Origin of the sequence: Paenibacillus sp. USDA918EY (genome assembly GCF_009870825.1) — a bacterium.
In the GTDB taxonomy this organism is placed as follows: Bacteria; Bacillota; Bacilli; order Paenibacillales; family Paenibacillaceae; genus Paenibacillus_AQ; species Paenibacillus_AQ albilobatus.
Genome location: NZ_WTWY01000002.1, coordinates 691,083 through 791,257 on the forward strand (window position 1 = coordinate 691,083; position 100,175 = coordinate 791,257).

Here is a 100,175-nt window from a genome sequence, read left to right on the forward strand (position 1 = left end):
CCTTGGCAGAACAATAAGACGGGAATCACTCCCCTGCCGATCAGCTGAAAAAGATGTTCCACTCCGCGCCACTCTTTGGCCTGCTTCATCCCCGCCAGCGCCAAGATAAGAATCGGAAGCGAGATCGCCATCATATTGACGCCAAAATTACCGAACGCAAGAAATACTTTCCTTCCATTAAGTTCGATTCCTTCATATAAAGTAAACAACATCAGAAGCAACATCCCGTAAAACAGCGTTGCGGAGTGTTTTTGTATTTTTCGGTAATCGACAAAATAAAAGGCCATCAGGCAAACCATGCCCATAAGGGTAAACAGCACTTTTCTCTCGAAAAGCGCACCGCCGAATTGAGGGTACATTCCCGATTGCTGGACGGTAAATACTCCGAAGATGCCTATGAGCGCCATAACCGCTATAATAACAAGGATCTTCCATTCTACTGCCGGCTTGTGCGCCCGGTGCAAGTTGCGTCCAATCTCATTCGGGTCCCCCATCTGGCGGACCGCCTCCGCGGCAGCTTCTTCTTCCGGCATTCCTTTCTCAAGCAGAATCTCCATTCGGTCAGCTACATGGGACGAAAGCTCCTCGCGGATAGCCGCATGCAGTTCCTTGGCGCGAACGTGTTTGCATACTTGGTTCAAAAAAGCGGCAATAACCGCATGTTCTTCAGGCTGACGCACGATGTTCCCTCCCCTATGACCCGGTCCACCGCGGTCCGGAATTGTACCCACTCTTGCGTTTTTTCTTTTAATTGACTCCGGCCCTGATCCGTAATCCGGTAATACTTGCGCTTGCGCCCCTCATGCGTGCTCCAATAGGCATCCAACCAGCCTTCGGCCTCCAACGTATGCAGGATAGGGTATAACGTTCCTTCCTTCATGGAAAATACCCCTTCCGAACTTCGTTCGATCTCTTTGATCAGCTCATAGCCGTACATCTCTTTCTTGTTCAACACCGTGAGCACTAAAATAGCCGTGCTGCCTTTCAGCAGCTCTTTATTGATTGTCATGGCAGTCTCCTCAATACATAGATTTACGATGTATCGTAATGCTATGTATATGAGTATATGAAAATCACATTCGGAAATCAAGAGCTTTTGAAGTTTTTTCAGTACTGCTGGCGGCAAGGATGTACTTATGCCAACTCTTATTACCTGATCTTTATTGCAAGAGGCGGCGGAGATTTTCGTCGTAGTCCGAACGATCGGATCAAGTTCAGAAAATATTCAGATGCTTCCTATATACTGTCTCTTGTTACTCACTTCTTCCTCAAATATATGCTCGCACGATCATGGCAAACCCGCTTGAAAAACGGGGACGCAAAGCTATAGGGGCTAAAGGATTTGCCATTGAAGCAAATGTCCATGCCAGCCAGCTGCCGAATGCGACGGAAATCTCCGTCTTATTCAGCATGCCATGCTGCTTGACGGAGGTTTTTTCTTTTTCCTTCAATCCGGAAGGAAGGCAATACGAATAAAGGTGGAATCAGGATGAGGGCTTTACTAGTCGACGACGAGCCGTTAGCTCTGGAATATCTTAAAAAGAAACTCGAATACGATATTGGCGGCGTGAACATCGTAGGTTTATGTTCCAACCCGTATGATGTGGTCGAAACAGCGGTAAAAGAGCGGCCGGACGTCGTGTTTCTCGACATCCATATGCCGGAGATGAACGGCCTCGAGCTTGGAGAGCAGCTGCAGGCGGCGGTGCCGCGCATTGAAATCGTATTTATCACCGGTCATGACCAGTATGCCGTGCGCGCCTTCGAGCTTTATGCGCTGGACTACATCTTGAAACCCGTACGGATGGACCGCCTGCGCTTAACGGTGCAGCGATTGCGTGATAAATTCCAGGAAGGTCCGGATCATTCGGAAACAGCAAAAACCCCGTTATTCCTATGCTTTAATCAACTCCGGTTCCAGCTTCCCGGCATGGAGCCGCAGACGTTAAAATGGCGCACCAGCAAAGCGCAGGAACTGTTCGCTTATTTGCTTCATCACCGGGAGCGAACGGTCGATCGCGACACGTTAATCGAGCTCCTGTGGCCCGACTTTGAAGTGTCCCGGGCAACGCAACAGCTGTATACGACCATCTATCACATCCGCCAAACCTTGGCCAAGGCGGGTTTGACCACGGTCCGCATCATCAAAGGAGAGCTTGAAACCGGATACCGCTTGACCATCGGGGGAGCTCAGGTGGATACCGAGGAATGGGAGCAGCGGCTTAAACGATTAGGGGCTATAGACATCACAACCGTAGGTGAGCACGAACAGGTCATGGAGCAGTTCGCAGGAAACTATCTCGGAGAGTATGAATATCTGTGGGCCGAATACGAACGGGAGCGAATTCGGCTCTTATGGCAGCAGCACGCGGAAAATCTGGCCCGGTTTTACATGCATCACGGCAACACGAAAGCGGCGATCGATGTCAATCGGCGCATTCAACGACAGATCCCCGACCGCGAGGAAACCTATCTGACCCTGATGAAGCTCTACGACGCCTTGGGCGACAAAAGCGGCGTGGAAGAACAATATTGGCTCCTTGCAACAAGAATGAAGGAGCTGGAGCTCGCGCTCCCTCCAAAAATCTCGGAATGGTATGGGCAATGGATACGTTTACGCTCCTCGGTGTTAGAGGAGGAAGCAACAATCCACTTCAAATCGATTGATTCAGCAGCGGACAAGTGATAGAATTTAAGTATAAAGAAACAAATTGTCGGCATACACTAAAAAGAGTCTTTGCCGCGGGAACGGCAAAGACTCAAAGGACAGAAAGGCTGTGGAACCCCACGGCGTGCTAAGTTAAACTAACTTAACGAAGAACCCACCGAAGGCGCTCAACCTTTAGCGGTGGGTTTTTCGCTTGTTTAGCTTCCGTTTGATCCATCGATAGAGCTTCCGAATACTAAACATCAGGCTTAGTAGGGAAGCGATCCATTTTAGGATATCAAGTAGCGTCACAAGCGCGGCCATGGCAACACCTCCTTCCGGAGTGTGCTACGCCGTGGCCGCTCCACCGCTTTAAGTCCTTTGTCTATTATATCATGAAATAACTGGGAATTTAGGCATAATTACGAGGTCATAAGATATATTGATAGAATGAGACAACTGCCAAAAATAGAGCCAATAGCGAAGTTGCACCATTGGCTCTATTTTCATAGTCTGCTCTAATAACCGCTTATCGAAATGTGGGATAACACCATAAATGCAGCGAGTCAGTCATTGGCGAAAGTTCAGGTCTGATTGCTGCATTTGTTCATCCAAAAGGAATGTTCTGATTCCATCACACGAAGTTACCAGGACGAAAGCTCCGTCCTTTTCCAGCTGTCTTTGGCAACGCAAACATAAACGTATTGATCGTCCCAAGCCATTTGCCCCTGACTGCAAGGTTCTTTGGAAGAAGCAGGCGTATGCTTTTCGCGGATGCGGAGCTTGTCCCCGTTCACGTCAAGTTTGGTGTCGGGCTCGTCCGTGCCGATCCCGATATTTCCGTCGCTCCGCTGCATGGTGAGTGCGGGATCAACCGCGTTGCCTTTGTCGTCATAACGGACGAACTGCAAATTGGCTCCCGTATTATCTCCCGCTTCTTTCGAGCTGTCCGCGCGGACGGCCCATCGTGGCGTCGTTTCATTATCTTGGCCGGCTACGCTGAACTGAAGGTCACGGTTCGACCCGGTTTCCCCTGCCACCCTCAAAATGCCGTTCATCACATTGAAGTTGGACGAATGGGTGCGGATTTCGCTGACGTCGGTGTCGTAGGGGATTTCCAACCGGGTGAACAGCTGATTCGCATATTGTCCCGTAGGCGACATTGTCGTCTCGAACGACATATGCTTATGATCATGCTGCTCCGGATTGTTCGCTTTGTCGTGGGAGATGATCGCGGTCTTGTCCATGCCCTTCTCATCGGCCCATACGATCGCGGGCTTGGCTCGATCCGCCGTCCATTGCAAACGGATCAGGTCGGACAGATGCCCCTCCTTCTTGATCCATTTCTGGTCGGTCGACAGAAGCAGATGCTCATTGTGCGGTATACGGATTTCGCTGCCGTTCTGCTCGGATTGCCCCAGCGTCACAGCTTTGTCCGATTCCTGGTTCGAAAAACCGGTGCCCAACAAACAAATGCCTCCCAACATCACCGCTGCCATCATGGCCTTTGACAATTTCATGTTTTCCCTCCGTTTTCCGTATGTTCTTATGCTCAGTCGTTTTAACGAAAAAAGACTTGGCCTGATCGTATATAAACATCGCCCGGCGCACAACCCATTTCGCGGAATGTCCCGGAAAAACGATTCTTTTCGCCTAGCGTTTTGCCGCAATGGCCGCCGCAGCGGTTCCTACCAAAGTTGTGCCGTACTTTTGGCCCCCTGCTATATGAAAAGACGCCGAAAATATATTTTCGGACTCCGATGCGCGATGCTTTCATTTTTGGCGATTTTCAGATAACCTCTTATTATCGAGAAATGATATCGTCTTCCCATAAGGAGGTCACCCGCCTTGAAAATCAGCGAACTTGCCAGCTTGAGCCAGGTCAGCATACGGTCGATTCGGCATTATGAAAATAAAGGCCTGCTAAAGGCCGACAGGCTGGAAAACGACTACAGGGATTTCAGCGAATCGGCCGTAGAACGGGTCAAAGCCATTCGGCTATACTTGCGTTTAGGACTCACGACCGATGAGATCGGGACATTGTTTAAGACGGAGGTAGCCGATCCCGACGAATATGAATATTGCGAGGAAATGTTGGCGACCTATCACGAGAAGCTCAGCAACGTAAACGGTCAAATCGAAGCTCTGCAGCAATTGAAGGGGCTTTTGGAAAAACAGATCGCGAATACGGTGCGCCGAAAAAAACAACCTATTCAGGACGTCCAAGGATCATGATTTCGCTCCGAAGGCGTCTTTTTGCTATTTTGGGCGTTGACATTACCACTAGCGTCATCCTTTACGATGGATGTGAATTCATTTCGAAAGGGGTTTTGACGTTGGAAACCAGACATCGCAAAGGGGTGACCGTCATCGGACTGGGGCCGATGGGCCAAGCGATGGCGGGCGCGTTTCTTAAGCAAGGCTACGAGGTGACCGTGTGGAACCGAACCTTAAGCAAAGCGGATAAATTGGCGGCCCAAGGCGCGCTCAAGGCAACTACGGCCGAGGAGGCGTTGGCCGCGAACCCGCTGGCCATCCTCAGCCTGACCGATTACGACGCCATGTATGCCATCCGGGAGTCGGCGCAAGGGAGCTTAAACGGCAAAGTCATCGTGAACTTAAGCTCGGACACCCCGGCAAAAGCAAGACAAACGGCAGCATGGCTGGCGGGTTATGGGGCCGTGCTCCTCGCCGGTGGCGTTCAGGTTCCGCCTTCCGGAATCGGCACCCCGGGCTCATCTACCTTCTACAGCGGCCCAATAAGCGTGTTCGAGGCTCATAAAGAAACGTTAAACGTGCTGACAAGTACCGATTACCGCGGCGAAGACCCGGGACTTGCCATGCTGTATTACCAAATGCAGATGGTCATCTTTTGGACGTCGATGCTCAGCTATCTGCAGGCTCTTGCCCTCGCCAATGCGCATGGAATCACCGCGGAGCAGTACTTGGCTTACGCCAAAGAGAATATATTGTCTTTGCCTAACTTCATTGAATTCTATACGCCGCGGCTGGATGCCGGAGAACATCCCGGGGACGTGGACCGGCTGGCCATGGGGACCGCAAGCGTAGAACACGTCGTGCACACATTCGAAGACGCGGGGCTCGATCCTTCCTTGCCGGCGGCCGTACTGGGCCTCTTCCGTCAGGGCATGGAAAAAGGGCATGCTGCCGACAGCTTCACAAGTTTGATCGAAATCATGAAACAGCCGATGGCATAATATTCGGGGAAGCTCCTGACCTTGGGTCTGGGGCTTCTTTTGTGCTCAAGGATGTTCCCTTGTTTCTGCATATTGTTCTACAATTAAGCGTGCTGTTTCTTCAGCTTCATCTTCAAGAAATGGTTTATCATGAATCCATTGTTGGTAGTGGGTTAACTCATGGGCAAATGAATGAAGATAAGCAGCTAAGGCATCATCCCTACCGACTTCTGAATCTAATTCCTCAAAGTCTCCAGTTGCAATGCGTATATATGGTTCATCATTTTTATTATACGGCGCAAAGAATGATGCTGAAACTTTCTCTTTTAGCATAGTCATTATATAGTAGTCTTTTCGTAGATAGACAACAACTCTAATTGGAAATTCCATATTGCCCCTAATCCAGCTTGCAAACTCTAAGCATGCTCTTCTAACCTCAGGATGAACACCCGGAAGACTTCTTACTCTTAATCCAGTTCTTGTTTGCGTAATTTTCATATAATTTCATACACTCACTTTTTAATATTATCGCTCTTCTCGAAAATATTGTTCCTTTTAGAAACGATTCTATAAGAACCTTACCTTATGGACCAAATGTTCTTTGCCATTCCACTCTACAATAAGTTGTTCAACGCCTAAAATGGAAGTATCCGGTTTGTTCATTTGTGCTTGAATCCACTGTTTGATATTAAATAGTATTTGGCTGTTAAAATCATCAGCAGCTTGATCAGAATAATGTATTATTGATAGCGGAAAAAGCGAAAAATTAGTACTCCGATCCCTGTGATAAGAAACAGACGTAACGACAGTACCTTTGATACTGGGCATAGTAGAAGCTCTACTATCGAACTCAAAATTCCTTCTCAATCCAAAGAGGAAATTTATGGCTTCAAAATCGGTGAATACAGATCTGAGATGCCGTCTAGTAGTAGCGTATCTCTCATTTTTATTTAGATTGCGATAATAGTGGAATTTCATCATAATCACTCCTTGGCATCAGTAACCGGTCTTTCCCAGCCATTTGGAAGATATTTTGTCCGTTCGACGATAGCAGAATAAATATATACTAATTTTCACAAAAAACTAGTTGTAAAATATAACTGTAATCCTGCTCGAGGTACCATGCGGAAGGCGAACGTGAAAAAACGCCCTAAAGTCAAAAGAACCAGCCAACTGGGCCGGTTCTATCTATTCCTCTCTGAGTCATTCCGACAGCATGATGAGTTTTTTCTTACACTAAACGTCTCTCTTACGGCTCAGGGTTATCAAACCAGTAGTTCAAGATCCCGGCGGAAGGCTTTCAACGGCAGTAAAAAACACGTCGAGCAGTTCTTTACCGAACTCGGTTTTGACGTAAGCGGATATGCGGTCCAGCTCCTCTCTGCTGCCGTACTCCAAACATGGGCGCCCTTCGCACCACAACACCCTGCACTCAAAAGCCTCCCTTACGCGCTCGATCATATAATCCTGCTCACAGCCGACTGACATTGACTCCCCTCCTCTGCCATGCTTCACTTTGCTTCAAATTTTGCAAAGCGGCTCTCCTTATTATTCAAAATCCAATTTCCCGCTTCCTATGACATACATCACAATATGTTGGAGAAAACACGCGCTTGATCAAGCTTTCACGCCGCAATCCATGAATTTGAATTCAGCTCCTGCGGTTGGTAGAATGTACCTTTAAAGACTATATTTCGATAAAGGAGCGGAAATAATGACGACCCAACGGCAAGCAGCCATGCAGTCCATGATCGACTGGCTGGCGGATGAACGCGAACTAGGACGGGAGCCTAGCAAAATCGAACTTGCGGGAGAATTTGATTTGCACGGTATGCGCTATTACATATTCAAGTATAAAAAGACCCTGCTCGGAAAATGGCTGCTCGGCGTGTGCGGCGGCTATGAACATGACTTGGATACCGAACATTGCGGCCATGTTTTCAGCGAAATGGAGCCCTATGATCCTGCCACGGCCCAACAGGAGGCCATCGTCATGGTAGAAATGATCCGCGAGTTCTGGATGAAGCAGGCGGCGGCGCTCGAGGCGGAGCAAAACGAAGAACCTCAGGAAGCAACTCAAAATGACAATGGGGGTCTGTTTAACGGGTTCGTGCTGCTGGATTCGCCGGAATGCGACATGGAGCAAATCAAAAAGAATCTATGGGAGGATTGGAATATCTCCTGCCCGCAAGAAAGCGAGGAACATTCCAAGGAAGAAAAAGAAGGCATTCTCGTCTTCGAAACGGAAGGCTTCACCGTGGCGTTAAGCTTTGTCAATGCTCCCGTCCCGGATGAAGAAGCCGAACGCAACGCTAAGTGGAACTACCTCTGGAAAGACGCCGTGGAAAAAACGAAAACCCATGTGGCTCAAATCATCCTGGCCGTATTTACCCGCTCCGGTTCCCCGCTGGACAGCGGCAAATTATACGCCAAGATGGCAGCCAGCTGCTTGAAGCTTCCGAACGCGGTCGGTTTGTATTCCTCCGGCACCGTCTTTCAGCCCGAAATTTTCGTGGAATTCGCGGAACTGATGAAAACGGATGACGACTTTTTCCCGCTGCTGAACCTGGTTCATTTTGGCCTCGTCCGTTCGGAGAACGGCATCAGCGGCTACACCTTGGGATTGAAATCCTTCGGCAAGGACGAAATCGAAGTGCTGGACAGTGAGGTCTCCCCTTCCGAGCTTCGCGATTTTTTGATCGACATCTCCAGTTATATCGTGGAACAAAACGTCACGTTAAGAGACGGGGAAACGATCGGCTTCAGCGCCGAACAGAAGCTGCCCATCAACCTTTCGGAAGGCGTGTACGTCGAAGGCGACAGCCTTAAAATCAAATTTTGAGCCCGCTCCGGCATCCAAACATGTTGGCTTTGCACGATCCACATTTCATTTGGCTATCCAATGCATAGAGGTGCGATGGAAATTGCATCCTAAGGCGGTACGGATCTAAAACACAGGAGGTAACTTAGCCGAATGGATAAGGAACAAAACAAAGCTGAACAGGCCGAATGGCTGGATCGAACCACGAAAATAAACCGCAGCCAGGGCCCTGAAGCCGAAGACACGGAATTTGCCGAAGAACCCGGCAGCGAATTCCGTTCCGCATTTAAAAATCCGGTTACCGGCGAAGAACGTCTATATTAATCGCGCTCGATCCGGACAGCATAGGAGACTTCATGTCGGCGGTTCACAAAGGTTAATTTTAGGTCGCTTTAGCGGCTTGAGATTAACCTTTTGTGTTGAATGAAGCTGCAAAATCCCTCGAAAAAAGTTGAATCGCCGCGACATAAAGCGGAAAAACCAGCATTTCGCCAAGCGCGATCAACCCGACGGCGGGCAGCGGCACCTCCTGCGGGTCCGTGATCGGGTACAGCGCCGCAAAGCTGTAGATCAGTACATATAAATAAGGAAGCCAAAGGATTGTCGTGACATACCGCCATTTTTGCTTGCCCGTCCAACGCTTGTTAATGGTGAATAGAAGAACCGTGAACCCGATGAAAATCAGCACCTGCGCCGCATCGATCAGCTTGCCGGTATCCGCCCATCCGGTGAGCCGTTCGATTCGGTACATATTCATCGTGAGTTCAATATGAACGAAAAGAACAAACGCATACAGCAGGCTCATCCCGTTCAATTTCAGCAAGTATCCCATACGAACCTCCTTTTAAGGATAACTGGGTGGTATTTAACGCTACCAACTGTCATTTCGCTTTATCTCCTCGACAATTCCTCGTATGCCTTCATCGATTTGCTCCAGCCGGGCCCGGGAAATACTGATCCGGATAAACTTTTCCCGCGTTCGGAAATGCGATAGATAATGTTTTTTTCCGGAGATGACTTTAATGCCCCGATCTTCAAGCCGTGCCACAAGACGCTCCAAGTTTACCGTACGCGGCACCTTCAGCTGGATGTAGATGCCCGAGGCGACGTGCGCAGCCTCAATCACCCCATCCTTATTATGCCTTTGAATGGCATCGTTTGCTGCCCGGATGCGGGCGGCGTATTGATTGCAAATGGCATGCTTATGGCGCTCATACATGCCGTTTTTGATATAGATCTCAAGCGCGGCCTGGGAGAGGAGCGAAGTGTCCGGGTACCTTTTGTAATGGCGAAACGTCTCCACAAGATGCCCGGGCATAACGGCAGCCCCCAAACGCAGTCCGGGGAAAATGATTTTCGAAAAGCTTTTTACGTAAATGACATGTTCTTTCCTGCTGTATGCAAAAATCGGATCAAAACCGCGCTCATTCCCCAGATCCGCCATATAGTCGTCCTCAACGACGTACACGCCATATTTGTCCGCCAGCCTGGCAATCGCTTTACGCTCCTGAACCGTATACGAGGTACCCAGCGGATTGTGGTAACGCGTCATTGTATAAAAAAATTTGATCCCGCCGCTTCGAAACGTTTCCTCCAGCTCCGCAAGATCGATGCCGTCCGCAGTGCGAACAATTCCTTTGACCGGCAGGTTTTCCGTTTCTAAAAAACGCAAATAGATGTCATAACTGGGCTGTTCGACCAAAATAACCTCATTTCCGTTCGGAAACGGCATTTTTGCCAGCATTTCAAGCATCTGCTGCGCGCCCGATGTGATGAAAATCTGTTCGCTTTTGGCGAACACCTGGTCACCGGCCAAATGGGAGACGAGCGTATGGCGCAGACTCTCCATTCCCTGATTGCCGCCGTAGGTAAAGAGGTGATGTTTGTAGGTGTCGATCGCCTTGTTCAGGCAGTGCTGAAAATCGAGATACGGAAACAGATTGATATCCGGCAATGCCGAAGCAAAATCAATGACCCCGTTCTCCTGTCCGTCCCCTTCGTCCATCGGTTTGTCTACGACATAATAACCGCTTTGGGGAATCGCATAAATGGCATGCCGTCTTTCGAGTTCAGCATAAGCGCGGGTGACCGTACTGACGCTGCACCGGTAATGCCCAGCTGCATCGCGAACGGAAGGAAGCTTTTGGCCTGGAGCAAACTTTCCCTGCCGGATTTTCTGTTCCATGTCCGACAAAATGGCAGCATATTTTTTCACGAACGGTTCTCCCTTCCATTTTCAAATGGCGTACTCTTTTGATCCATATTATACCTGACCTGCAAACTGTATCGATACAGTTGCTTCAAAACGGCATTGTTGGTCGCTTCGTTTTCACATACCTTAGAAATATAAGATTTCGCCGAGTCCTGTTGATTCGTCATGACGGGCAGGCCGAGAAGAAGGAGGCAGTGATCCATGAATGTTAATGGATATTTGACACGATTAGGCATAAAGGAACAAAGACAGGCGTCGCTGGATTTCCTCCGGCTTCTCCAGAACGGTCACGTCACCCGCATCCCGTTTGAAAATTTGGATATCGTAGGCGGTATCCCCCTATCCCTAAACGCCGAAAATCAGTACGACAAAATCGTCTCGCGCGAAAGGGGCGGCGTCTGTTACGAATTAAACGGCTTGTTTCACGAGCTGCTGCGCAAGCTTGGTTTTTCCGTATCGCTGACTGCGGCTACCGTCAAAACAGAGGATGGATGGTTTTTGACGGGCTCCCATGCCATCAACATGGTACGGGTCGACGGCTCCGATTATTTGGTCGACGTCGGTTTCGGGGGGAGAACTCCAAGACAGCCCGTTCCGTTAACCGGCAAAGAGGTGCATGATGCGGACGGCGGCTCCTACCGGATTCGTCCTTGGGGTGACCGGGAGGGGAAGCTTGTCCTTGAGAGACGGGAAGGATCGGACTGGGATACCTTATATAAATTCGATCCGGCCGAAACGAAGCAGTTGAAAGATTTTTACGATGTATTTATGATGACCCAATACGGCGAACAGTCCAAATTCAACAAGATGCCGGTCGCAATGATCCTAACCGAAGCGGGGCGCATCACGCTTAATGATCATTCTTTGACGATGGTGATGGAGAACCGGAAAGCGAAAGAAGTGATAAAGCCTGGAGATTTCGAAAAAGTTTTAGCCGATATTTTCAACATTAAGTCTCCGCCCAAACAGATTGAGCGCTGAACCCGGTACCATGTACCAGGATGAATAATCCACGAAAAGGGCCAATTGAGGAGTTATTTCCTTCCGGCCCTGTTCCTGCATGCAAATCCGGCCATCACGCATCATCCTCCCGTTTCCAGCGAATACTAACGGCGAAATGATCAATTTTGTCGTTAGGAGATCAGAAAACGATGAACAGTCATGAAAAGCATAAATGGCCGCTGATCGGCAAACGTTCGAAGCCCAAGCTGCATAAAGACGATATCACGATCGTCGATGCAAAAATGGCGAAAAAAGCCGTCATCGCAACGGCTCTCGGGAACGCGATGGAATGGTTCGATTTCGGGATTTATTCTTATCTTGCGGTCGTGATCGGGAAAGTGTTTTTTCCGGAAATGGCCGGTTCGGTGCAGCTGATTTATACGTTCGCCACATTTTCCATCGCGTTTATCGTGAGGCCTTTTGGCGGATTGTTTTTCGGTCGTCTCGGAGACCGCTGGGGCCGAAAAAAAGTGCTGACCATCACCCTGTTGATGATGGCGATTTCTACGCTGTGCATCGGACTCATCCCGAGTTACGCCTCCATCGGAACGACGGCTTCGGTTCTGCTCTTGCTTGCCCGATTGGTCCAGGGTTTTTCCACGGGCGGGGAGTATTCGGGAGCGATGACCTTTATCGCCGAATCGACGCCCGATAAAAAAAGGGGCTTTTTATCCAGCGGACTTGAAGTAGGAACCTTGGTCGGTTATATTGCCGGGTCCGGTTTGGTCACGCTGCTGACGTATCTTCTCGGTTCCGAGCAGATGCTTGCTTGGGGCTGGAGGGTTCCTTTTTTCATCGCGGCTCCGATCGGTTTGGTCGGGCTGTATCTTCGCGGCCATTTGGAGGAAACGCCTGCTTTTGAAGCGATGGAGCAAGCCAAGGATGAGGATAAGCCGAAAACGCCGCTCCGGGAACTGTTCTCGAGGCATTTGAAAGTCATTCTGATCTGTACCGTGCTCGTCTTTTTCTTTAACGTCGTCGATTACATGGTCCTGTCCTATATGCCGTCGCACCTGACCGCCGTACTCGGCTACGGGGAGGCCGAAGGGCTGCTCCTGATTCTGATCGTCATGTTCATCATGATTCCGATCGTGCTGGCCATGGGTTATTTCAGCGACCGGATCGGCAACAAACGCATTATGCAGATAGGCCTGGCCGGGTTGCTCATCCTGTCTCTCCCGGCTTTTCTGTGGATCAGCAGCGGGAAACTCGGGCTCGTATTTTTGGGACTGCTCATTCTGGCGGTATTCCTGACCTGCTTTGAAGGGACGATGCCTTCCGTGCTGCCCGCCCTGTTTTTTACCGATGTCAGGTATGGCTTACTTGCGGTCACGTACAATATCTCGGCCTCCTTGTTCGGCGGTACGACGCCTCTCGTTATGGCTTGGCTCATTAATTTGACCAAAAACAATCTCGTCCCGGCCTATTTTTTGATGGCGACGTCCATCATTGGTTTGGTTGTCGTCACGTTTTGGTTTACCGACACCTCGGGCAAAGCGCTGCGCGGCTCCCCGCCGGCCGTCGAGGAGAAACATGAAATCAAGGAGCTGCTGAAGGAACCGGAAGAAGCGCTGTGGTGGCATGAAGAGCACGCGATGATCCATGAATCGGGGACGGATTCGGAGCAGAGGAGATAGACAACAGGAGAGTATTTTAAATCTGTCGTCTGTAGGCTCATTGTTCAAATGGACATTAAAATGGGTTAGGAAGCACCCTCAAGCAGACGGATGAAGCGGCATTGCCTGTCTGCGTGAGGGCTTTTTCATTGATCCGTGGGCAGCATTATCCTTGGGCTGCGGTGCCGCGGATCTGACTCCACATCGTAACCATATCGATACAGCCGCGATGTTCGGCAATCCGCCCATCCGACACGCGATACTGACGGTACAACGTCACATCGATCTGACGGCCTGTCGGCGCTGTGCCAAAAAACATACTCTCATCCGTGCCTTTTACGGTCATTCGAACGAGGACCTTGTCGCCTTGGGCGACCATTTCCTCCACCATGTAGCGTTTATCCGGGAAAGCACCAAGGATTTTCATCGCAAACTGCTTCAATCCCTCCCTGGATTGGTAGCTGAGTTCACGATAATCGTCCGACAAAAACCGGTCCACGCTTTCCATGTCGCTCCGATTCCAAAAGGATTCAATGAATTCGCTGACGAGAGCCGCATTTTTCTGCTCCAGTGTTTGCATGTAAACATCTCCTCTATCCTGTTTTCACGAAAGACACAGGCTCGGCAAAATGGAGCAAGCACAAAAAAACCACAACCTTCGTGAACTGCATTCATATAGAAGAAAACACCTTTCGCGCAGAAAAGTGTTTTCTTCTTAAAAGATACTTCTTTATACCTTACGTTTTATCCAAATGATCAATCCTGTGAACAGAATGATTATTCCGAGGAACCCTAGGTTGTAAACGTTCGTTGCCGTGTTAGGCAGCTTGTTGCCAGACTGTTCGCCAGTTTGGTCCGCTGGCGAAGGGGCCTTCATACGCCATCACCCCGGAAAAGACAACGCATTTTCGGCATACGGATCAAATTTGTTAATCGACATCGTCAATCCGTTATAAAAGGTATACACATCTCCCGTATACTTATCGACCCAAAAATCATACATCACAGGGATGACGTAATACCTGTCGTTCTCCGATTCGACTTTCAAATGTGTAATGACATCCCTCAAAATGGCCTTGTCATCTTCCCTACCCGGTTTCTCGTTCGCGGCAAGCGGAACCAATGGGCCGAATTTTGATTCATACGCGGTAACGAATTCCTTTTTGGCTTTGTCGATGGCAGCCTCTTTGGAAAGGATCTTGGCATTGCTTGGATACCGGCTGATCATTACATGCGGCAGTCTGGGAACCATATGCGGCTGCGAGAGGTCTTTTCCATTAAAATAATCCACTTTGGCGCGCAAAGCTTCGGCCACAAATCTCGCAGGCACGTAGGTGCTACGGTGTATGATTTTTGGCGCGACAGTCATTTCGACTTTTTTGCCGTTTACCTTGGCATGCGTGGAGTGCATGAATAACTCGACCGTTTGGCCGCCATCGGCAATCGTGACTTTTTGGGCTTTGGAATCCCACTTGATTTGGGCCCCCAAATGTTCGGCCACAATTCGAACCGGCAGCAGCGTTCTGTTATTTTCCGTCACCACATTCGCATTTTTGATAATGGAGCCGTTGATAAATAATCCTACAAAATCTTTGCCGATGGACTCTTGGCCCGAATCACCATAGCGGATATAAAATTCGGCATCGACTCCTTTTTCATACGGATAAATGGAGATTCCAGCGACATTCGCCCGAGGCACGGCCCCCTCAGCCGATGCATACGCAGAACAAGCCGACCATAACACGGACGATAACAGCATGGATAGAACCAAACGTTTGAGCACCACCATCGCACCTCTTTTTCCTATTTTTAGATGAAATGACTCCCCGCATCGTCATGACTAAAAATGAACTACCCTGATTGATAAGCTCCTAATGGAAAGTCTTCATCTAAGAGACGGTTTAGCACCCGTTTGGGTTACGAATGGAAGTGCGTAGGACTGTACCAATTTCATGGATCCGGTCGGATGGTCAGATCCGCTATTTGTGCGCCATACGCCAAGCGTCGAGCTGCTTTTGCACTTCGGCACGAACCTCGTTTAGACCGGCCTGCTTCAGCTCTTGGTTGAATTTCGGCAGTTCGGTATCGATATCCACGCTGCCCGTCATCAGGCTCGGGTAATATTTTTGCCATACCATCTCGATGTTCTGCATCTGGATCGGCATCATGGATAGATCGGGCGTAAAACCCAGCATGCTGGATTTAACGACTCTTGCGTTGGAAGAACGGAACTGATCCCATTTATTCAGAGGGTCCGGAAACTCGCCGCCCATTGTCTTCAAAATGAACCAGTTGCCCTGAGTATACGTGACCCCCGTGTAACCGGGCGTTTCATCCGGGATGGGATTCCCGCTGGCGTCTTTCGGAGGAATAGGCACGACTTGGCCATTCTCGTCCAAGCTGTAATGCACGCCCTCTATCCCATAATTGAACAAATTGCGGACTTCGGGGTCCGTATTGAGCAAATTCAAAAATTTAATGGACTCTACGGGGTGCTTGGTTTCTGCGCTGACCGCCATGATGCCGCCCCGCAAAGATTCCGTCGTGACGAGCTCGGGCGTGACGGCGTTCGCCACCACCTTGTAGCCTCGGTCCTTGCTCCAGCTGTTTACCGCAAGTGGGCCGCCGTCGGAGGCTTTCCAGAACAACTTCGAACCTATCTTCAGCTTTTGATTCTCCCGTAAAGCGGCATCTTCGTTGATGTAGCCCGCCTTATAATAGCGCCGCAGCGTATTCAGCACTTGCCTTGCTTCTTTCGTTTCGAATATATTCACCACGGGGGCGTTTGGATCTAAGGACTTCACCATCAAAGGCAGCTTCTTGTCTATGACGTATTCGTAGCCGTCCAAGGCAAAGAAGTTCTGCGAGTCCTTGTCCAGCTCCATGGGCAAATAATCCGGCTCCTTTTGTTTGATCATCCGCAGCAAGGGTTCAAGCGATTCCAACGTGTTGTATTTTGTAATATCGATATCGTACTTCTTCACCAGTTCATCCGGATACGTCCACTGTTGACGCACCGCGAGTTCTTTATTGGTAGGGATGCCGTAAATGCCGCCGTCGTCCATACGCACCCCCTGCCAAAAAACGGGATCGATGACCTCATACATGTCCTTGCCTACGGTAGACAGATAGTCATCCAGCCGCAGCCATGCGCCACGTTTGGCATAACCCGTGAAGTCCTGGGCAAAAGCGACATCAAAAGGGGTTCCCGCCGAGATCATCGTGTTCAACCGGTCTTCATACTCTTGCCAGCCTACCTTGACGTAGGTGATGGTAACGCCGATCTTTTTGGCCAGGATCTCATTGATTTTGTCGTTCACCAGCTTCAGATCCTTGTCCGGCTCGCCGATCGTGTAGTAGATGAGATTCACCGTGGCGCCGCCGGGCTTCCCCTCATCTTCGCCGGAAGACGAGGAACACCCCGTCCCCGACAGCGCTAACATGACGGTTAATGCAACATATAGGATGATACGACCCCAAAAAGAGGGTTGCTGCATACAAAGGCCTCCTTTGTCACGTTAAACCTGGCTCTTTTTTCTCATTTCCGATGGCGACTTGCCGAAATAGCTTTGAAAATGGGTGTAAAAATAATTCAGATTGGGGTATCCCACGGAAAGCGCAATGCTGGAAATTTTTTCGCTGGTCGTTAAAATGAGTTCCCGCGCGTGAAGCATTCGATAGGCCATCAAATATTCCGAAAACTTCATCTGCGCTTCCTTCAGAAACAGCTGTCCAAGGTACGTACTGTTCATCCGAAAACGCTCCGCCACCGATTTCAGAGTGATGTTCTGGGCATATTCCGCCTTCACCATCATCAAAATGCGGTTGGTCAACTTGGATAATTGATCGTACGGAATTCCCAAAATCGGATCGGTGTTCGGATCTTCGCCGCCTGCGCCGCCCAGGGTGCCGTGCAAATCTTCCACGATGATTTTTTCGATCACCTGCTGCAGCTTGGAACGTTCGACGGGCTTAAGCAAATAATCCTTCACTCCGCAGCGGATCGCCTCCCGGGCGTATTCGAATTCGCTATAGCCGCTCATGATAATATATTGGGTGGGAAGGCGCATCTCTTTAAGCTTGCCGATGATTTCATAGCCGCGCTCCGTCCCTATGCACACATCGAAAATGGCGATATCCGGCAGCAGCTCTACCGCCTTGGACAATGCGCCCTCTCCGGTTTCGCTCGTCTCGATCCGCTGAAAACCGTAGCTTGCCCAATCCAAACTCCGTTTCATGCCCTCCAGAATCTGCGGTTCATCATCCACGATAAGAAGTTTGTACATGCCTGATCACTCCTTTGCGATCGTTACGGTAATCTTGACGCCTGCCTCCTCGTTGTTATCGACCCCCATGGAAAAGCCCTCTCCATAGAAAAAATGCAGCCGGGTATACACGTTGCGCAGGCCAATGCTCTTGACAGGAGCATCGTCACGTCTTGAAAGATTCCGCTTCACTTCGTCCAAACGCTCCCTGGAGATTCCTTTTCCGTTGTCGACAAATTCGAGCACGAAGCGCTGATCCGTTTCCCAGCCGTTGACGACCAGCAAATTAAATTCGTTGCCCGGATCGAAGCCATGAACGAAAAAATTCTCCGCCAGAGGCTGCATCCAAAATTTCACGGTAAATACGTTCCAAAGCGCCTCATCCACATTCAGCTGATAATAAAACCGCCCCGGGTATTTCAACTCCATGATTTTCAAATATTTTTGCAAAAGTTCCAGCTCGCTGCCGATGGATATAATATTTTCTTTCTTCACGATATCCCGATATAAAGCGCCTAAGGTCGCAATGGCATCGGCGGTGTCGACGTCGCGGTTCACCAAAGCGGTAGAGCGAATGGCTTCTAACGTGTTGTACAGGAAGTGGGGATTAATCTGATGTTGAAGCGCCTGCATTTCCGTTTCCTGCTGCTTCAGCTTCAGCAAATATTCCGTGCGAATGTGTTTGTCGAGCTGAAGAACCATGTCATCCAACTCCCGGGCAATCATGCCGTATTCGTTCCGCCTGTAACGGGCCGGAGAATTCGACGTAAAGTCCGCGGTTTTCACGCGTTTGATGGAATAGATAATGCGCTGAAGGAATCGCGCGTCGTCACGCAGATTGTACACAATGATGAGCAATACGCTGATCATCGCCATCAATATAATGAATAACACCGCCGCAATAATGCCGGTATTTTGACGCATAAGCATCGGCAGATCGACAAGAACGACGAAGCGGAAATCGAACTTGGTGGAAGAAAAGGTCATAAAATACGTGCTTTTCAACCCGCCTAATGAAAGATAGCCGCTGGTTCGTCCGTCATCCGCCGCTTGAAGTACCAGCTTCCCGGCATGGCGGTTCCCGCCTAAGATCATGTACACCTCGCCGGAAGCGCTTACGGCTGCAGCCGTGTCCAATTTGTAGCTGTTTATTTTTTTGAACAGCTGCTCGCTGCTGATCAAGAAACGGAACTCCCCGATCTGGCGGGAAATCTGGTTCGGGTCGGATAACTTTTTGCGGTATACGAATCCCTTTTGGATCGTCTCGCGAAAGGTTTCATCCGTGTTCGGCAGGCGGAACGCGAAGCTGTCATTGCCGCTGCTGTCAAAGCGAACCGCATTGCCCCGCGACGCGGTATGAAGGCTGATTTGCGTAATGTCTCCCTGCCCTGAGCTGTACAAAAAAGCTTTCATATCGTCGGGAAAGGAGACGAGCGGTTCGTTAAATTGGCTGTTTTTCAGCCTGTTCGTCAGATACCCCTCCGCGCTATTGCCCAAAAAGTACCTGGCATCGGTCATCAGCCGATTGTTGGAGTATATTCGCTGCATGTATGCCTCGATGCGATCCGCATCATACTGAAGCTCGTTTTCGATGCGGGCAAAGGCGCTGACAGCCTCGGTTCGGGCGTTTTCGATCCATTGATACAGCAGTATCGCACAAGTCAGAATGCCAAGCGCCAACCCTAAAGTCACCACAAATACCGTATACGCAATGAATTTGCCGCGGTATATCTTAATCTGCAGAAAAGAACCCATGCGACGCCTCCTTTGCATCAGGTTGTTAACGGAGGATTTTGCAAAATCCAGAACGATGAGCATTCCACTTCATGGAAGCAATTTCATTATATCTTGTTTTCCTCTATCAGGAGGATGCAAAATTCGATCCGGATCGACATTGGGATTTTGGCAAAGTCCTCATACAGGAAAAACGTCAATCGACGTACTTCTTCAGTAGACAGACCGCGTTTATATTATAAGAAAGCCCGAACGGGCAAGTGATCCTTCCGTTCGGGCTTCCAAGTCGGGCGTTGGCTTTTATGACTCACTTAAAGAAAGCATCAATCTGCTCTTGGGCGGCTTTCATGAGGGTATCCATGCCTGCCGCTTTGAGTTCGGACACGATCTTCGGAACCATTTTCTCCGGATCGGATGCGCCCGTGAGCAATTCATAACGGTATTTGTCCCACACCGCCTTGGTATTCGCCACCTCTGTAGAGAGATTGGAAATATCCATGGAGAAGCCCAGCAGCGAAGACGCAAACGCTTGTTCATTCAGCTTTTTAACTTGTTCCCACTGATCTGCAGGGGCATCCTTCTGTGTTGCCATGTCAAAGAATGTGCCTTGCGTGTAGGCAGCGAGCGGCCATGTATCTGTCGTGCGCTCAACAACCTTCTCGCCATCCACTTTCTTGTAATCCACACCCTCTTCGCCAAAAGCGAGCATGTTGCGCAGCTTCGGATCGGTATTGACCAGTTCCAGGTATTTCAGAGCTTCTTTTTTATATTTCGAGTTGGCGGAAATTGCATTCAAAGAACCTTGGATCGTCGTCGTCGTGTAGATCGGTCCGTAATTCTGCACCATATCGTACTTTTCAACGCCATTGTTGACTTGCCAGCCCACTTCTGCACCAGGGAATCCTTGAGCGCTCATGAATGGTTTGCCTTTATCCGGTTCAGGCTTGGTTGGCGCGTCCGGATTGATAATGCCGTCTTGATACCATTGATGCAGCATTTTCAAATTCTCCATCACGTCCGGCTGCTCCAGAACAGATACGACCTTACGCGAAGCATCGTCCGCCTTTACGCCGATAGGAGCGAGTCCAAGGGCCATATCGTCGTATTCGTTAAAGAATCCGTTCAAGCCTTCGCTTTGCGTCATCGGAAGCGGATAGAAGCTTTTTCCTTCTCCTGCTTTCATGTCATGGAAAGGCTTATCGAGATCCTTCAGCGTTTTCATGTTTGGCACGTCAATGCCGTATTTCTCAACATACTTATGATCGAATACCCAATACTGGGTTAGGGACGAGTCCTTGTACGTAGGTACGGAATAAATTTTGCCGCCGACTTTTGAGCCATCCCATACCTTCTCGGGAATAAGCTTATACAGATCCGGCGTTTCGCTTTGCACGAGATCCGTGAGATCGGCAAAGGCGCCCATGGCAACTTGCTGATTGTACTTGGAACCGTTCGTGAACATGATATCGAAAGGTTCGCCCGTATTTACGATCGTGTTGATCTTCGTATCCCATTCGCCCCAGCTGGCCACTTTGATATCCACTTTGACGCCGATTTTCTCGGCTGTGTATTCATTCATCGCTGCGACAGCCTTGTCAAAGTTGTTCGGAACCTGGCCGCCGATCGTCCACCATACCAACGTAGGCACATCAGTGGAAGATGAAGAAGTTTTGGAAGCATCGGAAGCCTTCGGATCGGAAGCGGATGTATCCGACTTCGAGCCGCAAGCTGCAAGCGCTGACATCAGAAGCGTCAGAACGCAAGCGGTAGAAAGGAGCTTCAAAGGCTTTTTCATAAGTATTTCCCCCTTATAAGTGTTGTTCTTGCGCCGTTTTGAAATTTTTGTATACAAGTTGGCGATGATCAGAACGGCGATGTATAAAAGAAAACGTCTTTCGACGGATTCTCTAAGTGGACAGACCGCTTTTAGCGGAACCTTTTCCCCAATGCTTGGCCTTCGGGGACGCCTTATCCCTTGACGGCGCCGATCGTCAGGCCGGAAATGAAATACCGCTGGAAGAACGGGTAAGCAAAGGCTACAGGGAGCACGATAATGATCGCCACCGCCATCCGCGCGGATTCTTTCGGCATCGTTGCCGCAAGCATCGCGTAGCTGACGCCCATGCTGGCGGCATTTTTCGCAAGAGCATCCACGTTGCTCATCAAGTTATTCAGCAGCGCCTGCAAGGAATACAGATCCTGGTTGTTGATGTACAGCATCGATTGGAACCAGTCATTCCAGTAAGCAAAGCACAGGAACAGTCCGATGGTTGCGATAACCGGCAAGGAAATCGGCAAAACGATCGAGAAGAAAATACGCAGCTGGCCCGCGCCGTCGATTTCCGCGGATTCGATCAGGCCGTCCGGTATCGTGCTCTTAAAGAACGTTTTGCAAATAATGACGTTGAAGGACGAAACCGCCAGCGGTAAAATCAGCGCCCAAACCGTATCCTTAAGTCCAAGCAAATTGGCGTTGATGTAATAGCTGGAAACCAAACCTCCATTAAAGATCATCGGAATAAATACGATCCAGGTCAGCAGCCCCTTGAGCTTGTAATTCGGCCGGGAGATGACGTAACCCATAGAAGCGGTCAGCAGCACGCCCAGTACCGTGCCCACAATCGTGACCAATGCCGATATGCCGAGCGCACGCAGAATCATCGTCCCTTGCTGTGCTATATAACTGTAAGCATCGCCGGAAAGCGCGGTTGGAATGATGTGATATCCCGTCTGTCGGATGGAGTCCTCGCTGGATAAGGATATGGAAAGCACGACCAGCATCGGCACCACGCACACTAACGCGAGCAAAATAAATATGAGATTGAACACGATGTTGACGCCTTTGCTCGGGCGGTTGAATTTATCCAACCCGCTTTCATAAACCGTTCTTGCTGCCATAAACGCACCCCCTACATCATCGCGCTATCCGGATCTATTCTGCGAACGATCCAGTTTGCCGTTAGAATCGTGATACAACCCAGCACGGATTGCACGAATGCGGCCGCGGAAGCCATGCCGACGGTTGCCGTTTTGAGTTGCTTATAAACCAATACATCAATGGTGGTGGTCACGTTAAACAAGGAGTTCGAATCCCGCGGTACTTGGAAGAACAATCCGAAATCCGTGTAGAAGATGCGGCCCACGGCCAAGATAAACATCATGACGATAACCAGTTTCATCAACGGCAGGGTAATGAATCGTGTCTGCTGCCAGATGGAAGCGCCATCAATAACGGCCGCCTCATAGTAGGTTTTATCAATGCCGGTGATTGTCGCCAAGTAAACGACCATACCGTAACCTACGCTTTTCCAAACATGCATGAAGATCAAAAGGTAAGGCCAGTATTTCGACTCCATATACCAGTTGATCGGCTCGCCGCCCATATTCACCAGCATTTGATTGACAATCCCTTTGTCAAAGCTCAAAAATGCCCAGCCTACTGCCGAAACGACGACCCAGGACAGAAAATAGGGCAAAAACATCATGGTCTGATACACTTTGCCCGCTCTCCGATTGTGCAGCATGCCGACCATCAGGGCTAAAGCAACGGGGATGACAATGCCGAGGACGATAAAAATGATATTGTATCCCAGCGTATTTCGAATAATGATCCAGGCATCGTTCGATTTGAACAAAAATTCGAAGTTCTTCAACCCCGCCCATGGACTGTTAATGACGTTGCTTAGAAATCCGCCGCTTATTCTAAAGTTCTTAAAGGCGATAATGATGCCGAACATGGGTAAGAAGCAGAAAAGAATGTACCATATGGTCGTCGGCAGCGCCAAAAGCGTCAGCTCGGCATCTTGCTTGCGCCATCGCGTTCGTAAGCGCTTACCTTTCGTCTTAGTGCTCATGTCTGTCACCTCTTCCGTCATCCTATATTGCTTGTTGTAAGTCAATTTTAAAGGAAATAGAGCGCTTTCATCCAGATAACAAACATGATAAAGTAGTCAACAAACGTTAGGTTTTGCAAGGAAATTGTCAAGGAAATCGCAAGATGAGGATGGCCGGTTCATTTTGAACAAAAAAAGGTCACCCCGTGGATGACCGCTTTGTCTTTAAAAATCCGTCAATTGGATATGAATCAAATACCTCATCATGCCGGATACTTCGTATCGGCCACATTATCCTTCATTCCTGCATGTTTCCCCGTCCATGAATGGTAATCGCTCCTTGCATCGCCTCATTACATTTCGATCGGGCGCTCACCACTACCCATATCTCACCATGTTTCGCCTCATTAATATAACAAAAAAGGCACCATCTACAAGGTGACTTTATCCATTAAAAGCCAACCGTCGCAGCAATGCCCTGACTTCCTTTGATTTATAGATCTTTTGCCTTTTTATACCCTAACTGATTGATCTCACGTTCTTTAAGCCAATTTAAGGCCGCTCTACGACCACTCATCTCCTTGCTTAATATGCCCTCTTCGCTTGAATGTCATTTTAAATTGAATTCCCTTATAGGTTCAAAAGGTGAAGCGGCTTGTTTAAAAACTTTGATTTCTTCCATTGCCACATTACCTAGCATTTGAATGTTTTTCAAGCATTTGAGCAATCGATTCGAGTTCGTAGTTCCCTTGTGCGATATCAACGATAAACTCTACCGCCTCATGACGTTCCATTTTCAAATGGAAGCCGTTTAACAATAAAAATGATTTTGTCACAAGATAAGCTGTCCGTTTATTTCCATTGTGAAAACAATGATTTTTGACCAAAGATTCCAATAATGCAGCTGCTTTGTCAAATAAGGTTGGGTATGCATCTTCCCCAAACAGGCTTTGTTGCGGTCTATGTACCGCAGATTCAAGCAGACCATGGTCTTTGACGCCTGCTTGATCTGCATCGTTCATTCTTGTCATTATAAAATAATGCGCGGCAATAACTTCTTCCTTGGTTATAAAGATGACGGCCATATTATCGATCCTTTAGATCATCGAGTATCCCTCGATCTTCATTGAATACGTCAAAAAACGCCTCCAACACTTCCGGGCGGACATGATCAGGAAGTTTTGCTTGCTGAACTTTTTTAAGGATCACTTCGCCACGGTCGTTTTCGATGAATTCAACCTCGTCTCCTTGCGAAACACCTAACCGTTCAGCCAGTTGTTTAGGTAGGCTTACACCTAGACTGTTACCCATTCGGCCAATTTTTCGGGAATAACGGGTCCCCTCGGGTTTATTATTTGCCAACTTGATCACACCATCCATGTTTATTTTCCTCCTATAGTATGATCGAAACATAATATGTTATACCTTATAACTGTAATAACGTTATAACATACTTACATTTTAACAATATTAATACGGAAAATAAAGCTAAAAAACGACCTGATCACGGTTAGGGTTACTAAGGAGCGAACCGTGGCTATACAAAATCACCATTGCCACCGCTTATGTTACCTAGACTTCACGATAGACTCACTGTGACTTACCTTCAACTTGAAGGCTTGGTCCATAGGTTCCTTTAGATGTGAATCTGCCCATGCCCTGTAATGTGGAATCAGAGAACTGAAGTATAAGCTGACTCTCCTGTTCAATACAATTATATGGGTCAATATCCGGTTTGCCGCATGCTTGGATTTGCCGCCAAGCTGCTTCCACACATCACCCGGATAACCGATCTTATTCAGTATTGTATAAGTCTCTTTTCACGCTACCCCTTCTCTTCCCCACTCTCATTATACGCGATATGCATAACTGTACTGATACAGTTCTGAAAATTCGTTATTGTTGGCATTTGCATTTCGTTTTACCATTTCATGTATCAGTTCCACGTTCGCGATCATGAATCTATGATGAACACTCAAAGTTAAGGGGGCGCTTAATCGATGAATCCATCTCCACCCGGATTGAAATTTGCTTATTTATGCGCGGTGATCAATGCTATCATTATAGGATTTTCATTTTTATTCACTAAAATTGCGCTCGAATTCGGCACACCCCTGGATCTCCTCACATTCCGGTTCGCCGCATCCTTCGCCGTCATGTCCATTCCCGTCCTGCTGGGCCGGGTCCGTTTGAACTACCGCGGGAAGAAGTTTTACAAGCTGCTGCTTTTGGCCACCCTGTATCCGCTGTCGTTTTTTACGCTCCAATCCTACGGCCTGCAGCATGCCACATCCAGCGAAGGGGGGATTCTGTTTGCTTTCACGCCGATTTTAACGGTGCTGCTGGCGTTCCTGTTTTTGAAAGAAACGACCACGCTCTTGCAAAAGCTATCCATCTGTCTGTCGGTCGGCGGAGTCCTGTTTATCTTTATAATGAAGGGCAGCCGCATCGATTGGTCCAACATGACGGGGATTGTTCTCTTGTTCCTTTCATGCCTGGTCATGGCAGGGTACAGCGTACTCGCGAAGCGGCTGCTTAAATCGTTCAGTCCTGCAGAGATAACGTATGTGATGCTGGGTATCGCCTTTCTTTTCTTTTCAGCCGTGTCGCTCACCGGGCATACAGCCGCGGGAACGCTCGATCAACTGTTCTCTCCGCTTGCCAGCGGCACGTTTATCATGGCCGTCCTCTATCTTGGCATCTTGTCCACGCTGGTTACGGCGCTTAGTTCAAACTACGCCCTGTCCAAAATCGAAGCATCCAAAGTGAGCGTATTCTCCAATCTATCGACGATTGTGTCTATCGCAGCCGGAGCGTTTTTGCTTGGAGAGGATGTCAGCTTGTACCATATTGTCGGTTCTGCGCTTATCATTGCCGGTGTCATAGGTACCAATCTGCTCGGAAAGAAAGGCGTGAAACAAGTTCCCAATCAGGCGAAAGCCGGATAAGGCTGGAACAAAAAAAGGACCGGACAGCCTATACTCCCATAAAAAACGGCCCGGCAGACGATACTGCCGGGCCTAAGCCGGTTACGCTGTTTCTATTAATTTTGGCGCACTTGGTTGTTAATAAATCTTCTTCAACAGCTCAATCACTTCATCGATGGTGAGGCCAAAAGATTTGTAATACGAAGCGTCGTTAACCATTTGCTTCAGGATCATTTCGTTGCGTAATCGCAGCTTCTCATCGGGTGAAAAGTCGGCGACAAAACACCCTTTGCCCGTTACCGTATTGATCAAACCGCATCGTTCGAGTTCTTCCCAAGCTTTCTTGACGGTGATGATGCTCACGCGCAGCTCCTGGGCTGCTTGCCGGATCGGCGGCAAAATATAGCCGCTTTCCAGTTCCCCTTTTAGAATTTGGGCGCTGATTTGTTCGAACAGCTGCTGATAGATCGGTTTTTCGGATGTGTTCGAAATAGCGATATTCATTGGATCTCCACTTTCAGAAATCTTTTTACCGCCATTCGATAGGCAATCATCGTGAGTGCAATAAAGATAACGATTCCTGCGATCAGGATGGATGTTTGAAGCGCCATATTGTGGGCGCCGCTGCCATTAAAAACGTCGGATACGAAAGAACTCTGGATTCCGATCCATTGCGCGATTCCGGCAAAAAGCATTGCTCCCGCAACTCCGGCAAACGTCGCTCCGCCATATTTATACGCCGTCTTGTAATACATGGGGATAAAGATCACGTTGAAAATCGCCAGCATGACAAAACACAGTCCCCAAAAACCCAAATACGGTCCGAAGAAATAGTAAGTCGGGTCCGGATATAAGCGGAGATGAATCGCGCCAAAGATCATGGCCGCTACCATATGCAATAATTCCAGGATGACAATAACGAGCACCCTTGCTTTCACCATGTCATTTTTGGTCACGGGCATCATCGTGGTAAACATCAAATCGTTCTGAGATCTGAATTGGCCGAACATATTAGGTACCGTGATCCAGCAAAAATATAAAATGACAATAAAATATAACCAACCGGGAACGAGCATTAAGGCCCCTAAAACAACCGGCATGATAAAAAATAAAGGGTTTATTCCCAGTTTTAAATCCTTCATCACCAAATTATACATACATATCCTCCTTTTTCGCGAAATAAACCATGATTTCCTCGAGATTCGGTCTGGTCGCTTTCACCTCTAAAGAGGGGTCGAAGTCTTCGGAGTGGATCAATCCCGTAAAGCCGAAGGAATTGGTTTTGTAAGATATCATCCGATCTTTCACCTGATTTAGCTGGCTTGCCGATCCATTGAGCAAACGATAGGATTCAATAAAGTCCTCTTTCTCCGCACTGTTGATGATTTGCCCGTTATGGATATAGGTAATGTAATCCGCGCACTTTTCCAAGTCGGACGTAATATGAGTCGAGAAAAGAATGCTGATTTCGCCATCCGCGACGAGCGTTTGAAAAATATCGAGCAAATCCTCTCTGGCAACCGGATCAAGCCCGCTTGTCGGTTCATCGAGAATGAGAAGCTTCGCGCCATGGGATAAGGCAAGCGCCAAGCTGTACTTTACTCTCATACCCGTCGATAATTCAACGATTTTTTTGTTTTCCTCCAATTTGAATCTTCTCAAATAGTTGTGATACGTTTCGTCATCCCAATTCGTATAGAACTTCTTAACCACATCGGTCAGCGTTTTTATTTTGCTCCGCGTGTAAAAATCAATGCCGCCGAATGTATATCCGATCTCCTGTTTCAATTCGGTTTCGTGTTCGGCAACGTTTTTGCCCAAAATGTGTACCTCGCCGCGATCCAAATGAATCATATTCAAAATCGATTTGATTGTGGTTGTTTTCCCTGCGCCATTGGCACCGATAAACCCCATAATATACCCCTGCTCCAGCTGAAACGATACATCCTTTAACTGAAAATTCGGATAAGTTTTATTTAAATGCCTAACGTCTAATGCCAGCATAAAGTTCCTCCTCATCAAATTGTGTATATCGTGTATGCACAATATAACATCAGAGGGATGATGAAGTCAATGGATGGATAAGTGAAATTGGAAAAGTTTTTTCTTAAGGACTATAGGGCGGAAGGGCGGTAATACATTCGGTATCTTTAATCCAATCCATGATTTCAGTTAGCTATGATGGTTTCCTTATATACAAAAAAGGACCTAGCGCTCGGCTAGATCTTTTATACCTTCATGTCCTTCCTCTCTGTTTTTAATGAAGGTCACAACCTTAGCTCAATTCTTTCAGCAAGATGAGTTTCTTTCCCTTAGAGACTCCCTATAACGGGATTCCCTAAGATCTATTTTATTTTATGAATAACCAAACTATTCTATTAATTTACAAATTAAGGTTGGAAATACTATTCATTGATAATATAATTGGAATATAATACTAAAGGAGGAATAATATATGAGGAAAAAACTGTCCTTTGTGCTAGCTTCCGTTTTGGTTGCATCTCTTTCATTTTACTCTTTTGCTAGCGCATCCGAAAAAGAAGTACTGCCAGCAAGTGGAGGAAATAATCCTGATGGCTATGTATACCTTAATGGAGCTCCGATTAAAGAAAATACTGTTATTTATGCAAATGAAGAAAACCAAGAAGAACTTGTGGAGAAGTATGGCCTTGAAAAACCATCTCCAGACGCAAAACTGGTTTCAATCCAAATTGTAAACAATGAAGATGATTCAATAGAATTACCAAAGGAAGAGAGCAAATCTATTAATCCGCAGGCAATCTTTGGATATAGGATTGTAAAAGGGCCAACTCAAAGTATTGATGGATGGACCGAAATTGCACGTGCGAAATATTTTTGTAACAAGCCTTCTACTCAGCAGTGTAAAGGAATTGAGATTACAGTATCAGCAAATGAAAGCGTCTCAGTAGAGGTGCAAACATCTCTCAGCATTGGCGTTCAGGAGGTTGTTGCTGCCGAGTTTGGTTACTCACTTGGTCAATCAATAGGTGTATCTACATCTGTTATGGTACCTATGGATATACAAGGTGGAAAAACTGGAATAGCTGTTGGGTATCCAATATACAACTCCACGTTTTGCGAGGTTTACGAAAAAGGCATACTTAATGACAAGTACTTAGGCGGAGCGACTTTCCTGAAGCCAAAACCATCTTCCATTGCTGTTACCTCATGGACAACATAAATGAATTTTATTATAACGCTGCACTCCTAGCGTGAGAAAAAATAAACACCTTCAAGAGAATGCAACCATATCGTAAGATATGGAGACAACCTTGAAGGTGTTTTTATGTTGGCAACAGGAGCTAGCTACCCGGCGTTTGCCGCCACCGGATCCGCAAAACCAAAACCTTCCATTCCCAAGGCGCTTTAAAATAAATAGGCTCTTTTCTAAAGTGAAAACAAATCTACCGTACGTTGCGGGTTTTGCTCGGTTTCGAACTGTCGTTTCCTATTAGTGAAGCAAATATTCATTTTATTCGCTAAACTTTATAGTTTCTTCCACCCGTTTTCCTTCGCGTGATATCCATTCTATTTCCGCGTATAGTTTATCTTTATTTATAAAGGTAATTTTTTCGCCTTCGTTATTCATTGGCACTTTTAATTCCGCTTTACCTGTATCTTGCTTATTGAAATTTCTTCCCGAACTTACGATTTTCATTTCTTGTAGAACACTTTCTTTATCATCAATTACTGCAACCATCTTAAACGAAATATAATCAGTTATTTTTTCATCCAATTTATAATGTAATTCACCATCTCCAGCAAAAAGCGTATCCCCTTCAATTTTCAATTTATATCCTTGCAGTTGCCAATGCTCGCTTTCACCATTTAATGTTGAAAGTTGGGTTAATTTATCGGAAGATGTTTTTTCAGAAGTACAACCTGTAATAAATAACAATAACAACGACATGATAACTAATAATTTTGACCCTTTCAAACAAAACGCTCCCTTTCAGATTTCTCGGTTCTTTCATCGGTTTCATTGAGTTTAATTTTATTTGCGATATATTTTCACGGAGTTCCACCCGATCAACAAACTCGCGAGTAATGACAATCTCTTGCTCGTTGGGATTATGCGCGTCATTCTGTTAAAAACGAATTAAAGTCGGTTGCCAAAGGCACCCACTACTGCAAGTATGCTAGAGGTTAAGTCTCCTCGTGACCGCTCAAAGGCTTGTAATTGCACCTACCCCTATATTTTCAAATTTTGTTTTTTATTACCAAATACCCAATCCCTTCCTGTTTATTATATACCTAATAAAAGGAAAATAACTACCAAAGATGTCTTCTGAAACAACGAAACCATATCATAACGTTTCCTTGAATATAGAAAAAAGGCTGCCCTCCGATTGATTCGGAAAGCAGCCTTTCTTAAAGACAACATATTATGTTAAAAAATCGTAGGCACCATCCCTCCGTCCATGCGGATCGGAGAACCTTTAAATGCGGATGCATAGGGGCTGCAGACGAAGGCAACCAGTCTTCCTATTTCAAAAGGCTTGATAAATCGCTGTATTTCGGATTGGGGCAGGTTTGCAGCCATAAATTTTTTCTCTTTTTCCGGAAAGGCCATATCATCAGGAAACATACTTTCAATGATTTGATATACGTTTTCGGAAAGCGTTGGTCCCGGCATGATCGTATTGGATGTGACTTCCGTTCCTGCCGTTAGTTTAGACAAGCTTTTTGACAGCGATAATAACATGGATTTGGTCATACAATACTGGGGCATTTGCCCTGATGGCATAACGGCTTCTTCACTTGCAATAAAGATGATTCGCCCGTCATTGTTATTCAACATTTTAGGCAAATAAAATTTAGATAATCCATTCGCGGCAAGGACATTCGTTCGGAAGTATTTTTCCCATATTTCATCGTCAACGTCCTCATATTGCATGATTTCATAAATCCCCATATTGTTAACCAGAATATCGACGTGGGGATATTTCTCGAGCAACGCTTCTCTTTGCTGCAAATCCACAATATCGGCTGCAGCATTCTGGGGAGAAGTATCCGGAAACTCCGACTTCAATTCATTTACGGTTCGTTCTACCTCTTCATGCTTCCGTCCGTTAACGAGGACATTGACGCCTTCTCTGGCAAGTTCAATGGCAATGGCTTTCCCTATACCTTTCGTCGATCCGGTTACCAAAGCCGTTTTGTTCTTTAATCCCATATCCATAACTTAGATGTCTCCTTTGTTGTCATTCACAGCAAGCTGATTAGAAATTATTCTTGGAACATCCTTCTGCTCCGGATAGGGATTATGTTACTTTGTCTGGACCGTTCGGTAACTAGCGTGCAACGCCAAATTTCTTGTTTGACCCGCCAAATATAATGAAACCCGGAAAATGCTAGCCCTGTAAGACGAATTAGGCCGGGATTCTATGACGTTGGGTTTGCCCTTAAATATTCGGAACGCCAATTTGAAGGAGTATCGCCCTCCCAAAGGCGAAACGCGCGATAAAACGAGTTTTCATCTTCATATCCAGTTAAAAAAGCAACTTCTTTTATATTGAACTTGGGGTCTGCCAAGTATTTTCGTGCCTGTTCATGCCGGGCCTGTGTCAGCAACTGCTTGAAAGTTGTACCTTCGCCAGTAAGACGGCGCTGCAAGGTACGATCGCTCATGCAAAGCTCGTTCGCCACAGCCCGAATGTCAAGACCCCCTTCGATTAAGCTGCGCTTCAAGATCCGTTTGACGATCTCAGAGATTGAACGGTTGCGCTCTTCCTCCAATGATCGGTCCAATACAGGAGTCAAGATCTCCAGCAACTCTTTATTATGCGATATAAAAGGGCGATCCAGGTCTCTTCGATACAGCGTCAATCGGTTAGCCGTTGTACCCGTCCGGATAGGACACCCGAAGTAATCTTCGAGGGCCTTTACATCCCCCATCGAGTGAGAAAATTCTACGGACCGTGCAGTTAAAGGCAAACCTGTGCCCCGTCGCCCAAGCTCCAGAAGAAAGGCCAGTGTAGCTCCAACCAGCACGGGCGGTACGGGTTGCTGTTGCTCTCTGTGCGTCCATTCCAATTCGATCGTACAGGCCTCGCCCTCTTCGGTTATACGCAAGCTTTCCGGAGGGCACAGTTGTTTGTACAGGGCCATTCGGTTCAGGGCGTCGCGATAATCATGCGCATGATAGGTCGCCAAGACAGGCGGCGGGTACTGTGCCGTTTCAAAGACGGTTGCAAGCTTGATGATTCCAATGGCAGTGTCCTCAACAAGATCAGCGTAGGCTTGCCAGATCCTGAAATATTGGGCGGAGGTCACTGCAGCCGATTCTGTAATATTCGTCAGCGGCAGCCGCGCTTTGCTCGCTATGTCGTGCGGCGCAATTCCCAATTGTTGTAATCCCGCCCAAAATCCCGGCGGCAATTTTATACGGTCAGATTTCATAACCTACAACTCCTTTATGATGCTAACCTAAAAAAATAAAAGGTCAGCCAAGATAAATTCCTGACTGCCCTTTTATTCTGTTTTATGCTTTTTAAATGGAGGGGAGTCCAACCCCTGTCCGAGAATAACGCCACATAGGCTTCTTACCTTCTGCTCTTCACGAATCGTTTGTTATTCTTTACATAGTAAATAGATGCACCTGACTCTTTCGCTTTCTCACGTGCATATGGATTTGCTTTTTTCAAAATTGGAGTTGTTCTCGATTTGCAAACATCCTGAGTCCCCCTCCAGTTTTTAAAATTATCCCCATTATAACATAAAATGAAAAACCACCAACCAGGGCAATCTGGTTGATGGTCCTTACGTGCTTTAATGAAGGCGAAGGGAGTCCAGCCCTTTCCGAAGACAACGCCACATAGATTTCTACGGGTTAGATCGTGACCATTGTGGTGTCATCGGTCCTCGCTTTTTTTAGCGCTTCGTCTGATTAGGACTTGTATTTTCTAAAATAGGCAGCATTTTCTCGCTCTTCTCCATGAAGGCATGGCATTGGACACAGATCGGTTGAACCAAAAAAACAAAGTTATCCCTCATCCATCCGTTGCACTTTTCATTGGTGCATGACCATATCGTTGTCATTTCCTCTGGAAGATCCATCATCGGTCTTTTCCGTGAATGGTACAAGCAGCATCCCTCTTCTCTTCTGGAATCATGAGCGAAAAAAAGCCCCAACACTATGTGCGGGGCCTTCTAACTACAGCTTTACAGTTTAACAACATTCTCAGCCTGTGGGCCTCGATTGCCTTGTACGACATTAAATTCGACTCTTTGACCTTCGTCCAAAGATTTGAAGCCGTCGCCAACGATTGCACTGAAGTGCACAAATACGTCGTCTCCGCCTTCAACCTCGATAAAACCAAAGCCTTTGTCTGCATTAAACCACTTTACTGTTCCTTTTGTCATGGTCAATTACCTCCATATTTTTATTTTTACATGATCTTCGAATTTAAAAAAAATCACATATTGTACAAGGCTACATAATCAAAATCTAACCCTCTACAATATGTGATCTCAGGTTCAAATTCTAATAAACTAACTATAACACAACTGGAGTTGATTTACAAGTTTGTTTTGCTTTTGTTTCCATTTAATTGCACCTTATCTTATCCTGCAGTACGACACCGCATAAACTCTCCTGTGTGATACTTAAAGGCGAACAGTGGCTTGGTCAATCCACAATTCGCCGGAGTGTATCGATTAGGTTGCGGTTCGCCAAGTAGCAGTCATAAAAAAGAGAGCTTCTAAAGCTCTCTATGGGCTGGCTGCATCATCCCTTGAGTGGGGTGATCCTCTTGGTACTCATAATATCGCGACTGAACGGATGCATGTATTTGTTCTTCCATTGGCGGTACTGACGGCTGCTGATATGGCTCATCCACATACATGATTCTGCGCTGAATTTGCATGAGCCCATTCACAACGCGCAGCGCGACCCAGAACAGGACAAGGCCAACGCCAACGTACAGCAGATATTGCTGATTATAAGTCCAATCGATATGAAAATAACTAAACAAGCTATTTTCTAAAATATCAAGCTGTATTTCATTCATCAGTATGATATGCACGACGGGAAGAGCAATCAATCCGAGTCCCAGTGAAATCACGGTAACCATAATAACAAAGAATACGATACCTGTTACAAATCTCAGGAATACGAGCAGCAGATTTCGAATGAATAGTCCGCCCTCAAAACCTCTCACCATTCGCATAAACCAGTTCTGCCCAGCTTCAGGCTGTTGATTGTAGGAATACGAAACGGATGGAGCAGGCAACCCCAAAATTTGTCTAATCATGCTTTGTTCAAAAAGCACAATCCCATTCAACAGCTTCGCTACGCCAAAGAATAGCGGTATTCCGATAAATAATGGAGTTAAACCGATGGATAATACTAGTCCTGTTATCGCTACTGTAAAATAAATAATCCCTAACGGGAGGGATAGCAATAAATAGAGGATCGTTGCGTAGGTTTTTGGATTAAAAAGCACCCATTTCACCTTACCTGCCCGTGCCGTGTTCGTCACTTCTGCGTTCAAATTCAAACACCCCTTTTGGCTTCATATATCACGTATCAGCGAGTTATATAAATTCATTATAACCGCCTTATTGGGATGACATAACCGTCTTAGGGGGGGGATCTGAACCTAGACTTAAGACTAGGGATCGGCCTGGCTCAGATGAACTTCCAGACGGGACCCCATTAACTTTTGTTTGAATGTCTCTTCAGCACGGAGAGAATAATCAGTAAATAAACCAATTCGTGTGGGTTGTCACAAGCCGGCACTGAAGGGAAGTTTATTCAAAATGTAAGAAAACCTAAAGAATTACTACTAGGTACTAAAAAAAACTTCATGGTAGAAAGTAAATGGTCAAAAATTGTTCTTGACTCCGGGTTCTTTGGCACAAATTACACTTAATCCGACTGTTGTTTTACAATAATTTCACATAAATAAGCAGCCCGTTCTTTTAGAACGGGCTGCGGGGATGTTAAGGATTTACTATTTCGTCTACCATTTGAAAAGAAACACCATCCACCTTCCAACCTTTATCCGTATAAACTAGAGTAGCACGTCGATAAAGGGTCTGGTTATTTGAATTCGTTCCGGAAGATTGAATAACAGTTGCAGTACTACTATCTTTATACGTAGTTCCTGACTGGAAAATGACTTCAAACTTATTCTTATTTTCAAGTCCCTTGTTCAGGATAATGGAGTTAATAAAACGATCTGTAAAATAAGGACTGAAGTAAGCGCGAACTTGTTTAATGGAAGAAATATCAGTTGCTTCATTTAATTTACCAACCAATACTTTCAGGCGTTGATCGGTAATTCGTTTAGCAGACGGAACCTCAACTTTTTGATCAAGACTTACAACAATTTGTTGATCTGCCGTTTTAATCGTTGCTTGCTTGGCCTGCTGATCCCATCCAACCTCTGCCCCAAGCGTTTGGCTAACAAAACGCAGTGGAACGTACGTCATTCCCCCGCCATATAATTTTGCCGGAACATCCAGCGTCACCTGCGATTGGTTGACCGACACTTTCGGGGAATTAATGGTGAGTTTTATGGTCGTACTATCCTTGGTAATTGTGATTTGCTTGGTTTGTTGATTCCAATCAACTTTCGCGCCCATATGCTCCGAAACAGAACGTAATGGAATCAGCATCCGATTGTTTTGCAATTTTCCACTATCTAATTGAACAGGCGCGCCATCTGCAAAGCTGGAAGCTGCAAAAGTAGGCACCATCAACACCGCCGAAGCAAGTAAAGATACAGTCCATTTTTTAAACATAAAAAACCTCCCAAAAATCTTCAGTATACTAGGTTTGTGATCGAGAGATCATCAATGTTTATTTATTCAGGTGTAATTTGTATTTGATCTGCAACAAATTCGTTTTGGGTTTGATCATACTTATACGTTACATGGACAGTGCATACGGGATCAGGAAGCACGCCATGAACGGGTATGACATTCCCGACTATATCAACTGTCAGTTTCTGATCCTTTACATAATTTAAAATTACATTGCCAAAGGTAAGTTTATTTTCATATTGACCATCTGAATTATGCATTAACGCTAACTCGCTGACTTTTTTACTGAATTTGTATTCTTTCCCTTGAGCCTTAGCCTTAATTAGCAGATCATCGCCCTTTTGGCTAACTTCGGTATCTAAATCCGCAAGAATCTCCTCCACACTTTGGATCTTTATTTCCGAAAGGTCGTCCCCGTTTACAATGTGGGCTTCATTCGTATCTAATTCAGTGCCATGTCCGGTAACAAGAATGATAAACGCTTCTTCTTTACCATCACCTGTCAGATCAACATTGTACACCCATGGCTTAGATACACCATCTAGTACTTTCCAACCGAATTCTTTTTGGTCGCCGTTAATGTCCACAATGACTCCATCATTTGTTTCATAAAGCTTAACTTTTCCATTTTCAGAAGAGCTGAGAAGCTTAGATTGCTCTGGTTCTTTTTCAACCGTAAGTTTTACCTCATGATTACCTTGAGATGCAGAATGACTTTTTTCATTTGCAGCTATTTTGGGAGTATTATTGGAAGCCCACGCCGCGGCTGATGTGCTAACGACGGCAATCAAAGATATCGCAGCTATCGTTAGATACAGTGTTTTCTTTTTTAGTTTTTTCGAGTTAAGCATGAACGTTAATCTCCTTTTTAATTGTTTACCGTCACCGGATAAGGACACGCAAAATTGCACGGGTAAGTTCCTTGATCCAGCCATAACGTTCAGGATCGTTTCCCCATAGCGTTTTCGCTCGGCATAGGACATTTCTTTTACGACTTCTGCATCACAAGACAGCTCGCTCCATGTATGTATGTCCTTGCGAAGCATATGAACCAGGGGATTAAACCAATGAATGGCACTGGCTCCGAGCAGGAATGCCTTCACCCATAAATCCTTCCGTTTTAGATGGATCAACTCATGACGGATCACCATGCCCATATCCACGTTCGCGATATTCTCCTGAGGGAGATAAATGGTAGGTTTCCATAGACCGACAAGAACCGGACTCCGAATTGCGGAGCTATAGGCAAGCCGGACGTTGCTTTTAAGGTCAAGAGCTTCCTTGATGGAGAGGAGCTGTGTAGCTGCTTCGCTGTTCAACGAAACAGTGGTACGTGTGTGTTCTAGATTCTTTAAAAATCTGCGATAACAATACGTTTGCCATGAGGCAAAAACGATAACCCCGATCGCCCATAGGCAGATGAAGGAAAGGGCTACAGTTGTCGAAAGGGTCGGTTCCGGCATGAACACTTCCGGCGTGAACGGTTCCGGATGGGACTCTGGAAATGATCCGGGCAGCGCAGGTTGTACAGTTGAAGGCACCTCGTTTACATTTGGGACCGTTGTTGTTGTATGGAATGTAAAAAGCGGCGAAATCAACTGTATGCCAAGAACGATGGGGATCAGATAAAACGCTGCTGCCATTTTACTGAGCCCGTAACGCCATTTTGTAGGGAAGACCTCAGGCAAAAGACACTGCAACAGGAAAATGAAGATCACAACGGTGCTTCCTGCAAAGGAAAGCGAGACAAGTAGTTCAAGAAGTTTATTCATCATCTGCACCTACTTTTCCGAAAACCATTGCTTCAATTCAGCTATGTCTTCGTCCGACAGCTTGTCACCGTCGTACAGCGCAGAAATTAAATTTTTAACTGAACCCTGGTATAGCCCGTTTAATACGTTCTGTGTTTCCCATAGCTTGTAGTCTGCTCGTGAAAGGCAGGGAGCATAGGAATTGGTCCGGCCATGTCGCGTAGCAAGTAAAGCCCCTTTTTCTACAAGCCTGGATAAAAACGTAGAGATCGTCTGAGCTTTCCATTCTTTACCCTTGCCAGCGAAAGTTTGCAATAATTCGGTTGAAGTTACCGGTTGCTCGCAACCCCAAATGACTTCCATTAGTTCCAATTCCGTATCAGACAATTTTTGAACATGTTTCACGGTTGTACACCTCTTTACATTGTTATGCGTCCATAACAAATTCTTTTACTACATAGCGTAGTAAATTAAAGTTACTACATTCCGTAGTACGTTGTCAAGCAAATTCACTTTTAGTCTTGATAATCCTAATGCAATGGGCTGGTTTCCTGGATACAAAAGAAAGAGCGGAGATATTGGGACAAGAGTTCTTATTTAATCTTTATAGCGGAAAATATCCATCCAATGTGACCTAGCATCTGGAGATTCAAAAAAGGATCTGACTCAGTTAGGTCAGATCCTGTCTTATTATAGCTTGGCCGTAAGGCTCTCTCTACCCGTACTTCTGCTAACCAGAGCCTTTTCTTAGTGAATTGCATCTAATGCCCGCCGGACTTTCCTTGCGAACGCAAGCGGTCTATCGACTGCTTCAATATTGATATAAATCAAACGGGGCCGCTCAAATAGCCATTCGTTACGAACGGACGTCACTTTTATGCCTTGATTGCGAATCGCTGCGATGAATAGATTGACTTCTTTTTCTAAGAATGCCGCTCTACCTAAACAAAGGGCTCTGCCTGTTCTTTTATTGAAGGATTCGAACGAGAACGAAGACGTGACGCGGAATCTTTCCCCCAAAATTGTAGCTTTGATTTGATTTAGATTGATCGTTGAGACGCATTTACCACCGGCAAAGCCGGGCTGCCCCCCGATAATCCTTGAGAACTGCCCACAAAGCGATCTGCTGCTCGGCAACTTCTTTTCCTCCCCTGTTTTCAATTAGGGTATGAGTACAGGATGAGGGTTGAACCGGCGTATCGCCTATGCGTGATGCAACAATACCTTTTGATGATCGGGAAGAATTAAGGGCAGCGACAACAGACCAACATGTACAACTCTTCTTTAATAATTCAATTGCCAATACCATAGTTACAGTAGAAAGTGACTGGTATACGAGGATATCAAAGCAAATCATATTTAGATATTGCTTTGACGATGAGGGTTTTGAGCTTTTTGATAAAACAGCTGGCTACTACATCTCTCGTCAAATAGTGAAACCCTTATCAGTTGAAAAATATGAGAATTTGTTGGAGAGATTACTCCTAAAAGGAATTGAATTAAGATTCACAACACATTTATATCCGCCTAGGGAAGCAATATTAGCTTCTGAAAGCTTGATTCGTTCCGTCTCAGCTCAATTTTGTTCTAAACAATATACCCCAGATATCGGATTCTGCAGTTTTGAAGCCTCATTACGTTCTTTAACTCTCCAAGCCTTTGTTCGCTGAAAAATACATTCAACAAACGGCGGCGAGTGCATTACTGCGTTAAACTGCCCGTTAGCTTAATAGGATAACTCTACCATATGCATTCGATAAACTCTCTAATATATCCAAAAAAAAGTCCCTACGGGGACTTTTTTGAGTAACACTTCGCTAACATTAAAGAAAATACTTGCCGTAAAGGCAAGCATTTTCTTTAAAGCACACCACAACCTCATGCGGTTGTGGGTTTATGTATGGAGGCGAGGGGAGTCGAACCCCTGTCCGAAGACAACGCCACATAAGCTTCTACGGGTGTAGTGACAGTTTTGATGTCACCCTAGAGACTCCCCGTCACCGGATTCCCTTCGGGTCAGCCTGTTTGTCTTCTTCAGCTAGCCGCAGGCGGAGACTAGACAGCGTATCCCACTAAGAGTGAGCCCTCATCCCGGCACATGGGCGATGCAGAGCGAGAGCACGTCTGCAGGTTATTAAGCTGCGAGAGCGTAGTTGTTTTGTTGTTTGCCAGTTATTATTGGCGTTAGCGTTGATGAAGCGGACGCGTCCCCACTACCCGCTACTCATGCTCGAACTGTCCCCGTCGAATCCAAAAACGCCCCCTTGTTATAAAGGGCTTCTTCGGATTAGATGAGCTGCTCTGCAGCACAAGAAGCAATCTAATTCCGCATCCTTTCCCTCCATAAAGAAAGGACGATCAGAAGCAAATTCATTATCATGTAAAAGATCGCTGCTTGCGTATCTCTTACATCATTTATTATATCACACCATCCGGCCAAAATGACACAGATGATGCAAGGAAACGCAGGTGAAACTTGCTAAGATTTCGCGTAACAGGCCATTAACGCGCAATTTTCTGCTTTTCGCGCAAAGCACGCTGGATATCGCGCTGCGCATCGCGTTTGGCTGCGGATTCGCGTTTGTCGTATTGCTTCTTACCGCGGCCGAGGCCTAACAGCAGCTTGGCGTAGCCATTGCGAATGTAGATTTTGAGCGGAACGATCGTGTAGCCTTCCTGTTTCGTCTGACCCAGCAGCTTGTGGATCTGTTCCTTATGCAGCAGCAGCTTGCGCGCCCGCGTCGGATCGGTCGGATTGTACCGGTTGCCCTGCTCGAACGGGCTGATGTGCATGTTGTGAATATGAATTTCCCCATTGCGGATCGTCGCAAACGCATCGCCGATGTTCGCTTTCCCGTTCCGGATCGACTTGATCTCGGTCCCGGTCAGCACGATGCCGGCTTCGTACGTATCCTCGATGAAATAATCATGGGAAGCTTTCTTGTTCTGGGCCAGTACCTTCCCGTCACTCTTCTTACCACCCATGTCATTCACTCCTCACCCATTACAAAATAGCGGACTTCCGGCGACAAACGCCACTCATCATGACGAACGTACCAGAAGTCCATTGTATCAACTGATTTCGGCAAAATCAAGGCAAAGACGGGGCTTGTCCTTATCCTGCCGAAACCGCCGTCGATAAATCCCCAGTGCCCCAAACAAGCACTCATCGAACGATCTTACACAAATTCCTGAAAAAGCTCAACATCGGTTGAAGCTCATTCAAACGGTCCTCACTGGCGTACCGAACTTACTTTTTCTTCTTCCGCACAAAAGCCGCCGTGCCGTTTTTGCCGGCTCCCTTTTTCTTCTTGCCTTTGCGGAATTGCCAAAAAGCTTCGCCATTGCCTTGCTCGGAGCCGCCGCCTTTGCGTTTGCCTTCCCCTGAACCGGCGCCTTCGCCGATAAAAATGCCGCTGCCCGACGTTTTCTTCCGGCGTCCGTCTCCTGCTTGCTCGCCTTGTGCCGGCGCTGAGCTGTAGCCGCCTTTGCCGGAGCCGAAGCCGAACGTCTTCGGCCGGTTGGCCTCGACGCTCTCGCCCGCCGCCGGCCCGCTACCGCCGGCGGCGCCTGCGCCGCGCTTGCGCTTCCCTGCCCCCGCAGCCTCCCCGGCTGCGGCTGCCCCGCGCTCGCGCTTGCCCGGCCGGGCGGCTTTGCCGCCCCCGGCCTTTATCCCGCGCCCGCCGCGCTCGCCGCCGCGGGCGCCAAAACCGCCGCCGAAGCTGCGCTCGCGGCGCGGCTTCATGTCCACCATCTCAAAATCGATGGTGTGATCGTCCATGTTCACCCGTGCCACACGGATTTTCACTTCATCGCCGATGCGGAACACTTTGGAGGTCCGCTCGCCGATCAGCGACATCGAAGCCTCGTCGAAGTGGTAATAATCGTCCGTCAGCCCGGCCAGTCGGACGAGCCCTTCCACCGTATTCGGCAGCTCGATGAACATGCCGAAGCCGGTCACGCTGCTGATGATGCCTTCGAACTCTTCGCCGACCTTATCCAGCATGTATTCGGCTTTCTTCAGCTGGTCGGTATCGCGCTCCGCTTCAACGGCAACGCGCTCCCGCTCGGACGAATGCTGGGCGATGTCCGGCATCCGCGACGCCAGATACTCCTGCCGCTTCTCCGGCAGAATGTTGTTGTTTTCGATCACTTCGCGAATGACCCGGTGGATGACAAGGTCCGGATAACGGCGGATCGGCGACGTGAAATGCGTATAGAACTCCGCCGCGAGGCCAAAATGGCCCGACATGTCGGCATCGTATTTCGCCTGCTTCATCGACCGCAGCATCATCGTGCTGATGACGGTTTGCTCTTTCGTATCCTTGATTTCCTCCAGGAGCGTCTGCAGCGCCCGCGGATGAACGGAGTTGCCTCTGCCTTTCACGTGGTACCCGAGATTTTCGGCAAACGCAAGGAAGTTTTGCATTTTTTCCGGATCCGGATTATCGTGCACCCGGTAAATGAAAGGCACCTTCAGCCAGTGGAAATGCTCCGCCACCGTTTCGTTGGCCGCCAGCATAAACTCCTCGATAATTTGTTCGGCGATCGAGCGTTCCCGTTTCACGATATCGACCGGCTTGCCGTTTTCGTCCACGATGACCTTGGATTCCACAAAATCGAAATCAACCGCGCCGCGGTTCATCCGTCGCGAACGAAGCTTTAAGGCCAGCTCCTTCATCAACCGGAAATCGTCTACAAGATCCTTGTAGCGTTCCATCAGCTCGGGATCCTCTTCCTCGAGGATTTTGCGCACATTGTTGTAGGTCATCCGTTCTTTCGTCTTAATGACGCTGGTGAACACGTCATGTTTGACGACCTTCATATGCTCGTCGAATTCCATTTCGCAAGACAGCGTCAGACGGTCCACCTTCGGATTCAAGCTGCAAATCCCGTTCGAAAGACGGTGCGGCAGCATCGGAATGACGCGGTCCACGAGATAAACGCTGCAGCCTCTGTTATAGGCTTCCTTGTCCAACTCGGACTTCTCCCGCACATAATATCCGACATCCGCGATGTGGACGCCCAAGCGGTAATGCCCGTTTTCCAAACGCTCCACGTTGACGGCATCGTCAAGGTCTTTGGCGTCCTCGCCGTCGATGGTGACGATGTTTTTGCCGCGCAAATCGCGCCGCCCCTGCTTCAGAATCTCTTCTTCGGTGATCGAATCCGGGGCGTTCTCCGCTTCGGCCATGACCTCCTCCGGAAAAGCCTCCGGCAGCTGATGCTTGCGGATGATGGACAAAATGTCCACACCCGGATCGTCTTTATGTCCAAGCACCTCGATGACTTCGCCTTCGGCGGCGGTACGGCCCTCGGGGTAGCTTACGATGCTCACGACAACCTTGTCGCCGTCAACCGCGCCTTTCATCGCTTCCTTCGGGATGAAAATATCCCGGACGATCCGCTTATCATCCGGCAGCACGAATCCGTACGCTTCATGGCCCTGGAACACGCCCACGACCTGATTCACCGCGCGGTTGACGATTTTGACGACCTCGCCTTCGAGCTTGCCTCCGGCCGGGCCGCGGGTCGTGATGCGTACCAGCACCGTATCGCCATTCATGCCGCTTGAAAGGTCATGCGCCCCGATGTAAACATCAGGATGTTCTTTATCCTCAGGAATCAGGAACGCAAAGCCTTTGGCGTGTACTTGAAGCCGTCCGCGCAGAAAATCCAGCCGTTCCGGCAGGCCGTAGCGCTCCGAACGCGTCATCATAATTCGGCCTTCCTGTTCCAGCTTGTTCAGCATCTTGAGGAATTCCCTGAATTCGGCGCTGTCCGTAATGCCAAAATGCTTTTCCAGCTCCTGATAGGTCATCGGTTTATAGTCAGGGTCCTGCATCAATTCCAATATCGTTTGTTCCGTTATCATCGATTATCTCCTCGGTTCGCCTGCAGGAAGGCGTTCCTTCCGCAAGCCTCTGTATGTAATCATTTCAAATCATTTTCCGTATTTATATACACATACCCTAGTATACACGGAATTAATCGTTTGCATCCCTGGGCGGCCATGATATATACGCGCGAATCAAGCCTGGGGAAACTTTGGTTCCGGAAAACATTCCCATGGTTCGGGGATATTAAAAAACCCCCGCTCTTCTTCTGAAAGAGCGAAGGGTTTCCAAAGTCCGGCTATATCATTTCGCGAATATCGCCACAAGAATGGCCAAAATCATGAAGCACGCCGCCACGACGACCGTCACGCGCTGCAGGATCAAGTCCATGCCGCGGGCTTTCGTTTTTCCGAAAAGATGCTCTGCGCCACCGGAGATGGCACCGGCCAGTCCTGCGCTTTTCCCTTTTTGCAAAAGAACGATTGCGATCAAAGCGATCGAGAAAATGACGAGCAGTACCTTCAACAAAGTTTCCATTCGATCCACCTCCCAGTGAGCTAAACATCATAAACACCATTCTATATAGGGTGCTGCAAATTTGCTTCTCAAACATTAATTATCGTTCATAAAACAGCATTTTTATTGTACCATAGCCCATTTCCTAAAACAAGGACTCGTATTAAATCAGCTATAATCTAACTTAAAGGGTAGTGGAATCAAAGAACTGAGGGGATGTGTAGTGAGAATGTCATTACAAAGCCGTAAAGAACCATGCAAGCTATGCAGCAACGGTACCGCAAAGCGAAGAAACGCGAGGAAAAGTCAATGATCATTGATGAATTTGTCAGCGTCACTTCGTTTAACCCCAAGTACGTGTTGCAGCAGCTCAATGGCCTTGTACGGCAGCCGAAAGCGAAACTTGACAAGGGAGCCGCGGCACAAGTACCAAGAGGCCGTAGCCGCGATTCAGATTGTCTAGCGAGCGCTCGACACCCTCTGCTTACCGGCGGATTTTTTTTCATTTGTTGCGCGTATTATTTCCCGAGTTCAATGTTACACAAAACAAATAATGTTCCATGAATTCACGATGACATTTGGTATGATGATGCCCTGTACAAAATGAAGGAAGAATGACACTCATTCTAAATCATATCCCCTCTGATGGCTTTTTGATAGTTATGAAGAAGCCGGCTATCATCAATGGATCCATGGTGATGAACTTGCCTCCAACCGCCCTTGGAGTCGATATATTGAAAACAACGGGTAGTACGAATATTCAGCGGATATATATTTGTACCGATCCGGTAGGTCCCCCTTTCGCGACCGGCAAATACGGCATACTCGAAGGACGAATATAGAACGATGTCGTGAAACTCGACCTCCACAAACACATTGCCTTGGAAGACTTTTCTATACAACTCTTCTATATCTCCTGCCCCCCTCATTATACCGCCTAACGGATTATTAAGCTGAATCAAAGGATGGTCAAGCCACACTTGGGTAAACAAACTTAGATTACGAGTATTAAACGCATGGTAAAATGTCTCCAGTACCGCCTTAGCGCCTTCTATCGAAGGAATGTTTCCTTCATCTAGCCGGTTTCGGCTTCCGGCAAACACGATAGAATCTAAAGACTCAATATGGAAAGCAGACATGGTTATAACCTCCGTTCCATGAACTCAATCATTGACAGTATTCCACTTGTGGCCATCTCCATCTGTTTAGGATCATTCAGTGCCCTGGAAAGAACGTATCCTCCTTGTACAGCAGCCGAAATCGCTGCTGCCAGTTGTGTTGCATCCGCCTCAAGCGGAAACGCTCCTTCCTGCTGAGCACATTGCAGCAGCAAGGCCAGTTCTTGTTGTAAACGGGCGAAGTATTCGGAGATAGGAGGCAACAAAGAATTATGAGTTACCGATACCTCTTGCACGAGTTTACCGATTCGGCAACCGCGAAGCGCTTCTCTCGGCTGCTTTAAATAATCCTTAACGCGTTCGAGCGGGGGCTTACTTGTCTCAAACACGGCACTCAGCGTATTTTGCATGTCGTCTGATATTTCGCGTACTGCTTGAGCTGCCAAGCTTTCTTTACTTTCAAAATGGTGATAAAAGCTCCCTTGCCCAACGTCGGCTTTCTTCTGAATATCTTTCGGACTCATCTTCTCATACCCATAGTCCCACAGCAAATCCTTGGCAGCCGATAACAGGCGTTCCTTTGCGGTCATGAATCATTCCTCCTTTTTTTGATTATACATACTAGTAGGTACAATTTCAAGCCCTCACTCTGGACACAAGCTTGGAATTCCTCTTTCCATCATCGTGATAATAATGTCTCTCCATCTTGGGTAATCCGGTTGATCCTCAACCGCCAAACAATCATTACTGAAAGCGATCAATTGAATCGGAATCTCGTGATTGTTGGTTCGCGGAGCGAAAGGTACACTTTGGATGTAAGGGTTCAACACTTATTAGGAGGCGTTTCAACCATGGCTAATTCGATTATTACAACCGGAAAAGTTTTGCATCAGATCGTGATCGGGCAGCTCCAGGGAATTTCGGAGGATCAATTCGATATTCAAGCGAATGGCTTCAATAACACGATTCGCTGGAATGTCGGTCATATCGTGTACTGGATGGATCGATACTCCACGTTATCTTTCGGACTCCCGACCGCAATTCCGCCTGTATACGAAACGTTGTTCGGCACCGGAACGAAACCGTCGGAATGGACGATTGCTCCGCCTTCAAAGGCAGAACTGACCGAACTGTTAATGACGCAGCTTTCCCGTATGTCCGAGCTGACGCCCGAAATGTTGAACATGAATTTGCATTCGCCGTTTATCATGGGCCCGTTCGGGTTCGTTACCTCCGGCGAGCTATTCAACTTCGCTTTGATGCACGAAGCCATACACCTTGGTATCTTTACGAGCCAGCATAAAACCATGCAATTATAGTGGATAGGAGATCGATGCTATATGAAACCGGATCAAGTGCTGCTTCAATACTTTCACAGTTTAGGGGATATGGATAAGGCCCTCGGTCATGTACACAGAGATGCCAAATTTATCGCGGCATTCGAGAAGGAGTCTGACAGGCACCACTTTTACGGGACTTATTACGGGATAGAGGGCGTAAGGACGCTATTGACCAAGTTCCAGAAAGATCTCGAAACCCAAGAATTCGAGATCTGTAATATACTTGCCGATGAAACAAAAGCTTTCGCTTGGGGAAGATTTAAGCATCGGATTCGGCCTACCGGTAACATGTTCGAAAGTTACTGGGCGGTGGTTTGCGAAGTGGAAGACGGCAAGATTAAGTATTTCCGGGGCTTTGAAGATACAGGTGCCCTGGAGGCCGCTTTCAGGTGACCGCGGAACCTACGACGAGGTGCTTCAGGAATAAAGATTGTGTGCATGTCTGGTGCGCTTCAAGTTCATTATCCTAACCCTGACTAATTTAATTCGTTTCCCGTGAAAAATCGGACAAAAAGAAAGGGAATTCAGGGACTCAAATGGAAATGGTTATTGTCGAGATAACAACCCAAAATGAGGGGACTGAATTCCGTAGGTTGTGAATTCGGCGTCGCCCCTCGAAATCATTTTGAGGTGAACTTCGATACAAAACGCTCGTGCAAAACGAGTTTAGCTGCGTGTTGCTGCCGGCCTCAAGACCGACGGTATTAGGTTGGGAATAAGAGCCCTATACGGAGGAGTCCGTATGAGTTCCAAGCTGCCTGGAACCATTTCCGTCCAAGGAACGCATGGTTTGAAATGATCGCATCGAGGTGAGTTCTATGATCATTCGGGAGCAGTGTACCTGCCCATTAGAGGTTGTTCATGACATTATAAAAGGCAAATGGAAAACAATGATTATCTTTCAATTGAAAGATGGGAATACGTCCTTAGCTCAACTGGAGCGGGATATCGACCAGATCACCCAGAAGATGTTGTTACAGCATTTAAGAGAACTACAATCTTGCGGTATCGTGGATAAAGTCAAAACGGAAGGTTATCCGCTGCATGTAGAATACTTTCTTACTGAACGTGGGAGAAAGCTGTTAGACGCGGTACTGATCATGCAAGAGATAGGCATCGAATACATGGTGGAATGGGGTCAAACTGAACTTCTTGACCGAAAAGGCATCAGATACAAGATTTGAGTTCAATGCACCCATACCCACAAAAAAGTGGGTAATTCACGGCGCCATTGCATCGAGACTACAATACTTTTAGAAACTCATTAACTGCATGTAAAAGGAGCCGTGTATCATGAATACAGCGTTACTATTGGTAGACATTCAAAAAGATTATTTCCAGGGAGGCAGAAATGAATTAGTCGATACCGAACAAGCGGCAATCCATGCTCAAGAAGCATTGGCACTGTTCCGGGAAAAAAGGTTGCCTATCGTTCATATTCAGTGCACTCTTTTGGAAAAAAACGCAACGTTTTTTCTTCCCGATACGGAAGGGATTATAATTCATGAACGGGTAAAACCCCAATCTGACGAAAAAGTTATCGTTAAACATACTCCGGATAGCTTTTTTCAAACTGAATTGCATCAGCATTTTGAATCTATTAAAGTATCGCGACTTGTCATTTGCGGGATGATGAGCCACATATGTATCGATTCGACTGTGCGAACTGCGCACCGCTTGGGTTATGAAGTCATATTGCTCGACGATGCGTGTACCACCAGGGATTTGGTATGGAACGATACGGTGATTTCTGCAAAAACCGTCCATGATACTTTTATGGCATCATTGCAAGGCACCTTCGCTCAAGTAACGAACGCTGGCAGCCTTCACAAGATGATTTAATTTTTTCATTGAAGCAACTCTGGCAACAACTGATAAAAGGCCGCCTCGTATGAACGGGTACCCACAGTCTGAACACTTTAAAAGGTGCGGGCTATGGGTACCTTTTGTATGCCGGGGAACGCAACGGAAGAATGCATAACTCAGCCGTAGGATGAATGCTCGTCGACCGCCGCCCCCTCGGGGTTAGGGGCATGTCTAAAAAGTTAGATTTTTTAATGAGTGTTCCATCCGTCTTCGGTTAGATTTTTATTTGAATTGACACACGGGTTCCCTTGACCTTTGTATTAAAAAAACCGCCCCGGCAGGATGCCGGGACGGTTTTTGTGCAGCTGGAAAGGCTGCTTCTTATCTATTCAGGTTGTAGAAGGACTTCAGTCCGTTGTATTGAGCCATTTCGCTCAGTTCGTCCTCGATGCGGAGCAATTGGTTGTACTTCGCGATCCGGTCGGTACGGGAAGGTGCGCCCGTTTTGATCTGGCCGGCATTCGTTGCAACCGCGATATCCGCGATCGTGCTGTCTTCGGACTCGCCGGAACGGTGGGAAACAACCGCAGTGTATCCTGCGCGTTTTGCCATTTCGATGGCGTCGAAGGTTTCCGTCAGCGTACCGATTTGGTTCACTTTGATCAGGATCGAGTTGCCGATGCCTTCTTTGATGCCTTTTTCAAGACGTTCGGTATTGGTTACGAACAAGTCGTCGCCAACGAGTTGGATCTTGTCGCCGAGTTTCTCGGTAAGGAGTTTCCAACCTTCCCAGTCGTCTTCGGAGCAGCCGTCTTCGATCGTGATGATCGGATATTTGTCAACCCAAGAAGCGAGCAAATCAACGAATTCTGCGGATGTGAAGGATTTGCCTTCGCCTTCGAGATGGTATTTGCCGTCTTTAAAGAACTCCGTGGAAGCAACGTCCATGCCGAGGAATACGTCTACGCCCGGTTTGTAGCCGGCTTTTTCGATAGCTTCCATGATGGAGGACAATGCGTCTTCGTTGGAAGTGAAGTTAGGAGCAAAGCCGCCTTCGTCGCCTACCGCCGTGTTCAGGCCTTTGCCTTTCAATACGGATTTCAGGCTGTGGAAGATTTCAGCGCCTGTGCGAAGGGCTTCCTTGAAGGAAGGAGCGCCTACAGGCAGGATCATGAACTCTTGCACGTCGACGTTGTTGTCGGCATGAGCGCCGCCGTTTACGATGTTCATCATCGGTACAGGCAGTTGTTTTGCGTTGAATCCGCCAAGGTATACATACAGAGGCAGGTCCAAAGCGTCGGCTGCCGCGCGTGCCGTAGCCATGGAAACGGCCAGGATGGCGTTTGCGCCCAGCTTGCCTTTGTTAGGCGTGCCGTCCAGTTTGATCATCAGCTTGTCGATGCCGAGCTGGTCGAGCGCGTCCATGCCGATCACTTCAGGAGCGATAATTTCGTTTACGTTTTTCACGGCGTTCAAAACGCCTTTGCCGAGATAGCGGTCTTTGTCGCCGTCGCGAAGCTCAACGGCTTCGTGAGCGCCGGTGGAAGCGCCGGATGGAACGATGGCGCGGCCCATAGCGCCGGATTCGAGGTAAACTTCAACTTCAACAGTCGGGTTGCCGCGGGAGTCGAGGACTTCGCGAGCGTACACGTCAGAAATAATAGTCATTGTACTTGTTCTCCTTTGCGGTGTATTTAATCCAGAATAGATACCATCTCTATCATTATACCGTTTATTTGCGGCTTGCAATCATCGATTCTCCGGTCATTTCAGCCGGCTTAGGCAGCTGCATCAGGTCGAGAATCGTTGGAGCCACATCGGCCAAAATGCCGCCGTCACGCAGCGTCACGTCCTCGGATGTCAAAATAAACGGAACCGGGTTCGTCGTATGCGCGGTAAACGGTCTTCCCTGCTCGTCAAACACCATGTCGGCGTTTCCGTGGTCGGCGATGATGATCGCTACCCCGCCTTTGGCGATGACGGCGTCAACGACTTTGCCCATGCACTCATCCGTCACTTCAACCGCTTTGATCGTCGGCTCCAGCATGCCGGAGTGTCCGACCATGTCCGGGTTGGCGAAGTTGAGGATAATGGCATCGTGTTTTTCGGCTTCGATTTCTTTCACGCAAGCATCCGCCACTTCGTAGGCGCTCATCTCAGGCTTCAGGTCATACGTGGCAACCTTCGGCGAGTTGATGAGAATCCGGGTTTCCCCTGGAAGCTCTACGTCGCGGCCGCCGCTGAAGAAAAACGTCACGTGCGGGTATTTTTCCGTTTCGGCGATGCGGAGCTGCTTTTTGTTATGCTGCACCAGCACCTCGCCCAGCGTATTGTCCAGGTTTTTCGGTTCGTAAGCCACATATCCTCCGACCGTTTCGCTGAAGAGCGTCAGGCAGACGAAATGGAGGTTTTCAGGGAACTTCGGCCCGCGGTCGAATCCGCGGAAGTCCTTGTTCGTGAATACCTGGGACAGCTGAATGGCGCGGTCCGGACGGAAGTTCAGGAACACGACGGAATCGCCGCTTTCCACGAGCGATACCGGCTGGCCGTTTTCGCCCACGATCACCGTAGGCTCGACGAACTCGTCGAATACCGATTTGTTGTAGGATTCCGTTACGGCTTCAAGCGGATCGGTGTATTTCGGTCCGTCCCCGTATACGATCGCGCGGTAGGATTTCTCTACGCGTTCCCAGCGCTTGTCGCGGTCCATCGCATAATAGCGGCCTTGAACGGTCGCGATTTTGCCGATGCCCACTTCTTTGATTTTTGCTTGCAAATCCTGAATGAACTTCTTGCCGGAGTCCGGAGCGACGTCGCGGCCGTCCAGGAAAGCATGGATGTAAACTTCATGCATATCCTCTTTTTTCGCAAGGTCCAACATGGCGAACATATGCTCAATGTGGCTATGTACGCCCCCATCCGACAGCAAGCCGTATAAATGCAGCTTTTTGCCGTTATTTTTTGCCGCGCGAACCGCTTCGACCAACGTCGGGTTATCGAAAAATTCGCCTTCGCGGATCGATTTCGAAATGCGGGTCAAATCCTGGTACACGATGCGTCCTGCGCCGATGTTCAAATGGCCCACTTCGGAGTTGCCCATTTGTCCTTCCGGCAGACCTACCGCTTCGCCGGAAGCGGTCAGCGTCGTATGCGGGTATTTGGCCATCAGGCGGTCGTAGTTCGGTTTCTTGGCCTGAGCCACCGCGTTGCCTTCGTTCGTGCTGCGCAGACCGAATCCGTCCATAATAATCAATGCTACAGGTCTAGGTGCGGTCATCTTACTTCGCCCCCTGAACGAGCTGGATATAGGAAGCCGGCTGCAAGCTGGCGCCGCCGACGAGCGCGCCGTCGATGTCGCTTTGTCCCATGTACTCGGCCACGTTTTCAGGTTTCACGCTGCCGCCGTATTGAATGCGGACTTTGCTCGCAACGTCTTCTCCGTACAAACCTTTGACCAGGTCGCGGATATAGGAGATAACTTCGTTTGCATCCTGCGCAGTCGAAGATTTTCCTGTTCCGATCGCCCAGATCGGTTCATATGCAATCACGGCTTGAGCCGCTTGGTCGGCGGACAGTCCTTCGAATGCCGCTTCGGTTTGCACCTTGCAGACATCCTTCGTTTGGCCGGCTTCGCGCTCTTCGAGCTTTTCGCCCACGCAAACGATCGGCGTCAAGCCGTGGCGGAATGCCGCGTGCATTTTTTTGTTGACGGTCTCGTCGGTTTCCGCAAAATAAGCGCGGCGTTCGGAGTGGCCGATGATGACATAATCCACGCCAAGCTCCTTCAGCATTTCGCCGCTGATTTCGCCGGTAAATGCGCCGTTGTCTTCAAAATGCAGGTTTTGGGCGCCGATTTTGATGGACGTGCCTTTAGCGGCTTCAACCAATGCCGGAAGGTTGGTGAACGGAGCGCAGATGACGCTTTCCACGCCTTCCACTTCCGCTTTGCCCTTCACTTCTTCGATGAATGCTTTGGCTTCCGGAACGGTTTTGAACATTTTCCAGTTGCCCGCAATGATTGGTGTTCTCACTTGCTTCAACTCCTTCTTCGGAAATCCTTACGGCTGTACCCGCCCGGATTATTTATCGTTCAGAGCCACGACGCCTGGGAGCGCCTTGCCTTCCATGAATTCCAGCGAAGCGCCGCCGCCTGTGGAGATGTGGTCCATTTTGTCCGCCAGATGGAATTTCTCCGCCGCTGCCGCGGAATCGCCGCCGCCGATGATCGTGTAACCTTCGGTTTGGGCGCAAGCTTCGGCCACTTCACGCGTACCGCCCGAAAATGGGTCGATTTCGAATACGCCCATCGGTCCGTTCCATACGACAAGCTTGGAGTTTTTAATGATTTCGGCGTATTTGGCGCGCGTTTTCGGTCCGATGTCCACGCCTTCCCATTTTTCAGGGATGTTGCCCACTTCCACGATATTCACGTTCGCGTTTGCGCTGAAATCGTCCGCGATGACGATATCGACCGGAAGCAGGAAGTTTTTGCCGAGATCCTTCGCTTTTTGGATAAATCCGAGCGCCACATCCAGTTTCTCATTATCGCACAAAGACATGCCGATTTCATACCCTTGCGCTTTCATGAAGGTATAGGACAGGCCTCCGCCGATCAGCACGTTGTCCGCGATGTTCAGCAGGTTGTTGATGACGTCGATTTTGTCTTTGACCTTCGATCCGCCGATGATGGCCGTGAAAGGACGCTCAGGGTTGGACAAAGCCTTGCCGAGAACGTTCAATTCTTTCTCCATAAGCAGGCCGGATACGGCCGGCAGGTAATGCGCGATGCCTTCTGTGGAAGCATGGGCCCGGTGAGCGGCGCCAAACGCGTCGTTGACGTACAGGTCCGCAAGCTCGGCGAATTGCTTCGCCAGTTCCGGATCGTTTTTCTCTTCCCCAGGGTAGAAACGCACGTTTTCGAGCAGCAGCACGTCTCCGTCGTTCATTTTGGCGATTTCGGCTTTAACCGCTTCGCCCACGGCCTCGTCCGCTTTAACGACCGGTTTGCCGAGAAGCTCCGACAAACGCTCTGCCGCCGGCGTCAAACGCAGGGAATCGACGAACTCTCCTTTCGGACGGCCCAGATGGCTCGCCAGGATGACCTTCGCGCCGCGCTCGATCAAATATTTGATCGTTGGAAGCGTTTCGCGGATCCGCGTGTCGTCCGTAATTTTTCCGTCTTCCAAAGGCACATTGAAATCCACGCGCACGAATACGCGTTTGCCGGTTACTTCCACATCACGTACAGATTTTTTGTTCATGGTTCGTTCCTCCGTACCCATTTTTTATTTCGGGATTTTGCAAAATTCGATTACGGCCGCTCCTGGGTATATATAGACAAACTGAACCGTTTCGCTCTATATATTGCCGATTGAATCTTTCCGGATTTTTGCAAATCCTCGTCTGTATTCAGGAATTACAGGGGACAAGCTCGTTCGTTTCGGGATTTTTTCAATCCTCTTGTTTTTATCTATCCAAACTCTCCGTTGTCTCTATCCAAATCGTTTTACTTCGTTGTATTGGCATGACGCGAAAATCCGAAAGTCGGCTTCCTTCCGGATTTGCCGCATGCAATTTACAAAGAGCGGAAACAAAGGTTCTGTTTCCGCTCCATATATTCCGCTTGACCGGCGTCGATCTTACTTAGCCAGTTTTGCGAAGTATGCCAATGTGCGAACCAATTGAGCCGTGTAGGACATTTCGTTGTCGTACCAAGCAACGGTTTTCACCAGTTGTTGGTCGCCTACTGTCAGCACTTTGGTTTGAGTTGCGTCGAAGAGCGAACCGAACGTGATGCCTTTGATATCGGAAGATACGATTTCGTCTTCGGTGTAACCGAAAGTTTCTGGGTCGGACGCTTCTTTCATAGCTGCGTTGACTTCGTCAGCCGTTACTTTTTTGTTCAGAACGGTAACGAGCTCGGTCAGGGAACCTGTTGGTACAGGCACGCGTTGAGCGGCGCCGTCCAGTTTGCCTTGCAGTTCCGGAAGAACCAGACCGATTGCTTTTGCAGCGCCAGTGGAGTTTGGAATGATGTTCTCGGCAGCGGCGCGCGCACGGCGGAAGTCGCCTTTTGGATGCGGAGCGTCCAGGGTGTTTTGGTCGCCGGTGTAAGCATGGATCGTAGTCATCAGACCGGATGCGATGCCGAACTTGTCGTTGAGCGTTTTAGCCATTGGGGCCAGGCAGTTCGTTGTGCAGGAAGCGCCGGAGATGACGGTTTCGGATCCGTCCAGTGTTTCATGGTTGACGTTGTAAACGATCGTTTTCATGTCGCCTGTAGCAGGAGCGGAGATCACGACTTTTTTCGCTCCGCCCTTCAGGTGAAGCTCAGCTTTTTCTTTCGTCGTGAAGAAGCCTGTGCACTCCAGAACGATGTCAACGCCAAGCTCGCCCCAAGGAAGCTCTTCAGGGTTGCGGTTCGCGAGAACTTTAACTTCTTTGCCGTTTACTTTGAAGAAGCCGTCATGAACTTCGATGTCCCCGTCGAATTTGCCTTGCGTCGTATCATATTTAAGCAAATGAGCCAACATTTTAGCATCAGTCAAGTCGTTGATTGCCACAACTTCGATGCCTTCCACATTTTGAATGCGGCGGAAAGCGAGTCGTCCGATACGTCCAAAACCGTTAATGCCTACTTTTACACTCATTGAATAGTCCTCCCAAAGTTCTTATTTTGTGAATGTTTGCAGGTCGGCCGCAGCCGTCCGAAACATTCATTATTTATTCAAAACAGGCGGGCTTGCGCCTGTGTTGATAACGAAACAATGCCGAGCTTACGATTGCTCATCGATCTGCCTGCAGATCTCGACGGCCGCCGCTTCGTCCGTCACGAGAATATCCTCATGCCCGAACTTCAGCACGGAATGGATGGCGGTCGCCTTGTCTTTCCCGCCGGCAATCCCGATCACGATCTCCGTCCGGATGATGTCTTCCAGCCGAAGGCCCAGCGTAATCATGCGGTGAACGACTTCGCCCTGCTCGTTAAAATAATAGCCGAAAGACTCCGCTACCGCGCCTTCGCGCTGAATCTCCTGCGCCGCGGCCGGATCCAGCCTCCTGCGCCGGGTCATCTCCATCGCGTCGCCGATGCCGTGCACAATGATGCGGCACCGCCGGATGACGTCCACGATTTCCTGAATATTGCGGTCCTGCACCAGCGATTGATAAGCGTCATCGCTAAGCAGATCGGGGACATGCAGCAGCCGGTATTGGGCGCCTACGCGTTTGGCCATCGTAGAAGCGATCGTGTTCGCCTGGAATTCCAAGCTTTCGCCAAGTCCGCCCCTGGCCGGAACGAACCAGCTGTTCTTCATCGACGCGGAAGCATGCGGATTGAGCTCTTCCGCTACCGCGGCCAACGTGGAACCTCCCGTGACGGCAACCGTGTCCTCCTGATTCATGACGCCGAGCAGCGCCTTCGCCCCTTCGCGCCCGAGATCGCGCTTCGTCAGCGGCGATGCCTCGCAATCCCCCGGCACGACGACAACCTTTCTCAGGCCGTATGTACGGCGGATTTTCTCGCTCAGCTCATTCAGTCCGAACAGTTCCTCGGCCATCGGGCCCATCTCGTCCAGCAGCTTTCGCCCGGCTTCGCTGATCTTCATGCCGGAGCTTTCAATTTCGATAAGCCCTTGGGCTTTCAATAGATCCGTCTCCGCGCGCAGCACCCGCTCGGTCATATGCAGCGAGGCCGCCAGCGTTCGCCGGCCAATCAGCTCCGAGAGCATGATCTGATGGAGGATGGTGTACCTTGTCTTGAGCACGTCCATGAGATCAGGCAGAAGCTGCTTTTGTATCTCTAATATTCTCCGCATTTGCTCTCCACTCCCGCAACTTCAACTTCCTTCTCTCCTGCTCCCTGGCCTTAAAACGTCCCACGGTAACGATTTAAGTCCCACTTATATTCTACTCAATTTCACCCCTTGTTGCAAGTAGTCCACCGTCTATCCTTCACATTATTCTTTCCTCTTATACGGCTTATACGGCGGCGGCAGGCGGCTATCCGACGTTTCAAAATGCCTCTTGCATTTCTGCGCGGCTTATCGTATAATAACTCTTGCTGTACGGAATGTACGAGGGATAACCCTCCGCAGTCCGACTGAAGCATGTTTGACATATGCGCCCGTGGTCCAATGGATATGACGCAGGCCTCCGGAGCCTGAGATCGAGGTTCAATTCCTCGCGGGCGCGCCATATTATTAATGAAGCATCTACCATATGTTTAACCTTTAAGACCAAAGCCAATCATCGGCTATTTTTTTTACCCTCGAGTTTGACTTTCTTTGACTTTTTGTTTGAAATTGTTTATCATGGGGTTATTACGGTAACAGTAAGTATAGAATAGTTGCAATTAATCCATTAAATAGGGAGGTTTTCCACGTGAGTTATATACCTATGGTCGTTGAACAAAGCAACCGCGGCGAACGCGCCTACGACATTTATTCCAGACTCTTGAAAGACCGCATTATTTTTCTGGGATCCGATGTCAACGACGTCGTAGCCAATTCGATCATTGCCCAGCTGCTCTTCCTGGCTGCGGAAGATCCCGATAAGGACATCCACCTCTACATCAACAGCCCCGGCGGCTCCATTACGGCCGGCATGGCGATTTTTGATACGATGCAATACATTAAGCCGGATGTGTCCACCATCTGCGTGGGTCTCGCCGCTTCCATGGGCGCGTTCCTGCTGAACGCCGGCGCGAAAGGCAAACGCTACGCGCTGCCGAACAGCGAAATTATGATTCACCAGCCTCTCGGCGGTGCTCAAGGACAAGCAACGGATATTGAAATCCGCGCCCGCCGCATCCTGAAAATGCGCGACACGCTGAACCGCATTCTTGCCGAACGCACGGGACAGCCGCTGGAACGCATCGAACGGGATACCGACCGCGACTACTTCATGAGCGCGCAGGATGCAGCTGAATATGGCATTATCGATAAAGTGCTCGAGCATCCTCCGGTTCAAGGCGTCTAACCACCATATCTAGATATAGCAGCTTCAGGGGCTCCTAAAAGATCTTTTTTTGGATCTTTCGGGAGCCCCTTTTTGCCGCGTCACGCCGCCGATTCTACGTACTCTAGCACAACCTTTCTCATAGGCAAATCCTCATTTGTCCATTGACGAACCCAAGATATTGATGTAAAATTCAATTTATCAACTACATATTGATCCAAAACATCATAAATAGCCTATTACGACTTGCATTCATTAAGGTTGCAGCGTCGTTTTTTTTGCAAAGAATCGGTAGGAGTGATAGAGTATGCTGGTTGTCTACGATTCCAAAACGGGGAACGTCAGACGTTTCATAAACAAGCTGAATATGCGGAGTGTTTCGATCGCGGAGAAGGAAGAGATCAACGAGCCTTACGTGCTCGTGACCTATACGACCGGGTTCGGCCAGGTTCCCGAGAAGGTGAAGTCCTTCCTGACCCGCAACAGCAACATGCTGCGCGGCGTATCGGCAAGCGGCAACCGCAACTGGGGTCCCCGTTTTGCCAAAAGCGCGGACACGATCTCCGAGATGTACGATGTTCCGGTCCTCACGAAATTCGAGCTGTCGGGAACAACGCAGGATATAGAAACTTTTGTTGAAAGGGTGCGGAGCATTGAAGCATATTGAATTGAACAACGAATTGATGCAGCGGGGGGCTGACGGTTACTTCCAGCTTTCCAAAGACAAGGAAGCGGTCGCAGCCTTTATGGAGGAAGTCGAAAAGGACACGATGAAGTTCGGTTCCCTCCGGGAAAAGCTCGATTACCTGATCGACAACGACTACTACGAAAACGTGTTTGAAAAATACACCTACGAAGAAGTCGAGGCCGTGTTCAACCTCACGGCAAGCAGCGACTTCCAGTTCCAGTCCTACATGGCGATTTCAAAGTTCTACAAGGACTACGCGATGAAGACGAACGACAAAACGAAATATCTCGAGCAGTATCCGGACCGGGTCGCCATCGTCGCCCTGCACCTTGGGGACGGGGACAGCGGGAAAGCGCTCCGGATCGCCGAAGCGATGATCGACCAGCGCCTGCAGCCGGCGACGCCGACTTTCCTGAACGCGGGCAAGAGCCGCCGCGGAGAGCTGGTATCCTGTTTCCTTCTGGAAATGGACGACTCCCTCAACTCGATCAACTACGTGCTTGGAACCTGCATGCAGCTGTCCAAAATCGGCGGCGGCGTGGCGGTGAACCTGTCGAAGCTTCGCGGACGCGGAGAGCCGATCAAAGGGGTAGCCGGAGCGGCCAAAGGCATCATGCCCGTGCTCAAACTCATGGAGGATGCCTTTTCTTATGCCGACCAAATGGGTCAGCGCAAAGGATCCGGCGCGGGATACTACAACATTTTCGGCTGGGACGTCATTGAATTCCTGGATTCGAAAAAAATCAACGCCGACGAAAAATTGAGAATCAAAACGTTGTCCATCGGACTCATCATTCCGAACAAATTTTACGAGCTTGCCGCTCAAAACAAGCCGCTTGTCGTATTCGGGCCTTATTCCGTTTACAAGGCCTACGGCAAACACCTGGACGACCTTGATATGGACACGATGTACGACGAGCTCCTCGCCAATGACCAGATCACTAAAAAGACGGTCATGAGCGCGCGCGACATGCTGACGAAGATCGCTTCCACCCAGCTTGAATCCGGTTATCCTTACATCGTGAACAAAACGAACGCCAACCGGGCGCATGCGCTGAAAGATATCGGCCAGATCAAAATGTCGAACCTGTGCACGGAAATCTTCCAGCTGCAGGAGACGTCGGAAATCAACGACTACGGCATCGAAGACGTCATCCGCCGCGATATCAGCTGCAACCTGGCTTCGCTGAACATCGTCAACGTCATGGAGCAGGGAAAAGTGAAGGATTCCGTCCATGTCGGCATCGAAGCATTGACCGTGGTCAGCGACTTGTCCAAAATCGAAAACGCCCCGGGCGTACAACGCGCCAACCGCGAGCTGCACTCCGTCGGACTTGGGGCCATGAATCTGAACGGTTACTTGGCGAAAAACAAAATCGCCTACGAAAGCGCCGAAGCGAGAGAGTTCGCCAGCACGTTTTTCATGATGATGAACTTCTACTCCATCGAAAAAAGCATGGAAATCGCCCGCGACCGCGGCGAGACATTCAAAGATTTCGAAAAATCCGAATACGCTAAAGGCACTTATTTCGATAAGTACCTCGAGACGGACTTCCGTCCGACGTCTGAACGGGTTCAGCAGCTGTTTGAAGGCATCGAAATCCCGACGCCGGAGGATTGGGCCCGCCTGAAGGAGCAAGTGCAGAAATACGGCTTGTACCATGCCTACCGTTTGGCGATCGCGCCGACGCAAAGCATTTCGTACATCCAGAACGCAACCTCCAGCGTCATGCCGATCGTCGAGCACATCGAAACGCGTACATACGCAAACTCGACGACGTATTATCCGATGCCGTTCTTGAGCGCGGAAACGCAGTGGTATTACAAATCCGCCTACAACATCGACCAGTTCCGCCTGATCGACATGATCGCCGCGATTCAGCAGCACGTGGACCAAGGCATTTCCACCGTCCTGCATGTCAACAGCACCGTGTCGACCCGCGAGCTGTCCCGTTTTTACGTATACGCCGCCCAGAAGGGCCTCAAATCGCTTTATTACACCCGGACGAAAAAGCTGTCCATCGAAGAGTGCACAAGCTGCGCTGTCTAAAAATTGATCATACGGCAAGGCAATCGCAGGGACCTCGGGTCCCTCGTTGCCTTCTTAATATAAAGGAGCTATCGCCTAATGAAAGCAGTAAACTGGAACCGGCCGGACGACGATTTTACGTTGATGTTCTGGCAGCAAAACATTATGCAGTTCTGGACCGACGACGAAATCCCCCTGTCCGACGACAAAATGGACTGGATCAAAATGACGGACGACGAGCGCACGGTCTACAAACATGTCCTCGGCGGCTTGACGCTGCTTGACACGCTGCAGGGCGGCGTAGGCATGCCGAAGATCCTGGAGCATGTGGAAGGGCTGCAGCGCAAGGCTGTGCTCGGCTTCATGTCGATGATGGAACAGATCCACGCCAAATCTTACAGCAGCATCTTCACGACGCTCGCTTCGACGGAGGAAATCGACGCGATTTTCCGCTGGGTTGAAGAAAACGAGCAGCTGCAGTTCAAAGCCAAACAAATCGAGTCTTGGTACAAAAACATCAACTCCGCTCAGGACCTGTACCGGGCGATGGCCGCCTCGGTATTCCTGGAGAGCTACTTGTTCTACAGTGGATTCTTCTACCCGCTTTACCTCGCAGGCCAAGGCAAAATGACAAGCAGCGGCGAAATCATCGATCTCATTATCCGGGACGAGAGCATCCACGGCCTGTACGTCGGCTTGCTCGCTCAAGAGCTGTTCCAGACGTTCACCCCTGAAGAACAAGCTCAGCTGCAAAAAGAGCTGTATGAGCTGCTGGAGACGCTGTATCAGAACGAGGTCGTCTATACGGACGCCTTGTACGCTCCGATCGGTTTGCAGGAAGAGGTCAAAACCTATGTCCGTTACAACGCCAATAAAGCGCTGATGAACCTCGGCTTCGAGCCTCATTTTCCGGAAGAGCCGATCAACCCGATCGTGTTCAACGGCATCAGCACCCATACGAAGCAGCACGACTTTTTCTCGAAAAAAGGCAACGGCTACGTTCGTGCGATCAACATCGAGCCGCTGTCGGATGAGGACTTCATTTTTAACGTATAATTCCAATAACGAAAGCCCGCCATGCTATGCATGGCGGGCTGTTTTAATCTATAAAAATTCATTTCCACGGCGGCCGCTCAAAAAAGCGGCAAGGGATATTTCCCTATGCCGCCTTTTCCCGAGACTCTAAGCCGTTATTGGAACGCCGCAAACGGGTCGGTTCCTTTTGGAAGCACCTCGCCGAAGCTGAAGTCATACGTCGGAATGCCCGCCGCGTAAGGCGCGATTTCGTACTGCTGGTAGAAGATCGCAAAACCGCCTTCTTTCAGATAGAAATCCGGCTTTTCGTTCAGCCCTGCCGTCACGTCGTTGAATTTGACTTCCTTCGTTTTTTGCTTCAGCATGTTGTCGAGCTTCTGCTTGTAATCCGGTGCCGCCTTCAGCACGTCGCCGAGGCTGAGCTGTTTGCCGTCCTTCAGGGAGAAGGTCAAGCCTTCGCGCACCGTGCCGCCATGGGCTCCGCCCGTGTAGCCGTATTGGTCGATGACGACGCTCAGCACGCCATCGCGGTTATACGTCACGACGAAACTTTGCACGAAATCGTACACGTTTTCGATTTTGCCGTCCCGGTGGCTTGCCTTCTCTTCGCTGTCTTTCGCAAATTGCTCGGCTTTTTCCTTGAATACGGCATTGATCTTCTGCTGCACGCCCTCGGCAAGGCCGCTCACCTTCGGATAATGGATGACGATGCCGGCATTTTTATTCGTTTTCGTCATCGTTTCGCTTGAAATGCTAATATCGTTCATGGCCTGCTTGCCAAGCTCAAGCGACTTCAAGGAAGGGTTCCACACCCCTTTAATGCCCATATAGTCATTCAGCAGCTTGAATGGCACGTATAAATGTCCGTTCAGGTTTTTGGCTTCATACTGATCGCTGTTGCTGCTATCATAAACGTAATAGCCGTTCAGGTTCGAGACGACGCCGTAATCGGACAATTCCAGATTCAGCTTCATGATCCCGCTGCCGATGCTGTACGTTTTTGTTCCCGGATTATAATTAAGCGGCAGTCCCAATGCGTCGCGGAGAACGGTAATCGGAATCATCGTGTTCCCGTTGACGATTTTCCCCTGCTGCGTTAATGTCTTGCCGTTTGCTTTCAACACAACCGCGGGCTGCGTTTCCTGCTTCACCGCCGTTTTGGCCGCCGCATGGACGCTCGTGCCCACCGTTACGCTAGCCCCTCCAAACAATACGCCGGCTGCAAGCACGGCCGCTCCCCACTTCATTCCTTTATTCATCCCTGAAATCCCCTCTCTCCAAACATTGCTGCATATGCTAGTCATATGAAAGTTTACTGTATTTTACCCATGCGATTATTATATAAAACCCGGCATGCCAATTGATGACAAACACGGTTACAGTATTGTCGCATACCCGAGGAAAAGGGTTTAAATTTATTCATTTCTGTACCCTTTAGGGAGAGAGCCGGGCAATAAATGGAGCAGCATCAGCCTGCCCGGGTTGTTATCTCGCCCGCGGACGTCTGTTGTAGCCCTTCTCATCGTAAGGTTGAAGCTTCTCCAGCCATTCTTTTTCCATCTTCTCGACCTTATCCTTGTACACCTTCTGCTGCTGCAAATCATTGGGAGCCTGCGGATCCGGGCGAAGCTCCTCCAGTATTTCGAAGGCAAAAGCGTCTTCGCCGAGTTCTTTCCAATCCTTTTGCAGCTCGGGGCTGACATGGTAATCGGATGCAAGCTTCGCCTTTTGGCCGTTCATCGCTCCCGGCATATTCGTGCTGCTGGTCACGTAGATTTTGCCGTTTTGCTTGTTTCTGATTTGAAACACCCCCATCGGGCGCGGCGTGTTCATGTATTGTTCGACCAATTCTTTTCTTCGCTGATTTTTCATGTTTTTTGTCCCCTTTCCTTTCGTTTCCGGTTGTTTTGCCCAATACTCGCTCCCGTCCGGCACGCGGTCCAAAAAGCCGTATTCGATCAAATAACGCCGCAAGGTGACATAATCCCCATATCGTGCCTCCAGCAGCTCGTTTATTTCCTTTTCGGTATACGTGCGGTCCTCTTCAAAGTCCCCTGCAATGTGGCGCAAAACGGCCACCCTGCGTTTCTCCTGCTTCGGCAAAGAAGACAGTCCGCCCCCCGGCCCCTCTGCAAAATATTTGCGTACAATCTGCTCATGTTCTTCTTCCGAAATGTTGAGCCGCTCGCCCAGCTTTCCCGGTAATGGAGGTTCGGCCTGCTTCGCTGCGGCTGCCGCGGAAGAGCGGCCTGCATGTTTCCCGCCTTCTTCCATCAGCTCCATGACGGTCAAAAACAACTTGGCCTGCTTCATCTTCTCGCGGAGCATAAAGCGGTGATTGCGGATCGTGGAAGTGCTTCCTCCGTCCAGCTCGGCAATGATGTCGTGATCGCTCAACCCCTGGTGGAAAAAACCGATCAGCTTGCGCTGCAAATCGGTAAGTCCGGTCATTTTTTTATCCAGGCTGAGCAAGTAATCGAGCATGGAATGATGTTCATGCTGAATATGCCTGCGCATCGATTTCTCCGCTTCATAAAACACGCCGCCCTCCTGATAGACAATTCCTTTTTCCGTTTGATGTCCACAGACAAGGCATCGATACGTATCAAGCAGAGCATCCTCCGTGTATCCACGTTTGAGATCATGAATACCGGCATTCAGCAATTCATCCGAAACGCTTTCCATTAACAAACAACCCCTCAAAATACTTATTTATATATTAGACATTTTATAATACCGTCTATATTTTTTCAAATCCTTCTTTTGTTCATGCACACAAAAACCCCCTTTCCATGATGGAAAGGGGGCACATTTTAATGCCTCGCAAGTTGAAGCGTTACTCCCGCCCGCTTTTCAGTTCGGTCCAATAACGGTCGTACACTTGAAGAATTGAGCCAACGTCGCCGAGCCACTCGGTACGTTTCAGCTCGTCTTCGGTCAGATTGATCATATGGTTGTTGCGGTATTTTTCACTGTGGTAAGGCATCGCCTTGGCATTCGGATCGCTGTACCCGATCGACTCGTAGTTTTTGGCGCTGACCTGCGGATCAAGCATGTAGTTGATGAACTTTTCGGCCAGCTCCTTGTTTTTGGCGCCTTTCGGGATTGCGTAGTTGTCGGCGAAAATGGTTGCTCCTTCCTTCGGAACAACATATTCGATATCCGGATTATCCTTCACGATAAAAGCCGCGTCGCCGGACCATACCGTACCGATCCAACCTTCCTCCTGAATCATCTTTTGCTTGATCGTATCCGTATCGAACGCCAGCACGTTCGGCAGCAGCGTCTTCAGATCGTCCACCGCGGACTTGATCTCGCCTTCATTCGTGGAGCTGTTGGAATGACCCTGTTTTTTCAGCGCCATGCCGATTACCTCGCGGTTGTCGTCCAGCAGCAGCACCTTGCCTTTGTAAGCAGGGTTCCACAGGTCTTCCCAGCTGTCGATTTTGTCCTTTACGTATTTCTTGTTGTAAGCAATGCCGGTTACGCCGGACATATAGACGATCGAATATTTGTTGCCCGGGTCAAACACCGGATTTTTCAGGGATTCCTGGATGTTGGCGAAGTTCGGGATGTTTTTCATGTCGAGCGGCTCAAGCAGCTGGCTTTTGATCATCGTGGCCACCATGTAATCGGATGGCTGGATCAAGTCGTAGCCGCCTCCGCCTGCCTTGATTTTGGCCAGCAGGTCCTCATTGTTTGCATACGTGTCGTACGTAATATCGACGTTGTACTTGTTTTCGAAATCCTTCAGCACATCCTCGTCGAAATTGTCCGCCCAGCTGTAAATATGAAGCGTCTCCTTGGAGGTGCAGCCCCCCAAAGCCGTTAGTGACAATGCAGCAATAGCCCCTGCCAGCAGCAAGCCGGCGATACCCTTTCTTTTCACAGTTACATATCTCCTCTCTTTCCGTTACTCCGTTTTTTGTTGAAATGACAAAGAAATTCTCCGATGACGAAGCATCCTTATCCCGTTGGTAATGTTTTCTGCTAGATGCGGTCTGTCTATTGAGAAAGTGCGCCGATGGGCGTTTTTCTTATCAATGCAATATACGTTTCCATATCGATGGCGGTCTCCGCCGTACCCGCTTAAATCGGCAGCATTTTGTGCTTTTTCTGCCCTTTGCCGCGGTTCAAAATAAACTGCGCGAGCAGGATCAGCACGACGCTGACCAAAATCAGCAGCGTACACAGCGCGTTGATCTCAGGCGAGATCCCCCGCTTGACCTGGCCGTAAATATAGATCGGCAGCGTGGTTGAACTCGGACCCGCCACGAAAAAGCTGACCATAAAATCGTCAAGGGACATCGTAAAGGCGATCAGTGCGCCCGATATGATGCCCGGCATCATTTGCGGCAGTGTCACGTAACGGAAGGTCTTCCAGCCGGTCGCTCCAAGGTCGGCGGCAGCTTCCTCAAGCTGGCGGCCCATGCCTGCGAGCCGCGCGGTCACGACCACGTACACGTAGGACATGCTGAACGTAATATGGGCAATGATGACCGTCGCCTTGCCGAGCGGTATATGCATTTGGCTGAACAGCACCAGAAGCGACAAGCCCATGATAATGTCGGGAATGACGACGGGCAGGTACATCAGGCCGTTCATGCCGCCTTTCCAGCGTTTGCCCACGTTCCGGAGCGACAGAGCCGCCAGCGTCCCGAGCAGCGTCGCCGCGATCGTCGAAATGACGGCAACCGTCAAGCTGTTCGTGAGCGCCTCCATGACATGCCGGTTCTCCAGCAGCGAGGTATACCACTCAAAGGTAAATCCTTTCCAGTCCCCGCTCAATCTCGTATTGTTAAAGGAATACACGATGATGAGCAGAATCGGCACATAAATAAAAATCAGCAGCAGCAGCGAATGAAGCCCCAAGAGGGGATGGCTTTTCTTTTTCATGCGGTCCCCTCCTTTGCGCGATCCGCCCTGGACTGCATGGCCCGGTTAAACAACAGGATCAAAATCAGCGACGTGATCACGAAAATAATGGACAAGGCCGAACCGAACGGCCAGTTCCGCGCCCCTAAATACTGCGACTGGATGATGTTGCTGATCATCATCGATTTGGCGCCGCCCAAAATGTCCGTTACGACGAACATCCCCGACGTAGAGACGAATACGAGCACGCAGCCCGTCATGATGCCCGATTTGCTTTGGGGCAGCGTAATATGGCGGAACGCCCTCCAGCGCGTCGCCCCGAGGTCGCTGGCGGCGTCCAGCAGCCGCTTGTCCATCTGCTCGAGCGCCACGTAAATCGGCAGTACCATAAACGGAATGAAGTTGTACACCATGCCGAGCAGCACCGCTCCTTTGGTGTACAGCATCTGCAGCGGCTCGTCGATCCAGCCGAAATGCAGCAGCAGCGAATTGACGATGCCCTGCGTCCGCAGCAGGAGCACCCATGCGTAGGTGCGGATCAGGAAATTGATCCAAAACGGTATCGTGATCAGGACAAGTCCCCACGTTTGAATTTTAGGCGTTGCATTCGCAATGTAATAAGCCAGCGGATAGCTGACCAGCAGGCAGATGACCGTCGTTACGACGGACAGGACGAGCGTGTCCCAATAAATCCCGAGATACAGCGAGTCGAAAAAGGTTTTGTATCCCGTCAGGCTGAATTGAAAGACAACATTGCCCAGCGTGTCGCGGCTTAAAAACGAAACGACCACCACGATCAGCATCGGAACCAGCAAAAACAACGCTACCCAAAGCAGTACGGGTATCATCAAAAATTTCGATTTGTTCATGCCCCGATGATCACCTCGTCCTTCGGACTCCAGTTCACCCCGATCCGGTCGCCGATCTGCCACGGCCTTTCATCGGTAAAATCAAGCGCGATCGTCACCGTCATCGGCTCCTGGTCCAGATGAACCGTCAGCTTATGCACGTTGCCGAGGTACAGGACATCCTGAATGACGCCCGTCACGCGCGCGCCTTCCGTCTCCCGTACGGGGCGGAGCTTCTCGGGACGCACGGCAAAAAGCCCTTCACTCGAAGAAAAGATGTTATTTTCCCCTACAAAGGTTGCGGCAAACAACGTTTTTGGCGTTGCGTAAATTTCTCTTGGCGTTCCGACCTGCTCGACCCGTCCGCCGTTCATGATGACGATCCGGTCGGACAGCATCATCGCTTCCTCTTGGTCATGCGTCACATAGACAAACGTGATGCCCAGCGAACGCTGCAAATGTTTCAGCTCGGACTGCAGGTTTTTGCGAAGCTGCAGGTCAAGCGCTCCAAGCGGCTCGTCCAGCAGCAGCACCTTCGGCTTGTTGGCGATGGCGCGCGCGATGGCGACCCGCTGCTGCTGTCCGCCCGAAAGCTGGTGCGGATAACGCGAAGTCAGCGCCGTCAGCTGCGTCATCGCCACCGCTTCCTGAATCCGTTTCTTCTGTTCGTCTTTCGGTATTTTTTTCATTTTCAGTCCGAAAGCAATATTCTCTTCAACCGTCATGTGCGGAAACAGCGCGTAGTGCTGGAATACAAGATTCAAATCCCGCTGGTTCGGCGGAAGATTGGTTACATTCTGGCCTGCCAAAACGACGTCGCCATGGGTCGGTTGCTCGAAACCCGCAATCATGCGAAGAATGGTCGTCTTGCCGCAGCCGCTGGGACCGAGCAGAGTCAGGAACTCTCCCTCCTCGATCTTCAGTGACAGCGGATGCACAACGATTTGTCCGTCAAAATGCTTTTCAATCTGGACAAGGTCAATCAAAGTGCATTACCCCCTATCTTATGCTTCAGGATTCCTGGAATCCGGCTTTTTTGCAAAAATAACGAAAACAATACACACTAAGAAAAAAAAGCCATATCCATGGGTATGGCTTACCAGGCTTAAACGATTCATATCAAGGAGTTTGCCGGATCTTCCGGCAGTACCCTGCGAAGTACAGAAATTCGCATATTCACTATACCGTTTTTTCCTCTTGGGTACAACACTTTTCTATAGGATTCGACAGGAAAAAGCTACATATGTGCATTTCACGCAAAAACCGCCCGACTCCGGGCGAGCCGTTCGGGCTCCTTCGGAATCGGGCGGCTGGTTTCTGGAAAGCCGCTTTTATTTCAGTTCGTATTGCACGCTGAGCTGCGTCGACACCTTCACTTCGCCTGGGGAGACCGACGTGGAGTTGCCTGCATCAGCTGTCGCAAGGGAGTCCATTTTGGCATTCGTGAAGACGACCGGATTGCCTACATCCCCTTGGCTGACAACGAGCACCATGCCGAGCTGACGTTTGGCTGCTTTGGCAATGGCGCCGGCTTTCAGGTCAGCGTTGGCCATCGCTTTTTGAATGACCTGCTCTTCAAATTGGTCACGGTTTTCGACCGAGAAAGTGACATTATCGATGCTGTTCGCTCCGGCGTTCGAAGCATCGTCCAGCAGCTTGCCCACCTTGGACAGATCGCGGTAAGAAACTTGAAGCGTATGATGCGCCGTGTATCCTTTTACTTTCTGGCCATCCTTATCATTGTAAACGTAATTCGGCTGCACGTAGAAAGACACGCTTTGAATGTCCTTGTCCGCGATTTTCCACGTGTTTTTCAGCAGGTCGGTAATTTTCTGGATTTTTTCGGCGTTCGCCTTTTGCGCGCTTTGGGCCGTTTCCGCCTGGGTGTCTACGCCAATCGATAAATACGCGATATCCGGCTTAACCGAAATTTCGCCTTTACCGACAACGTTGACGACGTTGCGCTGCACATCCTGATCCGCATAAGCGGTGGAAACTCCCGTGATGCCGGTCACGCCGGCCCCTCCTACGAGCAAAGCTCCTGCAATCAGCACCGAACCTACAGGTTTGATCCATTTTTTCATTTTCGTTGACCTCCTCGTCATAATCGAACAGTATTCCCAGGCGACGCCCGATGTTTCCGTTCACCTGATTTGTCTTCTAGACGAGCGAAGGGGTGGAAAATGTTGCAGGTAGTCAATCACTTTTTTTTTAGATTTTTGCGGATTTTAAAAACGCTTTTCCCAGCAAACTGCGGCCCGGCAAAAAAGGCCTTAAACAAGCTCCTTCAGGCTGCCCTGCGCTTTCTTGATGTTTTCCAGGCTGTTTTCATTGTTGCTGAGCAGCGATTGAAGCGTCGCCGTCAGTTCTTCCATAGCTGCGGAGGTCTGTTCGTTTACGGAGGCCAAATGCGTCGTGGACTCGTCGATCGAACCGGAAAATGCGGCAATTTCGCGGATGTTTCCGCGGTAGCCGTTCGAAACCTTCAGGAGTCCCGCCACCGACTGCTCGATGGACCGGAAGGCTTCCAGCGTCTCTTCCGTCAGAATGCTGCTTTTTTGCATCCGCTCCGCGACCTGTCCCATGCGACCGATCGTTTCGGCCATCAGAACGGAGAAGCCGCCCATTTCCGACTGGATTTTCTCCGCCGAGCCCGATGCCACTTCGGCCAGCTTGCGGATCTCTTTAGCCACCACGGCAAAACCGGCCCCGTGCTCGCCCGCCCGGGCGGCTTCGATGCTGGCGTTCAAGGACAGCAGGTTCGTTTGATTTGCGATTTCCGAAATGGTATGGCTGAATTCCGATGTCCGGTGTACCCGTTCCGTCAAGCTTTGAATGTCGGCGGACATGGCGTCGATCTGCTGCTTGAAGTCCATGATCGCCTCATGAAGCAGCTCGACCTTGTCTTTGCCGAACTCCGACAGCCGGTTCGTTTCGTCCGTTTGCGCAAGCAGCGTTTCGGTGGAGTCGGTCATTTGCTTGACCATCATGTCCATCTGCTTCACCGATTCGTTGATGGCATAAGTCGAGTCGGCCTGTCCCGAAGCGCCGCTTGAAATTTCCTGGAATGCAACGTTCATCTCTTCGAAAGAAGCCATATTGTCTTCCACGCCATGCGTAATTTCGGCCATGTTGCCCGTAACCAGCGTCACATGCTCCATCAGCCGCTCCCTTTGTTCCTTCTGCTCGCCCAGCAAGCGTTCGCTTTGCTCCCGCGCATCCCTTGTTTTTTTCACCAGTGTATTGTTCAGTCGCAGCAAAAGAATGACCATAACCGATACGATGGCCATCATCATAATCGCGGATTGACCGTCCCGGGTCGGCATTTCGATGCCGGTGTCGGCAGTTACCAAATAGATCGTAACGATTAGCGAAAATAGGATGGAAATTGAAGTGATGACGAGCCGAAGCGTGATGAGCGCGAGAATGATCAGGTAATACGCAGCGAAAAGGGTTGCGAGCGTAGGCAATACAAACGTCTGAATGGCGATGTTCACGGCCATGCCGAGTACGCTTAGATAGGCGATGTGGCGAATGTGTTTTTTTCGAAAATGAAAATAAGCAAAAGCGACGAGCGACAGGATATTGATCAATAATCCCAGATTCGGCCAGCTGAATATGCGGCTTCCATCCATCGTCGTGAACGCAAAAAAAGCCGAGATCGCAGCCGCCACCAGCAAAACGCGGTTCCTGTCATGAATGTCTTTTTCTTCGAACGATTTGGCTTTGGTTAAGTCCGGGCCCTCTCCTGAACCGGTTAGCCCTTGTTGATTTCTCCATTTCCCCATACCTTCGGTGACTCCTTTATCTCGATATTTGCCAAAAGAGCGAGCTTCACCCTGAAAGTGCAGCTATAGTATGATATCGGCTGGGATGTCACTATTTGTAAGGGAAATTGGAAAATGTGAATTTTTTCTGAAAATGCAAAACAGCCTTCTCTTCAAAACTGAAGAAAGGGCTGTGCTTTTAGGGAAACATCCGCAGACGGATCCTCCCTAACCGTTATGAATCAATCGTTTTATTGGTTTTCGAGTTCTTCTTTGCCGACAAGGCTGACTAAAGCGTTTACAGCCTGATCTGCGTCCGCGCCTTCGGCACTGATGATAATTTCCGTACCCGAACTGATTGCAAGGCTCATAATTCCCATGATACTCTTGGCATTCACTTTTTTATCATCTTTTTCCACGAAAATTTCGGACGAGTATTTATTCGCTTCTTGGACGAACAATGCTGCCGGCCTTGCATGTAGACCCGTTTTCAGGCGGACGACTACCGGATGCTTTGTCATGGAAACCTTACCCCCTTTAGAAATCTGCATAGTTCTCATAACATATTTGGTAACATTATAACATTATAACATGAACGACACTAGAAGAAAAAAACTAGCCGTTCCGAATCTTCTCAGCCATCTCGTCGATCTTCCGCAGCCGGTGGTTGACCCCCGATTTGCTGACCGTTCCCTTCAGCAGCTCCCCGACTTCCTTCAGGTTCATGTCCGGATGCGCGAGGCGGATTTCGGCCACCTCCCGCAGCTTGTCGGGCAGGTTTTCAAGGCCCACTTCCTTCTGCAGAAGCTTAATGTTGTCGATTTGCCGGACGGCGGCCCCGATCGTTTTGTTCAAATTAGCCGTTTCGCAGTTGACGATCCGGTTGACCGAATTGCGCATGTCGCGCATGATCCGGACGTCCTCAAATTTGAACAGCGCTTGATGCGCCCCGATCAGGCTTAAAAATTCGATGATTTTTTCGCCTTCCTTAATGTACAGGACGAATCCTTTCTTGCGTTCGATGAAACGGGCATTCAGCTGAAATTCATTCGCCAGATCCACCAGCGCCCCGCAATGCTCTTCGTACATAGAGGAAATCTCCAGGTGGTAGGAGGAGCCCTCCGGATTGTTCACCGAACCCCCGGCCATAAACGCTCCGCGCAGATACGCGCGCTTGCAGCAGTTCTTTTTGACCAGATCGGGGTCGATGTCCGTGCGGAACAAAAAGCCCTCCGAAACAATCCTCAGCTCTTTCAGTATTTCCTGAACGCGGGCCGGAATACGGACAATGTACACATTATTTTTTTTCAAGCGCATTTTTTTGCGGACAAGCAGCTCGGTATGGGCCTGAAAATGCTTTTTGATCAGCGTGTAGATCCGTCTGGCAATCGCCGCATTTTCCGTCGAAATATCCAGAATGACCTTCTTGTTCGAAAGCTGAACAGCCCCGTTCATGCGGATTAGTGCCGACAACTCGGCCTTTTCGCAGCAGGCGTCTGCTTCGATCATGGTCAATTCTTTTTTCGTCAGCGCCGCAAACGACACGGGTCTCACCTCTTTCGTAAAATCCAGTCCTGTACCAGCTGGTAAATATGCCGGCTCAGCTTGTCGGCGTCATGCCGAAGATACGTCCGGAACAGCACCAGCGTATCGGCAATGACCTTGTACCCGAGGCTTGTGACCTCGTCGTAGTCCAGTTCGACCGGCTTGGCGCCCTTTTCGGCGTATTTATCCTGAACCTGCGGAGGAATGTCTCCGCTATTAACAATAACATAATCGAATAAGTGCTTGCCAACATGATCGTAAATCGCCTGAAGATGGTCGCTGACGGTATAGCCGTCCGTTTCTCCGGGCTGGGTCATGACGTTGCACACGAAAATTTTGATGGCTTCCGACGCCATCACGGCCTCCGCCAGCTTGGGAACCAACAGATTCGGCAGAATGCTGGTGTACAAGCTGCCCGGACCGATCAAAATGGCATCCGCCTCTTCGATCGCCGCTACCGCCTCCGGCAGCGGTTCGACCTCCGAAGGTTCAAGAAACACCCGCTTGATCCGTCCCCCCGCTTCGGGAATCTTCGATTCCCCCGTGACGATTATGCCGTCTTCCATTTCCGCCGACAGCACCACCGCTTCATCCGCTGCAGGCAGCACGCGCCCGCGCACGGCAAATACGCGGCTCAGTTCCCGCACTGCCGTGACAAAGTCTCCGCTGATGTCCGTCATCGCCGCCAGAATCAGGTTGCCGAGGCTGTGCCCGGCAAGTCCCGAGCCGCTGCTAAACCGGTATCTCATCATTTCCGACATGAGCGGCTCGACATCGGCCAGCGCCGTCAATACGTTGCGGATATCTCCCGGCGGCGGCATCTGCAGCTCGCTGCGGAGAATGCCGGAACTGCCCCCGTCATCCGCCACGGTGACGATGGCCGTGATGTCCAGCGGCATTTCCTTCAAGCCCCGCAGCATGACGGACAAGCCGGTTCCCCCGCCCATGACGACGATCCGCGGACGCTCTCTTTTTTGTACAGCCACGCTCATCACTTCCACTCTCATTAATTCCGGTCACGTTCAGAATCCCGGTGGCTGACCGAAACCGACTCCGTTTCGCTGGTCCCCAGCATTTTGCCCAAATACTCGGCAATAGCTACCGAACGGTGTTTCCCGCCGGTGCATCCGATGCCGATAATCACCTGGCTTTTGCCTTCCTTCCGGTACTGCGGGATCAAAAAATGGAGCATATCCAAAAGCTTCGTCAGAAACGCCTGGGTCTCAGGCCATTTCATCACGTAATCATATACTTCGCTGTCCTGCCCGGTCCGCGGCCGCAAATTTTCCACGTAGTGGGGATTCGGGAGGAAGCGGACGTCGAACACCAAATCGGCGTCGATCGGAATGCCGTATTTGAAGCCGAACGAAGTGATGTTCACGGAAAGCGTGTTGCCCTCCAGATGGGAAAATCGCGAAATGATTTTTTCCTTCAGCTGGCCCGGCTTCATGGTGCTGGTATCAAGCACGACGGTGGCCGAGCTTTTCAGCTCCTCCAGCATCTTGCGTTCCAGACGGATGCCGTCGAGCGGCATACCTTCCGGGGCAAGCGGATGCCGGCGCCGGCTTTCCTTATAGCGCTGCACAAGCACCGAGTCGGTCGCTTCGAGAAACAATATTTCGCAATGGATCGTAAAATGGTCCTTGATATAATTCAAGGATTCGGATAATGCCGTAAAAAATTCGCGCCCGCGCAGGTCGATGACCAGCGCCACCTTGGCGATTTTTCCTTTGGATTGTTCGATCAATTCGGCGAATTTCGGGATCAGCACGGGAGGCAGATTGTCGACGCAAAAAAATCCGAGATCCTCCATGCTGCGTACCGCCAGCGTCTTTCCGGCGCCCGACATGCCCGTGACAATGATCAGGGTGGCCATGCCAGTTGCGTTATTTTCACCCTCGAGCATCAGCTTTCCCTCCCTTGGTTTGGTACTTGCGGACAGCGGGAAACGGGCTGTCTCCACGCAGACCCTGCCTCGGGTTCAATACCCGCTTTCCTTGCGCTTCCTTTCGAAATCGGTCCGTGATCCTACGAGCGGAGCAGCAGCCCGGCCGCACCTACGACGCCCGCATCATTGCCAAGCTGCGCAGGGATGATCGATACGCCCTTCTGCAGCGGTTCAGGCGTCAATTTGGCGAATACCTCGCGCACTTCGTTGAACAGAATATCTCCCGCTTTCGATACGCCGCCGCCTACGATGAACACTTCCGGATTGAGCGTAGCCGCAACGGCCGCCATCGCTTTGCCCAGATAGAAGGCTGCACGCTTCACGATGCGCAGCGCCACCTCGTCTCCGGCTTTGGCCGCATCGAATACTTCCTTCGCTGCGATTTTCGTCTCCAGCGCCAAGGACGTGCGGTCCCCGCGTTCGACGGCATCCTTGGCCATGCGGATAATGCCCGTCGCCGAAGATACGGTCTCCAGGCATCCCATCTTGCCGCAGCCGCATTGAATGGCTTCCAGGTCCGGAACGACGGAAATGTGACCCAGCTCGCCGGCCAGACCGGAAAAGCCCTGATAGATTTTACCGTTGATAATGATGCCGCCGCCTACGCCGGTACCGAGCGTATAGCACACGCAGTTGTCGACTCCCCGTCCCGCGCCGCTCCACGCTTCCCCGAGCGCGGCAACGTTGGCGTCGTTGTCTATTTTGATAGGCTTGCCGATTTTTTCTTCCAGAATAGCACGAATCGGCACATCGCGGAAACCTACGTTTGGTGCAAAGATGATGATCCCTTCACGGACATTGGTAAAGCCGGCAACCCCCGCGCCTACACCCGCAAGCTGGTCCCAGCTGTATGGGGACTGGTCAACAATATGACGCACATATTTCTCGATATTACCGATGACAACATCTACGCCTTTTTCCGTTTCTGTAGGTCCTTCATACGTTTGAATTAGCTGTCCTGATTGATTGCAGATGCCGACCTTAATGGCGGTTCCTCCTAAATCGACACCAACGTAGATTTGCTCAGACATGTTACAAGCCACCTTTTTTCCTTGAATAATAGTTTGCTCCTACTGTACCCACTATAATTGAAGCCTACCTATCGGTCAAGAGATGTGAGAACTGTCACAAACAGCCCGGAGTGCCCGTTTTTCGGGCAAAGTCGGCCATTCGAACCGTCCCTCTGCCCTATGTTGCCCCTCCTTCGACATGACATCTGTCACATGCTTTTGATGACAGCATACACTAACCGGCCCGGCCTTGTGACGATAGAATGGAAGCAAGAGGAAATTGGGTCCGAAAGGAACAAAGCAAAATGGAGGGTATGATGGAAAATATAGCCGGACTCAAACGCGTTACGAAAACATACGGAGGCAAAACCGCCGTCGACGACGTCTCCTTCGATATTCCACGCGGCTCGGTGACCGCGGTTCTCGGTCCCAACGGGGCCGGCAAAACGACGGTCCTTTCGATGATGCTCGGGCTGCGCGAGCCCAGCCGGGGCACTGTCGAGCTATTCGGCCGATCTCCCAAAGACGTGCAGGTCAAAAGGCGCATCGGCGCGATGCTGCAGGAGGTAAGCGTCATTGACGGGCTGAAGGTCCGGGAGGTTATGGCCATGATCCGAACCTACTACCCTGAACCTCTCTCGCTGTCGGAGATGGCAGACATTGCCGGATTCTCGCCGGAAGAGATGAACCAGCGGGCCAGCAAGCTGTCCGGCGGGCAGAAGCGCAGGCTCGGATTTGCGCTCGCAATGGCCGGGAACCCGGACCTGCTGTTTTTCGATGAGCCGACGGTCGGCCTCGACTCCACGTCGCGGCGGGCATTTTGGCAGCAGACGCAGGCACTGGCCCGGAAAGGAAAAACGATATTGTTCTCCACGCATTATTTGCAGGAGGCTGAAGACGCGGCGGACCGGATTCTGCTGTTTAATAAAGGAAAAATCGCGGCGGACGGCACCCCTGGCGAGATCGTTTCCAGGCTGACCAGCCGCTCCGTTTCTTTTCTCGCGGACTTGGGAGGAAACGTCGCCGCTTCGGACATGGTTATTCAGCTTCTTTCCGTACCCGGCGTCAAGGAATGCAAAGAGCAGGACGGAAGATGGGTCGTCACGGCCGAAAATACGGACACGGTGCTCGCGGCTATATTCAGGTACGAAATCCCTGCGAGAGATATCCGTACCGGCCAGGGAAGGCTCGACGACGCTTTTGAACTGATGTTGTCCGAAGACGGAAACGAGGAGGCGGTCTCATGATCAACATGTTATTCATGCAGTGCAAGGTTGAAATGCTGCGGATTGTCCGCAACCCTTATTACGTGTTCTGGTCGCTGCTGATGCCCATCGTGTTTTATTTTATTTTCACCAAAATCGTGAACACCGGCGTCGACAATGCCAAAGCCTGGCAGGCGCATTATTTGATGTCGATGACCACCTTCAGCGTGATGGGATCGGCGATCATGACCGTCGGCATCCGCATGGTTCAGGAGCAGACGCACGGATGGTCGGTGTATATGCGGATCACTCCGCTGCCCGGAAGCATTTATTTTCTGTCCAAAATGTTCGGCCAAACAGTCATGCACCTGTTTTCGATCATCGTCATTTTTACTGCCGGTTTTGTCATCAACGGAGTGCGAATGTCCTTTGCCCAATGGGCAGGCTGCGGCTTGTGGATCCTGGTCGCCTCCATCCCTTTTCTTGCGCTCGGCACCATGTTCGGTTCGATGAAAAGGGTGGATACGGCGAGCGGCGTAAGCAACGTCGTATACATGCTCATGGCCATTCTGGGCGGCATGTGGTTTCCGATGGACACCCTTCCTTCCATGCTGCAGGCGATCGGCAAATGGCTTCCTTCTTACAACTACGGCAGCGGCGTCTGGGCCATTGCCGCAGGAGAGGCGCCTGAACCGAAGGCGATATTCATTCTTGCCGGATATTTATTCCTGTTTATGGTACTATCCATATATATCCGAAAAAAACAGGAAGCGGTGTAGACGTTGAAGCGTTCCCGATTTGAGCTTTTTCCGAGCGATATGGGCTTCTTCCCTTATGTGTGGCTGGTTTACGTTGCCATTCCTATTTATTACATCAGCCATGAGCATTGGCTTCGAATGGCGGCGGGTTATCTGCTCATTGCTTCGTTCGTGCTAACCTACCGCCAGCTTTTTTTCGCCCGAAAGTCGTTTGTGTTTTGGCATGGTCTGCAGATGCTGCTGTTATTTACGCTGTCATTGGCGTACAGCCCCTATATGCTGTTTATGGGATTCTACATCTCCAGCTTTATCCCCTACTACAAGGATTGGCGAAAGTTTTACGCCGCTTTGTTTTGCTTCTACGCCGTGCTGATCCTGCCGCTTTTGTTTTATCTTCCCGGTCTTGCCGCGCAAGACCTTTATGTCGTGCTGCCCTTTCTTGTCGTTATGATGATGTCCCCGTTCGGGATGCGTTCCATGTACAGGCAGCGTCAGCTGGAGACGGATCTGAACGAAGCGAACGAACGGATCGCCGAATTGGTGAAACGGGAAGAGCGGCTCCGCATTTCGAGGGATCTGCATGATACGCTCGGCCACACGCTGTCGCTTATTACGCTAAAAAGCCAGCTTGTAACGCGATTGATCGACCGGGACCCGGGCAAAGCGCTGCTGGAAGCGCGGGAAATCGAACAGACGTCCAGAGCCGCCCTGCGTCAAGTACGGGAGCTTGTAAGCGGAATGCGTACGTTGACATTGACGGAGGAACTTCAAGCGTCCAGGCGGATGCTGGAGAGCGCAGGGATACGGCTTGAAGCTGAAGGCGATTTCGGCAACAAAGAGATTTCCGGGCTGGTGCAAAACATTCTCGGCATGTGCCTGAAAGAAGCCATCACCAATATCGTGAAACATAGCCGGGCGGATCGATGTACCATCGCCATTAAACGTACCGACAGCGACATCCGGCTCGTTATCAGCGATAACGGCGTCGGTTTGGAAGGCCGGAAAAGCGGGCTTCGATCCGACGGCAACGGTTTGAAAGGGATGAAGGAACGGCTGGCCCTGATCGACGGATCGCTTGAGCTGCGTTCATCGGACGGGTTGACGGTCCTGATCCGCGTGCCGGTGGTGGTCCGAAAAACATCCGGCGACGGGGTTCCGCAGGCGGCGGACGGCGCATAGCTTTTCCAAGCCCTCTTCCCTATCCCAGCAAAAACCGCTGCATGGATCTAACGGTGTACCTGAATACGAAGAAAAGGCAAGGAGTGAAGACGTATGATCCGAATCTTGATCGCCGAAGACCAGAGGCTTTTGCGCGGCGCTCTTGCCTCTTTGCTTGACCTGGAGGACGACCTGGAGGTCGTTGGCCAGGCAGGGGACGGGCAGGAGGCGTTGTCCATGATTTTGAAGATGAAACCCGACGTCTGCCTGCTCGACATCGAGATGCCGGTTCAATCCGGCATTGAAGTGGCGGAACGGCTGAAGCTGGAGGGCTCGCCCTGCCGGGTCATTATGCTGACGACCTTTGCGCGGCCGGGTTATTTTGAGCGGGCGGTCAAGGCGGGGGTGAGCGGTTATTTGCTCAAAGACGAGCCAAGCGATCGGCTGGCCGAATCGATCCGGCGGGTGATGCAGGGACACCGCGAAATTTCGCCCGAGTTGATTTTCGACTCCGCGGCCCGGAAAAATCCGCTGACCGCAAGGGAATGCGAAATTCTGCAGCTGATCGCCGCCGGCAAAACCGCAAGCGAAATCGCCCGCTCCCTCCATCTTTCCCACGGCACCGTACGCAATTACATATCGGAAATCCTGAACAAGCTGGACGTCAAAAACCGGATCGAAGCGATCAGTCTGGCGGAAGGAAACGGATGGATCTAACCCGGAATAAATTCCATGATTTCAAAAAAACAAGGGGTATCCCTCAGCCGCATTCGGCTTAAGGGATACCCCTTCATCATGCACTGCATGTTACAACGTGCCGCTCCAGTCATGAACCATGCTGCCTTCGAGGAACTTCTCGCAGTCCATCGCCGCCATGCAGCCGGTTCCGGCTGCGGAGACGGCTTGGCGGTAGCGCACGTCCTGAACGTCGCCGCAGGCGAACACGCCCGGGACATTCGTTTCCGTCGTGCCCGGCTTGACCCGAATGTAACCGATCTCGTCCGTATCGATCTGGTTCTCCAGGAACTTCGTGTTCGGCGTATGTCCGATCGCCACGAAGACGCCGTCCGCCTCGATCAGTTCCTCCTGCCCGGTTTCGTTGTTGAGTACCTTCAGCCCTTTTACCCCATTATCGCCGGCAACGATTTCAAGCGGCACCCGATTCAGCGCCCATTGGATTTTTTCGTTGGCGCGGGCGCGGTCCTGCATGATTTTCGATGCGCGCAGTTCTTCCCTGCGGTGCACGAGCGTCACGCTGGAACCGAAACGGCTCAGGAAGTTCGCTTCCTCCATGGCGGAGTCTCCGCCGCCGACCACGAGGATCTTTTTGCCGCGGAAGAAGAACCCGTCGCAGGTCGCGCATGTGCTGACGCCGCGCCCGACGTTTTCCTGCTCGCCGGGAATCCCGAGGTATTTGGCCGAAGCGCCCGTGGAAATAATGACGGTTTCGGTCTCGATCTCGCCCATCCCCTCGACGAAAAGCTTAAACGGGCGTTTCGAGAAGTCCACCTTGTTGACCCACCCGGTTTTGAATTCGGCCCCGAAACGTTCGGCCTGCTTGCGCATATTGTCCATCAGCTCCGGACCCATAATTCCGTCCGGGAAACCCGGGAAGTTTTCGACTTCCGTCGTTGTCGTCAGCTGGCCCCCCGGCTGCATGCCTTCGATCACAAGCGGCTTCAAATTGGCGCGGGCCAAGTAAATGGCTGCCGTCAGTCCGGCAGGCCCGGTTCCGATGATGATTGATTTGTACATTCCGATAGCCTCCTTTAAGAAAGAATCAGCGACTCAAATCATGTAAGGTATGTTTCGGCAAGCGCATCTATACATTTTCTGTAAAAGGACGGAAAACATCATCCTTTTCATCCTGGGGCGAGCAGACGCTGTCGATGCGTTTCGCGTACCGGCTTACCGTCGACACGGAAACGCCGTACCGCTGCGCCACTTCCTGATAGGTCAGCGAGCTGCCGCGCTGTTTCGCGGTCAAATACTCGAGCGCGGCCGACCATCCTTCCGTATGGCGGATCAGCGGCTTGTCGGGGTACAGCTTGCCCAGGAATTGAAACCATAAGTTTTGCAAATGCCGCCGTTTCTCGCGGTCGGTTCCTTCGTCCATGTGCCGCCAAGCTTGGTCGACCACGGCTTGCAGCGTATCGCCGGTCCCGTCGAAATCGTAGGATGCTTCAATTTCCGCAACCTGCGGCTCCGAAGCGGCGCCGGCCTCGAGAATAGCCTGCGCGGTATCCTGCGGCCCCATCTCGGCCAGCACCTGCAGGGCCTCCTTTTTAAGCTCCGGCGATTCATCCGGCTCTTTCAGAAAAGCCGTCAACGTTTCCCGGACCTCTGCGTCGGCGATCCATCCCAGCGCGCGGATCACCTGAAGTTTGGTTCCATGATCGCCGTACCGGAGCGCCCAGAAAAACGAGGACCGGATCAGCGGATTGCTTTTGACTTCCTCGCAAAGCTCGCTTTCATTCTGCTCCCATCGTTTCAACTGTTCCTCGAACGGCAGATGGTAATGATAGCTGAGCTCGTACCGCTGCCCGTCAGCCGGACGCAGCTCCTCCATTTGATCCAGGTAAAACCGCGGAATATCCGAGGCGGGGTCAAGCTTTTGCGCTTGCTGCCAGTGCCGGCGCGCTTCCCCGTACAACCCGCTGTTAAACGCGGCAACCGCCGCGTAATGATAGAGGCTCGGGTCCCCGAGAAGCTCTCCGTCCTTCAAAAGCCGGCGGAAATGGCCGTACGCGGAATCATGCCTTCCCAAAATGCCCATCGTCGTCGCCAGTTTAAACACATGCTCCTGATGGAACGGAACCATCACCGACAATGTTTCAAGAAGAGGGGTCAATGAAGCAGTATTCCCTTCATGCTGGTAAAATATTGCCAGGTTGCACAAACCGTGAATATTGCCCCGCTCCTGCTCCAACACCTCAAAAATGGTCGCTTTGGCCTTGCGGAACAAGCCCATGTAATAATACGCCAAAGCCAGATTGTTTCTTGCGGCAAGAAAGTCCGGCTGCTCCTGAACGATCCCTTCCAGCACCTCGGCGGCTTGGGCAAACTTCCCTTCTTCCATCAGCGCCCGCGCCTCTTCGTGCTCCACCACGCCTTCGCGGCTGCGGATCCGGGCCGGCTTCACCGGCCGCCCCAGCTCATACTGGAAAAGCTCCATCATTTCTTCGGCTTCTTCAAGAAACTGCCCCGCCGGGTCTTGCTCCAAATATTGAAGCAGCGCGCGTTCGGCCTCTTCAAATTGCTCCATATTGGCGTAGTTGTTGGCCATATAGAAATAACATTCCGTCATGGAAGCATCGACATGCTCCAATATATCGGAAAGGACGGCGTTTGAACCTTCAAAATCGCCCATCTCTGATAATATACCCGCTACATTGCAATGATTCACCGGATTTTCCGGCTCATATTCAACAGCTTTGCGAAAATATTTCAATGCCTTCTCGTAATGAAGGCGGTCCAGCGAACGGACAGCACGTTCAAAAAAGAAGTTGGCATCCATATGAATGGGTATGACTTTATGTTGTAGGTCCTCCGCCCGTAGATGATGATCCTCCATGTAAGCAAGGCACCTCCCTTAAGTTGCGTATATCCGTTTACCCGCGCAAAAATGCTAGATTCATCTATCCAGAACAGTATACCATAACTTTAAAGACGCGAGCGCAGCCAATATCTATTAAAAGAAAATTGTACTTTCGTCCTCGCCGACCCTTATTTTATCGGCATGAAGCGAGCATGAAATTGGAGATCGAATAAACAAAAAAGCCCCAAAAGGGGCCTGTGTCTTCGAAGCCGATTCGGGTACTCTGCAGGGGCCCCGGAAATGAAAAAAAGCTGGAGCTATACTCCAGCGTCTCTAAACAGGTTGGCGAGCGAGCCGCCTTCCAGGATGATCCGTACGGCGGTGGAAAGGATCGGCGCAACGGACAATACCTTCAGCCATTCCGGCGGAGGATCCTGGATCGCTATGGAATTGGTGACAACCACGTTTTGGATATGGGGATGGGCCATCCGCTTCAGCCCGTCACCGGAAAACAACCCGTGCGTGGCGCATATGATGGCCGGGGACGCCCCGCGCTCCTTCAGACTTTCGACGACATTGACGATCGTGTTCCCCGAATCGATGATATCCTCGATAATAATCGGGGTCCTCCCATGCACATCGCCGATCACGTGCGTGATGACCGATTCGTTATGGGCCGGACGTTTTTTGAACATGATGGCAAACGGGTAATCAAGATGGTTCGCCAGCTTCTCCGCCGTTTTAGCCCTTCCCGCGTCGGGCGACACGATAACGGGATTGGGCAGGTTAAGCGTCTTCAAATGTTCGCTGATCAGGTCGAGCGCAGTCAGATGATCCACGGGAATATTAAAAAATCCCTGGATCGCAGGCGCATGCAAATCAATCGTGATGACGCGGCTGGCTCCGGCTGTCGTCAACACATCCGCTACCATTTTGGCGGAGATGGGTTCACGTGGCGCCGATTTCCGTTCCTGCCGGGCATAGCCGTAATAAGGCATCACGATGTTGATCGTCCGCGCCGGAGCCCGTTTCGCCGCATCGATCATGACCAGGAGCTCCACGAACAGCTCGTTAATCGGATGCGAAAGCGACTGCACGATAAACACGTCGCAGTTGCGGATGCTTTCCTCGTAATTCACATAGATCTCGCCGCTTTTAAAACGGGATAACGTAACGCTGCCCAGTTCTGCCCCAAGCATCTCGCAGATGCTTTCCGCCAACAACGGATTCGACGATCCGGAAAAAATACGCACCCTGTGCTGCATTTGCGCCTCCTGATACCGTAATTAGATTTCCAATGGAACCATGGTTCTCCGCCGCTTTTCGAACACCGCCAACTGGCGGAAGCCCGCTTGATGAAGCGCCAGCCTTGCGCGGTCCAAATTCTCCCCGAGCTTCTTCGGATCATGGGCATCGGATCCCAGCGTCATCGGAATTCCCAGCCGGTATGCTTCCTGCAGCATCCTCTCGGACGGAAACATGTCCGCGCAAGGCTTGGACAAGCCCGACGCGTTCAGCTCCATCGCAACCCCGCAGGCAGCCACGGCGGCGAGAGCGGCGTTTTCCAGCGCCTCGACTTCCGCGGCCGCTTCCGGTCCCGGTTGGAAGCCGAACCGTTTGATGACGTCCAAATGGCCCATAATATCGTAAAAGCCGGTTGCGGCAGCCTTTTGTACCGCTTCGTAATAGGTTCGGTAGACTTCAAGCTTGTCGCGGCCTTCCCAGCCGTGGATCTGCCGATGATCGGTAATGTCCCATTCGCCGAGGAAATGGACGGAGCCGATGACATAGTCCCATGGATAAGCTTGGACGATCTTCCCGATCGCCTCTTCCCAGCCTTCGATATAATCGCCTTCCAGACCCACTCGTATATCAATCTGTCCTTTATACTTCTCCTTCAAGCTTAGACACTCCTCTACGTAACGTGGAAGTTCTTCCATCGCCATCGCCATTTCCGGGTAATATTCGGCAGGATTCACATGAAGCAGCGGCATATGATCGGACAGCCCGATGTGGTCCAGCCCGATTTCGATGCCGCGGCGCACGTAGTCTTCCAGTTCACCGACCGCATGGCCGCAGCGGACATGGTGCGTATGGTAATCGATCAACATGCCTCCCACTCCCTTTCTAGTCCCTGCGCGGACGTTCGTGGCGGCGTTCCAGCTCGGCCATAATGTCGTCAAGCGGCAGCTTGCGTTCCTGAAGCAGAACAAGCAGGTGATAGATCAAATCGCTGACTTCAAGGCGCAGCTCGGCATTATCCTTGTTTTTGGCGGCGATAATCGTTTCCGCCGTCTCCTCGCCGACCTTTTTCAGGATTTTGTCGATGCCTTTGTCAAAAAGATACGTCGTATAAGCGCCTTCCGGCCGCTCCTTTTCCCGCTCGGCGATGATTTGCTCCAGCTCCTCCAGAACCGCAAAACGAGATCCGCTGGGAGCCGCGTCAGTTCCCGACTCCGCCGAAGCGGGTGCAGGAGACGCAAACCCGCGGTAGAAGCAGGTCGTCTCGCCGGTATGGCACGCCGGTCCCGCGGGTTTTACCAGAAACAACAGGGTATCGCCGTCGCAATCATAACGCGCGGAGACGATTTTTTGCGTGTTGCCCGAGGTTCCGCCCTTATGCCACAGCTCTCCGCGCGACCGGCTCCAAAACCAGGTTTCCCCGCTTTCCATCGAGCGTTGCAGCGATTCCCCGTTCATGTAAGCCATCATCAGCACGTCTTTGGTTGCGGCATCCTGAACGATGGCCGGGACAAGCCCGTCCTTATCAAATTTGATTTGCTCCTTCACCAGCTCCCAGGATTGCGCTTGCAGCTCATTCGTCATCTGATCTCAACTCCTTTTTGCTTCAAATCCTGCTTTAGCTCCGGTATCGAAATTTCCTTATAGTGAAAGATGGTGGCTGCAAGCCCCGCATCCGCTTTTCCTTTCGTAAACACGTCGACGAAGTCGTCCTTCGTGCCCGCTCCGCCCGAAGCGATGACGGGAATCCGGACCGCGTCCGCGACGGCGGCCGTCAGGGGAAGGTCGAAGCCGTCCTTCGTGCCGTCGGCATCCATGCTGGTCAGCAAAATTTCGCCTGCGCCCAGCTTCTCCGCTTGTTTCACCCACTCAAGGGCCCGAATTCCCGAGGCTTTGCGGCCGCCGTGCGTGTAAACTTCCCATTCGCCCCAGGCCTCGTTGTATTTGGCATCGACGGCCACGACGATGCACTGCGAGCCGAAACGCCGCGCACCGTCCGCGATCAGCTGCGGATTCGTCACCGCCGCCGTGTTGATGCCGATTTTGTCGGCGCCTGCCCGCAGGATGCGGGTCATATCCTCGACACTCGAAATCCCCCCGCCGACCGTAAACGGAATGGCGATTTCGCCGGCCGTTTGGCGAACGACCTCCACCATCGTCTGCCTTCCTTCCACGGAGGCCGAAATATCCAGGAATACGAGCTCGTCGGCGCCCTCGCGGTCATATAATGCCGCAAGTTCGACCGGATCGCCCGCATCGCGCAAATTTTCGAAATTGACCCCTTTAACCACCCGACCGTCTTTTACGTCCAGACATGGAATGATGCGTTTTGCCAGCATGGATTTGTCCCCCTCTCGTCAATCGCCGCGATCAAATGCGTAACCTTTGACGTCACGTTCGTACGCTTCTATTTTAATGCCTTCACCGCTTCCGCAAGGTCAATGCTGCCCGTATACAAGGCTTTGCCGACGATGGCGCCGCCCACGCCGTTGCGGGCGTGTTCGTTCAGGCGCACCAAATCGTCAAGGACGCTGACGCCGCCGGAGGCGATGACGGTCCGACCGCTGCTTTTCGCCAACGATACGATGGCGTCCACGTTTGGCCCCTGCATCATGCCGTCCCTGGAAATGTCGGTAAAAATGAACGTTTCGGCGCCTTTGGCAGCCAGCTCCTTCGCGAGCTCCTCCGCTTTGACCTCCGACGTTTCCAGCCAGCCGCGGGTCGCCACGTAGCCGTTCCGGGCATCGATCCCGATCGCCACCTTGTCGCCGTAGGTCCCGAGCACCTCTTCCGTAAACGCCCGGTCTTCGATCGCAGCGGTGCCGATAATGACGCGGCTCACGCCGAGGGAAAGCAAGCGTTTGACGTCGCTCACCGTCCTGAGCCCGCCTCCGACCTGAACCGGCACGTTTACGCCCGCCGCGATTTGGCCGATCACCTCGTCGTTGACCGGGTGCCCGGCTTTCGCTCCGTCCAGATCCACCAGATGAATGTAAGCACCGCCTTGCGCTTCCCATGCTTTGGCCGCAGCCAGCGGACTGTCGTTATAAACGGTTTCTTGATTGTAATCCCCTTGAATCAGGCGGACGCATTTGCCTCCGCGGATATCAATGGCCGGATAGATGATGAATGACATCGAATAACTCCCCGCTTTCCCTTTTTCGTGAAACGCCTGAATCACCCATGATATAGGGTTTTGGTCAAGATCCGGGCATCAAACCTGCCGTTCTCCCCCGCAATCGATGCCGACGAAACGGCACGCCACCCGTGCTGCGCGCCACCTTAGTTCCGAACGCCCGCGCCGCAAAGCGAAAGGAAACGTCCCAGCAGCTCCATGCCGAGCTCCCCGCTTTTTTCCGGATGGAACTGCATGCCGTACACGCTGCCGCGGCCGACGATGGCCGTTACCGGCTGTCCGTAATCCGTCACCGCCAACAGATCCGTCTTTACCTCCGGAAGAACATGATACGAATGCACGAAATAGACATGCCCTTCCGCAAGCCCCGCAAGCAGCGGGTTATCCTTCTGGAGAAACTCCAGCCGGTTCCATCCCATATGCGGCACTTTGTAATTCCCTTCCGCAAAACGGATGACCCGGCCTGGCAAAAGGCCGAGTCCTTCATGGCTGCCATGCTCTTCGCTGCTGCTGAACAGCAGCTGCATGCCGAGGCAAATCCCGAGCAGCGGTTTGCCTGCGGCAGCCGCCTCCTTCATGACGCCGTCAAGTCCGCTATCCCGCAAATGCTCCATCGCGTCGCCGAACGCGCCCACGCCGGGCAAAATGATGCCGTCCGCATCCATGATGGCTGCGCGGTCGCCGGTCACAAGCGCCTCGGCGCCGAGACGTTCCACGGCTTTGCTCACGCTGTGCAGATTGCCCATGCCGTAATCCACGATCGCAATCGCCACTTACAGCACTCCTTTCGTGGATGGAACCCCTGTCACGCGCGGATCAATGCCCGTGGCTTCATCCAACGCGCGGCCAAGCGCCTTAAACACCGCTTCGATCATGTGGTGCGTGTTTTGCCCGTAATGCACGATCACATGGAGCGTTATACGCGCTTCCAGCGCCAGCTTCCACAAAAACTCATGCACAAGTTCCGTCGAAAAGCTGCCGACCTGCGAAGAAGGATATTCCGCACGGTATTCGAAATGCGGCCGGTTGCTGATGTCGATCACGACCTGGGCAAGCGCTTCGTCCATCGGCACGAAGACGCTGGCATAACGCTTGATGCCTTTTTTGTCGCCGAGCGCCTCACGAAGTGTCTGGCCGAGGCAAATGCCGATGTCCTCTACCGTATGATGATCGTCGATCTCAATGTCCCCGCGCGCCTGCACTTTCAAGTCGAATTGTCCGTGCTTGGCGAACAGGTCCAGCATATGGTTCAAAAACGGCACATCCGTTTCCAGCTCCGATACGCCCGTGCCGTCGACGGAAAATGCCAGCTTGATGTCCGTTTCGTTCGTTTTGCGGCTGATGCTTGCGCTTCTTTCGCCGTTTGCCTGATTAAATTCCATGGTTTTCTCCTGCCTTTCCTTCCCGTTTCAACCGGACCTCGATAGCCCGGGCATGCGCTTCCAGCCCTTCGCCGCGCGCCAGCTCCATAATCGCCGCCCCGTTCGCAAGCAGGGCTTCCTTGCTGTAGTAAATCATGCTCGATTTCTTGATAAAATCGTCCACGTCCACCGGCGAGGAAAATCTCGCGGTGCCGTTCGTCGGAATGATGTGGTTCGGACCCGCGAAGTAATCCCCGACAGGCTCCGAGCTGTAAGCGCCGAGGAAAATGGCCCCTGCATTTTCGATCAGGCCCACATGCGCCATCGGATCCGCGACCATCAACTCCAAATGCTCCGGCGCCAAACGGTTTACGACCGATATTCCCTCCTGCAGCGACCTGGTCACGATGATCGCCCCGTATTGTTCCACCGATGCCGCCGCAATGGCCCGTCTCGGCAGCAGCTCGAGCTGGCGCCCGACTTCGGCGGCAACGAGGTCGGCCAGCTTGCGGGACGGCGTCACGAGAATGGCCGACGCCATCTCGTCGTGCTCCGCCTGCGATAGCAGGTCGGCCGCCACAAACTCGGGATCCGCCGACTCGTCGGCAAGCACGACGATCTCGCTCGGACCGGCGATGCTGTCGATATCGACGGCGCCGTATACCTCTCGTTTCGCCAGCGCTACGTAGATGTTGCCCGGGCCGCATATTTTATCGACCGGGGCGATCGTTTCCGTGCCGTAAGCGAGTGCCGCGATGGCCTGCGCCCCGCCGACGCGGTAGATTTCGTGAACGCCCGCTTCCGCGGCCGCCACCAGAATGTACGGATTAATCCCTTCTTCTCCGCCGGTCGAAGGCGGCGTGACCATCACGATTTCGGGAACGCCCGCAACCTGCGCCGGGATGACATTCATCAGCACCGAAGACGGGTACGCCGCCTTCCCACCCGGAACGTAGACGCCGACGCGCTTCAGCGGCCGGATGATTTGCCCCAAAATGCTGCCGTCGGGCTGAAGATCCATCCACGAATTGCGTTTCTCCCGCATATGGAATTCACGGATGTTTCGGGCGGCAGCCGAGATGGCTTGAACAAAAGAATCATCGACCTGTTCGTACGCCGCATCCAGCTCGGCTTGAGTCACCCGCAGCATGCCCGCGGTAAGCTCCGCATGATCCAGCTCTTTCGTATAACGAAGCAGCGCTGCGTCCCCTCCGGTTTTGACGTCATGAACGATCTTCTTTACGGTTTCGTTTTGCTCCGGCGTTCCGTAATCGACTTCCCTGCGCAGATCGAATTGTTCAACAGACACCACTTTCATTTCTCATCTCTCCTCGCTCTCGTCATCCGTGTAGTCCTGCCTGGAGGCAGCTTTATGCTTCAGAGGCAATCGCCTTTTGCAGACGGTCGCATAACGATTGAATTTGCGCATTTTTCATCCGGTAGCTTACCCGGTTGGCGATCAGGCGGCTGGTGATGTCAAAAATCCGGTTCATTTCGACCAGCCCGTTTTCTTTCAGCGTCTGCCCGGTCTCCACCATATCCACGATGCGGTCGGCAAGACCGATCAGCGGCGCAAGTTCGATGGAACCGTTCAGCTTGATGACTTCGACTTGCTGCCCCTGCTCGCGAAAATATTGGGATGCCACGTTCGGATATTTCGTTGCTACCCGCTGCTGTATCCCCGGCTGCCAGTTCGGCAGTCCGATGACCGACATGCGGCATTTGGCGATGCCTAAATCCAGCAGCTCGTATACGTCCCTGTTTTCTTCCATCAGGACGTCCTTGCCGACGATGCCGATATCCGCCGCGCCGTATTCCACGTATGTCGGCACATCCACCGGTTTGGCCAAAATGAATTCCATGCCGAGCTCCGGCAAATCGATGACCAGCTTCCGGGTTTCATCCACCTCCGCCTCGATCGGCAAACCGGCTGCGCGGAACAGCTCCGCCGCTTTTTTGTATATCCGTCCTTTCGGCATCGCTACCTTTAATGTCTCAGCCAACATTCTCCCTCCTTTTTGGTTGTTTTCACCGTTCGGTTCATATTCGTTTCTCTTTATGAGAAGGTCTCCACTGCGGCATAAAGCTTTTCGTTTTCCGTCCGATTTTCGTTCCCGTCCTGGATCAGCTGCGTCACAACCGCCCGGCTCTGCTTTCTGAGCTCTCCCGCACGCGCGAGACCCCGATGGCGATTTGCCGCTGTATACCTGATAAGTACGGGCTGCTGCGCTTCTTCCACGCTGCCGTGTACGCCGTCGAGTATCCGGTTGGTCTTGAGCGCAAAGCCGGTTGCCGGCACATCCCTTCCGAACTGGCGCAGCAAATTGTCGTACCTTCCTCCGCTGCACACCGGAAAACCGATTTCGGCCGCATAACCTTCAAACGTCATGCCCGTATAATAAGAAAAATCGCCGATCATCGTCAGATCGATCAGAACATGCTCGGATACGCCGTAGGCCTCCAATACCTCCCACACCTTGCACAGATGGCTGATCGAGGTCCGCGCAAGCTCATGCTCACTCAGCGCCAACGCCTCATCGCAAATTTCCTTTCCGCCGCGCAGGCGCAGGATGGCCTCGAGCTTTTCCCGCTGCGAATCGGACATGGACAACTCCCGGATCGCTTGACGGAAGCCGACGTAATTGCGGTCAAGCAAATGCTGCTTAAGCGTCTGCTGCGCCTGATCTTCGCCGGCCAGCACCTCCTCGAACAGCCCATTCAGAAAGCCGACGTGGCCCATGGCGATCCTAAAGGTAGAGACGCCCGCCGCTTTGAGCGATTCGATCGCCAGCGCCACCACTTCGGCATCCGCCTCCGGCGAATCGTCTCCGACCAGCTCCACCCCGGTTTGGAAAAACTCGGCTTCGCGTCCCGCCTCCTCCTCAAACGCCCGAAACACGTTGGCATGATACGACAGGCGGATCGGCAGCGGCTCTTCTTTCAGCAGGGAAGAAACCACCCGCGCAATGGGAGAAGTCATATCCGAACGGAGCACCAGCGTCGTGCCGCGGTTGTTCAGCAGCTTGAACAGCTTCTGGTCGGACGTCGAGCTGGCCACCCCCACGGTATCGTAAAATTCCATCGTCGGCGTCATGATCTGCCGATATCCCCAGCGGCTCATGCAGTCGAGCACATTGCGCTCGATCGTGCGCAGCTTATCCACGGCATACGGCAAGTAGTCGCGAACACCGACCGGTTTTTCAAAACCTTTTGGTTTCGTCACGAAGGTTCACCTCAATGATTTCAGGTTATTTATGTTTAATTTCTTCATTACGTTAAAGTGCTACCATACTACCAAATTAAAGAATAATGGATATATTAACATGAAATGTCGTTTCCGTCAACGATGCCCGACCGGATATTCCCGGTTTACAAACCTTTTTAGATTCCCCTTGCTGTTACCGACATTTTACCAATCGATTACCCCGCTTGTCAGGCATTTAAAAACCGCCCGGCATAACCGGACGGCTTCATCATTACATCATTACATATTGAGTTTGACGGTTTGGTCTTCCATTTGTTTTTGCGGACGTTGCGGCGCCGTTCCGAAGAAAATCCAGGACCAGCTTACGTAACGGAAGGCAATATAGACGACCAGCCACGACACGCCCAGGGCGATGATCCATCCTCCCGCAATCCGCGCGGCATATTCCAGCGTGCCTCCATGGGCAGGAATTTTGCGGTACAAAAACAACAGCGCCGGATGCAGCAGGAAAATGCCGAATGAGCAGGCTCCCATAGACGTCAGCGCCCCGCTGAGCCATCTCCAGCCATGCCGATAAATCAAATAGGAGACCTGCATCAGCACGATGCAAGACAACAAGCAATGCACGTCCCACACGAGCTCATACCATAAAGTGTTGATTTTGATGCCTAGATAATAGAGATTCACATTCAGGATTCCCACGGCAAGCCAGGCCGCCCAGATCACAATCCAGACGATGCCTTTTCCGCTTTTGAAGCCCTCCCAGGTCATTATCAGCCATTCTTTCAGCTGCGAATAGTAGGCTGCGATCAACGCGCCGAATAAATAGAAGGACATATAGGAAAACGCGATACTTCCTTTGGGAAGCGGCAGTTTGATGCCTTGCCCATAGACTCCGGCTTGAGGCATATGAAAACCGTATTTATTCAGATAGGTATACAGCCATTGAATGGCGAAACCGATCAAAGCCACCCATGGCAAAATCGAGCGCTGTTTTTGAAACCACCATAAAAAAAGCGGAAACATAATGTACAGCTGCAGCATAATGATCACATAATACAGATGGGTGTGGGCGGTCCCTTTTAACAACTGGAGGCCAAAATCATGCCCGAGCTGCGTAAGTGGAAGGCCAAGCTTTCCCTTGGCGTACGTATTCAGAATAAAATAGCAAAATGAGACTAAAATATACGGGACTAATATGTATAGCAATCGTTTGGTATAAAAAGTTTTCAGCATCGATTTATTCAGCGGCTTGTCCAAATAATTGTAAAATAACACGAACCCGCTCAAAAAGATAAAGACAGGCACGGCGAATTTGCTGAAAGTATTGATGAACAAAAACGGATAATAGGACGAGGTTCCTTTCGTCGTCACCAGCGTCGTGGATGTAGCATGAATAAACAATACGGCCATGATGGCAAAAGAGCGGAAAATGTCCAGCTCCATAATACGTTCTTTTTTCTTTAACATGCAAACTCTCCCGTATTCATTGATTTCCCCTGCGCGTTACGGTCTAGTTGTCTCTAGCGAACTCCCCAAAAAAATCCTCTCTATCTAAAAATACTATACTTTCTACCAAATGCGCCAGAAAAAAAGAAAATACGACGATACTGTAACCATTGCGTAAAAAGCCCGGATATCTAAAAACCGTCATCTATCATGCCTTTTAATAGAACCACGGCAGCATATAACGAGAAGAAAAACGTCTTCTGACGTACTTTCATGAAACTTTTTATATCACAAAAAACACCCAAAGCTGCTGAGGATGCTCTAGCTTGCTTTGGATGTTTTGAGTCTTTACCATGAATCAAGGTGCACGCTTATCCGTCCGGCCACCGCGATCCCACCGCCACCGGCTCGTCCTTTGCGTCGATGTCGCTGCTGCGTTTTAAATCCCGAAGCGGATTGCCGCCGACGAACGCCCCCGGAGCCACGTCCTTATGGACGACGGCCCCGGCCGCAACGACCGCCCTGTCCCCGATCGTCACGCCCGGAAGAATGGTGGTGTTCGCCCCGATGAGGACATGATCCCCGATCACAACTTCTCCGAGCCGATATTCGTCTATCAAATATTCATGCGCCAAAATGGTAGAGTTATAGCCGATAATCGAGTTTTTGCCGATACGGATCTTTTCCGGAAAAAACACGTCGACCATCACCATCAGCCCAAACGCCGTGTGCTCGCCGACCTGCATGCCGATCAGATGCCGATAAATCCAGTTTTTGAGCGGAAGGATCGGGCAGTACCGCGCCGCCTGAATGCAGATGAAATTTTTGACCCCTTTCCAGGGGCTGACGGTCTTGTAGATTTGCCAAAGCGCGTTTGGCCCTTCCACCGGATACCGCGTCACTTTTCTCACAATGCTCTACTCCTGTTCTACCAGCGAAAATAGATCATGCATGTCCTTCAGTATGTAATCCGGCTTATACTCCAACAGCGTTTTTTCGCCTTTTAAGGACCACGCCACTCCCGCCGCCAATACGCCCGCGGCTTTAGCCGACTGGATGTCCATCGGACTGTCTCCGACCATCAGCGTGCGGGCAGGATCCGAACCCAGCAGCTGAACCGCCTTCAGCACAGGCTCGGGATGCGGTTTCGGATGCTCGACGTCGTTCAGCGTAATTACCGCGTCCATATATTTTTGCAGGCCGAACATGTCCAAGACCCGGATCGTTCCGGGTTTATTTTTCGTCGTTACAACGCCCAGGCGTATTCCTTTCCCATGAAGCTCACGCACGACTTCCTCCACATGGGGAAAAAGCTCTACCATCGCGTCATGATGCTCATCGTTGTAGCTCCGGTACGTCTTGTGGAGCGCCGTAATATCCCCGAGGCCGGAAAAATGCCGAAGCTGCTGTTCCAGCGTCGCCCCCATTTTCGGGATCATTTCTTCCCGCGTCAGCGGCGCAAGCCCGTGCTTTTCCAACACATGCATAAATGAGCTGATAATCAATTCGTTCGTGTCCACGATCGTTCCGTCCAAATCGAACAATACGGTGTCTATCATGCTGCAATTACTCCTTTTTGTCCTCCGTGTTCTCTGCCGATTGATTGTCTTTTACGGCTTCTGCAGGCGGTTCGTCGCGTTCTGCGCCGGTTTCCTCACCCGCTGCATCAGGAACATGGTCATGAGCTGCTTTGGTGGAATAAATCGGATCCAGGTAACGAACCTCCGCTTTGCCCGTTGCACGACGCACGATAATAATGATAACGGCCGCAACAACGATGAAAATGGCCAGCAGCTGCGAGATCCTTACGTTGCCGTAAGCAGGATCCAGCGCTCCATGCTCGAAACCGAACCATTCCATCGGCTTCCACAGCCCGTTTACAAACGACGCCAGCCAATTCGGCCCGATAAAGGCCAGCGAGTCGGTACGAAGCCCCTCGATAAAAAAGCGTCCGATCGAATACCAGATGAAATAACTCAAAAACAGCTCGGCAGCCCGCAAAAATCTTTGGCGGCGGAGAACGAATAAAATAATAATGCCCACGAGGCTCCATAACGATTCATACAAAAATGTCGGGTGATGGTATACGCCCTGCACATTCATTTGGTCCACGATAAAGTTCGGAAGGTGGAGCCGATCCCGCAGAAACGATTCCTCGACCGGTCCGCCGTAGGCTTCCTGGTTGACGTAGTTGCCCCAACGCCCGATCATTTGCCCCGTCAATAACGCGGGAGCGCAAATGTCCGCAATCCGCCAGAAATTATAACCTCTGTACCGGAAATAGATGACCGCGCAAATGATGGCGCCGATCAGGGCACCGTAAATGGCGATCCCGCCGTTCCATATTTTGAAGACATCGACCAGATGATCCTTATAATCATCCCATTTAAACGCGACAAAATAAATCCGCGCGCCGATAATGGCGGAAGGCACGCCAAGCAGCAGCAAATCCATAAAAAATTCCGGCTGAATGCCGAACCTTTTGCCTTCGCGGATGGCAATCAGAAGCCCTGCCAGCGCACCGAAGCCTAATATTAGGCCGTACCAGTGGACGGACAAGGAACCAATCGAAAAAGCGATTGGATTGAGCAGCAATGTGGCCATGTTTTCACTCTCCTAATCCATATCTTCCATGTCTTCCGCAATCGTTGCGGTCAGCTTGTTCGTAAATTGCAGGGCCGCGTTCAGACCCATCTGCTTCAGGCGATAGTTCATCGCCGCGACCTCGATGATGACGGCCAGGTTTCGGCCAGGGCGAACCGGAATCGTCACGAGCGGAATATCGGTATCCAGAATCCGCGTCGTTTCTTCATCCAGGCCAAGGCGGTCGTACTGCTTATCCTGCTGCCAAGCTTCCAGTTTCACGACCAGCGTAATGCGTTTATTGTTGCGGATGGCTCCGGCGCCAAACAGCGTCATGACATTGATGATGCCGACGCCGCGGATTTCCAGCAGGTGACGGATGAGCTCAGGAGCCGTGCCGTGCAATTGGCTGTCGGACGTTTGGCGGATTTCGACCGCATCGTCGGCGATCAGCCGGTGGCCCCTTTTGACAAGCTCCAGTGCCGTTTCGCTTTTTCCGATGCCGCTGCTGCCCGTGATCAGCATCCCCACGCCGTACACGTCGCACAATACGCCATGAATGGTCGTCGTCGGCGCAAGCCTTCTTTCCAAAAATCCCGTAATGCGGCTGGATAAAATCGTCGTCGCCATGCTGCTTCGCAGTACGGGAACATGTTTTTCCTGGCTCATCTGCACAAGCTCTTCCGGCACGTCGAGTCCCCTCGTAACCACGATGCAGGGAGTGACTTCGCCGCACAGGCGCTCCATGCGATCTTTCCGTTCTTCCGGCTTAAGCATGCTAAAAAAGGCCAGCTCCGTTCTTCCGAGCAGCTGAACCCGTTCTTGCGGATGATACTCAAAATAACCGGCCATTTCCAGGCCCGGACGATTCAAGTCATCGGTTGTTATGACCCGTTTTAATCCTTGCTCACCGGATATCACTTCCAGCTGAAATTGCTGTACCAATTCTGCTACTTTCACTTTTTTGGCCATGTCAGATCTTCCTTTCTGTCCGATTGGCTCAGAATTCAGCCCCTTTGCTGTTCTTGGGCGATTCCAACGAATCTAATGTACTCATCGTATCGGAAATTTCCAATGAATGCAATGCCGGCCAACTGGAGCGGAACCGGGCAGCCGCTGCCGGTGAGCCAACGTGTCTTTTACCGTTTTAACCAATATAAAAAGGCCGCCCATATGGGCGGCCTTTCGGTTTCAGGCATACCGCCTGGATTAGTCCGTCAACAATACGTTCAATTCAGTTTCTTTGTCGAAGATATGAATTTTGTTCATATCTACGGCAAGACGAACGCTGCTTCCTTCGCGAGTGTTGGAACGTCCGTCGACGCGGGCGATTACCGTGTCGCTGCCAACGCCGCTCAGGTAGAGGAGCATTTCGTGACCCAGGTTTTCCGTAACATCTACATGGGAAGTAAAGATCGTGTTTGGAGAAGCTTCCATGAATACAGGCTCTTCGTGGATATCTTCCGGACGAACGCCCATAACAACCTCTTTACCGATATAACCTTTGCTTTTCAGAAGCTGAGCTTTTCCGCCCGGAACTTCAACGTCCAGACCTTCGGCGCGGAAACGTACGGCTCCATTGGATTCGCTCAGTGTACCGTTGATGAAGTTCATCGTAGGGGAACCGATGAATCCGGCAACGAACAGGTTTTGAGGGCTATTGTACAGTACTTCCGGAGAAGCAGCCTGTTGAATGATGCCGTCTTGCATAACGACGATACGGTCACCCATGGTCATGGCTTCTGTTTGGTCGTGCGTTACGTAGATACATGTGGTTTCAAGACGTTTAACCAGTTTCGTGATTTCCGCGCGCATCTGACCGCGAAGTTTAGCGTCCAAGTTGGAAAGCGGTTCGTCCATAAGGAAGACTTGCGGATCACGCACGATCGCGCGGCCCAAGGCAACACGTTGACGCTGACCGCCGGAGAGAGCCTTCGGTTTGCGATCAAGCAAATGCTCGATGTCGAGGATTTTTGCTGCTTCACGTACACGTTTGTCAATTTCGTCTTTCTTCACTTTACGCAGCTTCAGGCCAAATGCCATGTTTTGATATACGTTCATGTGAGGATACAAAGCGTAAGATTGGAATACCATCGCGATATCGCGGTCTTTAGGAGCGACGTCGTTCACGACGCGGTCGCCGATGTAAAGCTTTCCTTCCGAAATCTCTTCCAAACCGGCGATCATACGAAGGGTAGTGGATTTACCGCAACCGGAAGGTCCTACCAGTACCAAAAACTCCTTGTCCTGAATATCAAGGCTGATATCCTTAACCGTCGCTTTGTCGGAACCCGGATATTTTTTGAAAATATGCTCTAAACGTACACCTGCCATGAGATTTGCCCCCTTAAGTGTATATTATGAAATCGAATACATTTTTATAGTATTATAATAACCTAACCCCTACAGACTGGCTATACACAAACTGCACAAAAAACCTATTTTCTTTTCGTTACTTTATACAATAACATCGTCAGCTTCACCAATACCGCGTCTCCGAAGCTTCTGACGTCCAGTCCGGTCTCTTGTTTGATTTTATCCAGACGGTATAAAAGCGTATTCCGGTGAATATATAACCGTTTGGCCGTCTCGCTGACGTTGCAATCGAGCTGAAAAAAGGTTTCGAGCGTCGATAACGTTTCATTGTCGGAAAACAACACCCCGTAATCCCCCGCCTGCTCCAAAAACAGCCTGCGTTGATCCAGAGGGATGCTGTATATAAGCCTCTCCAGCAGCAGCTCCCACGGGAAATGGACATGCTTCGCGACATGGAACGTCCGCCCTAAAAATATCGTCTCCCTGAGAAGACTCACCGTAGAAGGCAAAGTCTTGGCCGGCATAAAGGAAGGCGTCACGGACAAATGGAAGGTCCCGACCCATTCGTTTGCGATCAATTCGTACAGCCCCAGGCAAAAAGCCGAAAGCATGTCCGTCTCGGATTCGGCGTTTTCTTCGTCTTTATCCTCTCCGGCGCCAATGACCAGCTCCTTTTTCGCCAAAATCAGCCATTCATGGCCGCGAAGAGGCACAAGCACCACTTCCCCGTCAAAATAGCTTTTCAGCAGCTTCTTCAGCTGGATCCGATGAACCTCGACGGCATGAACGCTTTCTGATGTCAGGAGAAACGGGATCATTTCGCCGCTCAAACGGCGTTTGATTTCCAAGTCATCCGGAATATCGCTATCGCCGCGTTCCTGATCCAGCTGTTCCATCAGCCATGCGCTGAATCGAAGAACCTCCCGTTCTTCTTCGGCTTGAACCGCGGTGGGTTCATCGTTTTGCGGTCTGACTTGGGATACAAGCAGCTCAATGAGCTGCATTGCTTCGCGGCTAATTTCGTGCATGGGAGCCTCAAGTACATGAATATGTCCGTTTTTTGCATAAAGAGGATACCAAACGCTTTCATCCACGACGACGGAATCCCTCAGCTTGCGCTTTCGTCCGTTGCTTGTTGCATGTCCCTTGGATGTTGTACCCTGATCCTGATGTTCGGTTTGATCGAATACGATCTCTGATTGCTGCTTGGTCAACTGCTTGATGCGCAAAGGCGCCCCGACGATTTGCTCCAACTTGGTACGTAATGTTTCCATCTCCACCATCGATGTCTCCACCACTTTGCCATTTTTGTTTCTTATTTTATCATATTGCGGAGCAAATTCCGAAAAACGGGTTCGTTTGAAAGGAATAGCTTTTGGAGATTTCAACACAGAGCTGATCGGCTAGCGTTTTTTTCTAAAAAACATTCGCGAAAAACAAAAAGACCACCAACCGAAACGGTTAATGGTCTTTGGATGAGCCATGAAGGACTCGAACCTTCGACACCCTGATTAAAAGTCAGGTGCTCTACCAACTGAGCTAATGGCTCATAAAACTGGTGGAGGCTGATGGATTCGAACCACCGAACTCGTACGAGAACAGATTTACAGTCTGCTGCGTTTGGCCACTTCGCTAAGCCTCCATATAAGGTGGCTCGGGACGGAATCGAACCGCCGACACGAGGATTTTCAGTCCTCTGCTCTACCGACTGAGCTACCGAGCCTTACAAACAAAATAAAGTGGTTGATATTCATCTTCCCACTTTCCTTTGTGGAAATCCGTATGAAATTGAATGGCGGAACCGACGGGATTCGAACCCGCGATCTCCTGCGTGACAGGCAGGCATGTTAGGCCTCTACACCACGGTTCCGCATTATTCAGATGGTGCCGGCGAGAGGACTTGAACCCCCAACCTACTGATTACAAGTCAGTTGCTCTACCAATTGAGCTACACCGGCATACATGGTGGAGACTGAGGGGATCGAACCCCCGACCCTCTGCTTGTAAGGCAGATGCTCTCCCAGCTGAGCTAAGTCTCCAAATATGTATGGTAGCGGCGGAGGGGATCGAACCCCCGACCTCACGGGTATGAACCGTACGCTCTAGCCAGCTGAGCTACGCCGCCATATTTATCATATCGCTTCTGTAATATACAATGGCGGAGAGAGAGGGATTCGAACCCTCGCACCGCTTACGCAGTCTAACCCCTTAGCAGAGGGTCCCCTTATAGCCACTTGGGTATCTCTCCAAGTATTTCGCTGTATATACAAAAGGATATTCAAGTCAGATGTTTGATCACCTGAAAACTAGATACGAAACGTTTTGCGTTTTAATATTTTCCGTAGCATTTCCCGGTTTTAAATCCGGGCCCCCGAAAAGTATTCGGAATGAACCGCGAAGCCTAAGCTTCACTTTTTGGGGTTGTTTTAGGATAAGCCCTCGACCGATTAGTATTGGTCAGCTCCATGCATTGCTGCACTTCCACCTCCAACCTATCTACCTCGTCGTCTTCAAGGGGTCTTACATACTGGGAAATCTCATCTTGAGGGGGGCTTCACGCTTAGATGCTTTCAGCGCTTATCCCGTCCGTACGTAGCTACCCAGCCATGCTCCTGGCGGAACAACTGGTGCACCAGCGGTACGTCCATCCCGGTCCTCTCGTACTAAGGACAGCTCCTCTCAAATTTCCTACGCCCACGACAGATAGGGACCGAACTGTCTCACGACGTTCTGAACCCAGCTCGCGTACCGCTTTAATGGGCGAACAGCCCAACCCTTGGGACCTACTTCAGCCCCAGGATGCGATGAGCCGACATCGAGGTGCCAAACCTCCCCGTCGATGTGGACTCTTGGGGGAGATAAGCCTGTTATCCCCAGGGTAGCTTTTATCCGTTGAGCGATGGCCCTTCCATGCGGTACCACCGGATCACTAAGCCCGACTTTCGTCCCTGCTCGACTTGTAGGTCTCGCAGTCAAGCTCCCTTCTGCCTTTGCACTCTTCGAATGATTTCCAACCATTCTGAGGGAACCTTGGGGCGCCTCCGTTACTCTTTAGGAGGCGACCGCCCCAGTCAAACTGCCCACCTGACACTGTCCCCATACCGGTT

General features: G+C 50.4%; 97 protein-coding genes, 9 tRNA genes, 1 rRNA gene, 1 other RNA gene and 1 riboswitch (1 of these 109 only partly in view). Of the genes, 23 read left to right on the top strand and 85 right to left on the bottom strand.

The window, feature by feature from the left end; all coding sequences use genetic code 11:
- Together GQY55_RS07200 and GQY55_RS07205 are read right to left on the bottom strand one after the other, a co-directional pair.
- A protein-coding gene (locus tag GQY55_RS07200) for an FtsW/RodA/SpoVE family cell cycle protein (RefSeq protein WP_160039614.1) crosses the window boundary here: on the bottom strand, positions 1-680 show its 5' portion. It extends 637 nt beyond the left edge of the window; 680 of the gene's 1,317 nt are visible here — the first part of the coding sequence; its start codon is at positions 678-680; the stop codon falls past the left edge of the window.
- The gene (locus GQY55_RS07205; RefSeq protein ID WP_160039616.1) at positions 638-1,009 is read right to left on the bottom strand and encodes a PadR family transcriptional regulator; all 372 of its coding nucleotides are present in this window, start codon (positions 1,007-1,009) and stop codon (positions 638-640) included. The genes GQY55_RS07200 and GQY55_RS07205 overlap by 43 nt, the downstream gene beginning before the upstream one ends.
- A gap of 273 nt (positions 1,010-1,282) precedes the next feature.
- A riboswitch (cyclic di-GMP riboswitch) is annotated at positions 1,283-1,382 on the top strand.
- 107 nt (positions 1,383-1,489) lie between these two features.
- Here GQY55_RS07205 and GQY55_RS07210 point away from each other — a divergent pair.
- Positions 1,490-2,686, top strand: a complete 1,197-nt coding sequence (locus tag GQY55_RS07210; RefSeq protein WP_160039618.1) for a response regulator — start codon at positions 1,490-1,492, stop codon at positions 2,684-2,686.
- A gap of 605 nt (positions 2,687-3,291) precedes the next feature.
- Here GQY55_RS07210 and GQY55_RS07215 read toward each other — a convergent pair.
- Positions 3,292-4,167, bottom strand: coding sequence for a hypothetical protein (locus GQY55_RS07215; RefSeq protein WP_160039619.1), 876 nt, complete (start codon positions 4,165-4,167; stop codon positions 3,292-3,294).
- Positions 4,168-4,495: 328 nt separating this feature from the next.
- Here GQY55_RS07215 and GQY55_RS07220 point away from each other — a divergent pair, with 328 nt between their 5' ends.
- Together GQY55_RS07220 and GQY55_RS07225 are read left to right on the top strand one after the other, a co-directional pair.
- The gene (locus GQY55_RS07220) at positions 4,496-4,882 is read left to right on the top strand and encodes a MerR family transcriptional regulator (protein WP_160039621.1); all 387 of its coding nucleotides are present in this window, start codon (positions 4,496-4,498) and stop codon (positions 4,880-4,882) included.
- 101 nt (positions 4,883-4,983) lie between these two features.
- Positions 4,984-5,865, top strand: coding sequence for an NAD(P)-dependent oxidoreductase (locus GQY55_RS07225; protein WP_268894995.1), 882 nt, complete (start codon positions 4,984-4,986; stop codon positions 5,863-5,865).
- Positions 5,866-5,910: 45 nt separating this feature from the next.
- Here GQY55_RS07225 and GQY55_RS07230 read toward each other — a convergent pair whose 3' ends face one another.
- The 3 genes from GQY55_RS07230 to GQY55_RS07235 form a co-directional block, all read right to left on the bottom strand.
- On the bottom strand, positions 5,911-6,342 hold the full coding sequence (locus GQY55_RS07230) for a hypothetical protein (protein ID WP_160039625.1): 432 nt from the start codon (positions 6,340-6,342) through the stop codon (positions 5,911-5,913).
- A 69-nt stretch (positions 6,343-6,411) separates the two neighbouring features.
- The gene (locus GQY55_RS31260) at positions 6,412-6,822 is read right to left on the bottom strand and encodes a hypothetical protein (RefSeq protein ID WP_212958128.1); all 411 of its coding nucleotides are present in this window, start codon (positions 6,820-6,822) and stop codon (positions 6,412-6,414) included.
- A gap of 300 nt (positions 6,823-7,122) precedes the next feature.
- Positions 7,123-7,332, bottom strand: coding sequence for a hypothetical protein (locus tag GQY55_RS07235; RefSeq protein ID WP_160039627.1), 210 nt, complete (start codon positions 7,330-7,332; stop codon positions 7,123-7,125).
- A 226-nt stretch (positions 7,333-7,558) separates the two neighbouring features.
- Between GQY55_RS07235 and GQY55_RS07240 the strand changes: the two genes are divergently transcribed.
- A complete protein-coding gene (locus GQY55_RS07240) occupies positions 7,559-8,686 on the top strand; it encodes a DUF4261 domain-containing protein (protein ID WP_201452107.1) in 1,128 nt (375 codons plus the stop codon).
- Positions 8,687-8,818: 132 nt separating this feature from the next.
- The gene (locus GQY55_RS07245) at positions 8,819-8,989 is read left to right on the top strand and encodes a hypothetical protein (RefSeq protein WP_160039629.1); all 171 of its coding nucleotides are present in this window, start codon (positions 8,819-8,821) and stop codon (positions 8,987-8,989) included.
- 82 nt (positions 8,990-9,071) lie between these two features.
- Here the strand turns inward: GQY55_RS07245 and GQY55_RS07250 are convergent, their stop codons facing one another.
- Both GQY55_RS07250 and GQY55_RS07255 read right to left on the bottom strand, forming a co-directional pair.
- Entirely contained in the window at positions 9,072-9,497 is a 426-nt protein-coding gene (locus GQY55_RS07250) for a hypothetical protein (protein ID WP_160039631.1), read from the bottom strand.
- A 39-nt stretch (positions 9,498-9,536) separates the two neighbouring features.
- Positions 9,537-10,880, bottom strand: a complete 1,344-nt coding sequence (locus GQY55_RS07255) for an aminotransferase-like domain-containing protein (RefSeq protein WP_160039633.1) — start codon at positions 10,878-10,880, stop codon at positions 9,537-9,539.
- 198 nt (positions 10,881-11,078) lie between these two features.
- Between GQY55_RS07255 and GQY55_RS07260 the strand changes: the two genes are divergently transcribed.
- Both GQY55_RS07260 and GQY55_RS07265 read left to right on the top strand, forming a co-directional pair.
- Positions 11,079-11,858: an arylamine N-acetyltransferase family protein gene (locus tag GQY55_RS07260; RefSeq protein WP_160039635.1), complete on the top strand. Its 780-nt coding sequence runs from the start codon at positions 11,079-11,081 to the stop codon at positions 11,856-11,858.
- Positions 11,859-12,028: 170 nt separating this feature from the next.
- Positions 12,029-13,516, top strand: a complete 1,488-nt coding sequence (locus GQY55_RS07265) for an MFS transporter (RefSeq protein ID WP_236575467.1) — start codon at positions 12,029-12,031, stop codon at positions 13,514-13,516.
- Positions 13,517-13,661: 145 nt separating this feature from the next.
- Here the strand turns inward: GQY55_RS07265 and GQY55_RS07270 are convergent, their stop codons facing one another.
- The 11 genes from GQY55_RS07270 to GQY55_RS07320 form a co-directional block, all read right to left on the bottom strand.
- Positions 13,662-14,075, bottom strand: a complete 414-nt coding sequence (locus GQY55_RS07270; protein WP_160039637.1) for an ester cyclase — start codon at positions 14,073-14,075, stop codon at positions 13,662-13,664.
- A gap of 150 nt (positions 14,076-14,225) precedes the next feature.
- Positions 14,226-14,372: an LPXTG cell wall anchor domain-containing protein gene (locus tag GQY55_RS32030; protein ID WP_081992433.1), complete on the bottom strand. Its 147-nt coding sequence runs from the start codon at positions 14,370-14,372 to the stop codon at positions 14,226-14,228.
- Between the two features lie 6 nt (positions 14,373-14,378).
- A complete protein-coding gene (locus tag GQY55_RS07280; protein WP_212958130.1) occupies positions 14,379-15,278 on the bottom strand; it encodes a copper amine oxidase N-terminal domain-containing protein in 900 nt (299 codons plus the stop codon).
- A gap of 196 nt (positions 15,279-15,474) precedes the next feature.
- Complete coding sequence (locus GQY55_RS07285; protein ID WP_160039641.1) at positions 15,475-16,992, bottom strand: ABC transporter substrate-binding protein; 1,518 nt, start codon at positions 16,990-16,992, stop codon at positions 15,475-15,477.
- A 21-nt stretch (positions 16,993-17,013) separates the two neighbouring features.
- Positions 17,014-17,781, bottom strand: coding sequence for a response regulator transcription factor (locus tag GQY55_RS07290; RefSeq protein ID WP_160039642.1), 768 nt, complete (start codon positions 17,779-17,781; stop codon positions 17,014-17,016).
- Between the two features lie 6 nt (positions 17,782-17,787).
- Positions 17,788-19,515: a sensor histidine kinase gene (locus GQY55_RS07295; protein ID WP_201452108.1), complete on the bottom strand. Its 1,728-nt coding sequence runs from the start codon at positions 19,513-19,515 to the stop codon at positions 17,788-17,790.
- Between the two features lie 286 nt (positions 19,516-19,801).
- On the bottom strand, positions 19,802-21,289 hold the full coding sequence (locus GQY55_RS07300) for an ABC transporter substrate-binding protein (protein ID WP_160039644.1): 1,488 nt from the start codon (positions 21,287-21,289) through the stop codon (positions 19,802-19,804).
- A gap of 173 nt (positions 21,290-21,462) precedes the next feature.
- On the bottom strand, positions 21,463-22,392 hold the full coding sequence (locus GQY55_RS07305) for a carbohydrate ABC transporter permease (protein WP_160039646.1): 930 nt from the start codon (positions 22,390-22,392) through the stop codon (positions 21,463-21,465).
- A gap of 11 nt (positions 22,393-22,403) precedes the next feature.
- Complete coding sequence (locus tag GQY55_RS07310) at positions 22,404-23,348, bottom strand: ABC transporter permease (protein ID WP_160039648.1); 945 nt, start codon at positions 23,346-23,348, stop codon at positions 22,404-22,406.
- A 668-nt stretch (positions 23,349-24,016) separates the two neighbouring features.
- Positions 24,017-24,412 (bottom strand): type II toxin-antitoxin system death-on-curing family toxin, encoded by a 396-nt coding sequence (locus tag GQY55_RS07315; protein WP_160039650.1) that lies wholly within the window; start codon positions 24,410-24,412, stop codon positions 24,017-24,019.
- A 1-nt stretch (position 24,413) separates the two neighbouring features.
- A complete protein-coding gene (locus GQY55_RS07320) occupies positions 24,414-24,707 on the bottom strand; it encodes an AbrB/MazE/SpoVT family DNA-binding domain-containing protein (protein ID WP_160039652.1) in 294 nt (97 codons plus the stop codon).
- Between the two features lie 620 nt (positions 24,708-25,327).
- Here GQY55_RS07320 and GQY55_RS07325 point away from each other — a divergent pair.
- Positions 25,328-26,275 carry a DMT family transporter gene (locus GQY55_RS07325; protein WP_160039654.1) on the top strand — a complete coding sequence of 316 codons (948 nt, stop codon included), beginning with the start codon at positions 25,328-25,330 and terminating at the stop codon, positions 26,273-26,275.
- Positions 26,276-26,392: 117 nt separating this feature from the next.
- Here GQY55_RS07325 and GQY55_RS07330 read toward each other — a convergent pair whose 3' ends face one another.
- From GQY55_RS07330 to GQY55_RS07340, 3 genes are read right to left on the bottom strand one after another with little or no spacing between them, the layout of a single operon-like run.
- Complete coding sequence (locus GQY55_RS07330) at positions 26,393-26,758, bottom strand: GntR family transcriptional regulator (RefSeq protein ID WP_160039656.1); 366 nt, start codon at positions 26,756-26,758, stop codon at positions 26,393-26,395.
- Positions 26,755-27,411 (bottom strand): ABC-2 transporter permease, encoded by a 657-nt coding sequence (locus GQY55_RS07335; protein ID WP_160039658.1) that lies wholly within the window; start codon positions 27,409-27,411, stop codon positions 26,755-26,757. Before GQY55_RS07335 ends, GQY55_RS07330 begins: the two co-directional genes overlap by 4 nt.
- A complete protein-coding gene (locus GQY55_RS07340; protein WP_160039660.1) occupies positions 27,404-28,258 on the bottom strand; it encodes an ABC transporter ATP-binding protein in 855 nt (284 codons plus the stop codon). The genes GQY55_RS07335 and GQY55_RS07340 overlap by 8 nt, the downstream gene beginning before the upstream one ends.
- Before the next feature lie 451 nt (positions 28,259-28,709).
- Between GQY55_RS07340 and GQY55_RS07345 the strand changes: the two genes are divergently transcribed.
- Positions 28,710-29,456, top strand: coding sequence for a hypothetical protein (locus tag GQY55_RS07345; protein WP_160039662.1), 747 nt, complete (start codon positions 28,710-28,712; stop codon positions 29,454-29,456).
- Positions 29,457-29,747: 291 nt separating this feature from the next.
- On the opposite strand, the gene GQY55_RS07350 is transcribed toward GQY55_RS07345, so the two are convergent.
- The 10 genes from GQY55_RS07350 to GQY55_RS07395 all read right to left on the bottom strand — a co-directional run bounded on the left by GQY55_RS07350 (position 29,748) and on the right by GQY55_RS07395 (position 38,934).
- Positions 29,748-30,173 (bottom strand): hypothetical protein, encoded by a 426-nt coding sequence (locus GQY55_RS07350; protein ID WP_236575468.1) that lies wholly within the window; start codon positions 30,171-30,173, stop codon positions 29,748-29,750.
- A gap of 492 nt (positions 30,174-30,665) precedes the next feature.
- Positions 30,666-31,457: an SDR family NAD(P)-dependent oxidoreductase gene (locus tag GQY55_RS07355; RefSeq protein ID WP_160039666.1), complete on the bottom strand. Its 792-nt coding sequence runs from the start codon at positions 31,455-31,457 to the stop codon at positions 30,666-30,668.
- A gap of 203 nt (positions 31,458-31,660) precedes the next feature.
- Entirely contained in the window at positions 31,661-32,677 is a 1,017-nt protein-coding gene (locus tag GQY55_RS07360; protein WP_160039668.1) for an AraC family transcriptional regulator, read from the bottom strand.
- A 471-nt stretch (positions 32,678-33,148) separates the two neighbouring features.
- The gene (locus tag GQY55_RS07365) at positions 33,149-33,412 is read right to left on the bottom strand and encodes a cold-shock protein (protein ID WP_373309251.1); all 264 of its coding nucleotides are present in this window, start codon (positions 33,410-33,412) and stop codon (positions 33,149-33,151) included.
- 27 nt (positions 33,413-33,439) lie between these two features.
- Complete coding sequence (locus GQY55_RS07370; RefSeq protein WP_160039672.1) at positions 33,440-33,640, bottom strand: cold-shock protein; 201 nt, start codon at positions 33,638-33,640, stop codon at positions 33,440-33,442.
- 338 nt (positions 33,641-33,978) lie between these two features.
- Complete coding sequence (locus tag GQY55_RS07375) at positions 33,979-34,776, bottom strand: sensor domain-containing protein (protein WP_160039674.1); 798 nt, start codon at positions 34,774-34,776, stop codon at positions 33,979-33,981.
- A 445-nt stretch (positions 34,777-35,221) separates the two neighbouring features.
- Entirely contained in the window at positions 35,222-36,025 is an 804-nt protein-coding gene (locus GQY55_RS07380; protein WP_160039676.1) for a stalk domain-containing protein, read from the bottom strand.
- 62 nt (positions 36,026-36,087) lie between these two features.
- Positions 36,088-37,821, bottom strand: a complete 1,734-nt coding sequence (locus GQY55_RS07385; protein WP_236575469.1) for a M56 family metallopeptidase — start codon at positions 37,819-37,821, stop codon at positions 36,088-36,090.
- A gap of 6 nt (positions 37,822-37,827) precedes the next feature.
- Entirely contained in the window at positions 37,828-38,202 is a 375-nt protein-coding gene (locus GQY55_RS07390; RefSeq protein WP_160039680.1) for a BlaI/MecI/CopY family transcriptional regulator, read from the bottom strand.
- Between the two features lie 342 nt (positions 38,203-38,544).
- Positions 38,545-38,934 carry a DUF1259 domain-containing protein gene (locus tag GQY55_RS07395; protein WP_160039682.1) on the bottom strand — a complete coding sequence of 130 codons (390 nt, stop codon included), beginning with the start codon at positions 38,932-38,934 and terminating at the stop codon, positions 38,545-38,547.
- Between the two features lie 68 nt (positions 38,935-39,002).
- Here GQY55_RS07395 and GQY55_RS07400 point away from each other — a divergent pair, with 68 nt between their 5' ends.
- Positions 39,003-39,467 carry a DUF6886 family protein gene (locus tag GQY55_RS07400; protein ID WP_201452109.1) on the top strand — a complete coding sequence of 155 codons (465 nt, stop codon included), beginning with the start codon at positions 39,003-39,005 and terminating at the stop codon, positions 39,465-39,467.
- A gap of 228 nt (positions 39,468-39,695) precedes the next feature.
- Here GQY55_RS07400 and ssrA read toward each other — a convergent pair.
- The 6 genes from ssrA to GQY55_RS07430 form a co-directional block, all read right to left on the bottom strand.
- Positions 39,696-40,061, bottom strand: a transfer-messenger RNA (tmRNA) gene (ssrA, locus tag GQY55_RS07405).
- A gap of 238 nt (positions 40,062-40,299) precedes the next feature.
- Positions 40,300-40,782, bottom strand: a complete 483-nt coding sequence (smpB, locus tag GQY55_RS07410) for an SsrA-binding protein SmpB (RefSeq protein WP_160039684.1) — start codon at positions 40,780-40,782, stop codon at positions 40,300-40,302.
- A 265-nt stretch (positions 40,783-41,047) separates the two neighbouring features.
- Entirely contained in the window at positions 41,048-43,672 is a 2,625-nt protein-coding gene (rnr, locus tag GQY55_RS07415; RefSeq protein WP_160039686.1) for a ribonuclease R, read from the bottom strand.
- Between the two features lie 265 nt (positions 43,673-43,937).
- Positions 43,938-44,171 (bottom strand): preprotein translocase subunit SecG, encoded by a 234-nt coding sequence (gene secG, locus GQY55_RS07420; protein ID WP_160039688.1) that lies wholly within the window; start codon positions 44,169-44,171, stop codon positions 43,938-43,940.
- A 605-nt stretch (positions 44,172-44,776) separates the two neighbouring features.
- Positions 44,777-45,289 carry a YybH family protein gene (locus GQY55_RS07425; protein ID WP_160039690.1) on the bottom strand — a complete coding sequence of 171 codons (513 nt, stop codon included), beginning with the start codon at positions 45,287-45,289 and terminating at the stop codon, positions 44,777-44,779.
- Positions 45,290-45,291: 2 nt separating this feature from the next.
- Positions 45,292-45,858: a TetR/AcrR family transcriptional regulator gene (locus GQY55_RS07430; RefSeq protein WP_160039692.1), complete on the bottom strand. Its 567-nt coding sequence runs from the start codon at positions 45,856-45,858 to the stop codon at positions 45,292-45,294.
- Between the two features lie 261 nt (positions 45,859-46,119).
- Between GQY55_RS07430 and GQY55_RS07435 the strand changes: the two genes are divergently transcribed.
- From GQY55_RS07435 to GQY55_RS07450, 4 genes are all read left to right on the top strand, one after another.
- Positions 46,120-46,587, top strand: a complete 468-nt coding sequence (locus GQY55_RS07435; RefSeq protein ID WP_160039694.1) for a DinB family protein — start codon at positions 46,120-46,122, stop codon at positions 46,585-46,587.
- A 21-nt stretch (positions 46,588-46,608) separates the two neighbouring features.
- Positions 46,609-47,001, top strand: coding sequence for a nuclear transport factor 2 family protein (locus tag GQY55_RS07440; RefSeq protein WP_160039696.1), 393 nt, complete (start codon positions 46,609-46,611; stop codon positions 46,999-47,001).
- Positions 47,002-47,426: 425 nt separating this feature from the next.
- A complete protein-coding gene (locus tag GQY55_RS07445) occupies positions 47,427-47,792 on the top strand; it encodes a winged helix-turn-helix transcriptional regulator (RefSeq protein WP_160039698.1) in 366 nt (121 codons plus the stop codon).
- Between the two features lie 109 nt (positions 47,793-47,901).
- A complete protein-coding gene (locus GQY55_RS07450) occupies positions 47,902-48,450 on the top strand; it encodes a cysteine hydrolase family protein (RefSeq protein ID WP_160039700.1) in 549 nt (182 codons plus the stop codon).
- A 345-nt stretch (positions 48,451-48,795) separates the two neighbouring features.
- On the opposite strand, the gene eno is transcribed toward GQY55_RS07450, so the two are convergent.
- The 6 genes from eno to GQY55_RS07480 form a co-directional block, all read right to left on the bottom strand.
- On the bottom strand, positions 48,796-50,082 hold the full coding sequence (gene eno / locus GQY55_RS07455; RefSeq protein ID WP_160039702.1) for a phosphopyruvate hydratase: 1,287 nt from the start codon (positions 50,080-50,082) through the stop codon (positions 48,796-48,798).
- A 64-nt stretch (positions 50,083-50,146) separates the two neighbouring features.
- Entirely contained in the window at positions 50,147-51,691 is a 1,545-nt protein-coding gene (gene gpmI, locus GQY55_RS07460; RefSeq protein ID WP_160039704.1) for a 2,3-bisphosphoglycerate-independent phosphoglycerate mutase, read from the bottom strand.
- A gap of 1 nt (position 51,692) precedes the next feature.
- Entirely contained in the window at positions 51,693-52,445 is a 753-nt protein-coding gene (gene tpiA, locus GQY55_RS07465; protein ID WP_160039706.1) for a triose-phosphate isomerase, read from the bottom strand.
- Between the two features lie 48 nt (positions 52,446-52,493).
- A complete protein-coding gene (locus GQY55_RS07470) occupies positions 52,494-53,675 on the bottom strand; it encodes a phosphoglycerate kinase (RefSeq protein ID WP_160039708.1) in 1,182 nt (393 codons plus the stop codon).
- A 378-nt stretch (positions 53,676-54,053) separates the two neighbouring features.
- Positions 54,054-55,064 carry a type I glyceraldehyde-3-phosphate dehydrogenase gene (gene gap, locus GQY55_RS07475; RefSeq protein ID WP_160039710.1) on the bottom strand — a complete coding sequence of 337 codons (1,011 nt, stop codon included), beginning with the start codon at positions 55,062-55,064 and terminating at the stop codon, positions 54,054-54,056.
- Positions 55,065-55,190: 126 nt separating this feature from the next.
- Positions 55,191-56,231, bottom strand: a complete 1,041-nt coding sequence (locus GQY55_RS07480; protein ID WP_160039712.1) for a sugar-binding transcriptional regulator — start codon at positions 56,229-56,231, stop codon at positions 55,191-55,193.
- A 304-nt stretch (positions 56,232-56,535) separates the two neighbouring features.
- Between GQY55_RS07480 and GQY55_RS07485 the strand changes: the two genes are divergently transcribed.
- The 5 genes from GQY55_RS07485 (at position 56,536) to nrdF (ending at position 61,145) form a co-directional block, all read left to right on the top strand.
- A tRNA-Arg gene (locus GQY55_RS07485) sits at positions 56,536-56,610 on the top strand.
- A 186-nt stretch (positions 56,611-56,796) separates the two neighbouring features.
- Complete coding sequence (gene clpP, locus GQY55_RS07490) at positions 56,797-57,393, top strand: ATP-dependent Clp endopeptidase proteolytic subunit ClpP (RefSeq protein WP_160039714.1); 597 nt, start codon at positions 56,797-56,799, stop codon at positions 57,391-57,393.
- 286 nt (positions 57,394-57,679) lie between these two features.
- Complete coding sequence (nrdI, locus tag GQY55_RS07495; RefSeq protein WP_160039716.1) at positions 57,680-58,039, top strand: class Ib ribonucleoside-diphosphate reductase assembly flavoprotein NrdI; 360 nt, start codon at positions 57,680-57,682, stop codon at positions 58,037-58,039.
- Complete coding sequence (gene nrdE, locus GQY55_RS07500; protein ID WP_160039718.1) at positions 58,026-60,110, top strand: class 1b ribonucleoside-diphosphate reductase subunit alpha; 2,085 nt, start codon at positions 58,026-58,028, stop codon at positions 60,108-60,110. The genes nrdI and nrdE overlap by 14 nt, the downstream gene beginning before the upstream one ends.
- 78 nt (positions 60,111-60,188) lie before the next feature.
- Positions 60,189-61,145, top strand: coding sequence for a class 1b ribonucleoside-diphosphate reductase subunit beta (nrdF, locus tag GQY55_RS07505; RefSeq protein WP_160039720.1), 957 nt, complete (start codon positions 60,189-60,191; stop codon positions 61,143-61,145).
- A gap of 134 nt (positions 61,146-61,279) precedes the next feature.
- Here the strand turns inward: nrdF and GQY55_RS07510 are convergent, their stop codons facing one another.
- The 13 genes from GQY55_RS07510 to GQY55_RS07570 form a co-directional block, all read right to left on the bottom strand.
- Positions 61,280-62,383 (bottom strand): PdaC/SigV domain-containing protein, encoded by a 1,104-nt coding sequence (locus tag GQY55_RS07510; RefSeq protein WP_160039722.1) that lies wholly within the window; start codon positions 62,381-62,383, stop codon positions 61,280-61,282.
- A gap of 226 nt (positions 62,384-62,609) precedes the next feature.
- On the bottom strand, positions 62,610-63,809 hold the full coding sequence (locus GQY55_RS07515) for a DUF2087 domain-containing protein (RefSeq protein WP_160039724.1): 1,200 nt from the start codon (positions 63,807-63,809) through the stop codon (positions 62,610-62,612).
- Between the two features lie 151 nt (positions 63,810-63,960).
- Positions 63,961-65,013, bottom strand: a complete 1,053-nt coding sequence (locus GQY55_RS07520; RefSeq protein WP_160039726.1) for a polyamine ABC transporter substrate-binding protein — start codon at positions 65,011-65,013, stop codon at positions 63,961-63,963.
- Between the two features lie 200 nt (positions 65,014-65,213).
- Positions 65,214-66,020 (bottom strand): ABC transporter permease, encoded by an 807-nt coding sequence (locus tag GQY55_RS07525; protein WP_160039728.1) that lies wholly within the window; start codon positions 66,018-66,020, stop codon positions 65,214-65,216.
- Positions 66,017-66,868: an ABC transporter permease gene (locus GQY55_RS07530; protein ID WP_160039730.1), complete on the bottom strand. Its 852-nt coding sequence runs from the start codon at positions 66,866-66,868 to the stop codon at positions 66,017-66,019. Before GQY55_RS07530 ends, GQY55_RS07525 begins: the two co-directional genes overlap by 4 nt.
- On the bottom strand, positions 66,865-67,833 hold the full coding sequence (locus GQY55_RS07535; RefSeq protein WP_160039732.1) for an ABC transporter ATP-binding protein: 969 nt from the start codon (positions 67,831-67,833) through the stop codon (positions 66,865-66,867). Before GQY55_RS07535 ends, GQY55_RS07530 begins: the two co-directional genes overlap by 4 nt.
- Before the next feature lie 345 nt (positions 67,834-68,178).
- Complete coding sequence (locus GQY55_RS07540) at positions 68,179-68,931, bottom strand: SIMPL domain-containing protein (RefSeq protein ID WP_160039734.1); 753 nt, start codon at positions 68,929-68,931, stop codon at positions 68,179-68,181.
- Positions 68,932-69,120: 189 nt separating this feature from the next.
- Entirely contained in the window at positions 69,121-70,635 is a 1,515-nt protein-coding gene (locus GQY55_RS07545; RefSeq protein ID WP_160039736.1) for a methyl-accepting chemotaxis protein, read from the bottom strand.
- A gap of 230 nt (positions 70,636-70,865) precedes the next feature.
- Positions 70,866-71,135 (bottom strand): HPr family phosphocarrier protein, encoded by a 270-nt coding sequence (locus tag GQY55_RS07550; RefSeq protein ID WP_036711002.1) that lies wholly within the window; start codon positions 71,133-71,135, stop codon positions 70,866-70,868.
- A gap of 94 nt (positions 71,136-71,229) precedes the next feature.
- Positions 71,230-72,159 (bottom strand): DNA-binding protein WhiA, encoded by a 930-nt coding sequence (whiA, locus tag GQY55_RS07555; protein WP_160039738.1) that lies wholly within the window; start codon positions 72,157-72,159, stop codon positions 71,230-71,232.
- 5 nt (positions 72,160-72,164) lie between these two features.
- Entirely contained in the window at positions 72,165-73,166 is a 1,002-nt protein-coding gene (locus GQY55_RS07560) for a gluconeogenesis factor YvcK family protein (RefSeq protein ID WP_328803727.1), read from the bottom strand.
- Positions 73,166-74,065 (bottom strand): RNase adapter RapZ, encoded by a 900-nt coding sequence (gene rapZ / locus GQY55_RS07565; protein ID WP_160039742.1) that lies wholly within the window; start codon positions 74,063-74,065, stop codon positions 73,166-73,168. The genes GQY55_RS07560 and rapZ overlap by 1 nt, the downstream gene beginning before the upstream one ends.
- A 122-nt stretch (positions 74,066-74,187) precedes the next feature.
- Entirely contained in the window at positions 74,188-75,138 is a 951-nt protein-coding gene (locus GQY55_RS07570; RefSeq protein WP_160039744.1) for an ROK family glucokinase, read from the bottom strand.
- Between the two features lie 293 nt (positions 75,139-75,431).
- Between GQY55_RS07570 and GQY55_RS07575 the strand changes: the two genes are divergently transcribed.
- From GQY55_RS07575 to GQY55_RS07590, 4 genes are all read left to right on the top strand, one after another.
- Positions 75,432-76,364, top strand: coding sequence for an ABC transporter ATP-binding protein (locus GQY55_RS07575; protein ID WP_373309252.1), 933 nt, complete (start codon positions 75,432-75,434; stop codon positions 76,362-76,364).
- Positions 76,361-77,101, top strand: coding sequence for an ABC transporter permease (locus GQY55_RS07580; protein WP_160039746.1), 741 nt, complete (start codon positions 76,361-76,363; stop codon positions 77,099-77,101). Before GQY55_RS07575 ends, GQY55_RS07580 begins: the two co-directional genes overlap by 4 nt.
- 3 nt (positions 77,102-77,104) lie before the next feature.
- On the top strand, positions 77,105-78,259 hold the full coding sequence (locus GQY55_RS07585) for a sensor histidine kinase (protein ID WP_160039748.1): 1,155 nt from the start codon (positions 77,105-77,107) through the stop codon (positions 78,257-78,259).
- Between the two features lie 93 nt (positions 78,260-78,352).
- Positions 78,353-78,955 (top strand): response regulator transcription factor, encoded by a 603-nt coding sequence (locus GQY55_RS07590; RefSeq protein WP_160039750.1) that lies wholly within the window; start codon positions 78,353-78,355, stop codon positions 78,953-78,955.
- Positions 78,956-79,045: 90 nt separating this feature from the next.
- On the opposite strand, the gene trxB is transcribed toward GQY55_RS07590, so the two are convergent.
- The 28 genes from trxB to GQY55_RS07730 all read right to left on the bottom strand — a co-directional run.
- The gene (gene trxB / locus GQY55_RS07595) at positions 79,046-79,993 is read right to left on the bottom strand and encodes a thioredoxin-disulfide reductase (protein ID WP_160039752.1); all 948 of its coding nucleotides are present in this window, start codon (positions 79,991-79,993) and stop codon (positions 79,046-79,048) included.
- Positions 79,994-80,060: 67 nt separating this feature from the next.
- A complete protein-coding gene (locus GQY55_RS07600) occupies positions 80,061-81,812 on the bottom strand; it encodes a tetratricopeptide repeat protein (protein WP_160039753.1) in 1,752 nt (583 codons plus the stop codon).
- Between the two features lie 281 nt (positions 81,813-82,093).
- Positions 82,094-83,041: a ribose-phosphate diphosphokinase gene (locus tag GQY55_RS07605; RefSeq protein WP_160039754.1), complete on the bottom strand. Its 948-nt coding sequence runs from the start codon at positions 83,039-83,041 to the stop codon at positions 82,094-82,096.
- A gap of 21 nt (positions 83,042-83,062) precedes the next feature.
- Positions 83,063-83,887, bottom strand: a complete 825-nt coding sequence (hisJ, locus tag GQY55_RS07610; protein WP_160039755.1) for a histidinol-phosphatase HisJ — start codon at positions 83,885-83,887, stop codon at positions 83,063-83,065.
- Between the two features lie 16 nt (positions 83,888-83,903).
- Complete coding sequence (gene hisIE / locus GQY55_RS07615) at positions 83,904-84,602, bottom strand: bifunctional phosphoribosyl-AMP cyclohydrolase/phosphoribosyl-ATP diphosphatase HisIE (RefSeq protein ID WP_160039756.1); 699 nt, start codon at positions 84,600-84,602, stop codon at positions 83,904-83,906.
- On the bottom strand, positions 84,599-85,357 hold the full coding sequence (hisF, locus tag GQY55_RS07620; protein ID WP_160039757.1) for an imidazole glycerol phosphate synthase subunit HisF: 759 nt from the start codon (positions 85,355-85,357) through the stop codon (positions 84,599-84,601). The genes hisIE and hisF overlap by 4 nt, the downstream gene beginning before the upstream one ends.
- 68 nt (positions 85,358-85,425) lie before the next feature.
- Positions 85,426-86,154: a 1-(5-phosphoribosyl)-5-[(5-phosphoribosylamino)methylideneamino]imidazole-4-carboxamide isomerase gene (gene hisA / locus GQY55_RS07625; protein ID WP_160039758.1), complete on the bottom strand. Its 729-nt coding sequence runs from the start codon at positions 86,152-86,154 to the stop codon at positions 85,426-85,428.
- A 146-nt stretch (positions 86,155-86,300) separates the two neighbouring features.
- On the bottom strand, positions 86,301-86,927 hold the full coding sequence (hisH, locus tag GQY55_RS07630) for an imidazole glycerol phosphate synthase subunit HisH (protein ID WP_160039759.1): 627 nt from the start codon (positions 86,925-86,927) through the stop codon (positions 86,301-86,303).
- On the bottom strand, positions 86,928-87,536 hold the full coding sequence (gene hisB / locus GQY55_RS07635) for an imidazoleglycerol-phosphate dehydratase HisB (RefSeq protein WP_160039760.1): 609 nt from the start codon (positions 87,534-87,536) through the stop codon (positions 86,928-86,930).
- Positions 87,526-88,833 carry a histidinol dehydrogenase gene (gene hisD / locus GQY55_RS07640; RefSeq protein ID WP_160039761.1) on the bottom strand — a complete coding sequence of 436 codons (1,308 nt, stop codon included), beginning with the start codon at positions 88,831-88,833 and terminating at the stop codon, positions 87,526-87,528. Before hisD ends, hisB begins: the two co-directional genes overlap by 11 nt.
- 52 nt (positions 88,834-88,885) lie before the next feature.
- Positions 88,886-89,518 carry an ATP phosphoribosyltransferase gene (hisG, locus tag GQY55_RS07645; protein WP_160039762.1) on the bottom strand — a complete coding sequence of 211 codons (633 nt, stop codon included), beginning with the start codon at positions 89,516-89,518 and terminating at the stop codon, positions 88,886-88,888.
- Positions 89,519-89,571: 53 nt separating this feature from the next.
- Positions 89,572-90,738 carry an ATP phosphoribosyltransferase regulatory subunit gene (locus GQY55_RS07650; RefSeq protein WP_160039763.1) on the bottom strand — a complete coding sequence of 389 codons (1,167 nt, stop codon included), beginning with the start codon at positions 90,736-90,738 and terminating at the stop codon, positions 89,572-89,574.
- A gap of 261 nt (positions 90,739-90,999) precedes the next feature.
- Positions 91,000-92,190: an acyltransferase gene (locus tag GQY55_RS07655; RefSeq protein WP_160039764.1), complete on the bottom strand. Its 1,191-nt coding sequence runs from the start codon at positions 92,188-92,190 to the stop codon at positions 91,000-91,002.
- A 350-nt stretch (positions 92,191-92,540) separates the two neighbouring features.
- Entirely contained in the window at positions 92,541-93,080 is a 540-nt protein-coding gene (locus GQY55_RS07660; protein WP_201452110.1) for an acyltransferase, read from the bottom strand.
- Between the two features lie 6 nt (positions 93,081-93,086).
- Positions 93,087-93,728, bottom strand: a complete 642-nt coding sequence (gene ppaX, locus GQY55_RS07665; RefSeq protein ID WP_160039765.1) for a pyrophosphatase PpaX — start codon at positions 93,726-93,728, stop codon at positions 93,087-93,089.
- Between the two features lie 7 nt (positions 93,729-93,735).
- Positions 93,736-94,773 carry a prolipoprotein diacylglyceryl transferase gene (gene lgt, locus GQY55_RS07670; protein ID WP_160039766.1) on the bottom strand — a complete coding sequence of 346 codons (1,038 nt, stop codon included), beginning with the start codon at positions 94,771-94,773 and terminating at the stop codon, positions 93,736-93,738.
- 12 nt (positions 94,774-94,785) lie between these two features.
- The gene (gene hprK / locus GQY55_RS07675; protein ID WP_160039767.1) at positions 94,786-95,724 is read right to left on the bottom strand and encodes an HPr(Ser) kinase/phosphatase; all 939 of its coding nucleotides are present in this window, start codon (positions 95,722-95,724) and stop codon (positions 94,786-94,788) included.
- Between the two features lie 237 nt (positions 95,725-95,961).
- Positions 95,962-97,086 carry an ABC transporter ATP-binding protein gene (locus GQY55_RS07680; RefSeq protein ID WP_160039769.1) on the bottom strand — a complete coding sequence of 375 codons (1,125 nt, stop codon included), beginning with the start codon at positions 97,084-97,086 and terminating at the stop codon, positions 95,962-95,964.
- 104 nt (positions 97,087-97,190) lie between these two features.
- Positions 97,191-98,342, bottom strand: a complete 1,152-nt coding sequence (locus GQY55_RS07685) for a PucR family transcriptional regulator (RefSeq protein ID WP_236575471.1) — start codon at positions 98,340-98,342, stop codon at positions 97,191-97,193.
- Positions 98,343-98,544: 202 nt separating this feature from the next.
- A tRNA-Lys gene (locus GQY55_RS07690) sits at positions 98,545-98,617 on the bottom strand.
- Positions 98,618-98,624: 7 nt separating this feature from the next.
- Positions 98,625-98,710 (bottom strand) — tRNA-Tyr (locus GQY55_RS07695).
- Between the two features lie 8 nt (positions 98,711-98,718).
- Positions 98,719-98,791, bottom strand: a tRNA-Phe gene (locus GQY55_RS07700).
- 70 nt (positions 98,792-98,861) lie between these two features.
- Positions 98,862-98,938 (bottom strand) — tRNA-Asp (locus GQY55_RS07705).
- 12 nt (positions 98,939-98,950) lie between these two features.
- Positions 98,951-99,026 (bottom strand) — tRNA-Thr (locus GQY55_RS07710).
- Positions 99,027-99,031: 5 nt separating this feature from the next.
- Positions 99,032-99,107, bottom strand: a tRNA-Val gene (locus tag GQY55_RS07715).
- 9 nt (positions 99,108-99,116) lie between these two features.
- Positions 99,117-99,193, bottom strand: a tRNA-Met gene (locus GQY55_RS07720).
- A gap of 31 nt (positions 99,194-99,224) precedes the next feature.
- A tRNA-Ser gene (locus tag GQY55_RS07725) sits at positions 99,225-99,316 on the bottom strand.
- A gap of 179 nt (positions 99,317-99,495) precedes the next feature.
- Positions 99,496-100,175, bottom strand: a 23S ribosomal RNA gene (locus tag GQY55_RS07730); the annotation flags it as partial.

Coding starts and splice junctions, on each gene's coding strand:
- GQY55_RS32030 (WP_081992433.1), bottom strand. CDS start 14,372: ATGAAGGCCCCTTCGCCAGCGGACCAAACTGGCGAACAGTCTGGCAAC.
- GQY55_RS07515 (WP_160039724.1), bottom strand. CDS start 63,809: ATGGAAAGCGTTTCGGATGAATTGCTGAATGCCGGTATTCATGATCTC.
- GQY55_RS07240 (WP_201452107.1), top strand. CDS start 7,559: ATGACGACCCAACGGCAAGCAGCCATGCAGTCCATGATCGACTGGCTG.
- GQY55_RS07345 (WP_160039662.1), top strand. CDS start 28,710: ATGAGGAAAAAACTGTCCTTTGTGCTAGCTTCCGTTTTGGTTGCATCT.
- GQY55_RS07215 (WP_160039619.1), bottom strand. CDS start 4,167: ATGAAATTGTCAAAGGCCATGATGGCAGCGGTGATGTTGGGAGGCATT.
- smpB (WP_160039684.1), bottom strand. CDS start 40,782: ATGGGTGGTAAGAAGAGTGACGGGAAGGTACTGGCCCAGAACAAGAAA.
- GQY55_RS07260 (WP_160039635.1), top strand. CDS start 11,079: ATGAATGTTAATGGATATTTGACACGATTAGGCATAAAGGAACAAAGA.
- hisD (WP_160039761.1), bottom strand. CDS start 88,833: ATGAAAGTGGTGTCTGTTGAACAATTCGATCTGCGCAGGGAAGTCGAT.
- GQY55_RS07560 (WP_328803727.1), bottom strand. CDS start 73,166: ATGAGAGTGGAAGTGATGAGCGTGGCTGTACAAAAAAGAGAGCGTCCG.
- rnr (WP_160039686.1), bottom strand. CDS start 43,672: ATGATAACGGAACAAACGATATTGGAATTGATGCAGGACCCTGACTAT.
- GQY55_RS07450 (WP_160039700.1), top strand. CDS start 47,902: ATGAATACAGCGTTACTATTGGTAGACATTCAAAAAGATTATTTCCAG.
- GQY55_RS07575 (WP_373309252.1), top strand. CDS start 75,432: ATGATGGAAAATATAGCCGGACTCAAACGCGTTACGAAAACATACGGA.
- GQY55_RS07335 (WP_160039658.1), bottom strand. CDS start 27,411: ATGTATAATTTGGTGATGAAGGATTTAAAACTGGGAATAAACCCTTTA.
- GQY55_RS07340 (WP_160039660.1), bottom strand. CDS start 28,258: ATGCTGGCATTAGACGTTAGGCATTTAAATAAAACTTATCCGAATTTT.
- GQY55_RS07235 (WP_160039627.1), bottom strand. CDS start 7,332: ATGTCAGTCGGCTGTGAGCAGGATTATATGATCGAGCGCGTAAGGGAG.
- GQY55_RS07570 (WP_160039744.1), bottom strand. CDS start 75,138: ATGTCTGAGCAAATCTACGTTGGTGTCGATTTAGGAGGAACCGCCATT.
- GQY55_RS07430 (WP_160039692.1), bottom strand. CDS start 45,858: ATGACCGCAAAGGAACGCCTGTTATCGGCTGCCAAGGATTTGCTGTGG.
- GQY55_RS07305 (WP_160039646.1), bottom strand. CDS start 22,392: ATGGCAGCAAGAACGGTTTATGAAAGCGGGTTGGATAAATTCAACCGC.
- gpmI (WP_160039704.1), bottom strand. CDS start 51,691: ATGACCGCACCTAGACCTGTAGCATTGATTATTATGGACGGATTCGGT.
- lgt (WP_160039766.1), bottom strand. CDS start 94,773: ATGGCCACATTGCTGCTCAATCCAATCGCTTTTTCGATTGGTTCCTTG.
- GQY55_RS07355 (WP_160039666.1), bottom strand. CDS start 31,457: ATGGATATGGGATTAAAGAACAAAACGGCTTTGGTAACCGGATCGACG.
- GQY55_RS07480 (WP_160039712.1), bottom strand. CDS start 56,231: ATGCGGAGAATATTAGAGATACAAAAGCAGCTTCTGCCTGATCTCATG.
- GQY55_RS07440 (WP_160039696.1), top strand. CDS start 46,609: ATGAAACCGGATCAAGTGCTGCTTCAATACTTTCACAGTTTAGGGGAT.
- GQY55_RS07385 (WP_236575469.1), bottom strand. CDS start 37,821: ATGATGAATAAACTTCTTGAACTACTTGTCTCGCTTTCCTTTGCAGGA.
- GQY55_RS07445 (WP_160039698.1), top strand. CDS start 47,427: ATGATCATTCGGGAGCAGTGTACCTGCCCATTAGAGGTTGTTCATGAC.
- GQY55_RS07580 (WP_160039746.1), top strand. CDS start 76,361: ATGATCAACATGTTATTCATGCAGTGCAAGGTTGAAATGCTGCGGATT.
- GQY55_RS07590 (WP_160039750.1), top strand. CDS start 78,353: ATGATCCGAATCTTGATCGCCGAAGACCAGAGGCTTTTGCGCGGCGCT.
- GQY55_RS07380 (WP_160039676.1), bottom strand. CDS start 36,025: ATGTTTAAAAAATGGACTGTATCTTTACTTGCTTCGGCGGTGTTGATG.
- GQY55_RS07210 (WP_160039618.1), top strand. CDS start 1,490: ATGAGGGCTTTACTAGTCGACGACGAGCCGTTAGCTCTGGAATATCTT.
- GQY55_RS07250 (WP_160039631.1), bottom strand. CDS start 9,497: ATGGGATACTTGCTGAAATTGAACGGGATGAGCCTGCTGTATGCGTTT.
- hisJ (WP_160039755.1), bottom strand. CDS start 83,887: ATGTTGATCGATTACCATACGCACCATGTCCGCTGCGGCCATGCGGTC.
- GQY55_RS07680 (WP_160039769.1), bottom strand. CDS start 97,086: ATGGCAGGTGTACGTTTAGAGCATATTTTCAAAAAATATCCGGGTTCC.
- GQY55_RS07310 (WP_160039648.1), bottom strand. CDS start 23,348: ATGAGCACTAAGACGAAAGGTAAGCGCTTACGAACGCGATGGCGCAAG.
- GQY55_RS07510 (WP_160039722.1), bottom strand. CDS start 62,383: ATGAATAAAGGAATGAAGTGGGGAGCGGCCGTGCTTGCAGCCGGCGTA.
- GQY55_RS07295 (WP_201452108.1), bottom strand. CDS start 19,515: ATGGGTTCTTTTCTGCAGATTAAGATATACCGCGGCAAATTCATTGCG.
- ppaX (WP_160039765.1), bottom strand. CDS start 93,728: ATGATAGACACCGTATTGTTCGATTTGGACGGAACGATCGTGGACACG.
- hprK (WP_160039767.1), bottom strand. CDS start 95,724: ATGGCCAAAAAAGTGAAAGTAGCAGAATTGGTACAGCAATTTCAGCTG.
- nrdI (WP_160039716.1), top strand. CDS start 57,680: ATGCTGGTTGTCTACGATTCCAAAACGGGGAACGTCAGACGTTTCATA.
- gap (WP_160039710.1), bottom strand. CDS start 55,064: ATGAGTGTAAAAGTAGGCATTAACGGTTTTGGACGTATCGGACGACTC.
- GQY55_RS07245 (WP_160039629.1), top strand. CDS start 8,819: ATGGATAAGGAACAAAACAAAGCTGAACAGGCCGAATGGCTGGATCGA.
- hisA (WP_160039758.1), bottom strand. CDS start 86,154: ATGTCATTCATCATCTATCCGGCCATTGATATCCGCGGAGGCAAATGC.
- GQY55_RS07425 (WP_160039690.1), bottom strand. CDS start 45,289: ATGTCTGCTTTCCATATTGAGTCTTTAGATTCTATCGTGTTTGCCGGA.
- GQY55_RS07285 (WP_160039641.1), bottom strand. CDS start 16,992: ATGCAGCAACCCTCTTTTTGGGGTCGTATCATCCTATATGTTGCATTA.
- GQY55_RS07540 (WP_160039734.1), bottom strand. CDS start 68,931: ATGAAAAAATGGATCAAACCTGTAGGTTCGGTGCTGATTGCAGGAGCT.
- GQY55_RS07325 (WP_160039654.1), top strand. CDS start 25,328: ATGAATCCATCTCCACCCGGATTGAAATTTGCTTATTTATGCGCGGTG.
- rapZ (WP_160039742.1), bottom strand. CDS start 74,065: ATGCTCGAGGGTGAAAATAACGCAACTGGCATGGCCACCCTGATCATT.
- GQY55_RS07270 (WP_160039637.1), bottom strand. CDS start 14,075: ATGCAAACACTGGAGCAGAAAAATGCGGCTCTCGTCAGCGAATTCATT.
- GQY55_RS07530 (WP_160039730.1), bottom strand. CDS start 66,868: ATGAACAAATCGAAATTTTTGATGATACCCGTACTGCTTTGGGTAGCG.
- secG (WP_160039688.1), bottom strand. CDS start 44,171: ATGGAAACTTTGTTGAAGGTACTGCTCGTCATTTTCTCGATCGCTTTG.
- GQY55_RS07315 (WP_160039650.1), bottom strand. CDS start 24,412: ATGGCCGTCATCTTTATAACCAAGGAAGAAGTTATTGCCGCGCATTAT.
- GQY55_RS07300 (WP_160039644.1), bottom strand. CDS start 21,289: ATGAAAAAGCCTTTGAAGCTCCTTTCTACCGCTTGCGTTCTGACGCTT.
- GQY55_RS07525 (WP_160039728.1), bottom strand. CDS start 66,020: ATGAAAAAGAAAAGCCATCCCCTCTTGGGGCTTCATTCGCTGCTGCTG.
- GQY55_RS07545 (WP_160039736.1), bottom strand. CDS start 70,635: ATGGGGAAATGGAGAAATCAACAAGGGCTAACCGGTTCAGGAGAGGGC.
- trxB (WP_160039752.1), bottom strand. CDS start 79,993: ATGTACAAATCAATCATCATCGGAACCGGGCCTGCCGGACTGACGGCA.
- GQY55_RS07330 (WP_160039656.1), bottom strand. CDS start 26,758: ATGAATATCGCTATTTCGAACACATCCGAAAAACCGATCTATCAGCAG.
- GQY55_RS07290 (WP_160039642.1), bottom strand. CDS start 17,781: ATGTACAAACTTCTTATCGTGGATGATGAACCGCAGATTCTGGAGGGC.
- GQY55_RS07370 (WP_160039672.1), bottom strand. CDS start 33,640: ATGACAAAAGGAACAGTAAAGTGGTTTAATGCAGACAAAGGCTTTGGT.
- GQY55_RS07655 (WP_160039764.1), bottom strand. CDS start 92,190: ATGTTAAAGAAAAAAGAACGTATTATGGAGCTGGACATTTTCCGCTCT.
- hisIE (WP_160039756.1), bottom strand. CDS start 84,602: ATGACGAATGAGCTGCAAGCGCAATCCTGGGAGCTGGTGAAGGAGCAA.
- GQY55_RS07600 (WP_160039753.1), bottom strand. CDS start 81,812: ATGGAGGATCATCATCTACGGGCGGAGGACCTACAACATAAAGTCATA.
- hisF (WP_160039757.1), bottom strand. CDS start 85,357: ATGCTGGCAAAACGCATCATTCCATGTCTGGACGTAAAAGACGGTCGG.
- GQY55_RS07470 (WP_160039708.1), bottom strand. CDS start 53,675: ATGAACAAAAAATCTGTACGTGATGTGGAAGTAACCGGCAAACGCGTA.
- GQY55_RS07400 (WP_201452109.1), top strand. CDS start 39,003: ATGCGTGATGCAACAATACCTTTTGATGATCGGGAAGAATTAAGGGCA.
- GQY55_RS07550 (WP_036711002.1), bottom strand. CDS start 71,135: ATGACAAAGCATCCGGTAGTCGTCCGCCTGAAAACGGGTCTACATGCA.
- eno (WP_160039702.1), bottom strand. CDS start 50,082: ATGACTATTATTTCTGACGTGTACGCTCGCGAAGTCCTCGACTCCCGC.
- GQY55_RS07265 (WP_236575467.1), top strand. CDS start 12,029: ATGAACAGTCATGAAAAGCATAAATGGCCGCTGATCGGCAAACGTTCG.
- GQY55_RS07685 (WP_236575471.1), bottom strand. CDS start 98,342: ATGGAAACATTACGTACCAAGTTGGAGCAAATCGTCGGGGCGCCTTTG.
- GQY55_RS31260 (WP_212958128.1), bottom strand. CDS start 6,822: ATGAAATTCCACTATTATCGCAATCTAAATAAAAATGAGAGATACGCT.
- GQY55_RS07435 (WP_160039694.1), top strand. CDS start 46,120: ATGGCTAATTCGATTATTACAACCGGAAAAGTTTTGCATCAGATCGTG.
- GQY55_RS07360 (WP_160039668.1), bottom strand. CDS start 32,677: ATGAAATCTGACCGTATAAAATTGCCGCCGGGATTTTGGGCGGGATTA.
- GQY55_RS07230 (WP_160039625.1), bottom strand. CDS start 6,342: ATGAAAATTACGCAAACAAGAACTGGATTAAGAGTAAGAAGTCTTCCG.
- hisB (WP_160039760.1), bottom strand. CDS start 87,536: ATGGAATTTAATCAGGCAAACGGCGAAAGAAGCGCAAGCATCAGCCGC.
- GQY55_RS07605 (WP_160039754.1), bottom strand. CDS start 83,041: ATGCAGCACAGGGTGCGTATTTTTTCCGGATCGTCGAATCCGTTGTTG.
- GQY55_RS07320 (WP_160039652.1), bottom strand. CDS start 24,707: ATGGATGGTGTGATCAAGTTGGCAAATAATAAACCCGAGGGGACCCGT.
- GQY55_RS07205 (WP_160039616.1), bottom strand. CDS start 1,009: ATGACAATCAATAAAGAGCTGCTGAAAGGCAGCACGGCTATTTTAGTG.
- nrdF (WP_160039720.1), top strand. CDS start 60,189: ATGAAAGCAGTAAACTGGAACCGGCCGGACGACGATTTTACGTTGATG.